64 protein-coding genes and 4 pseudogenes are annotated in these 92,309 nt (G+C 71.8%); 31 read left to right on the top strand and 37 right to left on the bottom strand.

Annotation, left to right across the window (positions count from 1 at the left end; all coding sequences use genetic code 11):
• Positions 1 to 130: 130 nt before the first annotated feature.
• Both gnd and ACGFQC_RS33645 read left to right on the top strand, forming a co-directional pair.
• A complete protein-coding gene (gene gnd, locus ACGFQC_RS33650; RefSeq protein ID WP_393289082.1) occupies positions 131 to 1,012 on the top strand; it encodes a phosphogluconate dehydrogenase (NAD(+)-dependent, decarboxylating) in 882 nt (293 codons plus the stop codon).
• A gap of 153 nt (positions 1,013 to 1,165) precedes the next feature.
• Positions 1,166 to 2,638, top strand: coding sequence for a membrane-associated oxidoreductase (locus tag ACGFQC_RS33645; protein WP_363088853.1), 1,473 nt, complete (start codon positions 1,166 to 1,168; stop codon positions 2,636 to 2,638).
• Positions 2,639 to 2,658: 20 nt separating this feature from the next.
• Here the strand turns inward: ACGFQC_RS33645 and ACGFQC_RS33640 are convergent, their stop codons facing one another.
• Positions 2,659 to 4,476 (bottom strand): TIM barrel protein, encoded by a 1,818-nt coding sequence (locus ACGFQC_RS33640; RefSeq protein ID WP_363088852.1) that lies wholly within the window; start codon positions 4,474 to 4,476, stop codon positions 2,659 to 2,661.
• Between the two features lie 389 nt (positions 4,477 to 4,865).
• Positions 4,866 to 5,762, bottom strand: coding sequence for a shikimate dehydrogenase (locus ACGFQC_RS33635; protein WP_393289081.1), 897 nt, complete (start codon positions 5,760 to 5,762; stop codon positions 4,866 to 4,868).
• Positions 5,763 to 5,983: 221 nt separating this feature from the next.
• Between ACGFQC_RS33635 and ACGFQC_RS33630 the strand changes: the two genes are divergently transcribed.
• Together ACGFQC_RS33630 and ACGFQC_RS33625 are read left to right on the top strand one after the other, a co-directional pair.
• Positions 5,984 to 6,649 (top strand): TetR/AcrR family transcriptional regulator, encoded by a 666-nt coding sequence (locus ACGFQC_RS33630; RefSeq protein ID WP_363088851.1) that lies wholly within the window; start codon positions 5,984 to 5,986, stop codon positions 6,647 to 6,649.
• A 291-nt stretch (positions 6,650 to 6,940) separates the two neighbouring features.
• A complete protein-coding gene (locus ACGFQC_RS33625; protein ID WP_363088850.1) occupies positions 6,941 to 8,296 on the top strand; it encodes an MFS transporter in 1,356 nt (451 codons plus the stop codon).
• A 297-nt stretch (positions 8,297 to 8,593) separates the two neighbouring features.
• Here ACGFQC_RS33625 and ACGFQC_RS33620 read toward each other — a convergent pair whose 3' ends face one another.
• Positions 8,594 to 9,043 (bottom strand): PPOX class F420-dependent oxidoreductase, encoded by a 450-nt coding sequence (locus ACGFQC_RS33620; protein WP_363088849.1) that lies wholly within the window; start codon positions 9,041 to 9,043, stop codon positions 8,594 to 8,596.
• Between the two features lie 95 nt (positions 9,044 to 9,138).
• Between ACGFQC_RS33620 and ACGFQC_RS33615 the strand changes: the two genes are divergently transcribed.
• Genes ACGFQC_RS33615 through ACGFQC_RS33605 form a run of 3 tightly spaced genes read left to right on the top strand, consistent with a single transcriptional unit; the run spans position 9,139 to position 12,543 of the window.
• Positions 9,139 to 9,729: a TetR/AcrR family transcriptional regulator gene (locus tag ACGFQC_RS33615; protein ID WP_363088848.1), complete on the top strand. Its 591-nt coding sequence runs from the start codon at positions 9,139 to 9,141 to the stop codon at positions 9,727 to 9,729.
• Positions 9,726 to 11,255 (top strand): MFS transporter, encoded by a 1,530-nt coding sequence (locus tag ACGFQC_RS33610; protein WP_363088847.1) that lies wholly within the window; start codon positions 9,726 to 9,728, stop codon positions 11,253 to 11,255. The genes ACGFQC_RS33615 and ACGFQC_RS33610 overlap by 4 nt, the downstream gene beginning before the upstream one ends.
• A 58-nt stretch (positions 11,256 to 11,313) precedes the next feature.
• Positions 11,314 to 12,543 carry a serine hydrolase domain-containing protein gene (locus tag ACGFQC_RS33605; protein ID WP_363088846.1) on the top strand — a complete coding sequence of 410 codons (1,230 nt, stop codon included), beginning with the start codon at positions 11,314 to 11,316 and terminating at the stop codon, positions 12,541 to 12,543.
• 162 nt (positions 12,544 to 12,705) lie between these two features.
• Here ACGFQC_RS33605 and ribA read toward each other — a convergent pair whose 3' ends face one another.
• Positions 12,706 to 13,365, bottom strand: a complete 660-nt coding sequence (gene ribA, locus ACGFQC_RS33600) for a GTP cyclohydrolase II (RefSeq protein WP_363088845.1) — start codon at positions 13,363 to 13,365, stop codon at positions 12,706 to 12,708.
• A gap of 38 nt (positions 13,366 to 13,403) precedes the next feature.
• On the opposite strand from ribA, the gene ACGFQC_RS33595 reads away from it, so the two are divergent.
• Positions 13,404 to 14,192 carry a creatininase family protein gene (locus ACGFQC_RS33595; RefSeq protein WP_363088844.1) on the top strand — a complete coding sequence of 263 codons (789 nt, stop codon included), beginning with the start codon at positions 13,404 to 13,406 and terminating at the stop codon, positions 14,190 to 14,192.
• A gap of 179 nt (positions 14,193 to 14,371) precedes the next feature.
• Here the strand turns inward: ACGFQC_RS33595 and ACGFQC_RS33590 are convergent.
• From ACGFQC_RS33590 to ACGFQC_RS33570, 5 genes and pseudogenes are all read right to left on the bottom strand, one after another.
• Positions 14,372 to 15,109: pseudogene (locus ACGFQC_RS33590) on the bottom strand (YbhN family protein); the annotation flags it as partial.
• Positions 15,110 to 15,564: 455 nt separating this feature from the next.
• On the bottom strand, positions 15,565 to 16,599 hold the full coding sequence (locus ACGFQC_RS33585) for a class I SAM-dependent methyltransferase (RefSeq protein WP_363088843.1): 1,035 nt from the start codon (positions 16,597 to 16,599) through the stop codon (positions 15,565 to 15,567).
• A complete protein-coding gene (locus ACGFQC_RS33580) occupies positions 16,596 to 17,840 on the bottom strand; it encodes a glycosyltransferase family 4 protein (protein ID WP_363088842.1) in 1,245 nt (414 codons plus the stop codon). The genes ACGFQC_RS33585 and ACGFQC_RS33580 overlap by 4 nt, the downstream gene beginning before the upstream one ends.
• The gene (locus ACGFQC_RS33575; protein WP_363088841.1) at positions 17,837 to 18,235 is read right to left on the bottom strand and encodes a 6-carboxytetrahydropterin synthase; all 399 of its coding nucleotides are present in this window, start codon (positions 18,233 to 18,235) and stop codon (positions 17,837 to 17,839) included. The genes ACGFQC_RS33580 and ACGFQC_RS33575 overlap by 4 nt, the downstream gene beginning before the upstream one ends.
• Before the next feature lie 116 nt (positions 18,236 to 18,351).
• Entirely contained in the window at positions 18,352 to 19,332 is a 981-nt protein-coding gene (locus tag ACGFQC_RS33570) for a zinc-binding alcohol dehydrogenase (protein WP_363088840.1), read from the bottom strand.
• 107 nt (positions 19,333 to 19,439) lie between these two features.
• Here ACGFQC_RS33570 and ACGFQC_RS33565 point away from each other — a divergent pair, with 107 nt between their 5' ends.
• A complete protein-coding gene (locus tag ACGFQC_RS33565) occupies positions 19,440 to 20,294 on the top strand; it encodes a CDP-alcohol phosphatidyltransferase family protein (protein WP_363088839.1) in 855 nt (284 codons plus the stop codon).
• A 113-nt stretch (positions 20,295 to 20,407) separates the two neighbouring features.
• Here the strand turns inward: ACGFQC_RS33565 and ACGFQC_RS33560 are convergent, their stop codons facing one another.
• Positions 20,408 to 20,536, bottom strand: coding sequence for a hypothetical protein (locus ACGFQC_RS33560; protein WP_363088838.1), 129 nt, complete (start codon positions 20,534 to 20,536; stop codon positions 20,408 to 20,410).
• A gap of 279 nt (positions 20,537 to 20,815) precedes the next feature.
• Here ACGFQC_RS33560 and ACGFQC_RS33555 point away from each other — a divergent pair, with 279 nt between their 5' ends.
• On the top strand, positions 20,816 to 27,493 hold the full coding sequence (locus ACGFQC_RS33555; RefSeq protein ID WP_363088837.1) for a DUF3320 domain-containing protein: 6,678 nt from the start codon (positions 20,816 to 20,818) through the stop codon (positions 27,491 to 27,493).
• A gap of 103 nt (positions 27,494 to 27,596) precedes the next feature.
• Here the strand turns inward: ACGFQC_RS33555 and ACGFQC_RS33550 are convergent, their stop codons facing one another.
• The 3 genes from ACGFQC_RS33550 to ACGFQC_RS33540 all read right to left on the bottom strand — a co-directional run bounded on the left by ACGFQC_RS33550 (position 27,597) and on the right by ACGFQC_RS33540 (position 32,241).
• Positions 27,597 to 29,801, bottom strand: coding sequence for a DEAD/DEAH box helicase (locus ACGFQC_RS33550; RefSeq protein WP_363088836.1), 2,205 nt, complete (start codon positions 29,799 to 29,801; stop codon positions 27,597 to 27,599).
• Positions 29,801 to 31,150 carry a BREX system ATP-binding protein BrxD gene (gene brxD, locus ACGFQC_RS33545; protein ID WP_363088835.1) on the bottom strand — a complete coding sequence of 450 codons (1,350 nt, stop codon included), beginning with the start codon at positions 31,148 to 31,150 and terminating at the stop codon, positions 29,801 to 29,803. Before brxD ends, ACGFQC_RS33550 begins: the two co-directional genes overlap by 1 nt.
• A 77-nt stretch (positions 31,151 to 31,227) precedes the next feature.
• Positions 31,228 to 32,241: an EcsC family protein gene (locus tag ACGFQC_RS33540; protein WP_363088834.1), complete on the bottom strand. Its 1,014-nt coding sequence runs from the start codon at positions 32,239 to 32,241 to the stop codon at positions 31,228 to 31,230.
• Positions 32,242 to 32,611: 370 nt separating this feature from the next.
• Between ACGFQC_RS33540 and ACGFQC_RS33535 the strand changes: the two genes are divergently transcribed.
• Positions 32,612 to 34,429, top strand: a complete 1,818-nt coding sequence (locus tag ACGFQC_RS33535) for a DUF262 domain-containing protein (protein WP_363088833.1) — start codon at positions 32,612 to 32,614, stop codon at positions 34,427 to 34,429.
• Positions 34,426 to 35,469 carry a CBS domain-containing protein gene (locus ACGFQC_RS33530; protein ID WP_363088832.1) on the top strand — a complete coding sequence of 348 codons (1,044 nt, stop codon included), beginning with the start codon at positions 34,426 to 34,428 and terminating at the stop codon, positions 35,467 to 35,469. The genes ACGFQC_RS33535 and ACGFQC_RS33530 overlap by 4 nt, the downstream gene beginning before the upstream one ends.
• 28 nt (positions 35,470 to 35,497) lie before the next feature.
• On the opposite strand, the gene ACGFQC_RS33525 is transcribed toward ACGFQC_RS33530, so the two are convergent.
• Positions 35,498 to 35,950 carry an ATP-binding protein gene (locus ACGFQC_RS33525; RefSeq protein ID WP_363088831.1) on the bottom strand — a complete coding sequence of 151 codons (453 nt, stop codon included), beginning with the start codon at positions 35,948 to 35,950 and terminating at the stop codon, positions 35,498 to 35,500.
• A 176-nt stretch (positions 35,951 to 36,126) separates the two neighbouring features.
• Between ACGFQC_RS33525 and ACGFQC_RS33520 the strand changes: the two genes are divergently transcribed.
• A complete protein-coding gene (locus tag ACGFQC_RS33520; protein WP_393289080.1) occupies positions 36,127 to 36,987 on the top strand; it encodes a Scr1 family TA system antitoxin-like transcriptional regulator in 861 nt (286 codons plus the stop codon).
• On the top strand, positions 36,984 to 37,193 hold the full coding sequence (locus ACGFQC_RS33515; protein WP_363088829.1) for a DUF397 domain-containing protein: 210 nt from the start codon (positions 36,984 to 36,986) through the stop codon (positions 37,191 to 37,193). Before ACGFQC_RS33520 ends, ACGFQC_RS33515 begins: the two co-directional genes overlap by 4 nt.
• 19 nt (positions 37,194 to 37,212) lie before the next feature.
• Here ACGFQC_RS33515 and pglZ read toward each other — a convergent pair whose 3' ends face one another.
• A complete protein-coding gene (pglZ, locus tag ACGFQC_RS33510; RefSeq protein ID WP_363088828.1) occupies positions 37,213 to 40,155 on the bottom strand; it encodes a BREX-2 system phosphatase PglZ in 2,943 nt (980 codons plus the stop codon).
• A complete protein-coding gene (locus ACGFQC_RS33505) occupies positions 40,152 to 44,048 on the bottom strand; it encodes a phage resistance protein (protein WP_363088827.1) in 3,897 nt (1,298 codons plus the stop codon). Before ACGFQC_RS33505 ends, pglZ begins: the two co-directional genes overlap by 4 nt.
• A gap of 109 nt (positions 44,049 to 44,157) precedes the next feature.
• Between ACGFQC_RS33505 and ACGFQC_RS33500 the strand changes: the two genes are divergently transcribed.
• Together ACGFQC_RS33500 and ACGFQC_RS33495 are read left to right on the top strand one after the other, a co-directional pair.
• Positions 44,158 to 44,472 (top strand): hypothetical protein, encoded by a 315-nt coding sequence (locus ACGFQC_RS33500; RefSeq protein WP_363088826.1) that lies wholly within the window; start codon positions 44,158 to 44,160, stop codon positions 44,470 to 44,472.
• Positions 44,469 to 44,867 carry a hypothetical protein gene (locus tag ACGFQC_RS33495; RefSeq protein ID WP_363088825.1) on the top strand — a complete coding sequence of 133 codons (399 nt, stop codon included), beginning with the start codon at positions 44,469 to 44,471 and terminating at the stop codon, positions 44,865 to 44,867. The genes ACGFQC_RS33500 and ACGFQC_RS33495 overlap by 4 nt, the downstream gene beginning before the upstream one ends.
• Positions 44,868 to 44,963: 96 nt before the next feature.
• On the opposite strand, the gene pglX is transcribed toward ACGFQC_RS33495, so the two are convergent.
• From pglX to ACGFQC_RS33480, 3 genes are all read right to left on the bottom strand, one after another.
• Positions 44,964 to 48,572: a BREX-2 system adenine-specific DNA-methyltransferase PglX gene (gene pglX / locus ACGFQC_RS33490; RefSeq protein ID WP_363088824.1), complete on the bottom strand. Its 3,609-nt coding sequence runs from the start codon at positions 48,570 to 48,572 to the stop codon at positions 44,964 to 44,966.
• Positions 48,569 to 53,242, bottom strand: a complete 4,674-nt coding sequence (pglW, locus tag ACGFQC_RS33485; protein ID WP_363088823.1) for a BREX system serine/threonine kinase PglW — start codon at positions 53,240 to 53,242, stop codon at positions 48,569 to 48,571. Before pglW ends, pglX begins: the two co-directional genes overlap by 4 nt.
• Positions 53,243 to 53,456: 214 nt before the next feature.
• On the bottom strand, positions 53,457 to 54,044 hold the full coding sequence (locus ACGFQC_RS33480; protein ID WP_363088822.1) for a hypothetical protein: 588 nt from the start codon (positions 54,042 to 54,044) through the stop codon (positions 53,457 to 53,459).
• 916 nt (positions 54,045 to 54,960) lie between these two features.
• Between ACGFQC_RS33480 and ACGFQC_RS33475 the strand changes: the two genes are divergently transcribed.
• Complete coding sequence (locus ACGFQC_RS33475; protein WP_363088821.1) at positions 54,961 to 55,089, top strand: DUF6408 family protein; 129 nt, start codon at positions 54,961 to 54,963, stop codon at positions 55,087 to 55,089.
• Positions 55,090 to 55,142: 53 nt separating this feature from the next.
• Here the strand turns inward: ACGFQC_RS33475 and ACGFQC_RS33470 are convergent, their stop codons facing one another.
• The 8 genes from ACGFQC_RS33470 to ACGFQC_RS33435 all read right to left on the bottom strand — a co-directional run bounded on the left by ACGFQC_RS33470 (position 55,143) and on the right by ACGFQC_RS33435 (position 66,895).
• Complete coding sequence (locus ACGFQC_RS33470) at positions 55,143 to 57,254, bottom strand: DUF2075 domain-containing protein (protein ID WP_363088820.1); 2,112 nt, start codon at positions 57,252 to 57,254, stop codon at positions 55,143 to 55,145.
• 211 nt (positions 57,255 to 57,465) lie between these two features.
• Positions 57,466 to 59,352 (bottom strand): DUF2075 domain-containing protein, encoded by a 1,887-nt coding sequence (locus tag ACGFQC_RS33465; protein WP_363088819.1) that lies wholly within the window; start codon positions 59,350 to 59,352, stop codon positions 57,466 to 57,468.
• 271 nt (positions 59,353 to 59,623) lie between these two features.
• Entirely contained in the window at positions 59,624 to 60,847 is a 1,224-nt protein-coding gene (locus ACGFQC_RS33460) for an MFS transporter (RefSeq protein ID WP_363088818.1), read from the bottom strand.
• Entirely contained in the window at positions 60,844 to 62,697 is a 1,854-nt protein-coding gene (locus ACGFQC_RS33455) for an ABC transporter permease subunit (protein ID WP_363088817.1), read from the bottom strand. The genes ACGFQC_RS33460 and ACGFQC_RS33455 overlap by 4 nt, the downstream gene beginning before the upstream one ends.
• Before the next feature lie 3 nt (positions 62,698 to 62,700).
• The gene (locus ACGFQC_RS33450) at positions 62,701 to 64,224 is read right to left on the bottom strand and encodes an ABC transporter substrate-binding protein (RefSeq protein ID WP_363088816.1); all 1,524 of its coding nucleotides are present in this window, start codon (positions 64,222 to 64,224) and stop codon (positions 62,701 to 62,703) included.
• A 3-nt stretch (positions 64,225 to 64,227) separates the two neighbouring features.
• A complete protein-coding gene (locus ACGFQC_RS33445; RefSeq protein WP_363088815.1) occupies positions 64,228 to 64,791 on the bottom strand; it encodes a GNAT family N-acetyltransferase in 564 nt (187 codons plus the stop codon).
• 97 nt (positions 64,792 to 64,888) lie between these two features.
• Positions 64,889 to 65,428, bottom strand: coding sequence for a hypothetical protein (locus ACGFQC_RS33440; protein WP_363088814.1), 540 nt, complete (start codon positions 65,426 to 65,428; stop codon positions 64,889 to 64,891).
• A gap of 471 nt (positions 65,429 to 65,899) precedes the next feature.
• Positions 65,900 to 66,895 carry an aldo/keto reductase gene (locus ACGFQC_RS33435; RefSeq protein ID WP_363088813.1) on the bottom strand — a complete coding sequence of 332 codons (996 nt, stop codon included), beginning with the start codon at positions 66,893 to 66,895 and terminating at the stop codon, positions 65,900 to 65,902.
• A 593-nt stretch (positions 66,896 to 67,488) separates the two neighbouring features.
• Between ACGFQC_RS33435 and ACGFQC_RS33430 the strand changes: the two genes are divergently transcribed.
• From ACGFQC_RS33430 to ACGFQC_RS33390, 9 genes and pseudogenes are all read left to right on the top strand, one after another.
• A complete protein-coding gene (locus ACGFQC_RS33430) occupies positions 67,489 to 68,526 on the top strand; it encodes an NAD-dependent epimerase/dehydratase family protein (protein ID WP_363088812.1) in 1,038 nt (345 codons plus the stop codon).
• Between the two features lie 67 nt (positions 68,527 to 68,593).
• On the top strand, positions 68,594 to 69,661 hold the full coding sequence (locus ACGFQC_RS33425; RefSeq protein ID WP_363088811.1) for a UbiA prenyltransferase family protein: 1,068 nt from the start codon (positions 68,594 to 68,596) through the stop codon (positions 69,659 to 69,661).
• 269 nt (positions 69,662 to 69,930) lie between these two features.
• Positions 69,931 to 70,959: a glycosyltransferase family 2 protein gene (locus tag ACGFQC_RS33420; RefSeq protein WP_363088810.1), complete on the top strand. Its 1,029-nt coding sequence runs from the start codon at positions 69,931 to 69,933 to the stop codon at positions 70,957 to 70,959.
• A 128-nt stretch (positions 70,960 to 71,087) separates the two neighbouring features.
• Positions 71,088 to 72,341 carry an endonuclease/exonuclease/phosphatase family protein gene (locus ACGFQC_RS33415; protein WP_363088809.1) on the top strand — a complete coding sequence of 418 codons (1,254 nt, stop codon included), beginning with the start codon at positions 71,088 to 71,090 and terminating at the stop codon, positions 72,339 to 72,341.
• The gene (locus ACGFQC_RS33410; protein WP_363088808.1) at positions 72,338 to 73,471 is read left to right on the top strand and encodes a glycosyltransferase; all 1,134 of its coding nucleotides are present in this window, start codon (positions 72,338 to 72,340) and stop codon (positions 73,469 to 73,471) included. The genes ACGFQC_RS33415 and ACGFQC_RS33410 overlap by 4 nt, the downstream gene beginning before the upstream one ends.
• A gap of 185 nt (positions 73,472 to 73,656) precedes the next feature.
• Positions 73,657 to 74,685 (top strand): lysylphosphatidylglycerol synthase domain-containing protein, encoded by a 1,029-nt coding sequence (locus tag ACGFQC_RS33405; RefSeq protein WP_363088807.1) that lies wholly within the window; start codon positions 73,657 to 73,659, stop codon positions 74,683 to 74,685.
• A complete protein-coding gene (locus tag ACGFQC_RS33400) occupies positions 74,675 to 75,493 on the top strand; it encodes a polysaccharide deacetylase family protein (protein WP_363088806.1) in 819 nt (272 codons plus the stop codon). Before ACGFQC_RS33405 ends, ACGFQC_RS33400 begins: the two co-directional genes overlap by 11 nt.
• Before the next feature lie 301 nt (positions 75,494 to 75,794).
• A complete protein-coding gene (locus ACGFQC_RS33395) occupies positions 75,795 to 77,990 on the top strand; it encodes an N-6 DNA methylase (RefSeq protein WP_363088805.1) in 2,196 nt (731 codons plus the stop codon).
• Positions 77,987 to 78,526: pseudogene (locus tag ACGFQC_RS33390) on the top strand (ATP-binding protein); the annotation flags it as partial. The gene ACGFQC_RS33395 and the pseudogene ACGFQC_RS33390, both read left to right, overlap by 4 nt.
• A gap of 409 nt (positions 78,527 to 78,935) precedes the next feature.
• On the opposite strand, the gene ACGFQC_RS33385 reads toward ACGFQC_RS33390, so the two are convergent.
• The 3 genes from ACGFQC_RS33385 to ACGFQC_RS33375 form a co-directional block, all read right to left on the bottom strand.
• Entirely contained in the window at positions 78,936 to 79,778 is an 843-nt protein-coding gene (locus tag ACGFQC_RS33385) for a M91 family zinc metallopeptidase (protein ID WP_363088804.1), read from the bottom strand.
• A 329-nt stretch (positions 79,779 to 80,107) separates the two neighbouring features.
• A complete protein-coding gene (locus ACGFQC_RS33380; protein ID WP_363088803.1) occupies positions 80,108 to 80,665 on the bottom strand; it encodes a hypothetical protein in 558 nt (185 codons plus the stop codon).
• A gap of 502 nt (positions 80,666 to 81,167) precedes the next feature.
• Positions 81,168 to 81,626, bottom strand: a complete 459-nt coding sequence (locus ACGFQC_RS33375) for a hypothetical protein (protein ID WP_363088802.1) — start codon at positions 81,624 to 81,626, stop codon at positions 81,168 to 81,170.
• A 667-nt stretch (positions 81,627 to 82,293) separates the two neighbouring features.
• Between ACGFQC_RS33375 and ACGFQC_RS33370 the strand changes: the two are divergent.
• Positions 82,294 to 82,761: pseudogene (locus ACGFQC_RS33370) on the top strand (3'-5' exonuclease); the annotation flags it as partial.
• Between the two features lie 34 nt (positions 82,762 to 82,795).
• On the opposite strand, the gene ACGFQC_RS33365 reads toward ACGFQC_RS33370, so the two are convergent.
• Complete coding sequence (locus tag ACGFQC_RS33365) at positions 82,796 to 83,758, bottom strand: serine/threonine-protein kinase (protein ID WP_363088801.1); 963 nt, start codon at positions 83,756 to 83,758, stop codon at positions 82,796 to 82,798.
• A 271-nt stretch (positions 83,759 to 84,029) separates the two neighbouring features.
• Between ACGFQC_RS33365 and ACGFQC_RS33360 the strand changes: the two genes are divergently transcribed.
• Positions 84,030 to 84,830, top strand: coding sequence for an N-formylglutamate amidohydrolase (locus ACGFQC_RS33360; RefSeq protein WP_363088800.1), 801 nt, complete (start codon positions 84,030 to 84,032; stop codon positions 84,828 to 84,830).
• A 419-nt stretch (positions 84,831 to 85,249) separates the two neighbouring features.
• Here the strand turns inward: ACGFQC_RS33360 and ACGFQC_RS33355 are convergent, their stop codons facing one another.
• The 3 genes from ACGFQC_RS33355 to ACGFQC_RS33345 all read right to left on the bottom strand — a co-directional run bounded on the left by ACGFQC_RS33355 (position 85,250) and on the right by ACGFQC_RS33345 (position 87,882).
• The gene (locus tag ACGFQC_RS33355; RefSeq protein WP_363088799.1) at positions 85,250 to 86,101 is read right to left on the bottom strand and encodes an ABC transporter permease; all 852 of its coding nucleotides are present in this window, start codon (positions 86,099 to 86,101) and stop codon (positions 85,250 to 85,252) included.
• Complete coding sequence (locus ACGFQC_RS33350; RefSeq protein WP_363088798.1) at positions 86,098 to 87,069, bottom strand: ABC transporter ATP-binding protein; 972 nt, start codon at positions 87,067 to 87,069, stop codon at positions 86,098 to 86,100. The genes ACGFQC_RS33355 and ACGFQC_RS33350 overlap by 4 nt, the downstream gene beginning before the upstream one ends.
• A gap of 285 nt (positions 87,070 to 87,354) precedes the next feature.
• Positions 87,355 to 87,882 carry a DUF1648 domain-containing protein gene (locus tag ACGFQC_RS33345; RefSeq protein ID WP_363088797.1) on the bottom strand — a complete coding sequence of 176 codons (528 nt, stop codon included), beginning with the start codon at positions 87,880 to 87,882 and terminating at the stop codon, positions 87,355 to 87,357.
• Positions 87,883 to 88,285: 403 nt separating this feature from the next.
• On the opposite strand from ACGFQC_RS33345, the gene ACGFQC_RS33340 reads away from it, so the two are divergent.
• The gene (locus ACGFQC_RS33340) at positions 88,286 to 88,567 is read left to right on the top strand and encodes a GlsB/YeaQ/YmgE family stress response membrane protein (RefSeq protein ID WP_363088796.1); all 282 of its coding nucleotides are present in this window, start codon (positions 88,286 to 88,288) and stop codon (positions 88,565 to 88,567) included.
• 268 nt (positions 88,568 to 88,835) lie between these two features.
• Here ACGFQC_RS33340 and ACGFQC_RS33335 read toward each other — a convergent pair whose 3' ends face one another.
• The 3 genes and pseudogenes from ACGFQC_RS33335 to ACGFQC_RS33325 all read right to left on the bottom strand — a co-directional run.
• The gene (locus ACGFQC_RS33335) at positions 88,836 to 89,087 is read right to left on the bottom strand and encodes a hypothetical protein (RefSeq protein ID WP_363088795.1); all 252 of its coding nucleotides are present in this window, start codon (positions 89,085 to 89,087) and stop codon (positions 88,836 to 88,838) included.
• Positions 89,088 to 89,415: 328 nt separating this feature from the next.
• On the bottom strand, positions 89,416 to 90,153 hold the full coding sequence (locus tag ACGFQC_RS33330; RefSeq protein ID WP_363088794.1) for a dienelactone hydrolase family protein: 738 nt from the start codon (positions 90,151 to 90,153) through the stop codon (positions 89,416 to 89,418).
• Positions 90,154 to 90,413: 260 nt separating this feature from the next.
• Positions 90,414 to 90,638: pseudogene (locus ACGFQC_RS33325) on the bottom strand (transposase); the annotation flags it as partial.
• 217 nt (positions 90,639 to 90,855) lie between these two features.
• On the opposite strand from ACGFQC_RS33325, the gene ACGFQC_RS33320 reads away from it, so the two are divergent.
• Together ACGFQC_RS33320 and ACGFQC_RS33315 are read left to right on the top strand one after the other, a co-directional pair.
• Complete coding sequence (locus ACGFQC_RS33320) at positions 90,856 to 91,071, top strand: hypothetical protein (protein ID WP_363088793.1); 216 nt, start codon at positions 90,856 to 90,858, stop codon at positions 91,069 to 91,071.
• Positions 91,072 to 91,267: 196 nt separating this feature from the next.
• Positions 91,268 to 92,089, top strand: coding sequence for an SAM-dependent methyltransferase (locus tag ACGFQC_RS33315; RefSeq protein WP_363088792.1), 822 nt, complete (start codon positions 91,268 to 91,270; stop codon positions 92,087 to 92,089).
• The last annotated feature ends 220 nt before the right edge of the window (positions 92,090 to 92,309 follow it).

Raw genomic sequence — 92,309 nt, 5'->3', positions numbered from 1 at the left:
GTCGAACTCGGCAAGGTCCTCGCCAAGCGCGTCGAACCCGCCCTCACCGAAGGCACCGACGTCCCCGGCCTGGACCCCTCCACGAAGGCCCTCGTGGCCGCCTACCGTGAACTGAAGGAAGTGCACTGACATGCAGCTGGGTCTGATCGGTCTCGGCAAGATGGGCGGCAACATGCGCGAGCGGATCCGCCGCGCGGGCCACACCGTCGTCGGCTACGACCGCAACCCCGACCTGTCCGACGTGAGCGGCCTCGCCGAACTCGTGGAGAGCCTCGAAGCGCCGCGCACGGTCTGGGTGATGGTCCCGGCCGGTGCCGCCACGCAGTCCGTCGTCGACGAGCTGGGCGGCCTTCTGGAGGCCGGCGACACCGTCGTGGACGGCGGCAACTCCCGCTGGACGGACGACGAGAAGCACGCCGCGGAACTGGGTGCCAAGGGCATCGGCTTCGTCGACGCCGGCGTCTCGGGCGGTGTGTGGGGCCTGGAGAACGGCTACGCCCTGATGGTCGGCGGCGAGCAGGAGCACGTCGACCGGCTCCGGCCGATCTTCGACGCGCTCAAGCCGGAGGGCCCGTACGGTTATGTCCACGCGGGCAAGGTCGGCGCCGGCCACTTCTCGAAGATGGTCCACAACGGCATCGAGTACGCCATGATGCAGGCCTACGCCGAGGGCTGGGAGCTGCTGGAGAAGGTCGACTCGGTCACCGACGTGCGCGAGGTGTTCCGCTCCTGGCAGGAGGGCACGGTCATCCGCTCCTGGCTCCTCGACCTGGCGGTCGACGCCCTCGACGAGGACGAGCACCTGGACAAGCTGCGCGGCTACGCACAGGACTCCGGAGAAGGCCGCTGGACCGTGGAGGCCGCCATCGACAACGCGGTGCCGCTCCCGGCCATCACGGCCTCGCTGTTCGCACGGTTCGCCTCCCGCCAGGAGGACTCGCCCCAGATGAAGATGATCGCCGCCCTGCGCAACCAGTTCGGCGGCCACGCCGTCGAGTCGGCCGAGCAGTAGGTCCGGCCGCGGGGAACTCCCGGGAGAAGGCGGAGCGGGTCCGGTCGGCGCCCCCGGCCGGACCGCCCGCCACTCACCGGGCACGCCAAGGGTGTTGACGGTCCGTCGAATGCTGGTTGACACCGCACGGAGGGCCCGCCAGAGTCGCGGCTGATGGAGATCAACGATCTGACACCGGCCGAACAGCGCGTCTGGCGGGCCTTCGCCACGGCGCGGACCGTGGACTTCCGGACCGACGGCACCGACGGCACCGACGGACCCGAACGGACCCTGCGGGCAGCCGTGTTGCGGACGCTGCTCCTCAACGGACCCCGGGAACCGGGCGAAGTGGCGGCACTCAGGGTGGCGGGGGCCCGCATCACCGGCGTGCTCGACCTGCGGTACGCGACCGTCGACAGCGTCATCCGCCTCCACCACTGCCGCTTCGACGAGGCACCGCGCCTCTCCGGCGCCCAGCTCGGCTACGTCACCCTGCGCGACTCCGTACTGCCGGGCCTGTCGGCGGCGCACTCCCGGATCGACGGCGGACTGCGCATGACCGGCTGTCGTGTCGACGGCGTGGTGAGCCTCGTCGGGGCCCAGATCTCGGGGGCCCTGTACCTCGACGACGCGGAGATCGGCGCGGAAGCGGGCGTGGAGACGGGCGCCGACGGCCCGGCGCGGACCGTGCTCCAGCTCAACCGGACCTCCGTCGACGACGACGTCTGCGCCCGGGGTCTGCGCACCCACGGCCTGATCCGGCTGGACGGCGCGAGCGTGGCCGGCTCGATCGACCTGGAGGAAGCCGAACTCGGCAACCCGGGGGCACACGTCCTGGACGGGGAGTCCCTCGAGGTCGGCGCCAACCTCATCGGCCGCCGACTGCGCGCCCACGGCCGGATCGACCTGCGCGGCGCACGCATACCCGGCCGGATCGACCTGCTGTACGCGACGCTCTCCTGCCCCGGCGGCACCGCCCTGCGCGCCAGCAGCTGTGCGGTCGGCGAGCTGTGGCTGCGCGGGGGCCCGCCGATCGAGGGCAGGCTCAACCTGCGGCGCGCCGAGATCAACCAGCTCCACGTCGAGCCGGAGATGCTGCCCGACCAGGTGCGCCTGCTCGACCTCACCTACACCTTCCTCACCCCGCACGAGCCCGTCGAACGCCGGCTGCCCATGCTGGAGCGCGACGACGGCGCGTTCGACCCGCACGCCTACGAGCAGCTCACCGCCGCCTACCGCCACACCGGTGACGACCGGGCCGCCCGGCTGGTGCAGCTCGCCAAGCTGCGCCGGCACCGGGGCACGCTGCCCTGGTACGGCCGGCTGTGGGGACACCTCCAGGACGCGGCCGTCGGCTACGGCTTCCGCCCGCTGCGGGCCGCCGTATGGCTGCTGTCGCTGCTGGCGGCCGGTTCGGTGGCGTTCGCGCTGGAGCACCCGCGGGCGCTCAAGGCGTCCGAGGCCCCCGACTTCGACCCGGTCTTCTACACGCTCGACCTGCTCCTGCCGGTCATCTCGTTCGGTCAGGAGTCCGCGTTCGCCCCGTCCGGCTGGCACCAGAGCCTGTCCTACGTCCTGATCCTCACCGGCTGGATCCTCGCCACGACCGTCGTCGCCGGTGTGACGAGGACGGTCAGCCGCCAGTAGGGCGGGCCGGTGCCCGCCGGTCAGCGCTCGGCGTGCTGGGCCGCCAGCCGCACCGGCGCGTTGACGGCGCCGTAGCCCCGGTAGCCGCCGTCGCGCTGGACCAGTTCGAGGAAGACGCGGCCGACGGTGCGGGTGTAGCAGTGCCGGAAGACGCCGTGCGCGTCCCGGTCGTAGAGGATGCCCAGCTCGCGGTACGTCTCCAGCTCGCCGTCGGCGAACTCGTACCGGGCGGCCAGGTCGTCGTGGTAGTTCGCGGGGATCGGCAGGAGGCGGCCGCCGGCCCCGGTGAAGCGGCGGGCCGCCGCGACCACGTCGGGGACGGCCAGGGCGATGTGCCGGACGTGGGCGGTGTCGTCGCCGGGCGCGGCACCGACCGTGAGGGGGATGCGGACGGCGCCGTCGGCGGTGCTGACGGCGCGGCTGCGCAGCAGCCCGTAGGGGTCGGCGACGTCGACGCTCTCCTGGGCGTCGAGGCCGAGCACGCCGCGGTGGAAGAGGACCGCCTCGTCGAAGTGGTGCCAGGGCTGGGTGAGGGAGAGGTGGTCGATACGGACGCCGTCCCGCGGGGCGGCGCCGCCCGGCAGGTCCGCGAAGTCGGCCCGCCAGTCCGGGAGCGGGGGCCGGTTCGTCGCGCAGAAGAAGAGTTCGGTGCCGTCGGGGGCGGCCACGGCGTCCAGCGGGGCGTCCTCGGGGGCGCGGCGGCGCGGCAGGACGGGGGCGAGGAGGGCCTCGGCGCGGCGGGCGGCGCCGGCCGGGTCCGGCGACTCCAGTCCGACGGCGGCCAGGCGGGTGCCGTCGGCGGGGGTCGCCCCGGTCGGGCGGCGCCGGGAGTGGGAGGGGGCGGCCGGGCCGGTGTTGACCAGGACGCGGGCCTCGCCGCGCTCCCACAGTTCGACGGGTTTGCCGCGGTGGCGGGCGGTGCGGGCGAAGCCGAGGGCGCCGAGGAGGGCGGTGACGGGCTCGGCGTCGGGGGTGACCAGTTCGGCGAAGGCGACACCGGTGGGGACGACCGGCGCGGGCAGGTCGCCGAGGCCGGCCTGTTCCTGGAGGAGGAGCAGGGATCGGCGGGCGTCCACGGCGGTCGGGCCGGCCTCGGCCTGCCGGAACACGTCGTTGAAGACCTCCAGGGAGAGCGGGCCGTCGTATCCGGTGCGCAGCACGTGCCGCAGGAGGCCCGCCACGTCGAAGCCGCCCTGGCCGGGGAACCGGCGGTGGTGGCGGGACCACTGCAGGACGTCCATCGCGGGCAGCGGTGCGTCGGCGAGCTGGAGGAAGAAGATCTTCTCGCCGGGGATGTCCTCGATCGGCTTCGGGTCGGAGCCGCGGGACAGAATGTGGAAGCTGTCCAGGCAGGTGCCGAGCGCGGGGTGTCCGGCGCTCTCGACGATGCGCCAGGCGTGGTCGTACGTGCTGACGTGCCGTCCCCAGGCGAGCGCCTCGTAGGCGACGCGGACGCCGAAGTCCTGGGCGAGGTCGGCGAGCCGGGCTAGCTGTTCGGCGGCGAGGGCGTCGTCGTCCTCGGCGAGCGGGGAGACGCTGGAGCAGACCAGGACGGTGTCGGCGCCGAGCCGGTTCATCAGCGAGAACTTGGCGCGGGCGCGGCGCAGGTTGCGGGCGAACGTGTCGGCGGGCACCGCCTCGACGTCCCGCATCGGCTGGTAGAGGTCGACGGTGAGGCCGAGGTCGGCGCAGCGGGCGCGGATCTCCTCGGGGGTGAGGGGGCTGGCGAGCAGGTCGTTCTCGAAGATCTCGACGCCGTCGAAGCCGGCCCGGGCCGCGGCCGTGAGTTTGCCGGTGAGGGATCCGCTGAGGGAGACGGTGGCGATGGACGTACGCACCTGGGTACCTCTCTTCGTCGTGCTGCGCGCGGCGGGGCGGGGTGGCGCGGGGCGGGGCTTGGAGGCACCGGGTGGGGCCGCGGGCGGGGGCTGTACGGTCGGGGGGGGCGGTGTATCGGGGCGGTGCGGTCGGGTGGCTGGGTATCAGGGCGGTGCGGTCGGAGGCTGGGTATCAGGGAGCCGCGGTTCGGAGGTGTGCCGGCTACCGGGGAGCGGCGGTTCTCGGGGGTGGCTCGGGGGTGGGTGGGAGCCCGCCGGGGGCCGCGGTCCGGAGCGGCGGGCCGCCACACGCGGTGGCGGTGGGCGGGCCGGTGCGCGTGGGACGCCGGGCGGGTCCCGGGACCCGCGCGCCCTCGGGCTGCTCCGGTACCGGACCGCGCGCCCTCGGGCTACTCCGTTACCGGGACCGCGCCGGCCAGTTCCGTGATGTCGGCGAGCATGCGCGAGCTGTCGGGTTCCCGGCCGGTGATGAGCCGGAACGCGTCCGCGGCCTGGAAGACGGCCATGCCGCCGCCGTCGAGGGTGGCGCAGCCGGCCGCGCGGGCTGCGCGCAGCAGCTCGGTCTCCAGGGGCCGGTAGACGACCTCGGCGACCCACAGTCCGGGGTGCAGCAGCCGGGCCGGGAAGGGCAGGCCGGGGTGGGCGGCCATGCCGGTCGGAGTGGCGTGCACGATGCCGTCGGCCCGCGCGAGCAGACCGACGAGGCGGTCCGGGGCCGCGGAGTCCGCCCGGCCCGCGCCGAAATGCCGGTTCAGGGAGTCGGCGAGGGCGGCGGCCCGCTCGGGCAGCGCGTCCACGACGGTCACCCGGCCGGCGCCGAGGGTGAGCGTGGCGTGCGCGACGGCCGCGCCCGCGCCACCCGCGCCCAGCTGCACCACCCGCTCCAGCGGCACGTCCGGCAGACCGCGCGCGAAAGAGGCGGCGAACCCGGTGACGTCCGTGTTGTGGCCGACGGCCCGGCCGCCCTCGAGGACGACCGTGTTGACCGCACCCAGCGCCTCGGCCTGCGGCGCGAGACCGTCGAGGTGCGGGATGACGAGCTGCTTGCAGGGATGCGTGACGTTCAGGCCGTCGAAGCCGAGGTGGCGCGCGGCCCGCACCAGGTCGCCCACCGCCTCCGGCGGCACCCCGAGGACGTCGAGGTCGAGCAGCCGGTAGAGATAGCGCAGCCCCTGCCGGTCCGCCTCGCGCTCGTGCAGCGCGGGACTGAGCGACGGACCGATGCCGGAACCGATCAGTCCGACGAGATACGAGTCCTGCGTCGCGTGGGACACGTCCTTGGTCACGGCGGACCTCCTGAGCGGCCGACTAATGTACGAACTGGTGAGTTAGTCATAACACCGAGTCGGGCCGCGGGGGAAGACCTCCCGCCGAACGAGGAGCACGTCGGCTTCTAGAATCACGGCACGCCGAAGGAGGTACGCCGGGCACACTCCCAGCCCCCGCGTCTCCCGCGGTGCGCCCCAGCTCCACGTCCCACGCCCAAGCCCTACGCCGAAGGAACCTGATGACCAGCGTCGACGAACCGGCACGACCGCACGGACGGATCCGCGACGCCGCCCGCACCCAGGCCGAGATCCTCGACGTGGCCACCCAGGAGTTCGCGCGGGCCGGGTACGACGGCGCCCGCGTCGACGAGATCGCCGCCCGCACCCGCACCACCAAGCGCATGATCTATTACTACTTCGGCGGCAAGGAGCAGCTGTTCACCGCCGTCCTGGAGCGGGCGTACGGCGTGATCCGGGACACCGAGCAGCAGCTCGACGTGGAGCACCTGGACCCGGTCGCGGCCATCCGCCGGCTGGCGGAGCTGACCTTCGACCACCATGAGCAGCATCCCGACTTCATCCGCCTGGTCAGCATCGAGAACATCCACGGCGCCGAGCACATCGCCGCCTCCGAGAAGCTCGGGAAGATCGGCTCCCCGGCCCTCGACGTGATCCGCCGCATCCTGGCCTCCGGGCAGGAGTCCGGCCTGTTCACGGCCGACGTCGACGCCGTCGACCTGCACGCGATGATCAGCTCGTTCTGTTTCTTCCGGGTGGCCAACCGGCACACCTTCGGCGCCCTGTTCGGCCGCGACCTGGTCGACCCGGCGCAGCGCGAGCACTACCGCGCCATGCTCGGCGACATGGTGATCGCCTATCTGACGGCGGAGCGCGCGGCGGACTGAGGCCGGCCGTACGGCGGACCGGCGGCGGGAAGCATGCCGGCCGTACGGCGGACCGGCGGCGGGGCGCCCGCCAGGGGCGGACGGCGGACCGATTCCGTCCGGTGGGACCTCTTGACAGCGGCGAAACACGGGCGCAACATCCCTACCCAACCGCTACTAACTATCCAGTGCGTTAATTAGCCGGGTAGCGCCCGGCAGTGCCGCCCCGCCACCCCAGGGAACCGGCCCCTTCGCCCCTCCCTCGCCCTCCCTCACTCCGCGTACGTTGGAGTTTCCCCGAAGGAGCACGCCGTGTCCGTCCCCGCAGCACCCCACGACGCCGCCCCGCCCGGCCAGCCGAAGAAGGCCGCGACCGCCGCCTGGATCGGCAGCGCCCTGGAGTACTACGACTTCTTCATCTACGGCAGCGCGGCGGCGCTGATCTTCCCCGAGGTCTTCTTCGACGAGTCCGACCCGGCCACGGCGACGCTGCTCTCACTGGCCACCTTCGGCGTCGCCTACGCCGCCCGTCCGGTCGGCGCGCTGTTCCTCGGCCACTTCGGGGACCGGGTGGGCCGTAAGAAGATCATGGTGTTCACGCTGATCCTCATGGGCGTGTCGACCTTCCTCATCGGCTGCCTGCCCACCCGGGACCAGGTCGGCACCCTCGCCCCGGTGCTGCTGGTGCTGTGCCGGGTCCTGCAGGGCATCTCCGCGGCCGGTGAGCAGGCCAGCGCCAACTCCATGACGCTGGAGCACGCGCCACCCCACCGGCGCGGCTTCTTCACCAGCTTCACCCTCAGCGGCACGCAGGGCGGCCAGCTCCTGGCCACGCTGGTCTTCCTGCCCATCGCCGCCCTGCCCGAGGACCAGTTGCTGGCGTGGGGCTGGCGGGTGCCGTTCTGGCTGAGCATCGGGGTCGCCGTCGCCGGTTACGTCATCCGCCGCAAGCTCGACGAGACGCCGGCCTTCGCCCAGCAGGCGAAGAGCGAGGGGATCGTCAAACTGCCGCTCGCGGTGCTGCTGCGCGAGCACTGGGCGGACGTGCTGCGGGTCGTCGCGTGCGCGCTCGTCGCCTCGGTCTCCACCATCTTCACGGTGTGGGCGCTGGCGTACGCCACCAGCGACTCGGTGGGGATGAGCCGCTCCTCGATGCTGTGGGTGGGCGCGCTGGCGAACCTGGTCGCGCTGGCGGCGATCCCCCTGTGGGCCACGCTGTCCGACCGCGTCGGCCGCCGTCCGGTGTTCCTGGTCGGCGCGGCCGGCAGCGCCGGGGCGATGTTCCTCTACCTGTGGGCGATCTCCACCGGCTCCTACCCGCTGACCCTGGTCCTCGGCATCGTCGCCTTCGGCGTCGTCTACAGCGCCGCCAACGGGGTGTGGCCCTCCTTCTACGGCGAGATGTTCTCCACCCGCGTGCGGCTGTCCGGCATGGCGATCGGCACCCAGATCGGCTTCGCCGTGGCCGGTTTCGCGGTCACCTTCGCCGCGCGGATCGCCGGCCCGGACGGCGACGACTGGTCGGCGGTGGCCCTGTTCACCGCGGCGCTGTGCGTGCCCCCGGTGATCGCGGCGCTGTCCGCCCGCGAGACGGCGAAGGTGCCCACCGAGGAGCTGGGCGAGCGCACCCGCCCGGAGGCGGCCCGGCGGGAGACGGTGACGGCCTGAGCGACCGCGGCCCCCGGGCCGCCCGGGCCCCCGGACGCCGGCAGCGGCTCCGGGGGCCCGGGCGTGCCGGCGGTCACCCCTGGGACCCTCCGCGCCGGCACCCCACCGGCCGGCGGCCGTCCGGATCGTCGACGGTCACGCCACTCGTTCCCGACGGCGGTGGCTTCGGCCGGCGAGGGGCATCGCGAGGCGCCTCTTCCCAGGTCGGCGGCCTGCCCCCGCAGCCCTCGCAGCCCGGGCGGCGGGGGCGCGCCGGCGCGTCGGGCGGAACCCCCGCGCCCGGCGGGCCGGGACCCGCTACCCGTCGTCGCCCCTCCCGGGGATGCCGTAGGCCCGCTCCACGCGTACGCGCACCACGAGGCGGCGGTCGCGGACCATGGCGGCGCGGTAGTCCTCCCAGTCGGGGTGTTCTCCCTGGACGTCGCGGTAGAGCCGGACGAGTTCCTCGACCGTGTCGTCGTAGGGGTGCCCGGCCACCGGCGAGAGCTCGGCAGCGCCCTCGACGACCGTGTAGGCACGATGGTCGGGCGCGGAGACGTGGTAGGAGGCGCGCGGGTCGCGGCGCAGGTTGCGGGTCTTCGCCCGGTCGTCGGTGACGGAGATCCGGATGACGCCCTCGTCCGGGTAGTAGTGGTGGCTGACGTTGGACAGCTGCGGGCGCCCGTCCCGCTTGAGGGTGACCAACACCCCGCCGCGGCCGTCGGAGAGCAGGGCGAGCAGGGCGTGCTGCGTCGAGTCCTGAGTCATGTCGGCACAACCGGTGCGGGACGCGTCCGCATTCCCGGGCGAACACCCGCACGCCATGGTAGACAGTGTCTACGGCCAGCTGGTAGACACTGTCCATGAACGATGAGGAGAAGCCGGGGGCGGACCTGCGGGTCCGGCTGGTCGACGTCGGTGTGGAACTGCTGGCCCGGGAGGGCGCCGGGGCACTGACCCTGCGGGAGATCGCCCGCCGGGCGGGCGTCTCGCACGGGGCCCCGCGCCGCCACTTCCCCACCCACCTGGAACTGCTGTCGGCCATCGCCCGCAGGGGCTTCACCGACCTGGCCGGCCGGGTGGCGGTGGCCCGCGGCGACGGCACCGCGTCCGCCCGCGAACAGATCACCGAACTGGGTCGCGCCTACCTGGAGTTCGCCCTCGGCAACCCCGGCATGTACGAGCTGATGTTCCGTCACGACCTGTTGGAGAGCGGCCACCTGGGGCTCCGCGACACCAGTCTCCCGCTGTTCGGCGTGCTGGTGGACCTGGTCGGTCGGGTGCGGCCCGGCGCCGACGCCCGTGCGGTCACGGCGGCACTGTGGGCGAACCTGCACGGCATCGCCCAGCTGTGGAGCTGGGGAAGTCTGCAACTCGCAACGGAAACGCAGGAGTTCGAGCCGCTGCTGCGGACGGCACTCGACGCGCACCTGGGGCCGGAGGCCGACCGGTGAAGCGGCCGCCGACCCTGGTGAGCAGTGTGGCCGGTGCCGTGGTCGTGGCCCTGGACGGCACCGTCCTCACCGTCGCCCAGCCCACCCTGCGACGCGACCTGGACGCCACCTTCGCCCAGGTCCAGTGGACCAGCACCGGGTACCTCGTCGCCGTGGCGGGCCTGTTGGTGTTCGCCGGGCGGCTCGGCGACCGGTACGGCCATCGGCGTACGTTCGCGGTGGGCATGCTCGGCTTCGGGGCGGCCTCCGTGGGTGTCGCGGTGGCGCCGGGCGTGGGCTGGGTGATCGCCCTTCGGGTGGTGCAGGGGGTGTTCGGGGCGCTGTTGCAGCCGGCCACGCTCGGCATGCTGCGCTCGGCGTACCCGGCGGACCGGCTGCGGCGGCCGATCGCCGTGCGGACGGCCGCGATCGGGCTGGCGGCCGCCGCCGGTCCGATGCTGGGCGGGGCGATGACGACGGGCTTCGGATGGCGGGCCGTGTTCCTGCTGAACGTGGTGCCGGCGCTGGCCTTCGGCGCGCTCGCCCTCACCTCCGGTGGGCGGGAGCGTGCGGTGCGGACGGCGGCGGCTCCGTCCTCGGCTCCGGCTTCTTCCTTGACCTCTTCTTCGGCCCCTTCTTCGGCTTCGGTTTCTTCTTCGGCCCCCACTTCGGCTTCAGCTTCTTCTTCGGCCTCCTCTTCCGCCTCGGTATCCGCGTCCGTACCGGCTCTCGACCTGGCCGGTGCCCTCTGGCTGTCGGTGGCGCTGGCCTGCCTGGTGCACACCCTCGTCGCGCCCCGGGGACCGGCCGGCGCGGCGGGCGCGGTGGCGGCCGTGGTCGCCGGTGCCGCCTTCGTCCGCCACGAGCGCCGCGCACCGGCGCCACTGGTGCCCGCGGCCGTCATCGGTTCCCCGCCGGTCCGGGCGGCGCTGATCCTGCTGGTCGTGGTGTCGGCGGCCCTCAACGGCTCCCTGTTCGCCTGCGTGTACGTCCTCCAGGACGACCTGGGGCTCACCCCGCTGGACACGGCCCTCGTCAGCCTCCCGCTGGCCGTGTTCCTGGTGGCCGCGGCGCCGGCGTCGGCCGTCCTGCTGCGCCGGGCCGGCGCCGTTCGAACCGTCGCGGGGGCCGTAGCCGTACTCTCCGCGGGTCTTCTCGTGCTCGCCGCCGCCCCGGGCACGGCCGCCTTCTGCGCCGGGTTCGCCCTGGTGGGCGCCGGGTTCGGGACGGTGATGGTCGCGGCCACCCACGTCGTCGTACGGCAGGCGCCCGCGGAGTGGGCCGGGGTCGCGGGCGGCCTGCAGCAGACGGCCATGAACATCGGGCCGGTGCTCGGGGTGGCGTCGGCGACCGTGCTCATGGACACGGGCGGGACCAGGTCGCCCCTCGTCGTGCTCGCCGTGGCGGCCGCGGCGGTGCTGCCCCTGTGCCGGGCGCTTCCGGGACGGTCGCGCCCGGCCGCCGCCGGTCCCGGGGACGCGGGGCGCCCCGTTCACGCTGCCGAAAGGGCTCCTTTCCCGCCGTCCCTGGGCGACGATGAGGTCTGAGGCCGTTCCGACGGGGTATGCCGGACCGCGCCTTGATCGAACGCACCGGAGGAGAGCGATGGCACAGCTGCGGCAACAGGTCGATCCGAGCGAGGTGGGGCTGGACGGGAAGGCGCTGGACCGCCTCGACCAGCACGTCGCCCACTACGTCGACGAGGGGCGCCTGCCCGGTTTCCTCGTGGCCGTCGCCCGCGGCGGCCGGGTCGCGCACCTCACCACCCGCGGCCACCGCGACATCGCCGCCGGACTCCCCGTCGAGTCCGACACGCTGTGGCGGATCTACTCGATGACCAAGCCGGTCACCTCGGTCGCCGCGCTGATGCTGGTGGAGGAGGGCCGGCTCTCGCTCGACGACCCGGTCGCCGCACACCTGCCGGCCTTCGCCGACCAGCGCGTGTACGTCCGGGGCTCCGGCTCGGACCTCGAGACCCGCCCGGTCGGGCAGCCGACGCTCATACGGCACCTGATGACCCACACCGCGGGCCTGACCTTCGCCTTCTACCACTGCCACCCGGTCGACGCCCTGTACCGGGAGGCCGGGCTGGAGTCGGCGGTGCTGCCCGGCTCGGACCTGGCCGGGACCGTCGAGGCGTACGCGCGTCTGCCGCTCCAGTTCGAGCCCGGCACGCAGTGGAACTACTCGGTGGCCACCAACGTCCTCGGCCGGATCATCGAGGTCGTCTCCGGCCGTCCCCTCGACGAGTTCCTCGCCGAACGGATCTTCCGTCCGCTCGGCATGCCCGACGCCGGTTTCCAGGTCACCGGCGAACAGGCGGGCCGGCTCGCGGAGTTGTACGGCGACACCGAGGACGGCGGGATCGAGCCGATCCCCGGACTGCCCCTGTCCGGACGGCCCCGGTTCCTGTCCGGGAGCGGCGGCATGGTGGCGACCGCCTACGACATCCACCGCTTCATGGAGTTGCTGCGCCGCGGCGGCGAACTCGACGGCACACGCCTGCTGAAGCCCGCGACGGTGGACCTGATGACCCGCAACCATCTGCCCGGCGGCGCCGACCTGCGCACGGTCGGCAGCCGCCCCGCCCACGACGAGCCCGGCAACGACGGCGTCGGCTTCGGCCTCGGCGTCTCCGTGGTGATCGACCCGGAACGCACCCCGGCCCCCTCCGGACTCGGCACCTACGGCTGGAGCGGGGTGGCCACGACGACGTTCTGGGTCGACCCGGACCGCGACCTCACCGTCCAGTTCCTCACGCAGGTACGGCCGAGGAGGTCGCTGAAGCTCTACCCCGACCTCAAGCGGCTGGTCCACGAAGCGGTCAGGGACTGACCCTCGGACGGTCAGGGACTGACCCTCGGACGGTCGTGGTCCCGGTCCCCCTCCTCGCACGCCCCGGCCGGCCCGTCGTGCGCCGGGCCCGTGACGCGCGCCGGCCGTCGCGCCCCCTGTCCGTCGCGGCGGCCGGCAGCACGTGCACTCACGTCCGTGCGCTCAGGACCAGTGCGCGACCGCGTCCAGGTGGGGCAGGCGGTGGTCCAGCCGCTCCCGCTTGGTGCGCAGGTACGTGATGTTGTTCTCGCACGGCTCGATCAGCAGCGGCACCTCCTCGGCGACCTGGATGCCGTTGCCCACCAGAGCCTCCCGCTTGCGCGGGTTGTTCGACATCAGGCGGACGGAGCGCACACCGAGGTCGCGCAGGATGTCGGCGGCCACCTTGTAGTCCCGCGCGTCCACCGGGAAACCCAGCGCCACGTTCGCCTCGACGGTGTCCAGCCCCTCCGCCTGGAGCGCCATCGCCCGCAGCTTGCCCAGCAGTCCGATGCCCCGGCCCTCGTGCCCGCGCAGGTAGACGACGATGCCCCGGCCCTCGGCGACGACGGCCCGCAGCGCCGACTCGAGCTGATCGCCGCACTCGCAGTGCTGGGAGCCGAACGCGTCACCGGTGAGGCATTCCGAGTGCAGCCGGGTCAGCACGTTCTCGGTGCCGGGGTCGCCGTACACCAGGGCCACCTGCTCGTCGCCGCGGTCGTGGTCGAGGTAACCGATCGCCTGGAATTTGCCGTACACGGTGGGCAGCGGTGCATTCACCACGCGTTCCACACCGGTGCGCTGGGAGGACTTCTTGCCGAGCACGCCGAATTTGTCTGTCATGATCTGGTTCCTAAGCAGAGACGAAAGGCCGGGAGAAGATGAGTGGTTCGGGAATGCGGACGGCGCAGGCGTACGGACTCGTGCCGGCGGACACCACCGAGGACGTGCGGTCGCGCGGCGCGGACGTCCCGGTCCAGGTGGCGGTGCTGCCCGTCGGAAGCTTCGAACAGCACGGACCGTACCTGCCGTTGGCCACCGACACGCTCGTCGCGTGCGCGATCGCCGGGGAGGTGGCCGCCGCGTATCCGGTGCACCTGCTCCCTCCGGTGACCATCGCCTGCTCGCACGAGCACGCGGACTGGCCGGGAACCGTCAGCATCTCCGCCGTCACCCTTCACGCGGTGGTACAGGACATCGCGGCCTCACTGCGCCGCTCGGGCGTCGAGGCCCTGGTGCTCGTCAACGGACACGGCGGGAACTACGTCCTGGGCAACGCCGTCCAGGAGTCCTCCGCCCGCGGCGAGCGGATGGCGCTCTTCCCGGCCCCGGAGGACTGGGAGGCGGCCCGGACGGCGGCCGGGGTGTCGACCTCGCTGCTCACCGACATGCACGCCGGGGAGATCGAGACCTCGATCCTGCTGCACACCCGTCCCGAACTCGTCCGGCCCGGTTACGAGTCCGCCGATTTCACCGCGGACGACCGTCGCCATCTGCTCACGCTGGGAATGTCCGCCTATACCGATTCGGGCGTCATCGGCCGTCCCTCCCTGGGATCCGCGGAAAAGGGGAAGGAACTCCTGTCGAGCCTGACGGATTCCTTCGGGACGTATTTCTCGATACTGACGTCCGGGACCACGGCGGGGGATTCGGAGGGCGGTCCCGTGTGACGCGCGGCGCCGGTACCCGCGTCCGGTGCGGCGGCGGGCGCCGTCCGCCGGTCCTCGTCCCGCGGCTCGGTCTTCCCCCGCGCCGTCCACCAGCGGGCGAGGAGGACGGCGAGGCCCGGCAGCGCGGCCGCGAAGCTGAGCACCCCGTACACGACGGCGACGGCGAGCCCGGTGCCCGCGCCGAGCCCGGCGGCGCCGAACGCCCAGGCGGTGACGCCCTCGCGGGGTCCCCAGCCGCCGACGTTGAGCGGCACGCCCATCGCGAGCAGCGCGAGGACCGCCAGCGGCAGCAGCGTGAGCACCGGGGCGGCGGAGCCGGCCGCGCGGGCGGCCACGACGAAGGTGGCCAGGTGCCCGGCCAGGACGACCGCCGACGACAGGGCGACGCCCGGTCCGTTGCGCCGGGACAGCAGTCCCTCGCGCGCCTCGGCGAGCGCCCTGCCCGTCCGCCCGCCCCGGCGGGCCGCCGAGGAGTTCATCCGCACCGCGAGGACGACGGCGAGCGCGCCGACCGCGCCGAGGGCGGCCACCGGCGCGAAGTGCCGTACGTCCGCCATGACGGGGGACGGCAGGGTCAGCAGGATCGTCACTCCGGCGAGGGCCAGCACGAGCTGGCCCGCCGTGCGCTCCAGGACGACGGCCCGCACGCCGCGTCCGACGTCGCCCGTGCTCTGCCCGTGGCGCACGGCGCGGTGCACGTCACCGAGGATGCCGCCGGGCAGGGCCGCGTTGAGGAACAGCGAACGGTAGTAGTCGGCGACGGCGGGCCCGAGCGGCAGCCGGATCCGCAGTCCGCGGGCCACCAGCGCCCAACGCCACGCGCTGAACACGGTGGTGACGGCGCCGATGCCGAGTCCGAGGAGCAGGGTGGCGGCGTCGATGCGCCGCAGCCCGTCCACGACGGGGCCGGTGCCCATCCGCCACAACAGAACGCCGAGGATCAGGGCCCCGGCGAGGGTGCCGCCATGGGCGCGCAGTGCCGCGAACCGGGAACGCGCGCCCGGCCGCGGGACCGACTCGGTCACGATCGCGCCGGTACGGTCCTCGGAGACGGCCACGGTCACGCCGATGCGGTCCTCGGAGACGGCGGGGCCGGCCGGCGCCGGGAACGTCACCGCCACCGTACCGGCCGCGGGACCGGGCACGTCCGCCGTACCAGCCGGGGACACGCGCACGGTCGCCGTACCAACCGCGGGACCGGGCACGGTCGTCGTACCAGCCGGGGACACGCGCACGGTCGCCGTGCGGGACGCGGGCAGGTGCGCGGCGGTCCGTGCGGCGTCGTCGCGCCGGGACCGTCGTACGGCCGTCCGCGCGCACCGCGCCGACGGCGCCGGCGCCGGGGCGCGCGCGCCCGCCGTCTCCGCGCTCATCAGAGGCCGCCCGTGGGCCGGGCCAGGGCGAGAAGGTCGCTGTGGTGGACGGTGACATGGAGTTCGCCGGCCGCGCAGGCCGCCAGCCGGGCCGCGAGGTAGGTCTCGGCGCGGGCCGCGAGGCCGGGGCGCTCCTCGACGGCGGCACCGACCCAGCCGCGCAGCCACTGGGCGGTGAGCGCGGCCTCGTCGGGGCCGAGCCGCCAGGCGCTGGGGTGCACCTTCACGGTCGCGCCGTGGCCGGCGAACGCCTCGCAGGCCACGGTGACCGCGTCGGGGCCGAGGAGGCCGCCGCGCCGCTGGTGGTCGTTGAACGCGGCGGCGATCTCCTCGTCCATCGGGTCGGGGGCGGTCAGTTCGACGCGCCCGGCCACCGAGAGGGTCAGCAGGGCGGGGCAGCCGGCGCCCGCGCAGGCCGCGGCGAGGGTCTCGATCTCCTCGCGGGTGAGGACGTCCAGCAGTGCCGACGCGGTCACCAGCGAGGCGCCGACGAGGGCGTCCGGGGTCAGCCGGGCGACGTCGCCGCGCCGGGTCTCGACGGTGACCCGGCTGCCGTCGGCGGCGGCCCGCGGGGAGCCGACGGCCGCGAAGTGCAGCAGGTAGGGGTCGCGGTCGTGCAGGATCCAGTGCTGGGGGCCGTCCAGGCGGGGGGCGAGCCAGCGGCCCATCGAGCCGGTGCCGCAGCCCAGGTCGTGCACGACGAGTCCGCCGGTGCGGCCGGGCAGGTCGGCCAGCCGGATCCGCAGCGGGTCCAGCAGGCCGGCCGCCCGCGCGGCGGCGTCGGCGGGCTCGCGCAGCCGCAGCCACTCGGGGGCGTAGCGGGGCGGCTCCTGCGCCGTGCCGCCCCCGTCCCCTTCCCCGTCCCGCAGCCGTACGGTCGGCCGTTCGCCGGGGCGGGTCACCGGGCCGGCGCCCGCGATGACGCCGGACGCCTGCGTCTCCCCGTCCGGGGACACCTCCCGGGGTCCGGGCCCGGCCGGGGTCCGTTCGCTCCGCCGTGCCGGGTCGGCCGGGGTCGCCGTGGTCTTGCTCATGCCGCCCTCCTGGGCTCGCCGGGCAGTCGGCCGAGGACGCCGGCGAGGCGCTGGGCGGTGCTCGCCCAGCCGCCCAGGGCCGCCCGCCGGCCCCGCGCGGCCGCCTTCAGCCGGCGCCGCACGTCCGCCTCGCCGAACCAGCCGCGCAGTTCGGCGGCGAGGGCGGCCGGGTCCTCCGGCGGCACGAGGATGCCGGGGACACCGCCGTCGGGGGCGCGGCCGACCGCCTCGGGCACGCCGCCCACGTCGGTGGCGAGGACGGGAATGCCGCGGGCGAGGGCCTCGGTGACCGCCATGCCGTAGGTCTCGGCGTAGGAGGTGAGGACCATCAGGTCGGCGGTGGCGTACGCGGCGTCGAGCTGGGCGCCCGCCTTGGGGCCCGTCAGCTCCAGCCGGTCCTGGAGGCCGTACCTGCGGATGAGGCCGCGCAGGTGGGCGACGTACTCCGGGTCCTGGCCGAGACCGCCCACGCAGGAGCAGGTCCACGGCAGGTCGGTCACCGAGGCCAGCGCCTCGATCAGCCGGTGCTGGCCCTTGCGGGGCGTCACCGCGGCCACGCACAGCAGGCGGGAGACGCCGTCGGTGCCGGAGGCGAGGGGGGCGATGTCGGCGCCCGGCGCGGCTTCGTGCACCTTCTCCGGGGCGAGGCCGTGGTGCGAGACGAGGCGGCGGACCGCCCAGTCGCTGGTGGCGATCACCGCGGGGACGGCGCGCAGCACCGTCCGCTCCCCTGCGTCGAGTTCGGCGGCGAGCACCGGGTCGAGGCCGGTCTCGTCGCCGAGCGGCAGGTGCACCAGGACGGCGAGCCGCAGCCGTTCCGCCTCCGGTACGACGATCTCCGGGACGCCGCAGGCCACCAGCCCGTCCAGCAGGACGACCGTGCCGTCGGGCAGCTCCCTCAGGGTGCGGGCCAGTTCGGCGCGGGCGGCGGCACCGGGGCGGGGCCACTCGCCGGCGACCCGGTGCTGGTGGACCTGCCAGCCGAAGCCGGGGAGGTCCAGGCAGACGCGGCGGTCGTAGGCGTTGCCGCCGCTGGGGTTCGCCGGGTCGTCGACACCGCCCGGCATGACGAAGTGCACGGAGCGCAGGGACATGGGGATGATTCCCCCGGTCTTCAGGGCCGGCGGCGCGGTCTTCAGGGCCGGCGGCGCGGTCTTCGAGGCCGTCGGCGCGGTCTTCGGTGCCGCCGGCTGCGCGGGCAGATAGGCGAGCGGGGCCTTCTCCACGGTCACGTCGGTCACAGCGCACGCTCGTAACTCGCCCAGGCGACGTGCGACTCGTGCAGGGTGACGGAGAGGGCGGCGACGCCCCGGGCGCCCTCACCGAGCGCGCCCTTGTGGATCCGCTCGGCGAGCCGGTCGGCGATCACCTTGGCGAGGAACTCGGTGGAGGTGTTGATCCCGGCGAAGTCGGGCTCGTTGTCGAGGTTCCTGTAGTTCAGCTCGCTGACCACGGCGCCCAGTTCCTGGGTCGCCAGGCCGATGTCGACGACGATGTTGTCGTCGTCCAACTGCTCGCGGCGGAAGGTGGCGTCCACGAGGAACGTCGCTCCGTGCAGGCGCTGAGCGGGTCCGAAGACCTCGCCGTGGAAGCTGTGGGCGATCATGATGTGATCGCGGACCGTGACACTGAACAACGGACGACCCTCCAGGTGCGGCGCGTCTGGTCCCCCGGCCATCGGCCGCCGGGGGGTGCCGTGTAGTACGGCTCTCGGCTTCCCCTTGTTCAGCCGACTTCCACTCTTTTCTCAGGTCAGGCGCTCTTGTCGTAGCGAACGCGGTGACACAGGGCCGGAATCGCCCCGCTCGCGAGCCGGGGCATCACCTCCGGCAGCTCGTCGAAGGCGCTCTCCCCGGTGACGAGCGCGTCGAGCGCGGGATCGGCGAGGAGTTCCAGGGCGAGGGCGAGCCGGTCGGCGTAACTCCGGTTCGCGCGGCGCGGGGAGACGGTGCCGACCTGGCTGCTGCGGATCACCAGCCGCCGGGAGTGGAAGGCCTCGCCGAGCGGCAGGGAGACCTTGCGGTCGCCGTACCAGCTCAGTTCGAGGACGGTGCCCTCGGCGGTCAGCAGTTCCAGGGACCGGGCGAGCCCCTGCTCGGTGGCGCTGGCGTGCACCACCAGATCGCAGCCGCCCAGCGCCTCCTCGGGGGAGGCGAAGCCGACGCCCAGCGCCTCGGCGGTCTTCGCCCGTGCCGGATCGGCGTCCACCAACTGCACCCGCACGCCCGGGAAGCGGCGCAGCAGCGCGGCCACCGAGCAGCCGACCATGCCCCCGCCGACCACCGCGATCCGGTCGCCGACCAGCGGCGCCGCGTCCCACAGGGCGTTCACGGCCGTCTCGACGGTGCCGGCCAGGACGGCCCGTCCGGCGGGCACCGAGTCCGGTACGACGGTGACCGCGCTCGCCGGGACGACGAAGCGGGTCTGGTGCGGGAAGAGGGAGAAGACGGTACGTCCGACGAGCTCCTGCGCACCCTCCTCCACCACCCCCACGTTGAGGTAGCCGTACTTCACGGGCGCCGGGAAGTCGCCCTCCTGGAACGGCGCCCGCATCACCGCGTGCTGGCTCTGGGGGACCCCACCGCGGAAGACGAGGGTCTCCGTGCCGCGGCTGATCCCGGAGTACAGCGAGCGGACGACGACCTCGTCCTCCGCCGGGTCCGGCAGGGTCACGTCACGGATCTCTCCATGGCCCGGCGAACCGGTCCAGAACGCACGTGCGGTGCGGTTCATCGGCGTCCTCCTGAACGTTCGGGAAGTTGTTCACGTACCGAGGTGTGCACAGGTCGCGCACAGTACGCGGCCTTGATCGACCCTGTCACCTGGCCGGAGGATGTGCGGTGGCCCTGAACAACACTTACGACGCGAGGCTGGTCCAGCAGGAGACCGCTGTGGGAGCGGGCGTGCAGATCCTGGTGCTGGCCCTGCTCGGCACGGCGATCGGCATGGGCCCCGCGGGCTGGGTGACCGGCCTCGTCTTCGCCGTGGCCACCTGGGCGGTGCTCTCCCGGGCACTGCACCGCTCGGGTCTGCGCACGTTCGGCCCGGCGAACCGGGTCACCCTGGGCCGGGCCACCCTGGTCGGCGGGGTGACGGCCCTGGTGGCGGACTCCTTCGTGAGCGCGCCCCCGGTGACCCTGCTGGTCGGCCTGACGGCCGTGGCCCTGCTGCTGGACGGCGTGGACGGCAAGGTGGCCCGGCGCACGGGAACCTCGACGGCCCTGGGCGCGCGCTTCGACATGGAGGTCGACGCGTTCCTGATCCTGGTGCTCAGCGTGTACGTCTCCATGGAGCTGGGCCCCTGGGTCCTCCTGATCGGCACCATGCGCTACGCCTTCGTCGCCGCGGCCCGCGTGGCCCCCTGGCTCAACGCTCCCCTCCCCCCGTCCTTCGCCCGCAAGACGGTCGCCGCGCTGCAGGGCGTCTGCCTGCTGGTCGCCGGCGCGGACCTGCTCCCGTACGCCGGCAACTTCGCGGTGGCACTGCTGGCCCTGGCCCTGCTGCTGTGGTCCTTCGGCCGGGACGTGGTGTGGCTGTGGCGGGAGTCGCGGGTGGGGGCGGCGGCGGAGACGGCAGCTGCGACAGGTGCGGGTATGGCCATGGGTGCAAAGGTGACGGGGACAGGGACGAGGCTGGCGCTGGGACCGGACCTGGAGCTGGAACTGGCCCTGGAACTGGGGCTGGCCGGACGGTAGTCCTGGGGTACGACGTCAAGGGGCCCGGTCCGCTGAGCGGATACGGGCCCTCGTCGCGTGCGGGGGCATTCGGCAGGGGTGGAGGGAGGGGAGGGCGGCGGGCGCCAGGCAACTCATTGCTCAACCACACCGTCGGCCGCGAGTTCGACGTCCCCCTCGTCCATCGCCCGCTGTCCGGCGGTCAGGACGCCTCCGCAGTGCGGGTGCCGGCCCGGCAGGTCGGTGATGCCCGTACGGGCCACCCCGACGCAGCCGAAGCGGAAGTGGAAGACACACAGGCAGCCGGTCTCAGGTGGATGACGGGCACCTGGGGAGGCGCGAACACCAGGTGCACTTCTGATTTCCGTGGCGTGACCATAGAATCCGTCCGTCCGTGGGGGGCGAGTGCGACAAGGCGAACATGTCGCGCGGAGGGGATCATTCGGAGAACGCCGGGCCTGCCCGCGTCACCGTGCCCCGGGAAGACGTCTGTCCTTCTCCCCTGTCGGATTCGAGTTGTACGACGTGAGAGCAGGGACAGTGTGACGATCATTCCGGGTGCATTCGGGGGCGGCAGCGACCTGGAACGTCTCAAGACGATCCTGGCAGGCTGGCGAACGTCGCTCGTGGACCTCAGCGGCCGCAACCGGTTGCTGAACTTCAGGCACCGCGCCTCGACGCTGGAACTGTCGGCGCCCTCGCCGCCGGAGCTGGTCAAACTGCTGGAGAAGCGCGCGCTGCGCTTCGCGCCGCTCCCGGACGAAGTGTCCCCGGAGGACGAGGAGCAGGAGTGCCCTCCTCCCGACGAGGACGACGTCGTCACGCAGAAGACCACGGCCCCCGCCCTGCAGAAGGCGCTTCGGTCCCTCCGCTCCAAGGCGTCCCAGGTGTTCAACGACTACGGCCTGTGGACTCTCCACCTGGGTGTCGGCATGCTGCACTGGCGTGAGGACGGAGCCGCCACCAGCAGCCAGGCTCCTCTGGTCCTCTTCCCGGTGGAAATCGTACGGACGCCCACCGGGCAGGTGCTCCTCCAGGCCAACGAGGACGAGGATCCGCAACTGAATCCCGCGCTGCCCATCAAGCTGGAGCAGTTCGGCATCGACTGGGCGTCCGTCGCGGAGACCGATTGCCGTGACGTGACCGCGGTAATTGAGGCCGTACGTAACGCCGTGTCCGGCAAGTCGCTGTGGGAGGTGGAGGAGCGGGCCGTCATGGCGCTCTTCGCCTCCCACAAGGAGGCCATGTACCGGGACCTGCTCGAGAACGAGGACCGGCTCCTCGCGAGCGACCTCGTGCGTGCGGTGGCGATCGGACCCGGAAGCGCCCTCGCCTCCGACCGTTTCGACTTCGAGGAGGTGCCGGCGGAGCGAGTCGACGAGCTGGCCCCTCCGGAGGACACTCCACTGGTCCTGGACGCGGACACCTCGCAGCGGCAGGCCGTCGCGGCTGCCGTGGCGGGACGGTCGTTCGTGCTCGACGGTCCTCCGGGTACCGGCAAGAGCCAGACCATCACCAACATCATCGCAGGGCTGATGCACGCCGGCCGCAGTGTGCTGTTTGTCAGTGAGAAGGCGGCGGCGCTGGACGTCGTGCTGCAGCGGCTGAAGTCGGTGGGTCTGGACTCCTACGCCTTCGCCCTGCACAGCCGCAACACCAGCCGCAAGGCCGTGGCCCAGGAGTTGGGCCGCGCGCTCTCCGAGCAGCCCCAGGCGACCGGGCTCCCCGACCAGGAGAAGGCTCAGGCGCGCCTCGACCGCGAGGCGCTGTCCGCGTACGCCGCCGCGATGAACGAGGTGCGCCGGCCTTTGGGCCGCACCCTGTACGACGTCATCGGCCAGGTGGGCCGTCTCGACGACGCCCCGGTCGCCTATCTCTCCGCTCCCGGTGACGGTTCGCCCCGGCGCTTCGATGCCTCCTCCCTGTCCGCGGCCGATCTGGACGGTGTGCTCAAGGCCGCCGACGCCGTCGGTGACTCCTGGCAGGCAGTGGCCGACCCGGGCTTTCCGTGGCGGGGACTGCGCACGGACCGGCCCCACCCCGGCCCCGCGCTGGAAGAGGCGCGCACGGCCCTGAACGGGCTCTTGTCCGCTCTCGACGGCTATGGAGCGCTCGCCCCGGAGGACGCGCAGTTCACAACGTCGGAACAGATCAACCGTCTTGTCCAGCTGCTCCGCCTCTTGGATGAACGACTGCCCGTGCCCGAGTGGTGGCTCACCGAAGCCGACATGGCGCACGTCGTGACCGATCCGGTCGAGTCCTTCCTCGACGCGCTGCGCCACGTGCGGCGTGCCCAGCAGACCGCACAGGATCTGGTGGGTGACCGCTGGCAGGAGATGTCACCACGTCTTCGCCCCGAGCCGCCGACGGCAGAGCAGGCTCTGGTCTCCCTCGAGCCGCGGGGTCTGGATCTGACCGGACTGACCGAGCGGCAGGCGGAAGACCTCAGCAGGGACCTCGGGAAGGCCGCCGACCTGCTGGGAAGCGCCACCTCCTCGGCACGCGAGCTCGCCCGGTCCCTGGGCGTCGACGAACCGCGCTCGCTGGCCGAGGCGACGAGCCTGTGTGATCTGGCGGACCTGTCCGGCGTCCCGCACCGCCCGCTGGAGGCGTGGCTCACTCCGGAGGGTTTCGCCGCCGCCCAGCAGGCGGCCCTCGATCTTGTGGCGACCGCGTTGAGGGAGTTCGAGGCCCGCCGTGACCACACGATCGCGGCACGGACCACGGCACGGGAGCAAGCGGGTCCGGGCTGGGCGGACATGCCCTCCCACCTGCCCCGAGAACCGGAGGCGGCGGAGGCCGCGCTCGGTTTTCTGGAGCCGTCCGGCGCCGACCTCACGGTCATCGGCCGGGACGAGGCCGGCTCGCTCGCCTCCCACTGGGGCGCCCTCGCCGACATGCTGGAGGGAACCGCGAAGTGCGCGGTGAGCGTGGCGGATCTGCTGGGTTGCGAACCATCCGACACTGCTTCCTCGACGCGGTCCGTGACCGATCTGGCCGCACTGGCCGGCCACGTCCACCGGGCTCCGGCCGCCTGGTTCGATCCGGCTGTGCTGCCCAGGGTGCGCCGGACCGTGGACGCGCTGCACCGCCTCATGGACGTCCTCGACCTGGCCCGTCGGGAAGCTCAGGGGGTGTTCGGTTCCGACACGCCCTGCACCGAGGGGCTGACCGACGCGGTGCGCCGCCTCTCGGAGAACGGCCGACGCTTCGGGGCGGTTTTGTCCTCCCAGGTTCGGGCCGACCGGAGACTTGTCGGCGGAGTCAGCACCGAGGGGTCCTGGAACAGCAGGCTGCAGGCGGAAATGGGCAAGGCAGCGGCCTGGCAGCAGGCGCACGGGGCTGTACGTGCCGCGGTGGCCGAACACGCTGAACTGCTCGCCGCATACGCAGGTGACGAGCTGCCCGATCTGGACGCGCTGGACGGCGCGCTGCGCCAGGCCGAGGACGCCCACCGGCTCGCCTCCGACGTGGTGGCCGACCCTGTCCGCCGCACCCGTCTGGCCACGCAGCTGGCCCACGGGTCCACTCCCGACCCCGCCCTGTCCGAGTGGGGCAAGCGACTGAAGGACGACCTGAGTACGTGGAGCTCGGCGCTACGGGAACCGCGGCTGCGTGAGCACAGCACGGACCTGGCCCCTTTCGGACCGGCGGCGGCCGCCGAATGGCTGCGCGCCCATGTGCCGGCGCTGGAGGACGCCGTACGGCTCATCGACACGGTCCAGTCCGTCGGCCGCCGGGAGTTTCCCGGGGCAACGGGCCATACCCTCGCCTCGGCGCGCGCGGCGGTCACCGCGGCGCACACGGCGCAGCGGGAGGATGCGGTGTTCACCGCCCGGGAGGCCCACGACCGGGAACTGCTGTGCACCTGGTACGCGAGTCTGGACACCCGTCTCGACGACCGCCCGGACACCGAGGGCGACACGACGGTGGAGGACGACCTGCTGCACAGGGCAGTGCGGCTGTCGTCCACCGGCAATGGATCCGGGGCGGAGTCCTCCGCTTTCGGGACTGCTGAACTCCTGGGCAAGTACGCGCCGGACGGCCGTCCCCGCACCGCCGCGCTGGCCGCGGCGCTCGCCGCCGCCGCCGACGCCCACCGGCTGGCCGGGCCGGTCCTGGCGGATCCTGTCCGGCGCAGCGCTCCCGTCCGTGCCCTCTGCGCCGAGCGACCCGCCCTTCCTGGACTGCTGGAGGCGGCCGCCCGCCTGCGGGCGGAGTGCACCGAATGGAAGGCCTTCACGCACTCCCCCGCCCTGACCACAGCCGCCCCCGGTCTGCGGGCCCGTTCCCTCCCCGAGGGAACGGCCTGGCTACGCGCCCACCTCGATCCCCTCGACGAAGCCGCTTCCCTGATCCACTCGGTGGCCCGTGCCACGGGTTCCCAGGACGGGGGTGCGGACTGGCTGTCCCTCGGCGGTGCCCGCTCCTCCGTGGCGGCCGTGGTGGCGGCCCGCGCGGCCGAGGAGGACTTCCTGAACGCCGAGGCGGAGCACCATCGTCTGCTCGGTGATCTGTACGAGGGGGTGCGCACCTCCCGGGAGACCGTCCACCGTGCCCTGGACTGGGCCCTCGGCGTCAGACGCACCGCTTCCGTCACCGGATCGGCTGCCTCTCTGGGACCCGAGGCCGCACGCCTGCTGCTGCACACGGCGCCCGACTCGTCGGTGGAGCGCCGCAACCGCGACTGGCTGGAGCGGGCGGAGGTCCTCATCGACCACTTCACACCGGTCCGGGCCGCGGAGATCCGTACCGAGCTGGAGGCGGGGTTCCCGTCCGCACGGACGCTCCTCGGCCGCATGTCCGACGATCCTTACGGCCCCGATGCCTGGCTCCGCTCCGCCGAGGCCCACGAGGTGCTGAGCCGTTACGGCCTGGCGGACCTGCCGGCACAGCTCGCGGACCGTGAGGTGCCGGCCTCCCTGTTCCCCGTGGCCGTGGAGCGCACCGTGCTGCGTGCCTGGGTGGAGCACCAGCTGGCGTCCGACAGCCGTCTCTCGGTGGTACGGGCCACCGACCGCGACCAGGTGGTGGAGCGCTACCGCCGACTGGACCGCGGCCTGGTGCAGGCCGCCCACGCGACGGTGATCGAGTCCTGCAACGCACGACGCCCCCGCCGGGCGACGACGGGCCAGGCAGCGATCTTGAGTCGTCAGGCGAAGCTGCAGCGACGGCACATGCCGGTGCGGCGGCTCCTGGACGAGACCAGGGACGTCGTACAGCGACTCAAGCCGTGCTTCATGATGAGTCCTCTGACGGTCAGTCAGTATCTGCCGTCCGATTTCCACTTCGACGTGGTGATCTTCGACGAAGCGTCCCAGGTCCTTCCGCAGGACGCCGTGAACGCCGTCTACCGCGGTGACGCCCTGATCGTTGCGGGTGACCCGCGGCAGCTCCCGCCCACGTCATTCTTCAGCGCCGGCGGCGACTCGGACGAGGACGACGAGTGGGACGAGGAGGTGCCCGACTCGTTCGAGTCCATTCTGGACGCCTGCAAGGCCAGCGGTGTGCTGCGCGAGCTGTCACTGCGCTGGCACTACCGCAGCCGCCACGAGAACCTGATCGCCTTCAGCAATCACGAGTTCTACGACAACTCCATGGTCGTGTTCCCGGGCGCGGTCACCGACAGCCACGACGTGGGCGTCGCGTTCCACAAGGCCGACGGCGTGTACGACCGCAGCAGCAAGCGCGACAACGTCCGCGAGGCCGAGCTGGTGGCCGGGCGGGTCATCCACCACTTCTCGACGCGGCCGCACCTGACCCTGGGCGTCGTCACACTCTCCAAGGCGCAGGCGGACGCCGTCGAGGACGCCGTCGCCGAGGCCCGCAAGTCCCGGCCCGACCTCGACGGTTACTTCACGGAGGACCGTCTGGGCGGCTTCTTCGTGAAGAACCTGGAGACGGTACAGGGCGACGAGCGCGACGTGATCATCCTGTCGGTCGGGTACGGCCCCGACTCACAGGGCAAGCTGCGTTCCTCCTTCGGTCCGATCAACCGTGAGGGCGGCTGGCGGCGATTGAACGTGGCCGTGACCCGGGCGCGGCACCGGGTGGAGGTCGTGGCGTCCTTCCACGGCACCGACCTGCCGGACAGCGCGAACAAAAGCGTCCAGCATCTCAAGCGCTACCTGGAGTACGCGGAGCGGGGTCCCGCGATCCTGGCCGCGGCCGCGCCCGACGCGGACGCCGCGCCGGAGAGCCCGTTCGAGGAGGACGTGCTCGACACACTGCGCGGCTGGGGCTACGACGTGCAGCCCCAGGTGGGTGTGGCGGGCTTCCGGATCGACATGGCAGTACGGCATCCAGGGGCCCCCGGCGCCTATGCGCTCGGCATCGAGTGCGACGGCGCGATGTACCACTCCTCCCGCGCGGCCCGCGACCGCGACCGGCTTCGGGAGGAGATCCTGCGGGGCCTGGGCTGGAACCTGCACCGGATCTGGGGCACGGACTGGTATCGCAACCGCAGGGACGCGCAGCGACGGTTGCGCGAGGCGGTCGAGGCAGCCTGCGCCGTCGACCCTCATGCACCGGTCGCGGAGCCGGTCACGGCCACGGTGCCCGAGCCGGTGACGCCGGGCGTGGCGATCGTCCCCGTCGAGGAATCAGACCGTTCCACGTGGAGCCGGCCGTACCGCGCCATGCGTCGCGAGGAGTTGTATGAATTGCGGCGTGTCCTGGGCATGCAGGCGGGGCTCGGCAGCATCGATCTCCGCGAGCCCGAGGCGCTCGGCCTGGTGGCGGAAGTTACTCGTCACATCATTTCGGTCGAGGGCCCCGTCGAGGAAGAAGTACTGATCGGCAGAGTGCGGGAAGCCTGGGACCTGGACCGAGCCGGGCAGATCGTGCAGGCCAGTGTGCGCAAGGCACTGACGCGACTGGGCAACAAGAAACTCGCGGTGAGAGTGGGAACCGCGTGGGACCTGCCGGACCGCGAGGTGACGACGGCCCGTACGCCGAGCGAGGACTTCGACCGCAAGAAGGTCTCGCACGTTCCCCCGGCCGAGCGGCAGCTGGCCCTGCTGGGGGTGCTGTCCGAGTCACCCGGGCTGCGCCGTGAGGAACTCGCCAGGGAGACAGCCCGGTTCTTCGGGTGGCTGCGACTTGGGGCGGACATCAGGGCTGCCTTCGGCAAGGACATCGAGGCACTGCTCGGCAGGAACGCGGTTGAAGAAGGACCGTCGGGACTGGTGCCGACGGAAGGGCTTGGCCAAGGTCACTGATCAGCGAGGGATGTCCGGCCGGACCTTTTGGCCGGACATCCCTCCGAGGGGGGCCGGTGGACCATCCCCTCGGTAGGGCATCATCCGGCGCACGGAAGCTCGGTCAACGACCGTGATGGAACCGCGCTGGTTCATGCAGAACCACACCGGCGCCCTCGAAGTCGGCCAGCCGGGCCGCGACCGTGGCGACGGCGAGGCGTTCCGGGAGGGCGGCGGAGAACTTCAAGCCGCGTACGGCCCGGTGGTCGACATCAGGCAGGACCAGGCTCTCGCCGACACTCTCGCGGGCCGCGCGCCACTCGGCCGGGGTGAGGTCTTCGCGCAGGCGCAGCCAGCAGTCGGTGGGGCGCTGCAGGGGGTCCGTGACCGACTGCAGGGTTGCCCCGAGGGTGGCGTTGGCGCGGTAGCCGGCCCAGGTCCACCAGCGCACGTCGTTGCCGACGCGCGTGATCAGTGTGCCGCCCGGGTGCACGGTGTCGGGTGCGTCGGTCTCGCGTTGTTCGGCCAGGCGCGCCTCGGCACGGCGGGTGAGCGACACGGGAGGGTCCTCACCGAGCAGGACCTCGCGCATGGCGCGGGTGAGGGCGTGGGACAGTCCGGCGATGCCGCCGTTCATCCACTTGGCGATGCCGCCGCCGTCGGCGGGTTCGACGAAGACGCGTTTGCGTGTCCAGTCGATGTAGGTGACCTGCCAGCTTCGTCCGCCGAGCAGCAGACGCCGCGGGCCGGGCCGTTCCTCGGTGAGCACGCTCGGGTCGGTGCGGCCGATCTCCGTGCGTCCGGACAGCACGGTGAACTGGGGCGGCGCGGTGAAGGACGCGGTGAGTTCGATGAAATGCCGCCTGCCGAAGCGGCGTTCGGCCTCGGGTCCGACGAACAGCATGCCGCCGTCGTCGTCGAGGAAGCCCTCTTCGGTGAGGTGGCGCAGGATGGGGGCGGCGGACCGGTCGAAGGGTGCGAGTCCGTTCCACTGCCGGTCCCACAACTGGTCGCCGAGCTTGTGCTGTTGCAGGGTGACGGCGAGGAGTTGCTGGGCGACGAGGTGGCGCGGCTCGGGCGGCGGGAGGACCGGTTCGACCCAGCCGCGCGACCAGAGCAGCAGCAGTCCGGCCGCCTGCAGCAGCGTGTCCTTGCGGGTGGTGAGGAACAGGCAGTTGCGTACGGTGCCGGAGCGCCGGCCGGTGCGGCCGATGCGTTGCAGGAAGGAGGCGACGGAGGCCGGTGAGTCGATCTGGACGACCCGGTCCAGGTCACCGACGTCGATGCCGAGTTCGAGGGTGGAGGTGGAGACGATGACGCAGTCGCGGGCCTCGGCGAAGGCCTGTTCGGAGCGGGTGCGTTCGTCGACGGAGAGGGAGGCGTGGGACAGGAAGACGGTCACCTCGCGCGCCCGGAGCGCGGCGCCCAGTTGTTCGACCTGGGCCCGCGAGTCGCAGAAGACGAGCCGTTTCTCTCCCCGGTGCAGGGCCGCGATGAGTTTGGCGGCGTTGTCCAGGGAGCCCACGTAGTCCAGCTCCACCTCGCCTGCGGGCCTGGGGAGTTGGTCGGCCGGGGCCTTGCCGTCGTGTCCGGCCGGGCCGGGGGCGGGCGGCAGTCGCACTCCGGGCGCGACGACCTGTCCGGTACGGTTTCCGGCGCCCGCACCCTGCAACCAGTGCAGCAACTGGTCGGGGTTGCCGACGGTCGCCGAGAGTCCGATCCGCTGAATGGGGCGGCCGGTGACCCGCTCCAGTCGTTCGAGCACGGCCAGCAGGTGCCAGCCCCGGTCGTCGCCCGCGAAGGCGTGCACCTCGTCGACGACGACGGCCCGTACGCCGCCCAGCAGCCGGGCGTGGTCGGTCTTGACGCCGATCAGCATCGCCTCGAGCGACTCGGGCGTGGTGAGGAGGACGTCCGGCGCCTCGGTGCGGATGCGCTGCCGCTGGGACTCCTTGGTGTCGCCGTGCCAGAGCGCGGCACGGCGGCCCAGCCACTGGGCGTACGTGTCGACGCGGCCGACGAGGTTGTTGAGGAGCGCCTTGAGCGGGCACAGGTACAGCACCGAGGTGCCGGTCCACTTCTGCTCGGTCATGGCCGACAGCAGGGGGAAGCAGGCCGCCTCGGTCTTGCCGCCCGCCGTGGGCGCCAGCAGTACGGCGTCCTCGCCGCCCATGAGCGGCGTGATCGCCGCCCGTTGGAGGGGACGCAGGTCGGGCCAGCCGAGGGTGTTGACGATGTGGTGCAGGACGACGGGGTCGAGCCGGTCCAGCACGTCGACCGGGCCGTCGCCGTTCGCGGTGTCGCCGACCGGGTTGCCGTCCTGCGCCATCACAGCTCCAGGTCGAAGTCGTCGGCCGAGGCGGGACCGCCGGCGACGGAGGCGGCCAGGTTCCTCTCCACGTCGGTGAGTTCGCTGCTCGCGACCGTCAGCCGGTAGTGCTGCCGGGGATCGAAGTCGTCGAACTGGTCCACCCGGTCCAGGACGTCACCGACGAGCTTCTTCAGGAACAAACGCGGTGCCACCCCGACCTTCCCGCCCAGTGCCCCGCCGACGGCCCGCGCGAGGTCGGCGACGTAGGCGTCGTCGACAACCGTCTTCACGCGCTCGGGGGCCTCGGCGGCGTCCGCGTACAGGTCGCGGATGGTGATGCCGAGGCCGACCAGGGACTCCTGGCTGAAGCCGGGTAGCCGGATCTGCACGGCGCGGGGGTTGTCGAAGCGCGGGTCGGTGGTGAAGTCGGTGGCGAGCCGCTGGGCGAGCGGGGCGAGGCGCTGAACGCCCTGCTGACCGTCGTAGAAGGCCGGCGTGCCGGTGATCACCAGGTACAGGCCGGGGAAGCGCCCCGAGTGGACCTCGTCGATGAGCTGCCGCAGCGCGTTGAGCGCCTTGTCGCGGGCGTCCGACCGGACTCGCTGCAGGGTCTCCACCTCGTCGAGGACGACGACGAGACCAGTGTGCCCGGAGTCGCGGAGCACGGTGAGCAGGCCCTGCAGAAAGCCGAGCGCGCCGAAGTGGTCGAGGTCGCCGCGCACCCCTGCGGACCGGCGTGCGGCGGCGGCCACGTGCGGCTGGCCGCCCAGCCAGGCGAGCACGGCGGCGGCGGTGGCCTCGTCTCCCTCGGCGAGTGCCGTCCGGTAGCCGCGCAGCGCGGTGGCGAAGGACGGCGCGTGCCGGGACACCTCGGCAAGCCGGGCGACGAGGAGCTTCTCCACCTCTCCCGGCAGTTCCTCCTCGGTCGCGCCGGCCGCGAGGGCGTCCTCCTCCAACGCGTAGAACCAGGCGTCCACGACCGGCCGCAGCGCGCTGGGCGGGAAACTGGGCGTCGTGAGCCGTTCGGTGAGCCGCCGGTAGACGGTCTCCAGCTTGTGCAGCGGGGTCTCGTTCTCCGAGATCTGGATCTCGGCCACGGCGAAGTTGCGCCGCTTGGCCCGCTCCCCTAGCCACCGGGTGAAGAACGTCTTGCCGGACCCGTACTCACCGCGCACCGCCTTGAACACGGAGCCTCCGGAGGCGACCGCGTCCAGTTCCGCGTCGAGTGCCGTCTCGAACCGGCCCAGCCCGGTGGCGAGCAGGTCCAGTCCGCTCTCGGGCACGGCGCCACGGCGCAGGGCGTCGATGACGGTACGGCGGCGGGCGGCGCTGACCTGGGCGGGGCGCTTTGATCCGGTGGTGCTCACGGGGACCAGTGTTTCATCTCTGCGCGTGCCAAGACCTTCACGAAGGTGCATGATGTCCGGTTCATAGCCATATAAGGTCACGTGGCGTCGGTCGGGAATTCGTCGTCCCGGTCGGTCGCCAGTGAGGCCGGCAGCGGCAGCCCGTACTTGTCGCACAGGAATCGGGTCTGGCAGTACCGCTGGGCGTCGGCGGCAACCCTGCCGAGGATCGCGGAGTTCATGCCGGCACCGATGAGGACGCCCACGAACGGCACGACCTTGGCGACGTTCTTGACAGGCACCCTGGAGCCGGCCGGGCCCAGCTGTTTCATCAACTTCTCAAGGGCGGCGAGGAGACGGTGGTCGTTGCGGAGCTTCTGTGACCAGTTCACGCGCCCCTTGACCGCGTTCGCCGCCCGTGCGGTCTCGTGCAACGGCTTGGCTTTGGCCGCCTGCGCCATGAAGGACCGCTGCACCAGGCGTTGGATGAAGTCCTGCTCCTCGGGGTCCTTGGCGTCGTAGCCGTAGGAGTACGCGATGCGCGTCGCTATCGACGTGCTCAGGACCTGGACGACCAGGATGTCCGCCGTCATCGCGGCGGGGATACCGGCGACGGGGACCATGGCCAGCAGGCCCATGGCGCCGCCTTCGAACGCGCCGGTGGTTCGCCACTTGAGGGTGTTGCGGGTCAGCAGCCGGTCGCAGACCTTCAGGTCCTGCTGTCGCAGTTCGGTGAAACTGTCGATGTCGAAGCCTCGCTTGCGGGCGAGTTCCTCGACGCTCTTCGGGTCGTTGAGGTCCATGGCCCAGTCGTTGACCAGCTCGAGCAACGCTGCCGCGCCTGCGAGCGCCGGTCGCATGGCCGTGTCGGCGACCGCGTCGCCCGCGCGGCGGATCGGTTCCGCGACCGCCTCCGGCACAGAGTCCGTCACCCGTCTCATGGCGTTTCCCGCGACCTCACCGGTGCGGCCGAGGGCGGTGCTCGCCCAGTTCGGCAGACCACGGCGGTTGTTGCGGCGCTGCCAGTGCTCGTTGAGTGTGTCCCACACCTGCCCCTCGTACTCACTCATCGGGGTTGCACCGTCGACGAGCGGGTCGGCGTAAGTGCTCATTGAGGTTCTCCATTTCGACGGTGATTGCCGGGTCCACGATGCCTACCGGCCGAGACGTGGATGAAGCCGCGGTGCGGGGTCCATGTCCGAGGCCGACCGCACCGGCCACCTGCGGGTCACGCCGGTCACCCCACACCGATCCGCATGATCTAGGAACTCGGACGCATCGCGCAGCAAAACGGCCACATGCGCCGGGAGTATGTCCACTCGGACGACGAGGCAGAGCGGGATGAGCCGGCCGACGCCGCCCGCGTCGGCAGTTGGACGGTGCTCGCGCTGATCTCGTTCTTCTGTGAACAAGTTGACGGTCACCGCAGAGCGCTGCTGGAATCACTCTCCGTACGCGCGGCAGAGGTGAGAAGAGAGATACATGGCGGCACTGGACAATCTGAAGCTCAGGGACGTACTCGCGGATGTCGCCTCGGGGGCGTTACAACTGCCCGACTTCCAGCGGAACTGGAAGTGGGACGACGACCGGATCAGGGCGATCATCGCGACGGTGACGCTGGACTACCCGCTCGGTGTGGTGATGACGCTGCAGACCGGCGGCGCCACCCGCTTCCGCTCTCGCACGCTCACCGGGGCCCGCCCCGAGGGCGATCCGAAGGCGGACCTCCTGCTGCTGGACGGGCAGCAGCGCCTCACCTCCCTCTTCCAGGCGCTGTGGCTGGACGCCCCGGTGGAGACGTCGGACTCCCGCGGCAAGCCCATCGAGCGCTGGTACTACGTCGACATCGAGAAGGCCGTCGGGCCGTCCGCCGACCGAGACGAGGCGATCCTGTCCGTCCCGGCGGACAAGGTGCTGCGCACCGACTTCAACCGCACGGTGGTCCTGGATCTGCGGACCGAGGAGGCCGAGTGCGCGGCGGGCCTCTTCCCGCTGCACCTCGTCTTCGACGCCCAGCGCGTCAACCAGTGGAAGAAGGGCTACATCAAGGCGGACGAGGAGCGGAACTGGGACCGCTGGGGCGAGTTCGACGACCTGGTCCTCCAGCAGGTCCGCGCCTTCCAGGTCCCGATGATCCGGCTGGCCGCCTCCACCTCCATGGACGCCGTCTGCGCGGTGTTCGAGCGCGTCAACACCGGTGGCGTTCCCCTGAACGTCTTCGAATTGCTCACCGCCACCTACGCCGGCGACCCCGAGTACGTGGAACGCACCGGCGACTACTACCAGCTTCCCGAGGTGTGGCGGGAGACCAAGCAGGCGCTGGCGTCGAAGTACCCGGTCTTCGGCCGGCTGGAGAGCGGCCTGGAGAACGGCCTGAGCAGCATCGACTTCCTGCAGGCCATCGCCCTGGTACGCACCTGGGAGCGCAAGGAGGCGGGCGTCGGGGCCGCGGTGTCCTGCAAGCGGCGCGACCTGCTGGACCTCCCGCTGGCCGACTTCGTCCGCCTCGCGCCCCAACTCGCCGACGCCTTCGCCTGGGTGGGCGACTTCCTGGAACGGCAGTGCATCGTCCGCTCCAACGATCTTCCGTACAAGACGCAGCTCGTCCCGCTCGCGGCCGTCCGCGCCATCCTCGGCGACGAGACGGAAGGGCTGGGTCCGGAGGAGAAGATCGAGCAGTGGTACTGGTGCGGGGTGCTGGGTGAGATGTACGGCGGCTCGACCGAGACGCGCTTCACCCGGGACGTCGAGCAGCTCGTCGGCTGGATCCGGCAGGAGGACCGCGCGCCCGACACGGTCACGGACGCCTACTTCCTCGCCGAGCGGCTCGACACCCTCACCACCCGCAACAGCGCCGCCTACAAGGGGATCTACGCCCTGCTGATCAAGCAGGGCGCGGTCGACTGGCACTACACGGACGCCCCGCTCAGCCCGGGCCGACTCGACGAGTACAGCGTGGACGTCCGGCAGGTCTTCCCCAAGGCCTGGTTCCGCCGGGGCAACAGCCAGGGTCTGCCGACGAGCTCGATCGTGAACAAGACCCCGCTGTCCTACCGTGCCACGATGGACATGATGGGGGCGCCGTCGTCCTACCTCTCCACCCTGATCGCGGCCTCCGACATGCGCCCCGAGTGGTTCGACGACGTGGTGGCCACCCACCTGATCGATCCGGAGACGCTGCGCGAGAGCGACTACAAGCGCTTCTACACCGACCGCTCCCGGCAGTTGCTGGACCTGGTGCAGTCCGCCATGGGCAAGCGCACCATGCTCCGTGACCTCGCGGAGGGCGACGCCCGATGACCACCAGGCCCAGCGAGAAGGACCTCGCAGCGCTCAAGGGCAGCACCGTGCCCGTGCAGGAGATCCTCGACCTGTTCCAGGTACGGGTCCGCGACCATCGCACGGTGCACCTGATCTCGCAGGCGCTGGCGGACTCGGGACTGACGACCCTGCCGGACTTCGCGGTCTGCGGACTGCGCAGCAGTGTCGACGTGGTCCCCATAGCCTCCATCCCCGCACAGACGGGCCCCGTCGAGAGCGACGCCGGGGAAGACGCGGACGAGGCCCTTCCCTCGCTTCCCCAGCGGCTGCTCCTCGGCGACATCCCGGCGGCCAGGCGGGGCGTGCGCGGCGTCACCCTCGGCAACTCCCTGGCACACGCGACCTTCCTGATGCGTACCGAGGGTTTCTCCCAGGTGCCGGTGACCACCGGCATGGCGCAGATCCACGGCGTGGTCACCTGGGGATCGGTGGCCAGGATGTACGAGGCGGGCAAGGCCGCCACGCTGGAGAACGCCATGGAGAAGGACTCCCTGCCGGTCGCGGACGCGCGCCAGGAGCTCTTCGCGGCCCTCCCGGTGGTCAAGGAGCACGGCTACCTGCTCGTGCGCGGCGACGACGGCTGCCTGTCGGGCATCGTCACCGCCGCGGACGTCACGGAGCGCTTCGAGGGGTCGGCGCGGCCCTTCTTCATCGTCGGGGAGATCGAGTCCCTGCTGCGCCGCTGTCTGGGCGCGGCCCTGGACGAGGAGGCCGTGAAAGCGGTCCAGACGAACAAGAAGCCCGAACAGCGCACCGGGCAGGTGTCGGACCTGATGTTCGGCGACTACCTGAGGCTCCTGGACGGCGACCAGACGAAGCAGTCGCTCGCCGACCGCGCCGATCTCAACTGGGAGGCCCTGAAGTGGCCGAACATGCCTCGGGAGCAGTTCATCGGCCGTCTGAAGCGGGTGAAGGACATCCGTAACCGGATCGCCCACTTCGACGAGAAGCCGCTCCCGGCGAAGACGGTCGAGGAGCTGACCGCGTTCGCCGGGCTGCTGCGGGCGTTCGTCTCCTGATCGCGCGGTGCCCGCCGGACCGTCCGGCTCACGAGGGATGCGTGATCTCCGCCCACACGGTCTTCGTGTGGGCGTCTCGCATGTGGCAGCCCCACGTGTCGGCGTACGCGGCGACGAGGAGCAGGCCCCGGCCCGTCTCCGCCTCCAGCGCGTCGGGGCCGATGGGCCGGGCCGCCGTCTTCGGGAAGCGTTCCGGGCGGGTGTCCGCGACCTCGATGCGGACACCGTCCGGGAGCCGTGCGAGCGACAGCAGGAAGTCCCGGCCGGGCAGCCGGCCGTGCGTGATCGCGTTCGCCGCCAGTTCCGCCGTGACGGCCACGGCGGCGTGCGAGGCCTCCGAGTCGTACGGGATTCCCCAGGCCGCGAGCCGCTCGGCGGTGAGGCGGCGGGCGAGCCGGGCACCGCGTCTGGTGCTGCTGAGGCGGACGGTGAACTGCTCGGTACGGGCGGAGGGTTCGGGGGCGGTGTCGGCCAGTCTCATGCGGTGACCGTCTCGTCACGGATGGTGCCCCTGCCAGGTCTGAGGGTGGTAGCCGGTCACGGGTACGGCTCCGGTACGGGTTTGTACGGCCGTTGTACGGGTCCGCATCGCGCATCGGCTGGACCGAGCCGTCGTTGAGCAGGTCGCACCAGGACTGTGACAGATCAGGGGGCGACATGGGCAGGGCAGCGGAGCGCACGTGCCGGACCGCGGGCGGACGCAAGCCGGAGAAGGAGCGGCCGGCCGTGTGGAGCGTCTACGGCAAGCTGCTGCGCCTGTTCCGCGAGCGGGCGGGGCTGACGCAGCAGGGGCTCGCGGACGCGATCGGGTACTCGGTGGAGCAGGTGGCTTCGGTGGAGCAGGGGCGGCGCGCAGCGAAGCTCGTCCTCACAGAGGCCGCAGAACGGGTGCTGGGTGCAGGCGGTGCTCTACGGGTTCTTCAGGACGATGTGGACCAGGCGAAACTGCCCGCGTTCTTCCAAGACTTCGCCTCCATCGAGGTCGAGGCGGTCAGCCGTCTCTCTTACGACCCGCTGCTCGTTCCTGGACTCCTGCAGACTGAGGCCTACGCCCGAGCCCTCTTCACTGCTCACTGCCCGGCGCTGGAAGAGGAGGTGATCGACCTGCACACCGAGGCCCGTCTTCATCGCCAGCAGTTGCTCACTCGGACGCCCATCGTCGAGTTGTCGTTCATCATCGGCGAGGTGGCACTCACCAACCCCATCGGTGGTGACGAGGTGATGGCCGAACAGCTTGTGCACCTGGTGGACAGTACAAAGCTACGCAACGTGACCATCCAGGTCATGCCTGCCGCATACGGCTTCCACCCCGGTCTCAACGGCGGCTTCGTCGTGCTGGAGACAGCAGAGCACCGTCAGGTCGGCTACGTGGAGTCCCAGGAAGTGGGGACCGTGGTCACCGATCCCATCCAAGTCAGCGCCTTCAGTTCCAGGTATGGCAAGCTGCGCTCGCAGGCGTTGAACCCCGAGGAATCCGTACGCTTCCTCGGGGGACTGGCAGGGGAGACCACAGCATGAACGTTGATACTCACGCCGGGTACGGCGAAGGCCAGCTCCGTTGGCGCAAGAGCAGCTACAGCGGCTCGGGGGGCGGCGACTGCGTAGAGGTCGCCACCACGCCCGCCACCGTCCACGTCCGGGACTCCAAGAAGCCCCAGGCTGCCTCACTCACCTTCTCCGCGGAGCGGTGGGCCGCGTTCGCCGCCTACGCCGGGCAGGCGTAGGCGGCGAACCGCCTCACCTCTACCCCAGCTCGAACTGGTCCCTCAGCAGGGCCGTGTGCAGCCGGAGCGTGCGGCCGTCGGGGAGGGTCTCCAGGACCTGGACCCCGTCGTAGTTGAGGAGTTGCCGCAGGACTGCCGCGAAGCCGTCGCCGCGTGTGGGCGGCAGGCCGACGCGCTGGGCGAGGGCGGTGACGGGGAGGGTGCCCGCGTCGACGAGGGTCGCGAGCGCCTTCCTGATCTGTTCCTGCGGCGGCTTGCGGGCCAGGAGTCCGAGCTGGGCCAGGTAGGTCTCCGAGGCGAGGAGGCCGTTGACCAAGGTCTCGTCCGGGGAGACCAGGGTGGGGGTGACGAGCGTGTCGTCGCCGCCCGCGGTGACGGCCACGTCGAAGAGGGCGTCGTGGGTCTTGGCGAGTTCGGCCTGTTCCTTCTTCGGCTTGGCAGCCGTCCTCTTCGCCAGGACAGCGGCCGGGGCCACTACCGGACGGGCCGCGACAGGGTCGGCGGTCCGCGTGCCGGTGGACCACCACTCGGGCCGCTGCTCCCCCAACTCCCGCCATCCCTGCGGTGGTTCCGCACCGAAGGGCAGGAAGGCCAGCACCGGAATGGTGAACTCGGCGAGCGACGCGCCGCCGTGGTAGCCGGCCTTGAGTGAGGTGTAGCGGGAGTCGGCGTCCCACAGGGCGACGATGGTCGCGCCTGGCTCGGGCCAGACGACCCGGGGACCGGACAGCGTGATCTCCTGCTCCGCGAGCGGGCCGCCGCCACCTCCGGGGAGGCGGTGCCGGGCGGACGGCGGTTCCGCCGCCTCCACCCTCACCCCGTGCCGGTCGACGACGTGCCCGTGATCGCTGGTGAGGACGACCGCCATGCCTTCGAAGGCGGCCGCCCGCAACAAGTCGCGCAACCCGGCGACATGGTCGACGTGCCAGGCGCCGTCGCCGAGCTTCTGCTCCTTGGCTAGGCGGTCGTCGATGGTGTTGAGGACGACCGCGACATGCGTCTTGCCGTCCGTGAGTGCTTCGGTGAGAGCGGGGCCGAAGGTGTCCCCGGCCTGCTCGGCACGCAGGTCGTCCTTGTGGAAGACGGCGGCCGGAGCGCCGCCCCACAGCTTGTGTGCGGGGAACAGCCGCTTCTCGTCGGCCTGGGTGCCCTTCATCAGCCGACCCGCGAACAGGGAGGTGCGGGAGACGGCGGTCAGGGTGGGCAGTGCGGCGGCCATGGCACGACGCTGCGGCCCGCCGTGGGGCAACGGGTCGAACTCGGCCCAGGTACCGCGCAGTTCCTCACCGAGTTCGTTGGCGATGGCGGCGCTCATGCCGTCCAGGACGAGGAGCAGCACGCGCCGCCCCTCGCCGTGGGTGACGACGGGTTTCACGACCTGGTCGAGGAAGGTCTCCACGGTCAGCATCGAGCCGGGCTGGGTGCCGGACCCGGTCCAGACGGCGAGTGCGCGGGCGAAGGAGGCGTCGATCGCGCGGCGCCGTTCACGGACTCGGGTGCCGAGCGCGTCGTACGCGGCCTTCAGCACCGGGTCGGGGTCGCCGCCGGCCTCGATGTGTTCGAGGGCCAGGTCGACCCAGCCGGTCTCGGCGACGTGCCGCTCTATGGCGGCGGCCACGGTGGGTGACTCGGCGGGCGGTTCGGCGGCCAGCCAGCGGGCGAGCCGCTGTCCCATCCGGGCCCGTTCGATGCGGGCGGACTCCTCCGGGTCACCGGCAAGTTCGTGCTCGGCCAGGTGCCGTACGGCGTCCGCGACCGCGTCTGCGTCCGTGCCTGCAGCAGTGGTGGTGAGGGCGTGTCCCACGGCGGTGAACCGGAACTCCAGGCCGCCCTTCATCACCGGGCTGGACTCGACGGCCTTCTCGGCACCGAACTGCCGCGCCAGGGCCGCCGCCCGGTCCAGGACGATGCCGGCCAGGCGGCGGGCCTCGCGCGCCCGGTCCGGGTCCGTCGTGCCGGCGGGCCGGTGGCCGGTGGCGAGGAGGGCGACGACGTACTTCTCGGCGGCCCGGCCGAAGACGGCCACCAGGGTGTCGAGCTGGTCGCCGGTGGCCGGTGGCTGTTCGCCGAAGTAGCGTTCGGCCCGGCCGCGGGCCTGGTACGTCTCGGGGGCGGGTTCGGCGTGCTCCCACAGGGCCGCGCACACCAGGCCGAAGGCGACCGCGTCGGCCCCGCGTTCGGCGTCGACGAGAGCGAGCAGGGCGCGCCCGGCGAGCCCGGCCTGGTCGTCCTCGCCGAGGAAGGCGGCGAGTCCGGTCCGTTCGGGGCCGCGCAGCCCGAGGAGCCGTTCGGGGCCGCCCGCGCGCGTGGACCAGTCCAGCAGGGCCTGCGCGTCGAGCCGTTCGTCACCGGGCCGCTGCGCGGGGGCGACGGCGGTGTCGGTGTCGTAGCGGCCGAGGCGCAGGCGGCGCTGGGCGAGGGCGGTGAGGGCGTACTGCCGGGAGAGCCAACCGCCGGAGACGGCGGGCCAGCCGCCGGGCGGGGTGGCGTCGAGCAGGGCCTCGGCGGCCCAGTTGGCGTCCTTCAGGCGCGGGTCGATCTGCCGGGCGCCGAATGCCTCCCGCACCACGTCCCAGCTGTCGACGGTGTCGATGGCCTTCTTGTGGACCCGGGCGAGGATCGCGGGGTCGAGTTCGTGCTGTTCGCGGTCGGTGAGGACGACGAGGACAGCGGGGCCGGGGGTGCGGCCCGCGAGGTGGTCGAGGACCAGCTCGTGGACGGCGAGCGGGGACGGCGCCGCTGTGACGCGCGCGGTGCGGCCCTCGGCCCAGGCGGGCTCGGCGGGGCCGTCCCACTGGGGCGCGGAGCGCAGCAGGACGGCCCTGCGCCGGTTCTCCCCTCCCGGCCGGAGGGAGGCGGCGAGCTGCGGCTGGGAGGAGAGGTACTGGGTGACGGTCGCGGTGTTCAGCCGGACCGCGCCCGGTACGGCGGCGGAGTCGGAGGCGGGAGCGGTGGTGGTCATCGGTCGACGACCCGCCAGGTGATCTCGATGGTGGCTCCCGGGTTCTTCTTCGCCAGTTCGGCCAGCTCCGATTCCAGGGCCTTGGTCGCCTGGCCGACGGTGGTGGTGCGGTGGCCGCTGGACCGCCCTGCCCCGCCGCTGCCCTGGGCGGTGCCGGGCTGCTGGGTGAAGGGGATGCGCGGGTCGCTCGTCGGCGTGTTCAGGGACAGGTCGTCGGCCGTGTCGGCCGGGTCGGTGGCCGTCGCGGGCGTGACGGGGGCGGGCGGCGGGGTGGCCGCCGCCTGGTTGCGCTTGATCAGGGCCAGGATCTCCCGCTCGGTGCGCTTCAGCGCCTCGCGCAGGTCGGCGGTGCGCTGGTCGCCGCGGGCCACGTTGCGCAGCGAGTCGAGCAGGGCCGCGCCCTCCGCTCCGAGCCCGGTGGCGAGTTCCAGGGTGTGCCAGGACGCCTCGGTCACGGCGCGGGCGACGTTGCCGGCCTGCTTGACGGAGGTGCCGTACCGGTCGGCGCTGACCTCGCCCAGGTCGAAGGCGGCCAGTGCCTCCACGGTCTTCTTGGCCCCGGCTCCGCCCTGCGCACCGCCGCCGGTGAGCGTCTCCAGGAATTGGAGGGAGCGCCGGGCGAGGGCGAGGCGGCCGGTGTCGTCGGTCTCGTCGAGGCCGAGGAAGGCGGCGTGTTCCTCCAGCCGCCGGACGAGTTCGGCGGCGTCCTCCTTGAGGGAGCGGGCGGACTCGACGATCTGGCGGGCGAACTGGTTGACCATGCGCCCGCGGCGCAGGGTGGGCGCCTTCTGCCCGAAGATCGTCTCGTAGCGCTGCCGTGCGGTGGTCCAGTCGTCCTCGCTCGGCAGGGGCTGGCTGCGCAGGGCGTCGTGGTCCTTGATCGCGGAAAGTTCCGGCGCGGGGTCGAGGACGGTGCCGCCGCGCACCCACACCCGGTCGTCCATCTCGGCGAACGAGGCGACGACGAGCCGGGTGAGGAAGTCGGGCAGGCCGCGCGGCTCGGGCTGGTCGGTCCAGTCGGTGAGCCTGATCAGCGTGTGGTCGCCGGTGGCGCCCTGGGCGCTGGCGAGCTGCCGGAAGTGGTCGGCCCAGTAGCGGGACAGCTCGAAGTAGGCCTCCTTCTGCTGTCCGAGGCGCAGCGGCCCGGCGACGCGCTGCATCAGCTTGCGGTCGCCCGCCGGGACCTCGACGCGTCCGTCGCGGGCCTCGGCGGCGGCCCGTACGTGGGTGAACACCTTGCGCGCGTCGACGGGCTTGACGGCGGTGCCGGTGGCGTCGGGGTCCAGGTTGGGGTGGGCCGGGTACTGGTGGGCGAGCAGCTTGCCCGCCACGTGCCGGATGCCGTCGTGCAGGGACTGCCCGAAGGACAGGGTGAGGTCGTCAACGTCGGGCAGCGCCACCAGGTGGTCGTCGAAGTCGATCACCACGTCGGCGGCCTGCTTCTGCGCGAGCCCGTACGCCTGCTTGAACGCGCCCTTGACCTGCTTGAGCAGGGCGTCCCGCTGGGTCTCCAGGAGGCCCTTGGCGCGGCTGCGGTTGTCGGCGTTGAGGTGGCCGGCGTACTGGGTGTCGAAGCGGTGCTCGTCGGCGAGGGCCTTGTCGATGACGACGAGCCGCCGGAAGTCGGCGAGGCGCTGCGCGGACAGGTGCGCGGGCAGCCAGGCGATGGAGCGGGACCGCTCGCCCTGCTGGCGTTCCCGCAGCCGCTGCATGCGGTTGGCGTCCTCGACGGGCCCCCACTCCCCCTCGTCGAAGGGGAGGTCTATGGCGATCCGCCAGCGGCCGTCCTGCTGCGGCATCAGGTCGTGGTCGGGCAGCTCGTCCTCGTCGGCGACGTTGCCGAAGACGACCTCGGCGGTGCGCGCGGTGCCGCGCCAGGTGAAGTTCAGCTCGTCGGTGAACTGGCCGTGTTCGACGCCGAGTTCCTCCGACAGCAGCCGCCGAGCGAGGGCGACGCGGTTGCCGGGGTTGTCGTTGACCTGGGCGTTGGCGATGACGGAGTCGACGTCGACGCCGGACAGTTCCAGCCGGACACCGGGGTTGGTGTCGGTGCCGGTCTCCTTGATCTCGGGGAACCGGGCCGCCCATTCGGCGACCTTGTTCTTGATGATGCCGACCTCGCTGCCCGGGATCGGCGCCATGACCGACCCGTGGTTGAGCGCGCCGAGCCGGCGGATCGTCAGCTCGGACAGGGCGGGCACGCTGGGCGCGAGCGCGGACAACAGGAGCGTGCACACGAGCCGGTTGTCGCCGACGAACAGGCGGCAGCGGTTGGCCAGTTGCGGATCGGCGGCGAGGGTGTCGGGCCGGTGCAGGTACTGCTCGACGTCGTCCTCGGTGATGTCGTACGAGCTGAGCAGGTACGGCCGCAGCTTCGTCTTGTACAGCTTGTCGGCGGCCTCGAAGACCACCTTGAGGCTGTCGGTGAACGGCTTGTCGCCGCCCTCCGCGATCACCGGGTACAGGTCGCCGACCGGGATGAGCTGGCCGAGCCGGATCTCGTCGCGGTGGTCGGCGAGGAGCTGGCCCATCAGCTTCAGACCGGTGCGGGAGCGCTGCAGCGCGGAGGAGATGTGGACGAGGGTGTCCATGAAGGCGGGCGAGAAGGGGTACGTCAGCCGGAACGACTCCGCGTCAGCGCCGGTCGTGCCCTTGTCGGAGCCGAGCAGGGTGTCCCACACCTGGGTGCCGACCCGCTTGGTCTGCTCGAAGGCCGCGTCGACGAGGCGTTCCGCCTCGGCGTTCTTCGGCTTGAGGAGGCGGGCGTGGGCGATCTGCGGGAGGTTGCGGTCCTCAAGGGTGATCTTGTCGAACCGGCCGGAGGCCAGGTTGAGGGTGTCCTGGATGGACGACTCGGCCGCCCCGGACACTTCCTCGCCGACCAGTTCGCGCAGGTCGCGCTGGCGGGCGATGAACGACACGATCGGGATGGCACGGCGGGCGTCGCCGCCCTCCACGAAGTTCGTGATCTTGCTGGCCTCGCGGGCGACGAACTTCTGGTCGTGGATGAGGGTGGCGAGCCACAGGATCAGCTCGTCCATGAAGAGGATCAGCCCGTCGTAGCCGAGCGACTTGGCGTGCTCGGCGATGACGGAGAGACCGGCGTCGAGGGAGATGAAACCGTGCTCGTCCTCGGCTGCGTTCTTGGCGAAGCCAGGGAGGAGGTTGGCGCTGGCGTCACTGACCAGCTTGGCCCGCAGCTCGATCGGGGTGGAGGGGTTGCGGAGGTCGAGCGGGACGGCGGCCTCGTGGTTCTCCGCCGCGGCGAGGGCGGCGTCCAGGAGGGCGGGGGTCCAGGCGAAGCCCTCCCCCCACTCGTCCTCCTCGTCGTCGGTGACGCCGAGCCCGCGGATGACGGCCTCGTCGCCCATGTTGGCGCGCATGGCGCGGATGTCGGCGAAGAGGGAGTCGGTGCGGTAGACCTGCGGGGTCGGCGCGTCGGAGCGCAGCTTCTTGACGTGGCTGACGTAGCCGCCGAGCACGCGCTGTTCAAGGGCCTTGGCGCCGAGCATGTGGTACGGCACGAGCAGGAACTTCTTGCCGTCCGTGCCCAGCCACTCGTGCTTGGTCAGCACCGGGTCGAACTCGGTGCGGGCGCGGGCTGCTGGGTCACCGCTGAGCAGTGCGTACAGCACGGCCATGAAGTGCGACTTACCGGAACCGAAGGAGCCGTGGAGGTACGCGGCCTTGGAGCGGTGCCCGTCGAGGGAGGCCTTGATGAGGTCCAGCGCCTCGTCGAAGTTCTCCAGCAGCCGTTCCGTGACGACGTAGTCCTTGAGCGCGTGTTCGGCGCCCTCGGGCGTCGTCGCCTCGGCGAGGGACAGCACGAAGTCCGAGGTGGAGATGGACTCCTTGATGTCGATGACATCGCGGAGGAGCGGCTGCTGGGCCATGAGGTGTCTCGCTCTCCTTCAGGTGGAGGTTTTCTGCGGCGCACTCGATCGTGTGAAGCCGCGCTGTCCAGGGTGGCTGCCCCTGCGGGGCGTCGGTATGGTCGACGGTATGGCAACCAAGAAGTACACCGTGACGCTCCCCGAGGACCTGGCCGAGGCCATCCGCGCCGAGGTCGGCCCCGGCGGATTCAGCCGCTACGTCACACACGCCATAGAGCGCCAGCGGGAGCAGGATCGGTTGGGGGAACTCGTCGACTGGATGGAGACGGAGTACGGCCCCGTCACCGATGAGGAACTGGCCGCCGCCGAGGCCGAACGTCGCGAGATCGAGCGCGCCCATGCGGAACGAGCACGCGCGGAACGAGCAGCCGAGCAGCAGGAAGCCGGGCAGGCGGCGTCTCGGCACCACCGGGATGCCGCATGAAGGGCGACGCCGTCTACCTGCTCGACTGCGAGGGACTGTCGCAGACCGTGCGCGGGGCAGCCGCCATGAAGGGAAGACTCAAGGCTGCCCATGCGGTCGGCATCCGCGTCATGACCACCTCCATGACCCTCATCGAGGCGTACGACATGCGCACCTACCTCCCGGCATGGCATTGGGCACTCTCCCGCATCCACGTTGAGGCGGTGACCGAGGAGATCGCCAAGGAGGCGATCGACCTGCTGAAGGAGGCCGGTCTCCACGGGCACAAGTACGCCATCGACGCGGCCCTGGCCGCCGTCGCGCTGCGACAGCCGGGGCCGGTCACCGTCTTCACCTCCGACGAGGACGACCTGCGCAAGCTGTGTAATGACCGCGTAGTAGTCATGGGCCTGTGACGGCCGCACGGACCACTGAGGGCTGAGCATGTGCTGTCCTCCTCGTCTGCTGTCCGGTGGCGGGTGGAACGGGGTGCGGAAATGGGCGGGCGCGGGCTATTTGTTCGCGGCCGCCCGCCGTCCCCAGGTGGCGGCCGGGGGACGCCAGGCGCGCAGGTCGTCGTCGGTGAGACCGTGCTCGCCCTGCAACTGCTGGCGGTAACCGGCGAAGAAGTCCGCCGGGGAGCCGCTGTAGACCATGTCGAACTCGTTGTGCCACTGGGACAACCACGGCTGCAGTTCCAGCAGGCCGGCGAGGAACGGCGTGATCTCCTCGGAAGTCAGCGCGGTGTTGGTGAAGTACGTCGCCAACGCCTGCGCCTGCTCGCGGTGATCCCAGCCGGCCCAGCCGTACAGCTCGGGGGTGGCCGCGTTGGTCTGCCCGTAGGAGATGAACCGCTCCTTGGGCACGTCCAGCTTGCCGCGCGCCTTCCAGTAGGAGGCGCGGAGGAAATCGGCCGAGGTGTACTTCGGCGGCACGGGGATGGAGTCCCGGATCTTCCGCTTGGCCGGCTCGTCGGGAGCGGCGTCCTCCTTGCGCTGGAGGTCCCACACCTCCTCCCAGTCCGCGCGCTTCTTCAGCCCGGCGGGCTTGTAGCGCAGGGCTGACAGGAACGGCACGTGCTCGTCGGTGATCAGCTCGGCGACGACCTTGGGGAGGTCCTTGCGGGGCGCGTAGAGCTTGACCACGGAGACGAAGTCTTCGTCACGCGAGAGGGCGTCCGTGAGGCGGGAGAGGGTGAGGATGGCCGGCTGACCGTTCTCGTCGAACCAGTGGTCGCGGTTCTCCATGCGGTCGAGCAGCCAGGAGCGGAGGGCCTTCTCCTGGAGGGCGTCCCAGCCTTCGGTGGCCCAGCGGCGCTTGTACTCGGGGCGCTCGACCATATTGATGGCGCCGTTCGACTCGATGGCTTCGATTCGCTTTTGCACGATCTCGCGATAGGAGGCGGGCCAATGAACGGGAATCTCCGTGATCGGAGTGGAGTTGTGCTGTTGGAACCACTCAGCAGACGCTTCTCCGGAAGCAACTCGGCGCGCCAGAACAATTTCAAAAGCACGCTGCCCAAGGGAAACATCCGGAATCTCGAAAGAGTCCGATCCCTCCACAACCTCTAGGTCGTCCGAGCAAAGCCCATAGAGGGAGTAGACGCGCCAGTCCAACTCCTCCTGAAAGGTAATCATTCTGGCGCGAATTCGCTCCCATTCTCTTCGCGCGTCGCGAAGGACAGTAACAGTGGGCACACTCCTGGCAGCAACCACTGAGGGATCCGAATTATCCAGCTGCTGGGCCAGGGCACACAGGTAAGCCGAAATATCGACAGGCCAGTCAGTTGGCAGTGGAAGTTTTCCCACATTGGAACCGGTGAACTCAAAGACCCACGACCAGGGCTGGTCGGACTGCCCACCACCGGACTCCGGGCTACCACCCTTGGGGTAACTCACTTGTTTCAGCCAGAAACAGGCTGTCGAACTGTTCAACACACCGAGAATACCTAGATGATGTTCTTCACTCGCCCCCTTGTGTAGTTTTACCACTGGAGCCGTCTGCTTGAAAAGAGACACACCCCGGTCCAGCGTGAAATGACCATGGGATGAGTCACGGGCAAAAGAAATGACCCAGTTGTGCGCATCTTCATCTCTTGGAAGCTGATGCCATTCCCACCAGACCTTCCCCGCCTCATAGTAAGTGCCGCCCGAGAAGGTCGCCCGACTCCCCAACTCCGTCCGGTAGGGCCATAGGGCAGGGGAACCTTCCACTGCCGTCGTCAGACTGCGAAGATTTCGGCTCGGCGAGTAAGGGTAGAACGCCAGATTTTCACTTTTCGCACGCCAGTCGCGCACTCCACCTCCGGAAACAATCGGCCGGAGGAAGTCTCCCAAAGAATCCCTCCAGGACCGCCTCGGGCGGAGCATGACATCATCCGCAGCAGTCATTCCCACATAGCCGAGCCGCTTCGCCTCATTCTTGAGAATGCCTGACGAATTCGCGCCGATTACCTCATTCAACTCAAGGCCGCCATCCGCCAGAATCCACGGCTGTTTAGCGAAGTACCGACCTCGATCAAGGTCATCCACAGATACCCACGAACTAGTGGACCCAGGTTTATCGACTTGATCAACGATGGCGCGCCAAACCAGTCCCTCTTCCGGACACTCAGGCGCCTTTGGCTCACCCTGAACACCTCGAACCGTGCGAACAAATTCCGTCCGCGAACCATAGCCGTGGCGCTTCCCGACGAGGATCACCGTAGGTGTGCCATGTCCAGGAATGTAAGCACCAGAGGTATCAATTACCTCCAACAAATCGACGCGATGATGCAGGAAATTCTCGACAAGCTTCGTACCAAACTCGCGCTTCATGAAAGAGTTCGCGGTAATTTGACCAACCATTCCATAGCCACGCCCTTCGGCATCACCCAACCTGGCGAGCTCGAAGAATCGCTGCGTGAATGGCACTGACAGTGCGTACGTCCCCGCACACGAGTCGTACAGATCTCGGTAGAGTTGGTTAAGCTTCCTGTCCTTCACAGTAATGTATGGCGGGTTACCCACCACTACGTGATATTGCCCTTGTCGCAAGATTCCCTGGTGCTGGTGCACGTCTTCCGTCGAGTAGGCGAACTCAGTAAGTTCGTCCTCGTCCTCAACACCATCGAACAATCCCAACTGTCGAGCCTTGATCAATGAGTCACCGACCGCCAGGTGAATTGGCCACTCATATTTTCCGGCGTCGGCGACACTCCGAACACCACTGGTGGCCATTGCCGCAACGAGCAGTCTGAACCGTGCGATGGCAACCGCGAACGGGTTGACGTCCACGCCGTGCACCGAGTCCAGCGCTTCCCGCACCCGCTCGTGCACGTCCCGCCCCGGCTGCCCCTCCGCCCACAACCGAACCAGCCGCCGGAACGCGCCCAGCACAAAGTGCCCCGACCCGCACGTGGGGTCGATCATCTTCAGGCCCTCGTAGCCGAACTCCCGCACCGCCGGGTTCATCGTGCGGTCGAGGATGAACTCCTCCACGAACTCCGGCGTCTGGAGCAGCGCGTACGTCTTCCGCGCGGCCTCGCTCAGGTCCTGGTACAGGTCGCCCAGGAACCGCGTGTCCCAGCCCTCCGTGCCGTCCTCGTTCAGCGGGTCCGTGAAGTCGTGGACGAGGACGCCCGCCTCGTCCCTCCCCCGCCAGAACTCCACCAACTCCCGCGCACCGTCGTGCGACAGCGGGATCTGGTACAGCGGGTTGTGCCGCTTGTCGAACAGCAGCCGGCCCGCCTGGCCCGCGCCCAGTTCGTCGAACGCCTTCTCCAGCCAGCCGCGGAAGGTCGGGTCGTCCTCCGTCTCCACGTACGCGTCGTACCGCGCCTCCGCCAGCTCTCGCCGGTCCCCGTCCGCGCCCGTGAGGTACGGCTCCGGGATCAGCCGGTTGTCCTCGCAGAAGCGGACGAACACCGTGCCCAGCACCCACGCCACCGCGACCTGCGTGACCCGCTCGTCCAGCCACGAGTTCCACGTCGCCGCCGTACGCCCCAGCTTGCGCGCCTGGTCGTACTCGGCACGCAGTCGCGCCCCGACGTCGCCCAGGGCCTTCACCTGCTTGCCGAGGTCGGTCTCGACCGCCTTGACCTGCTGCTTCAGGTCGTCCAACAGAGCCTTGCGGTCGATCACTTCGCGTCTCCCTCGACACTACGCACCACTACCTTGCCGGACCCGCGGTGGACGTTGTCCACCCACGTGTCCGGAAGCTGAATCCACTCCCCCAGGCCGGCCTGGTACGGCACGGCCACCTGCCCGAGCCTCGGCTCGCGCGCGGGGTCGCTCTGGGGGACGAGCAACCACAGTCCTCGGCCACCCCGCCGGGCCGCCGAGGCGAGCCGATGCAGGACGCCCATCGCGTCGTACCGGGCGAACACCCCGGCCTCCGTCAGCAGCACCGGGCCGCTCCCGGACCCGGATCCGGCGCCGAGCCGTTCCTCGATGCGCGGTGCGACCGCGCCCCACGCCGTCTGCGCGTAGTCGGCGAACCGCAGCGCGCCCGTCGAGCCCGGCTTGGCGACGTCCGCCTTGAGCAGCGTCTCCCACGTCGGCTTGGTGCCCGGGGTGACCTGGGCGTGCAGTACCTCGATGAACAGCTCGGTCACCGACACGGCCTCGGCGCCCAGCCGTTCGGCGCCCAGTTCCCGTATCGCGTCGCGCACGAGCCGCTGGCTCACGGTCAGCACCCGGTAGCCGTCCCGCCGCGCGGACGCGACCAGCCGCTCCTCCGCGCGCACCGCGCTCGCGAGCAGCGGGTCGTCGGCGTACCGCGTCACCGCGCCCGTGCGTGTGGACTGCCGCCAGGCACCCGTCGTGAGGTAGCTGGACGCGTCGTCCACCCGCGTCGGCAGGTAGCGGAGCGTCTTCGTGTCCTCGCGCGTGCCGAGCGACAGCTCGAAGCCGGCCTCACGGAGCGCCTTGGTCAGCGGGCCGGCGGTCGGCAGGTCGTGGGTCAGGCCGCCGCGGCCGTCGGGCACCGCCAGCTCGGGGAAGCGGGCCCGCAGCCGCTCGTGGACCTCCTCGCCGGTCAGGCCCGGCTGCGTCGCCTCCGGCTTGCCCGGGATCCAGCGCACCAGACCGGCCTGCGTGAGCCGCAGCGCCCGTACCAGCGACAGGTCGCGCGGGTAGATCTCCAGGCGCGGGGTCGCCGCCGCGTTCACGGAGGCAGCGGCGGCCAGTTCGACCATGCGGCGCTCGTCCCAGTCGACGGTGCCGGGCGGCATCTGCACCGCGCCCAGCTCCGCGAGGACGGTCGCTGCCGTCGGCAGGGTCTCCAGCCCAGCGAGCCGGTCTGCAGCGCGGCCGAGCTTCGTCGCGTAGTCGAGCAGTCCCGGCGCCGTTGGAGTGTCCGGACCGTCGTCCTCGCGGACGTCCAGGGCCAGCAGACCCGCCCCCAGCGACTCCTCCGTCGCCTTGCGGTTGGGCTGGTGCTGGAACTCGGCCTCGTCCGGGGCGAGTTGCTCGACCTCGACGACGGCCCGTACGGCCGCCAGCGCCAGCGCCCGGCGCTGCTCGCGCCCGGCGAGCTGGCTGCCGCGCCGGACGGCGAGGGCGTCCGCGATCTCCACCGCCGACGCGACCCGGCCCATGCCCGCGAGCAGGTCGAGGATCTCCGAGCGCAGGGCCTGGACCGCCCGGTCGGCCTTCCAGCGCTTGCGTTCCTCCTTGAGCATCTGCGGGATGCGGCCCGCGCTCAGGTTCAGCGCCGCGGCGACGTCCTTCTGCTTCGGCCAGACGCCGATCTCCGGCAGCAGGCCGTGCTCGTCGGGCAGGCGCAGCAGCAGCCGGACCATCTCGGCCTTGTTGCGGTTGGAGCCGTTGTTGTTGACGACCGGGACGAAGATCGTGGCGAGGGCGTCCAGGCTGATGGAGCGCAGGGCGCGCGGCGACAGGCCGCCGGCCGCGTCGCTCGTCGCCAAGGTGTCGGCGAGGGCGGACTCGGCGGCGGAGAGCTGGTCCAGCTCCTCCCGGGCCTCGGCCCGGCCCTCGGGCGTGAGCGGCGAGGCGGGCGTCTCGCGCAGCTTCTCGCCCCACTCGCGCTGGCGCTTCTGCACCTCGTTGCGGGTCTTGGCGCCCAGGCCGGGGGCGTTGACGAGCTTGCGGCGGCTGTAGTCCAGGAGCCCGCCGACGGTGGTGATGCCGAGGCCGTAGAGGAAGGACTGGGCGGCGCCCGTGAGGCCGGAGACGGTCAGCGGGGTGTCGAGGGCGACCTCGGCGGCCAGGCGGTCGCGCTGCTGCTCGGCGGTCTCCGGCTCGGCGTCCGCGATGACGCCGCGCCGCACGGCCTCGCCGTCGGCCCCCGCCTCGGAAGTCGTGGCCGTGTGGCGGGTGCGGTGACTGGAGGGAACGGCCTGCGAGGCGTCGAGGAAGATCTTGCGCCAGGCGTCCCGCATGGGCTTCAGCTCGGGGAACCGCTTGCCCGCGTCGCGGTGCAGTGCCTTCTGGAAGAAGGCGACGAGCCCGTCCCGTACGGCCGGGTCGAACGCCTCCGCCGCGATCGTCGGGTACGGCCACTCCTTCGGGTCCGTCATCCGGGGCAGGACGCTGCCGTCGCCCCACTTGGGCAGCTCGCGGCTGGCCATCTGGTGCAGGGTGACGGCCACGGCGTACCGCTCGGCGTGGGAGTCGTAGGAGCCGCGGGTGATGACGTCGACGAACGGGTCGAGGTAGCCCTCGGTGCCGGCGTCGGTGCTCCTGGCGGGGTAGCCGGCGAGCGAGAAGTCGATCAGGACCAGTTCGCGGGTGCGGTTGGGGCGGACGCGGATGGCGATGTTGTCCGGCTTGATGTCGCGGTGCCAGACGCCCTCGCCCTCCAGGAAGTCGACGGCGCCGAAGAGGTAGTCGCCGTACGCCTCCAACTGGTCGACGGGGAGCCGGCCGTCGTCGCGGAGCTGGCGGGCCACCGTCTCCTCGCGGCGGCGCGGGGCCTTGCGCTCGCCCGCCGCGTCCGCGCCGTCGTCACGCTCGTCGCCGACGTACTCCAGCGCGAGGACGGTGCGACCCGCGATGCTCAGCGGTTCCGGCTCGGCGAGGCGGATGATGCCCGAGTGGGGGCGCAGGCGGCCCATCACCTCGGCCTCGCGGATGAGGATGTCGCCCCGGTTGTCGGACAGGGCGACCTTCAGCACGGCCAGCGGACGCGTCCTGCGGGCCTCCGCTTCCAGGTCGCGGACGAGGAAGGCGCGGCTGGTGGAGCCGGTGCCGAGGCGACGGCGGACCTCCCAGCGGCCGGCGAGCACGTCGCCGGGGACGGCGTCCAGCGGGTCCTTCTCCGGGGCGTCGGCCGCCTCGGCGGCGGTCTCGGCGGCCGGGGCGGTGAGGGAGTCCTCGACGACCTCCAGCATCTCCAGGAAGTCGTCGACACTGTGCAGGCGCTGGTCCGGGTTGTAGGCGGTGGCGGCCTGCACCAGCTCGTCGACGTCCTCGGACAGGCCGTCCACCAGCGAGCTGGGACGCAGTCCCTCCCCCGCCTCCAGACGGGCGCGCAGCTCGGCCTGGCTGGCGGCCGGGGCCTTGCCGGTGGCCAGGAGGTAGGTGAGGACGCCGAGGCCGTAGACGTCGAGGGAGACCGGGTCGGGGCGCAGGGCGGTCAGCTCGGGGGCGAGGTAGGGGTCCTCGTCGTCGGCGAGGTGCATCGCGGACAGCGCGGTCGGCGCGAGCCGCGTCGCGCCCTGGCCCTGGGAGGAGTCGCCGGTGCGCTGGGTGGCGATCTGCCAGTCGGAGATCTTCAGCCGGGGGCTGAGCCAGGCGGCCTCCTCGCCGACGGCCTTGCCGGGGCCGCCGTCGGGGCGGGGCAGGACGTGGACGGAGCGGGCGGCCAGGGCCCGGTGGTGGATGCGGCGGGCGTGCGCGGAGCGCATGGTCTCGGCGAGCTGGCGGACCAGGGCCATCCGTCCGAGGATGTCGAGCTTCTCCCCGTACTGGACGAGGTATTCGTCCAGCTTCATGGTGCGGTCGTCGTAGTCGAAGACGAGGGCGGGGCCCGAGGGGTGGCCGGTCGGGAAGTACTGCCGGTAGGAGACGACGCCGGGGTGGCGGAAGCGCTGCAGGACGGCCGCCTCGCGGCGGGCGGCGTTCTCCACGGACTGGCGCAGGGAGGCGTCCGAGCCGCGCTCGCTGAGGTAGACGCGGACGCGGGCGCGCTCGGGCAGCTCGGTGTGGGCCGCCTTGTAGTCGGCCCAGGTCTGGCCGGAGTCGAAGGGGGTGCGCTCCAGCTCGTAGGGGCCGACCTTGTACTGGGCCTCGCTGCGGCGGATGCCGATGCGCTCCAGCGCGGTCTTGATCTCGCGGGAGTCGATCGCGGTGATGCGGCGCCGTTCGTCCCGTGGGGTCTGCTTGAGCATGTCGACCAGCTCGGCGACGGTGTGGACGCCGTTCTGGTCGTGGGCGGGCAGGCGTACGCGCAGGGTGTCATCGGTGAAGCAGACGGCCTCTCCGACCCACACCCGGCGGGCACCGTGGCCCTGGCCGAGCAGGCCCGCCAGCTCCTTGGCCTTCTTGTTGACCAGGTGCAGGGGATTGCCGTGGGTGCGCCGCCGGCCGCCGGGGGTGGTCTGCACCCAGGTGCCGTTCTCGGAGGTGACCGAGCCGTGCCAGTCCTTCAGCTCGATCATGTAGACGCCGCCGGGCGCGACGACCAGCAGGTCGACCTCGCGGACGTGCCCGGTGTTCGCGGTGAACGTGAAGTTCGACCAGGCCCGCCAGGGGTCGGAGTCCGGCAGCTTCTCCCGGATCGCCTCCAGGCCGCGGTGTTCGTGATCGAACTCGGACTCGGTGACCGTGACCCACCGGCCTTCCCGCATGCCTGACCCCACTCGTTCCGTTCCTCTCAGGCCCGCCGTTCCCCTGGGTCGGGCCTGCCGCTGATCCTAATGGTTGCCTGGTACATGGGAAGAGTCCGTGAAGGACGGGACTATAGGACATTCGGCCCATGCGAAAGAAACGGCCCGTTCCGTATCCCGCCGCCGCAGGCGACAGGAACCGCCTGTTCGACGACCTGTACGGGCATACCGTCCGTTACGTCGCGCTGTAGGCGAGTTCGGCCAAGGCGAGCGCCTGCTTCAGGGTCTTCTCGTCGCGGATCTGGATGCTCACCCTGTATCGGCGATGGCCGGTGGTGAGCGGATAGGCGTCCGGTGCCAGCTCCGCGATCTCGTCACTGTGCTGCAGACGGAAGTTGATCAGGCCCGTGGACGCGAAGGCATAGGCGAAGCCGCCGTACTGGCTGCCCTTGCGGCGAAGCCGCAGGTAGCCGGAGTAGTCGAGCGGCTCGCCCTCCTGCCACGTCTTGCGCTTGATGCCGTGCACCCCGGCGCTCTCCCAGGAGCCGGCTTCCGTCATGAAGTCGATGAACTGCTGCGCGGCGGGGTTGAAGGCGAGCTGCGCCTTCACCGTCTCCTGCCCCTCGTCCGCGACCCCCGGCACGTCACCCTCGACGCGCCATCCGAAGTCCGCGAAGTCGTCGCTGTCGGGGTCGGCGACCACCCGGGGCGTGCGGCGCGCGGTGTCGGCCGTGCCCGGCCGCTGCTGGAGGAGTTCACGGACCACCTCGGACGCGTCGAGTTCCTGCGGTGTGCCCTCGAAGCAGAAGTAGGTGAGCTTCACGGGTCCCCTCCCGTTATACGAACCGTGTCCGAGCGGACACACTACGCCCGACGGCGAGCGCGACGACACCGCCGCCGGTACGCGCGGATGCGGATAGTGACCGACTGCCCTCCGTGAAGAAGTTGTCCTGCCCTCCGAAGCCGCACTGGCCAAAAACACGCTCGGCTCACCTCGGTGTACCTGAGCTCGCCCTTCCGCATGCGCCCGGGGCCGGCATACGTCCTGGTGGAGTTCCGGGAGCGGATGCAGGAGAAGGCCTTGATCCTGGACGGGAATGCGCTGTGGCACGGCTCGCTGGCCTCCTGGCCGACAAGGGCCCCATCGACCTGATGACGCGGCTCACGGACTTGGTGGCGTGCGAGCCGGTGGTCGGGTCATCAAGCGTGCCCGCAAGGAGCGTGCGGCCTGGGACCCGCGAACGACGGGCGCGGGGACAGCCGGTGGAGCGGGCCGTACCGACGAGGAGCGCCCCTCTCTCGAAGTCCCCTACGCGGATAAGGACGAAGCGAAGAAGCGGCTCGGCGCGCGGTGAGATCCCGACCGCCGGAAGTGGTACGTGGACGCCGCCGAGGTCAGCCGCGAGCAGGCCGCACGCCGGCTGCCGCCGGCGCCCTGACGTCCGCCGGAGTTCCGCACGCACAGCTGGATCGAGCGTGCAGGTCGTTCGTCGACGGCAGACATGCCACCGGCACCCACGGACACGGTTGCCCACTCAAACAACTCCGCAACTGTGTGTGCAGTAAGGTGACTTGTGCTGCGCATCCTCCCGGAGGGGTACGAGTGCGGAGTTCATGCGCCGCTCGGCGGCATGTGAGCAGTGGTGGTGAATCGCCGTGCGTATGCGCGCGGTGTGTGAGCGGATGCCCGGTGGGCCGTCCCCCCACCATTCCTGCTCACCGCCAAGGAGTGGTCACGTATGGACCCTGTCGAGTACCAGCCTGCACGTTTCGCCCGGTTCCGTAAGGTCCTGGCGGACGTCGCCGTCAATGTCGTCGCCAACCTGTTGGTGACCGCCATGATGTCGGCAGCGCACCTGCTCTTCTGAGGCAGGTGAGTGGCGGGCGCCGGGGGCCCGCCACTCCACCTCGCGCAGACGGGTCAGAACAACATCATCTCGTTCTTCAGCTTGGCCTTGCTCTGTGCCCGCCGGGCCCTGCGGCTCCGCGCGGCCCCACCGTGCCGCGCGATTCTTAGCTCGGGCGGGATGGTCGACCGAGTCGGCCGGAGACCGTGCACGTCGGTCTCTCCGACCAGTTTCCTGAGGTGCCGCCGGGTCTCCTCGTCGGTGGAGTAGAGCACGGTTGCCCGGCTCGCCCTGGTCAGCAGGACGTGGTAGGCGTGACGGACACAGCGGGCGAACTCGTCGTCGTCGAGCGTGCTCGTCCGCACCTTCGGGTCGAGCGATCCCGGTTTCGCCACCCGCATCACGCCTGCTTGCGGATCCTTGCGCTGTTTTCCCCGCCGGAAGACCCAGCGGTCGGTACGCCAGACCATGTCATCGCCCATGATCACCCCGCACCAGTCCCACTCGAGTCCCTGCGCCGTGTAGACACAGCCGATCTGCCCGATGCCCGCATCGTGTACGGGCCAGATCCTCGACGGCGGCTCGCCGTCGGCGCAGAAGGACTCACTGGACGCGTTCCACGGGCGGTGCCAGCCACCGATGCGCACGTCCTTCTCGAGGTTCTTGTTCTCGTCCGGCTTGCTCCAGGGCCAGCAGTACCCGGCCACCATCCGGGCGGTCGCGCCGGCCTCGAACTCGGTGCGGACGATGTGCTCCATCTCGTCGGGAGTGTCGGCGACCTCGATGTGCATGAGTCCGTCCGGGACCCACTCGTGCGCCTGTTGCGCCGACACACCGAGCAACGCTCGGACCCAGCGGACGTAGGCGTCACTGCCTCCGCACCTGTACTGCTCCACCAGACGGTAGTGGCGAAAGACCGCATGGTGGCGCCGCGCGGCGTCCTCGATGAGTTCCGCCGTACCCACCTCGTACGGGCGCACGGTCTGGCCCGCGTCAAGGAAGAAGACGGTCAGACGTGATGCGTCGAGCAGTTCGTCCACCTGCGGCTTGGTGCCCTGCCTCTCGGCGGGAAGACGCCAGTTGGTGGACCTGTCTCGCAGCCTGTGCGCCTCGTCGCAGATCAACACGTCCAGCGGAGGCTTCGGCGTTTGCACGAAACTGCTGAAGTAGGCGAAGCGTTCCCTGAACTCGGCCTCGGTGTAGCCGACGTTCTCCTTGATCGCGGCGTTGAAGGCTCGCGATCCGCTCGCGTACTTCACCGTTCGGCCGGCGGCTTCGAGATCGGCCCGTAATTGAAGACCGATGGCGCTTTTCCCGGTACCGGCTCCCCCGGTGACCAGGAAGACGGCACGTTGGGGACGGGGGACGAGTGCCTCTCGGTCCGGGCGGTCAAGAATCAGGTCCGCGGCCTCGAGCACGTCGTCCGCCACCTTCCTCTGCCGTCCCCGCAAGGTGAAGACTGTGTCCTCGCCGGACGAGTTGACCATGGCGTCGAGAAGCGGCGTGTTCCGGAGGTTCATCCGGTGCAGGATGTACTCGGCCGCCGAGTAGTCGTCCTCAGCGGTGAAATGGCGCTGAAGGTCGAGCAGAAGCCTGGCCCGGGTGTCACTCGTGTACGTATGGGCATAGGGACCCGTGGGTGCGTCGACGCCGAGCAGTGGTCCGACTGATTCGTCCGTGGCGTTGTGGAGATACGCGAAACCGCTGCACTCGAACTGCAACCCGTTCAGCGGACCTGCGGGCCCGGTGAACAGCGCGTGGTATTCACTGAGTTGAAGAGCAGGGTGTTTGACCGGGTAATCGATCCCCGCTACGTACACGAGATCAGCAGTGGCGGCCTCGACCCTCGTCACCGATGACCACTGCTTCAACTCGACGAGCTGGACGGAAAGGGTGCCTTCCGTGGGATGTCTTCCCACCAGCACCACGTCGATCTGCTTGTCCTCTCGGAGTCCTTCGGATTCGTCCACGGTCGGCGAGCATTCGACGATCATCTCGACGTTGCCTCGTCCGGCTGCCACCAGATCCTCTGCCAATGAGACAAGGCTCTTGGCCCAGGCGGAGCGCTCCCCTTCGGAGGGTTCACCTCGCCGGAAGTGCAACCAGCGGGCAGCCAGGTGCGGCACCAGACGGCGGCGTGCGTTCAGAGCAAGCAAGTCCCTTGCCGACAAACGCAGTAGGAGCATGGACACGAGGAGATTCCCCCAGGGCACGAGTAACTCGTGCGGGTGGGGGCGTGTCCATGCAGGAAGCCCGTCGGGCCGCAACCGGTATCGGTGATCTTAGACAGGCTCCGGCTCGTCCCGGGAACGACGAGTGCCTTTCGGCCTGTCCACGGGAATGGCATGGCCGAATGACGACAAACGCGATTGCCTTGTCGTGCGTTCGGAGAAGTCATCACACCAGAGCCGACTTCCGCTCTGCGTCTCCCACGAGTTCACGTAGCTTCGTCCGTGTCTCCGGGTCCGTCGCATACACCACCGTGCCGACCATGCCGCGGGTCAGCAGCACTTTGTAGGTGTTGCGAATCAGACGGTCGACGTCGTCGTCCGGGGTGGATCTCTTGAAGACCGGGTCCTTGGACGCCATACGGTCCGTGATCCAGCGGTCGCCGCGCCAGATCAGGTCCGGGCCGATGATCACGCCGGACCAGTCGTACTCGAATCCCTGCGCGGTGTAGACGCAGCCGACCTGGCCGAAACCGGCCGGGTCGGTGGCCCACAGGGCGGACGGCGGCGCGCCGGACACGGAGCGCTCGCCACGCAGGTTCCAGGGGCGAGCCCAGTCGCCGATGACGACATCGGCCGGGAGTGGGTCGCCCGGCTTGGGTTCGGGGGACCATGGCCAGCAGTAACCGGCGGACATGCGAGCGCCGTAGCCCTGCTCCAGGCGGGCCTGAAGAAACGCCTCCATCTCCTCGGCGCTGTCGGCGACCAGCAGATGCATGCGGTCGTCGGGCTCCCAGACCACCGGGCCGCCTGACTGCAGGCCGAGGAGGCGAACCACCCAACGCAGGTAGGCATCACTGCCGCCGCAGCGGAACTGGCTCTCCAGCGGTACGACGTGGCAGTCGAGACCCTGGGCCGCCGCAGCCACCTTGATGTCTTCCACGGTGCCCATCTCACCGGGGCGCACCACCTGGTGCTCGTCGAGGAGGAAGACGGGAACGCGGGCGACATCGATGAGTTCGTCGATCTGTCGTCTGCCGGTGCGGTGGGCGGCCGGGGTGTACCGGTTGGCGGAGGTCTCGCGGATGCGGTGGGCCTCGTCACAGATGAGGACGTCGAGGGAGTTCTGCTCGGCCGTCATGAAACTGTTGAAGTACTTGAAGAGGTCCTGGACCTCGCGCTTGCGCGTGCCGGCGACCTTGCGCATCGTCTTGGTGAACGACTGTGATCCGGTGGCGTGCAGGGCCGGGACGCCCTGCCGGTACAGCTCGCCGAGCAGGGAGAGCGCGATGACGCTCTTGCCGGTGCCGGGTCCGCCGGTGACGACCACGACCTCCTTGTGGTTGGACCGCTTCGCCTTGCGTACGGCGTTGAGCACCATGCGGTACGCGACCTGCTGTTCGTCCAGAAGCACGAACTGCTCTCGCTCGCGCACCTCCTGGGCTGCGACCGACATGAGCTGCTTCGACGGCACGGTCCTGCCCGCCTGGAGTTCGTCGGCTGCACGGGCGCCGGACGCCTTGTCGCTGAGCTTGGCGCGGAGGTGGTCGATGAACTCACCGCGCCGCTCACCGGTGAACATCTGGCCGCTGTCGTCGACTTCGATCGCCCGTAGACCGCCTACGCCGGACTCCGTGGCGTTGTGCAGGTAGGCCACACCACTGACCCTGTCCGGGTGCTCGGCCACCGCGCCGTTGAAGTTGACGAGGTACTCGCAGTAGCGGCGCACCTGCTCGATGGGATTGAGGACCGGATGCGCGTAGGCATCGACCCGGCACAGTGCCGGGTCGTCCTCGTCCGACTCGGCCTGGCTCCACTGCTTCAGCTCGACGACCAGGTACGACGGTTCGCCCGTGGCGGGGTGCACTCCGGCAAGCACCGCGTCGGCGCGCTTGCTGTTCAGCGGGAGGGCGTACTCCAGCATGACCTCGACCTCACCGAGGCCCGCGTCGTTGAGCGCGGCGGCCAGGGCGGGGATGCTTCGCTCCCAGGAGCGGGCCTCCGCGGCACTGGGGCGGTGACCGTGCATGTGGACGAACTGCTCGGTGAGATGGAGGTAGAGCGAACTGTCGAGGGCTCGCGCGGCAATCGTTTTCGCGGACTCGCGGAACAGCAAGGACTTCCCCCAGGCAGCACGAAGTGACTCGTGCGGGTGGGGGCATGTCCTTCGAGACTCCACCGGAGTGGAGCGGAAGCCCGTCGGGCCGCGATGACGATGGAACAGAGATTACCCGGCGGTGCCGACAGTGACGCTGGTCGCTACCGGTCGGAACCGAGGACCAGGACGAGGTGACCACCGGGAAGGGGCGGGCGGCCGTCGGGGCCACCGGATGGACAGGAGATACGGGGACGGAGCCCTTGGAACAGGCAGGCAATCACCGCGCCCTCTACCCCCGCCGCGGCAGCAACAGCACCGCCCCCGCCGGTACGGCCGCCAGCACGGCCCACGGCACGGCCGCCGGCAGGCCCCCGTCGAGCAGGACTCCCGTGCCCGCGCTGCCGGCCAGCACGATCATCCCGGAGACGGACGACAGCGCGCCGGTGTACAGGCCGAGCCGCCCCTCCTGCGCGAGGTCGGGGACCCAGGCCCGCGCGGCGGGCGCCACGAGCATCTGGCCGAGGGTGAGGAGGACGACGAACCCGGCGGCGGGCAGCAGCCCCGCCGTCCCGGTCGCCCCGTGGGTCACCGTGAAGGCGACGACGCCGAACCCGGCGGAGATCAGCGCCAGTCCGGCCGCCATCGACCGGCGCAGCGTGAGCCGCTCCCCCACCCACCGGGTGACCGGCAGCTGCGCGGTCACCACCAGCAGGGACGACAGCGCGAACAGCCAGGCCAGCGGCGTCTGGGAACCGGTGGCGCGTCCCACCTCGGCGGGCAGCGCGAGGTAGAGCTGGTTGTAGGCGAGGAGGTAGGCACCGTACGCGCCGCACAGCGCGAGGAAACGCCGGTTGCGCAGCAACGGCCCTGCTCCGCCCCGCACGTGGACACGCACACGTCCTGGGATGTGCTGGGGCAGCAGCCGGGCGTGGCCCGCGAGGACCAGGACGAAGACGCCGGCTCCGGCCAGGCACACCGCGCGGAAGTCGACCGACAGCAGCAGCGCCCCGAGCAGGGGCCCGACGAACGCACCGGCCTGTCCGGCGACGGTGAACAGCGCCAGGACGCGCGTCCGCGAGCCCCGGCCCGACTCCTCCCACACCACGGCCTGCCGGGCCACCTCGGACTCGACGGCGGGCGAGAACAGCGCGGCGGCGAAGCCGATGAGGAGCACCGCCCCGACGACCGACCAGGTCCGCTCGGCGTACCCGAGCCACCCGAACCCGGCGACGCGCAGTGCGCAGCCGGCGAGCACCACGGGCCGGACGCCGTACCGGTCGGCGAGCGCACCGCCCACCACGAACAGCCCCTGCTGGCTGAAGGTCCGCAGCCCGAGCACGAACCCCACCGTCCAGCCGGCCATCCCGACCGTCCCGCCGAGGTGTTCGGCGAGGAAGGGCAGCACGGCGAAGAAGCCTGTGTTGAAGGCGAGTTGCGTGAGGATGAGCAGCCGCAGGAGGGGTGAGAGGCGGGTGTCTTCCGGCGCTCCGCGGACGATCGCCGGCGAGATCACGTCACGCTCACCGGCCGGTCCGACGTGACGGCCGCGACGTCGGCGACGTCGGCGACGTCGGTGCGGGCCCGAGCCGTCGCGGCCCTGCGGCGCCGGGTCCCCCTGATCCCACCTCCCGCCGCCGTCACCGCGAGCGCGCCCAGCAGGGCGAGGACGGCGGCGGGAGCGAGGACGGCCCAGGGGGCGCGTTCGGCGTAGGGCTGGTTCTCGGCGAGGAGCAGCCCCCACTCGGGGGACGGCGGCTGGGCGCCGAGACCGAGGAAGCCGAGGGAGGCCAGCGCGAGGGCGATACCGGGCAGCCGCAGGAGGGCGTGGCGGGTGATGGACGGGAGGACGGCCGGCAGGAGTTCACTTCTCAGCAGGTACGTGCGGCCGGCGCCCAGCGCGCGGGTGGCGGTCAGGTGGAGGGTGGCGCGTTCCTGCCGCAGCAGCGCGGAGGTGTGCGCGGCCAGGGGCGCCCAGGCCACGACGGCGACGGCGAGGACGGGCGTGCCGGCGCCGCCTCCCTGGACGGCGGTGACGAGGAGCGCGGCGAGGACGGGCGGGACGGCGTTGACGGTGTCGACGAGCGGTCCGGACAGCGCGGGCAGGCAGCCGAGCAGAACGCCGGCGAGCCAGGCGAGCGCGCTGACGGCGAGGGCGAGCAGCAGGGTGTCGAGGGCACCGTGGGCGACCCGCGCGAGGACGTCCCGGCCGAGGGCGTCGGTGCCGAACGGGTGGGTGAGGGAGGGTGCTCGGAGGCGGGCGGCGGTGTCGAGGGCGAGGGGGTCGCGGGGCAGTCCGAGCATGATGACGCCGGTCAGCAGGAGACCGTATGCAAGGGGCAGGATCCTGCGGACGGTCGGCTGTGGTGGCGGTGGCGGCCGGTGCAGGCTCTGGAGGGCGCCGTCGCTCAGGGCGGGGCCGATGAGCCGCCCGGCGAGGAGGCGTGCGGCGGCCGTGGTGACGGCGGCGAGGGCGACGAGCAGGAGGGTGCCGGCCTGGAGGACGGGGAGGTCCTGGGCGATGGCCGCCCGGAGGGTGGTGCGGCCGAGGCCGGGTATGTCGAAGATCTGTTCCACGGCGACCGAGCCGCCGGTGAGGCCGACGACGAACAGCCCGAGGTTCGGCAGCAGTCCGGGCACACAGCGGCGCAGCGCCTGGCGGGCGACGGCGCGGCCGGGCAGTCCGCGGGCGGCGGCGGCAAGAGCCCAGGGTTCGGCGAAGGCGCCGGGGAGTTGGTCGTCGAGGAGGCGGCCGAGGACCGCGCCCGCGGGCAGGCCGAGGGCGAGCGCGGGCAGTACCGTCCACTGGGGGCCGTACCAGCCGAGGGCGGGCAGCCAGCCCCACTGCACGCCGACGACGGTGGCGAGCACGGACGCGGTGAGGAACTCGGGCAGCGCGGCGAGCACCGCCGCACCCGAGCCGCCGGCCGGCCGTCCGGCGAGGCGGTGGCGGGCGCCGAGGCGGAGGGTGCGGGCGCACACGGCGGCGGCCGTGACGAGGGCGACGAGCAGGGCCACCGCCATCAGCAGCAGTGAGACGCCGAGCGCCCCGAGCACCTCGGGCGCGACCGCGGAGCCGGAGATCCACGAGTGTCCGGCGTCCCCGCGCGGCAGCCCGGCGAGCCACCGGCCGAGCAGGCGCAAAGGGCCCTGGTCGAGACCGAGTTGGGCTCGGATGTCGGCGAGCACCTCGGGGGTGGGGTCACGGTCGGCGGACCGGGTCCTGAGCACCGTGAGCGCCGGGTCGGTGCGCGAGAGCCAGGGCAGCAGCCCGATCCCGCACACCAGCAGCACGGCCAGTCCGGCGCGCCACAGCAGCGCGCCCACCCCGCTCCTCCTGCTTCCTCCGCTCCCCCCGCTGCTCATGGATCAGCGCCGCGTCCCGGTGCCGACGAGGGTGCGCTCGTAGGGGTCGAGGAATACGCCGCTCACCCGGGGGCCGACGCCGGTGATGACGCGCTGGTGGACCAGGGGGACGACGGCGTCGGTGCGCAGGATCGCGGCTTCGGCGGCCATGACGGCGTCCTGCCGTTCGGCGGTGTCGGCGGCACGCTCGGCCTTCGCCACCGCCGCGTCGACGGCCTTGTCGCAGAGCCGGGCGAGGTTGTACCCGCCGGCGCAGGTGTGGTCGCCGGCGAGGACGGCGACGGGGTCGCCGGTGTCGACGAGGGTGTTGCGGGCGAGCACGAAGGCGTCGAACTTCCCGGCGAGGGCGTCGCTCTCCAGCCGCGAGTACTCGCCCACCGTCAGCTTCACCGTGAACCCGGCCTTCTCCAGTTGCTGCTCCAGCACCTGTGCCACTTCAGGGAGTTCGGGCCGATTGTTGTAGGTGGCGAGGGTGATGGCGGTGCCGGCGGGCTTGCCGGGACGGGTGACCCCGGCGGGGGGTGTGCGCTTGCCCGCGGCCCAGGTGACGGCGGGTCCGTAGATGCCGGTGCCGGCGTCGGCGTGGCCTTCGTAGACGTTCTTCGCGAGGACGGAGGTGTCGACGGCCGCGCGGGCGGCGGCGCGCAGCGACGCGTCCCTGAAAGCGCCGGACCGGGCGTTGAGGAGGAGGCTCGTGGTGCGGGTGGTGGCGGTCTCGCGGCGGGTGTCCGGGTCGAGGGTGGCGGCCTGGGCGACGGGGATCGCCTCGGCGACGTCGATCTGGCCGGTGCGCAGGGCGTTGGCGCGGGCGGTGCCGTCGGCGATGAAGCGGGCGTCGATGCCGGAGGCCTGGGCGCGGCCGCCCCAGTAGTCGTCGAAGCGGTCGAGCCGGGCACTGGTGGCGCCCTCGGCGTCGGTGAGTTCGAAGGGTCCGGTGGCGGTGCCGGCCGGGTCGGCCGCGCCCTTCGCGTCGTACGCCTTCGGGGAGAGGATCGCCAGACTCGGGCTGGACAGACGCAGCGGGAGGACGGGGTCGGGCGCTTTCGTGGTGACGCGGACGGCGCCCGCGCCCCCGGCCTCGGTAGCAGCCTGGGCGGTGAGGGTCACGCCGGAGAGGGCGGCCGGGGCGGGCCTGGCCTTGACGGCGTGGGTGAGGGAGGCGGCGACGGCGGCCGGGGTGACGTCGGTGCCGTCCTGGAAGGCGGCCTCGCGCAGGATGAACAGCCAGGTGCGGTCGTTCTCGCGCCGCCAGGACGCGGCGAGCGCGGGGGCGGCGGCGCCGTTGGCGTCGAGCGCGGTGAGCCCTTCGGTGACGCCGAGCCGGCTGAGGATCGTGGCGTCGGCGCCGTACGGGGAAAGGTTCTCGGCGGGCGGGAAGGCGAGGGCGACGCGCAGCCGGGAGCCGTTCTTCGCGTCGGCCGTACCGCCGCCGTCGCCACCGGAGGCGAAGCAGCCGGCGAGCAGGGGGGACAGCAGCGGGGGGAGCAGGAGGGCGGCGAGAAGCCGTGGACGGCGGGGGAAGCGCATGGGTTACCGGCCTGTGAGGTGGGGGATGCGGACGTGCGCGTGCAGGGGGATGTCGAAGTGCACGATGCCCTGGCCGCCGCCGGGCTCCTGGCGCTCGTCGTGCACGACGTTGCCGAGCGACCGCCAGAAGGCTTCGGCGCCTTCGACGGACGGGTCCGTGTGCAGGTAGACGGCCCGGTATCCGCCGTCGGCGGCGGCGAAGGCGAGCAGTTCGGCGACCAGCCGCCGGGCGAGACCGCGGCGCCGGTGTCCGGGGCGGACGTAGACGCGGCGCAGTTGGGCGGTCGCGCCCGAGGGGTAGCGCTCGGCGACGTGGCGCGGGTTCGGCGGGTGCAGGGGCCCGCGGGAATCGAGCGCGCCGGTGCCGACGACGCGCCCCTCGCCGTCCACGGCGACCAGCAGCGTGTGCCGGGCGGGCACCAGGTAGGCGGCGGCCGGATCGACGATGTCCCCGTGCCAGCGGGGCACGTAGCCGGTGCCGAAGTCGCGGTAGACGGTGTCGAGCATGACGGCTCGGGCACCGTCGAGGTCGTCGGGGCCCGCGGGCCTCACGCAGTAGTCACGCACTTGCACATCATATGCATTAAGCCGAGCGCCTTGATCCACTAGAGCACCAGGACACGTCCCCGACCCGTCCGACCGTCTCCCGCCTTCCCCTCCCCGGCTACTCGACTCCCGTCGCGTCGACGAGTCGGACCAGGTCTCTGCGTCCGTATCCGAGCAGGCGGGCGCGGTGAACGGCCATCAGCACCAGATCCGCGACGACCGTGCCGGGGTGCCCGTCCCGGTCGTCACCGAGCCACTCCTGCGGTTTCTCGACGCCCAGGCCGTTCATCACCAGCCCGTGCGCGCGGCGGATCTCAGCCACGGTCCCCGCGACCGCGTCCAGGAGCGTCCGCCCCGGGCGCTCGCACTCCAGGGCGAAGCAGCCCCGGTCGACCGGTACGCACCCCTCCGGCGGACGCGCCCGCAGGCCCTCGTACCGCTCGTCCGTGAAACCGGTGGCCTCGAACTCCTCGTGCACCAGGGAGAACCGGTGGAAGCCGGACGGGACCGGGGGCGGAGGCGGCGTGTACTCCCACCCGGCGTCCTCGTACAGCCGCCGCTTGACCTCTTCCGCGTCGGCGTGGGTCACGGTGAGGCCCGACCCCTCGTTCCGACCGGTGGTCGTGCCGTCCGGGTTGCGACGGAAAGCCAGACTCATGTGTGCCCCCGTTTGCCGCGATGAAGGATGAATGCGTTGAACACGATGAGCGTGATGAACGCGACCGAGATGTCCTCGTCGCTGGATCAAACGGGCCACCGGTCCGAAGCGTGCCCGCCGCCGGTGACCTCACCCGAACGTGTGACCAGAGATGCCCGGGGTGGCAGGCGTACACAACCGGGCGGGCCGCCCGGAGTTCGCCGGTCGACGACCGCGAACCGCTCGGACGGCCCCGCCTTCACGCGTGCTCGGCCGGCCGCGTCCGTGGGCCCGACGCGTGACGGGGACCGGCACCGGCCCCCGTGCTCATCCGTCCCGTACGCGGCCGGGGCGTCGCCCACACCGACGCCATCGCCCCGAAGCCCCCCCCCGGCCGGAAGGAATCACGAACCTCCCCCTCGGGGAGCGCTTGCGTTCATCCGGCGCAACGGGGTTCCCCGGCGCGCCACGACACGTCCGGGCACACGGTCGTCAGCCGTTCAGCAGCTCCTCGATCTCCTTCATCTGCTCCTCGCTCAGCGGCCCGTGCGCCACGGCTGCCGCGTTCTCCTCCGCCTGGGCCACCGAGCGGAACCCGGGGATCGGCAGACTGTGCGGGCTACGGGCCCACAGCCAGGCCAGTGCGCCCTGGGCCAGCGTGCGTCCACCGCTGGTCAGCACCTCCCGGACGGCCGCCACCCGCTCCGCCCAGGCGGGAGCGGGCACTCCGCCCTCGCCGTACCAGGTGAGCCAGGCCGGGGGCACCGCGCGGATGTCGCCGGCGTCGACGGGTCCGCCGTCCGCCTGCGTCCTCTTGGCCAGCAGTCCCATCGCGAGAGGACTGCGGTTGATGCTCGTGAGGTCCCGGTCGGCGCAGAGCGCGAACATCTCCGGCGCGTCCTGCAGCACGTTGGCCGCGTGCTGGACGGCGAAGCAGTGCGGGCCGTCGGCGAACAGCGCGGCTCTGCGCGGGTCGTCCGTGCTCCACGCGTAGCCGCGTATCAACCCCTCCCCCACCAGCTCCTCGCAGGCGTCCCGCAGTTCGAGGGCCCGGTCGAGGGGCGCGTCGGACAGGTGGAGCTGGTACAGGTCCACGTGGTCGGTGCCGAGACGTTCCAGGGAGGCCGTGAGCGCCCGGCGGACGTAGTGGGGCGAGTCGTCGGTGCCCGTGAGGGTCCGGGTGTGCTCGTCGAAGGTGTTGCCCCACTTGGTCGCGATGACGACCTCGTCGCGTCGTCCCCGCAGGGCTCGTCCGAGGACACGTTCACTGTGACCGGCGCCGTAGGTGTCGGCCGTGTCGAAGAAGGTGATGCCGAGGTCCAGCGCCCGGTGCACCGCGGCGACGGACTCGTCGTCGTCGACCCTGCCCCACCCGAGCGGATTGCCGTCGGGGTCCTGCCACTCACCGCCGATCGCCCAGCACCCGAATCCCAGTGCTCCGACCTCGATGTCGCTGTGTCCCAGCTTTCTGTGCTGCAAGGCGTTCATACGAGGGGACCTTAGGGGTTCGGCGACGCCTGCGCACAAGAGCGCCATCACCCCCGGTGATCACATGGAACCTTTCTGGTCACTTCTCGCGTGCCCGATGCGGGGTCTTGACATGCGGCTTTCGTGCCCGCATCGGCAACGTTGCCGACATCGTTGTCCAGCAAAACGGACAAAGCCGTGGAAGCGCTCCCACGCCCAATGCGAAGTCGACATGCCCGCGCCGCCCGCGCGTCATCCGCCCGACACGGCCGACGGTGGCCCGACATCGGCTGCATGCTTTCGCTGACGCCTCGTCAGATCGTGATGTTCCTTCACCTGGCACCTGACTCCGTGTCATCGTTCCGGTGCGACGGCCCGCCAGCGCCGACGGGCGTCCCGCTCCAGCGTTCACCGATCTCTTCGCACGACGCAACGAACGGAATCAGCGTGAATCAGCTCGCCCCCACACCCATGCTTCCAGCTCCGGCATATGCCGGAGTCGTATGCCGGAGGGCTCCCGCCGTCGTCACGCCGACGCTGCCGGAGCCGGCTCTCTCCGTGAGCCACGGCGCGAACCACCTCCTCCTCAACGCCGCACAGACGGAGATGCCGACGTGCTTGACCGCGTAGTGGTCACGGGCAGCAGCGGCATGCTCGGCACCGCGCTGGTGCGGCGGCTGGCCGAGAGCGGCTGCGAGGTCGTAGGGATCGATCTGGCGCACCGCGCCGACTCACCTGCCGCCCGGCTGGTCACGGGCGACATCCGCGACGCCGCTCTGCTGCGGCAGGCCGTCAAGGGCGCCGACCTGGTGGTGCACAGCGCCTCGGCCCTCCCCAGCTATCCCCAGGCCCAGATCGACTCCATCGTCGTCGGGGGAACGCGCACGGTGCTCGCCGCGGCGGCGAGCGAGGACGTGCCGCGCGTCGTCCATCTGTCGACGGGGTCCGTGTACGGACTGCCCACCCAGGTGCCGACGCCGGAGACCCACCCCCGCCGGCCGATCGATCCCTACGGCACGGCGAAGGCCCGGGCCGAGGAGCTGGTGGAGAAGGCCCGCGCCGACGGCATGGTCGTCCCCGTGCTCCGCCCGAAGACGTTCCTGGGGCCGGGACGTCTGGGCATCTTCGCGATGCTCTTCGAATGGGCCGATGAGGGACACCACTTCCCCGTGCTCGGCGACGGCCGCGTACGCAGCCAGATGCTGGACGTCGAGGACCTCATCGACGTCGTCCTGCTGGCCGCCGAGGCCCCCGCGGAGGACGTCAACACGGAATTCAACGTGGGCTCCGCGGCGTTCGGCACCCTGCGGGAGGACTTCCAGACGGTGCTCGACGCCGCCGGGCACGGCAAGCGTGTCGTCGGACTGCCGATGAGACCCGCCGTGGCGACCCTGGAGCTGCTCGCCCGGGCCCGTCTCTCCCCCGTCTACATGCGACTCATCCACAAGCTGCGCATGGACTCCTACATGGACATCACCCGCCTGCAGGAGCGGCTGGGCTTCACGCCGCGTCACTCCAACCGCGAGGCCATCCTGCGCAGTTTCGCCTGGTGGCGGTCGCAGCCACGCCGCGGTGGTGCCGGAGCGGGCGGCAGGACCAGCCGCGACGCCTGGGGTCAGGGAGCGCTCAAGCTGGCGAAGGCGGTCTTCTGAACCGTTGTGAGACCGGCTCGAGAGCATTCGCGCACCCCCGCCCCTCACATCGGTCCTGAGGAGAGTCATGCCCGGCGTCAACTCCACGGTGTCCCCCCTCCCTTCAACCCCCGCTCCCGCCTCGTCCGCTCCCACCGCCCCCGGCGCCCCCACCCCCACCGTCCCCGGCGCCCCCGCCGCCACGGCGCCCACCCCCACCGTCGTCCTCCCGGCGCCTGCCGCGCACAGCGCTCCCCCGGTGGCGCTACCGCCCGCGGGCCCCCTGCACCGCGTGCTGCGCGTCCCCCGTGCGCTGCTGCGCCTGTCACGGCCCTACCAGTGGGCGAAGAACCCGGTCGTCATCGCCCTGCCGGCGGTCCTCCTGCACCGGGGCACGGCGCAGGCGGCGCTCGCGGTGCTGGCGGCGACGGCCCTGTTCACCCTGGCCTCGATAGCCGTCTACGTGCTCAACGACATCCTCGACCGGGAGCGCGACCGCCTGAACCCCGCCAAGAGCCACCGTCCGCTGGCCTCCGGCGAGTTGTCCCCGGGTGCGGCCTGGACCTACCTGGCCGTGGTCTGCGCCGCCCTCGCGGCGGGCGTCGCCCTGGCCTCCGTGGAACGGGCCTGGCCGGTGCTGGTGTACCTGGCGCTCAACCTCGCCTACAGCTACCGGCTGAAGCACGTGTCACTCGTCGACGCCTTCGTGGTCGCCGTGGGCTTCGTCCTGCGCGCCGTCCAGGGCTACCTGGCGCTGGGCGCCCGACCGTCGTCCTGGTTGCTGCTGACGGTGTTGACCGGCTGTCTGCTGCTCGCACTCGGCAAGCGTCGCAGGGAACTCCTCGACGTCGGCGGGGAGCACCGGCCCGCCCTCGCCGGGTACTCGGTGCAGTTCATCGACTACCTCACCCTGGTCAGCGCCACCTTGTCCGCGGTGGCCCTCGGGATCTACCTGACGGCCGCTCCCGACGAGAGCCCCGAAGCCACGGCTCTCGTCTTCCTGACGCTGGGCACCTCGGTGTTCGCCGTCTGCCGCTACCTGCAGTTGCTGCTCGTGGGCGGCGGCGGCGCCGACCCGGTGCGCACGCTGTTCCGGGACCGGCTGATGGTCGGCTGCGGCCTCGTGTGGGCCGGTGCCTTCATGTTGCTCTCCTGAGGCCCGCACGACGCCCCGCGGGCGCGCCACCCCCGACCTCCACGGCCGCCGGCGCCACAGCCTCCACCGCTCCTTTCTCCCCCTCGTGTCCGCTGTCCCTTGTGTGTCCCGCCGCCCCCGGCCGCGCCCAGGCGCTCGCGAGGTCCCTTCGCGACCGGCGAGAAGAAAGCGGGCCGGGTGCGCGGCGGCGGCACGGGCCGTGCGGCACCGGGACACGGCGGACCGGCGGTCGGCGGCACGAACCGAAGAGTCAAGAAAGTAAGGACCCCATGGAAGAACCACTGGTCTCCCTGATCATCCCCAACTACAACTACGGGCGCTCCCTGGGCCTGTGCATCCGGTCCGCCAAGGACCAGGACTACCCGAACCTGGAGATCATCGTCGTCGACGACTGCAGCACGGACGGCTCCGCGGAGATCGCGCAGTCCCACGGTGTGACCGTGGTGAGCACCGGCACCAACAGCGGAGTCGCCGTCGCCCGCAACACCGGAGCCGCCCGGGCCCGCGGCAGCATCCTCTTCTTCCTCGACTCGGACGTGGCGCTGAGCCCCGGCGCCGTCCGCGCCGCCGTCGACCTGCTGCGGGACAACCCGGGGGTCGGCGCGGTGTGCGGCATGTACGAGCCCGAGCCGCTGATCCGGGACAGTCTCGTCGAGGAGTGCCGCTGCCTCCAGGCGTACTACTGGAGGACCAGTTCCGAGGGCACGGTGAGCTTCCTGATCTCCGCCATGTGCGCCATGCGCGTGGAGGTCTTCGAGGAGATCGGCCCGTTCAACCCGAAGCTGCGGCAGACCGAGGAGATAGATTACGGGCAGCGGCTCAGCCAGCGCTACGACCTGCTGCTCACCCCGGCCGTCCGGGGCGCGCACGACGACGATCACGAGATGTGGCCGCTGGTGCGGAAGATCTTCACCCGGGGGCGGCTGCGCGTCCCGCTCTACGCCCGGCGCAAGCGGTTCGCCAAGGGCTTCGAGACGGCTTCCCGCTCCTGGGCGAGCCTCGCCTCCGCGCTGGCGGTGGTGTCGCTGGCGGCTCCGGTCGTGCTGGGGGCGGCCGGGTGGGCGCTGCCGGCCCTGCTGTTCGGCGCCGTCATCGGTCTCGACTTCGGCATGTACCGTTTCGTCGCCGCGCGGCGCGGACCGCTGTTCATGCCCGCCTTCTTCGGCGTGCAACTGGCCTTCAACCTCACCGTCGTGGCGGGAGTGGCCTTCGGCGCGGTGCACTGGCTGCTCTCCCCGTCGTTTCGCAGGCTGTACGACCGCGACCAGGCGGTCCCGTCCGCCGCGGCCGCCCTGTGACCGTCTTCCACGGGCCGGCTCCCGGGGGCACCGTCCTCGAGGAGCCCGGTCCGGACAGCGCGGAACGGGCCCGTACGAGCCGTCCCGGGCAGGGCCGTACCGGGCAAGGCCGTGCGGTCCGCTTCCTGGTGACTCTGGCCGTGCTGTGGGCCTGTTACACGGTGCTGCAGCGTCTGATCAGCGGCCGGTGGTGGGTGATGCTGGCACCCGATCTGGTGCCGCCCGTGACCTTCCTGCTGGTGCCGGTGCTGCTGATCGCGGCAGCCGGTGTCCTGGCGCTGCGGCGGAACAGGCGGCGCGAGCGGGGAGCCGACGTCGCGGTCGCGAGCGGAGCCGAGGAGGGTTCCGACACGTCGGGCGGCGTGGTCCCGGCGAGCGGTGTGGTCCCGGCGGACGGCGTGGCCCCGGCGGGCGCCGGCACACCGGTCTCCGGTTCCGTTGCGGGTCCGGGGCTCCGCGGGCGTACGGCGCCGGGGCGCCGCCCGCGCGGTACGGCCCTGCTCCTGGTGTGCTGCCTGGCGCTCGTCTCGGCCGCAGTGGGCTGGCCCCGCAACGGGATACGGCTGTCCGCGCTGACCCACCAGGGCTCGTCCGCCACCGGTGACCTGCGCGTCGTCTCCTGGAACACCACCTGGTGGGGCCAGGACGTCGACACCGACCGGTTCTGGGCGACGCTGCGGGCCCAGCGGGCGGACGTCTACCTGCTGCAGGAGTACGTGCATGGGATCGACCACCGGCAGGAGAACCTGAGGCCGGTCGACGACCTGGCGCGCATCAGCCGTGAGTTCCCCGGTTATCACGTCGTCTCCCGGGGTGAGCTGATCACGCTGTCCCGCTTCCCCGTGACCGGACACGAACTGGTGGGCCCGGGCAGCGCGGTCGCCGACCGGCCCGACGCGCCGTGGCTGGAGGTGTACCGCGCGGTGAAGACGCTCCGCGTCGACATCCGGGTGAACGGCCGGCCCCTGTCCCTGTACAACGTCCACATCCCCGTGCAGATCGATCCCGGACCGCACCTCGTCTCCCCTTCGTTCTTCGGCATGTTGCGGGAGCGGCAGCGGACCCGGACGGCACAGTTCGAAGGGCTCGAGGCGGAACTGCGCGAGCAGCGCCGACGTGGTGCCGCCGCCGTGGTCGCGGGGGACTTCAACAGCAGCCCCGTGATGGGCGAGATGGACGAGCTGCGCGCCACCCTGCGCGACGCGGCGGACAGCGGCGGCGGTCTCTACCCCCGTACCTGGAACGAACTCGTCCCGGTCCTCGGCCTGTGGCGGCTCGACTGGGCGTTCTCCACCGGCGCGGTCACCGTGGACGACTACCGCCTCGACGACATGAACAGCTTGTCCGATCACCGAGCGCAGATCCTGGAGGTGTCCCTGTGACCGGCACCGACCCCACGGCGGCGGCCGTTCCCGGTGACGGCGCCGGCGATCCCGGCGGCGCGTCTCCCCGGGTGTCCGTGGTCATCCCCAACTACAACTACGCGCAGACGCTGGAACTGTGCCTGGCCTCCCTGCGCCGGCAGACCCTCCAGCCGTTCGAGATCATCGTGTCGGACGACGCGAGCACCGACGACTCCGTCGCCGTCGCGGAGCGCTTCGGCTGCCGGGTCCTGCGCGCCGACACCAACCGCGGTGTCTCCACCGCGCGCAACGCCGGGGCCGCCGCCGCACGGGGCGACATCCTGTTCTTCCTCGACTCCGACCAGGCCCTGTCCCCCGACTCGCTGGAGAACGCCGTACGGCTGCTCCGGGCGGACCCCGGACTCGGCTGTGTGCACGGCATCATCGACGCCGTACCCCTCGTGGACCACGGGCCGGTCGAGTGGTACCGCACCCTGCACGCCCATCACTGGCGCCTCAAGGGAGTGGGTCCGACCCCCACCGCGTTCTTCGCCGCGGCGGCCGTACCCCGCCGGGTCTTCGAAGAGGTCGGCCCCTTCCATCCCGCGCTGCGCGACAGCGAGGACGTGGAGTACAGCGAACGGCTCTCCGCCCGTTACGGCATCCTGCTCACCGACCAGGTGGTCGCCGCCCACGACGAGGAGCACCGGCTCGGTCCCATGCTGCGCGAGCAGTTCCGGCGGGCGCAGTACCTGCTCCCCTTCGCCGCCGCCCACCGCCGCCGCCCCGGAGCGCTGCGGGCGAACAGCATGGCGGGGGTGGCGGCGGCCACGTTCACCGTCGCCACCGTGCCGGCCGTCGTCCTCGCGGCGCCCCTCGGTGTGCTTCCCGTCCTCGGGATCCTGGCGTTCGCCTGCGCCGATCCGTCCCTGCTGCGCTTCGTACGGCGCCGGCGGGGGCTCGGTTTCCTGCCGCTGTTCGTCGGACTGCACCTGCTGGTCAACCTGCAGATCGCGCTCGGCGCCGGCACGGGCTGGCTGCGCAGCAGGTTCGACCCCGGCTTCGGCAGGGTCGCCGGCAGTCCGTCCCGCGGCACGGACCTCCCCGCCGGGTCCGGTGCGGGCCCGGGCGTCGGCAGGCCCGACGCGATCGAAGGACGAACGGGATGACCGAAGCCGTGCACCACACCAGGGACGCGCCTGTCACTCACCCGGGACAGACCGGCATGCCCCTTCCCGGGCAGTCGCACGGAGCGCCTGGGGGAGCCCCCGGGGAGCCGGACTCCGGACATCCCGCGGTACCGGCCGTCCCGGCTCGGGAGCCCGGCGTCCAGGCCGGCGCACGCACACGGGCCGTGCGGGACCGAGCCCGGCCGCCGGACGGCGGTACGCCGGAAGGCGCCGACGGAACGCCGGCGGGCAGGCGCGGCTGGACCGCGCTGCTCCGGCCCCTCCTGGCCGCGGCGCTGATCGCCGGCGCCGGGTACGGGATGTGGCGGGCCCTCGGGGGCAGCGGTGATGTCATCGGGGAGCTGCTCGCCCGTGACGGCGCCGCCCCCTGGCTGGTCGGCTCGGCCGTGGTCAACCTGGCGGGGCTGGCCCTGAGCATGGCCTCCTGGCGCAGCACGGTCACCGGTCTGGGCAGCCCGCTGTCCTGGGGTCCCACGTGCCAGATCTTCGGTGCGACCGTCCTCGGGAAGTACCTGCCCGGCCCCTTCTGGAGCGCCTTGGCCGGAGTGCATCTCGGGCGCCGACACGGAGTCACCGCACAGCGCATGGTCACGGCCTACGTCCTCAACTCCGTGGTGGTGCTGCTGACCGCCGCGGTGGTGGGAACGCTGGCGGCACCGCGCGTGATGGGCGACGGTGCCTGGTGGTTGCTGCCGGTGGCCCTCGCCCTGGCGGTGCTGCTGCGGAGGCCGGGCGTCATCGTACGCGTGGCCGGCCGGGCGGCCCGGCTGCTGCGCCGTCCCGCGCCGGACCTGCGGGTCGCGGACGGCGACCTGCGCCGTGCGGTCGTCTGGGAAGTGCTGTCCTGGCTCGTCGGCGGCGCGCACCTGTGGATGATCGCGGTGGTGCTCGGGGCGCCCCCGGCGGGTTCCCTCGCCCTGTGCGTGGGAGGGTTCGCCCTGGCCGCGGCGGCGGGAGCGGCCGCCCTGGTGGTACCCGGTGGTGCGGGCGTGCGCGAGGTCGTCCTGATGGTGGTCCTGACGGCCGACCTGCCCTGGGCGCAGGCCGGAGCGGCGGCCCTGGCCAGCCGTGTGTGCTGCACGGTCACGGAGATCGTCGGCGCGGGTGCGGCGCTGTCGGCCCTCCGGTGGGCCCGGCCCGGCCACGACCGGGCCGCGTCCGGGGTCACCGAGGAGGTGTCCCGTGTCGCCTGACACGCGTCCCGCGGCCCTGCGCGCCCTGGGCTCCCAGGTGGCGTGGAGCATCGTGCGGCGCGCCGAGGCGCTGCGCACCGGGAAGGCGGGCCACGACGGGAGGGGGCCCCTCCTCGCGCGCGGCCCGGTGTTCCACGTGCCGCACGACACCGCGGTCGCCGGACCGGTCCCCGGCAGGGGTACGGCAACGGCCGCCGACGCCGGCGGGCCGTGGGACAGGGCGACGGTCGACGCCGGCGGGCCGTGGAGCGGGGCGAGGCCCGTCGCGCTCACCGTCGACGACGGTCCCGACCCCACGTGGACACCGGCCCTGCTCGACGTGCTCGCCGCCCACGCCGTGCAGGCCACGTTCTTCGTGGTCGGCGAGCGTGCCCGGGAACACCCCGGGCTGCTGCGGCGCGTCCTGGCCGCCGGCCATCACCTGGGCAACCACTCGTACTCGCACTTCCAGCCGTTCGCCGCGCTGCCGGCGGCGGCCGTCGCCCGGGAGATGGACGAGACCCAGCGGGTGGTGAGCGGCGAGACCGGCGTCAGGCCCGCTCTGTTCAGGGCTCCGGCCGGAGGCTGGTCGCGTCGTGTGCTGGCGGCCGCACGCGACCACGGTCTGACCCCCGTGGACTGGACGGTCGATCCCAAGGACTGGCGGGAGCCCCCCGCGGACCGTATCGCCGAGCGGGTCGCGCGGGCCCGCCCGGGCGACATCGTTCTCTGCCACGACGGCGGCGGCGACCGCTCCCACACCGTGAAGGCGCTGGACCTGGCACTCACCCGGCTGCGCGAACGAGGCACCCTTTTCACCGCACTGTGACGCCCTGACCCGGCGTCGGCATGGACCGACGCCGGGCCGGGCGACCGTGGAGCTCGGGAACCCGTCACCGTGGGTCCGAGCCGCGGTGCGGCGACGGTCCCCGCCGCCTCGTCCCGGGAACCGCCGCCGGTTTTCGGACGATCGGCGCGCTCCGCGCCAAGCGGCGCTCGTCACCTCGGAAGGGTTTCGAGGCAAGCATGCAGCCGAAAGCGAAAGCATCGTCAATCACATCGATTGATTTGACGGGCGCTGTAGGTTGTCGACGTCCGCCGCCCGCCAGCCAGAGAGCCGGAGCTCCCCCATGCCCCAGTCCTCCGCCCAGGTGACCGCCGCCGAGATCTCCCGCATCGCGGGGGTCACGCGCGCCACGGTCAGCAACTGGCGCCGTCGGCACGACGACTTCCCGGCGCCGTCCGGCGGCACAGACAGCAGCCCGCTGTACGACCTGGAGGCGGTGCGTTCGTGGCTCGCCTCGCGCGGCCACGTCTCGGCGGCGAGCCCGTCGGAGGAGCTGCGGACGACCCTGCGCCTGCACGCGCAGGGCGGCGGTGGCACGTCCGACCTGCTGCTCCTCGTCCTCGCGGCGGCGCGCCGGTCGCCGGAGGAGCTGTCGGCCGCCGCACGGCTGCCGGACCCGGACCTCGTCAGCCGCGCGCAGCACGACGTGGCCGCCGCCACCGCCTCGGACGCCGTACCGGCCGGGGACGCCGTCCGTTTCGCGGCGGACGACGCGGCGGTGCTGCGGGCGCTGTACGCGTGTGTACGGGACGAGGGCGGTCAGGCCGCGCTGGGCGTGCTCGCGGAGCGGGAGCTGGAGGACAGCGCCGCGTCCGGCGCGTACCGGACGCCCGAGCCGCTCGCGGACCTGCTGGCCGGCCTGATCCCCGGCTCCCCGGTCCGCGTCCTGGACCCGGCCTGCGGCAGCGGCACCCTGCTGGCGGCCGCCGCCCGGCGGGGCGTGCGCGAGCTGTACGGCCAGGACACGCTGCCCGTGCAGGCCCGGCGCAGCGCCGTGAGCCTGATGCTGACGGCCCCGGAGGCCACGGTCACCGTGCGCGCCGGCGACAGCCTGCGCGCGGACGCCTTCCCCGGCCTGGTCGCGGACGCGGTGCTGTGCAACCCGCCGTTCGGCGTCCGGGACTGGGGTCACGACGAGCTGGCGTACGACCCGCGCTGGGCGTACGGCGTCCCGCCCCGCGCCGAGTCGGAGCTGGCGTGGGTGCAGCACGCGCTCGCGCACCTGCCTCCCGGCGGCCACGCGGCCCTGATCCTGCCGCCGGCCACGGCCGGCCGCACGTCGGGCCGCCGTGTGCGGACGGAGCTGGTGCGCGGCGGGGCGTTGCGCGCGGTGATCGCCCTGCCGGCGGGCGCGTCGGTGCCGCTGCACGTCGGTCTGCAGATCTGGGTGCTGCAACGGCCCGAGCCGGGCGGCCCGGAGCGCAGGTCGGTGCTGTTCGTGGACACGGCGGACATGTCGACGGGTGCGGGAGGCGGCGGTACGGCCGGAGCCGGCCGCGCGCGGGGTGGCGGGGGCCGGTCCGCCTCCCTGGACTGGGACGGGCTCACGGCACGGGTCCTGGGTGCGTGGCGGGCGTTCGCGGAGAGCCCGGACACCTTCGAGGGCGAGCCCGGTGTCGCGCACGCGGTCGGTGTGCTGGACCTGCTGGACGACGTGGTGGACCTGACTCCGGCGCGTCTCGTACGGGCGTCGCGGGCCGAGGTCGATCCGGCGGAACTGTCGGCGGAGGTCGGGGCGACGCGACGGGAGCTCGTCGAGGCGGCGAAGTCCCTCGCGCGGGCGGCCGGTCACGAGGAGTGGAGCAGCGCGGGCGCCGCGGCCCGCGAGTGGCGGACGGCGACGGCGGCCGACCTCTCGCGCGGCGGGGCGCTCACCCTGCTGCGGACGGTGCCGGACAGTGTGCGCACCCGGGCGCAGGCCGCAGCAGGGACCGGCGCGGTTGGGAGACCGGAGACGCGGCCGGTGCTCACCGGCTCGGACGTCGCGACCGGGTCGGGTCCCACCGGAGAGCCGACGGGGCTGTACGACGACACGGCCCCCGTGGTCGCCGTCGGGGACGTCCTCGTACGGGCGGTCGCGGGCGCGGACGGCCCGATGGCGCGGGTCGCGGGCGAGGAGGAGGCCGGGGCGCTGCCCGGCCCGCACCTCCACCTCTTCCGGCCGGACCCGGCCCGCCTGGACGCCTGGTTCCTCGCCGGGTTCCTGGGCGCGGAGGAGAACATCGCGGGCGCGTCGACCGGCAGCACGGTCCTCACCGTCAGCCCGGGCCGGCTGCGCGTGCCGCTGCTGCCGCTGGAGGAGCAGCGGCGGTACGGGGAGGCGTTCCGGCACGTGCACGAGCTGCGGGCCGGGGCCCGGCGGGCGACGCGGCTGGCGGAGGAGACGGCACGGCTGCTGGCGGGCGGGCTGACCGGCGGACAGCTGCTTCCGGAGCGGGACGCGGCGCCGCGGACACCGGGTGGCGGTTCGTCCTCCTGACCTTCCACCGCCTCCGCACCCCGAGGGGCGGGACCACCCGCCTCCGCACCCCGAGGGGCGGGACCACCCGCCTCCGCACCCCGAGGGGCGGGACCACCATCCCGCAATCCCCACTCCCGGCCCCACCGCATCCACTCCCGTGTCTCAGGCGACAGCCCCTCCTCCCAGCGGCATCGGCCCTCCCCGGTGCCACGGCGGCCACCGAGCTCGCCCTCTCCTTCACCTCGACCCCGCGAGGCGCCCGCCTGGCCCGGCTGTTCGTCGCGCACTGCCTGGACTCCTGGGGCCACCCCTGCGACGGCCACGTCAACGAGACGCCGGCGCTCATCACCGCCGAGCTGCGCGCCAACGCCGTACGGCACGGGCGGGTTCCCGGCCGGGACTTCCACGTCCGGCTGGCCGCCGAGGCGGACGGCGGGCGGCTGCGCGTGGAGGTCTCCGGCACCCGCGCGGAACACCGGCCCGCCGTCACCGCCGCCCCCACGGTCCCCGACGCCGAGTCCGAGTCCGGCCGCGGCCTGCTCCTGGTCACCGCCCTGGCCGACGACTGGGGCGTCACCGACCGCCGTTCGGGACCCGGCAGGGCGGTGTGGGCGGTGGTGGGCACCGCGTCGGGCGGTCGGCCAGGCGGCCTTCGGCGGTCGCCCGGCGGCGCGTCACCCCCGCCGTCCTGCCGCCGGGACGGTGACCACGGGTCCCCTGCGGGCCATGGCCGCTCCCGGGAGTTGCGAGGCACCGGAGGCCCCGCGCAGCGAGCACGACGTCGGCGACCCGGCCTGACCGCCTCCCCCTTCCCCCGAACCTCGCGTCGGCTCCAGGAGCCCCGGACGGGGACGCCGGACCGGGACGCCGAACGCCGGACCCGGTCGTCGACCACGGGCGACCGGGAGGCCGTGATCTCACGCGCGGTCGCGGACGCGTGTCCGGTGCGCCCCGACCCGACAGCTAGTAGCAGTCGTCCACGGAGTTCGGCAGCTGCGCCGGGCCGGACTCCGTACCGTACGTGGTACGTACGGGCAGGCCCCTGTACGTGCGGTAGGCGTTCTCCGCGAAGACGGCCACGACCTCATCGGTCTGTATACGGGGGGCTCCACGGCACGGGTGGAGGTTGAGGGTGCCGCGGGACATGTCCAGTGCGTGAGCCATCTCGTGGTACAGCTGCGCGCAGGGTTCGCTGCGGGTACCGTCGCTCAGCGGCCGGGTGTCCACACTGTTCCACCAGATGACGCTGCCTGTGCCCGACCCGTTCTGCGCCTTGTCCCAGCGGTCGTCGGTCGGCCTCGCGAACGTGTCACCCGAACCCTGCGGGATGCCGTTGTTCAGTACGATGCGCACCTCGTGCGGGGAGAACTCGAGGTCCCGCACGATACCGAGGGGGTCGCCGCTGCCGTCCTCGGCCCGGTAGGTGTTCATGCACCTGGTGAAAGCCGGGGCCGCACTCGGGCTCACGCTGATCACGGCCTGAGCTTGTGGGGCGGTGCCCGGAGTCAGGGTGACGGCGGCGAGGACCGTCGACAGCGCGAGGCCCGCCGTCATCGGGGGTCTGCGCCGGGAACGGAGCCGAGAGACGGCCGACGCGCATGCCACCGCCACCTCGTGGCGCACTGTCCCGCCCGCCGTCCGTGGAGCCGCCTCGACGACTGCGGCACCACGACGATCGCGCATACCCTCCATGACGTCGTTCTCCTTCGGCATCGGGGCCGGGACGCCCGGCTCGACGGGCGGCAGGACTCCCGGCACGGCCTCCGCGCCGACGACGGGCGCGGTCGCGCGGAGACGGGAACCCACCGACCGGTGGTCGCCCGCCGCCGCGCCGTACGGTGCACGACCCGGACACCGGCGGAGCCGTCCGGGCCGGGCGGCCCGGCCGGCTGCCCAGCCCGGACGCGTTCCTCAGCGCCGTCGCCGCCTCCGGCGTCGGCACCTGTCCGCCCGCCGTGCTCGAAGAGGTGGTGCGGGAGCGGGAACCCGGGTACGGGCAGCGGATCCTGGTCGGCGACCGGTGCCTCGATCCGTCTGACGGACGCTCAGGTGACGGCTGTCCGGCCGACGGCCGCCCGGGGTGCGACAGCTCGAACGACCACGGCCCGGACGACCGGCACTCAGGCGACCGGCGCTCAGGCGACGATCGCGATGACCTTCGCGGCGTATCCCACCGCCTCCACCGTCGAGTTGACCAGAGCCCTGACGTCGATGTCGACGCGGTTGACGCAACGCACGTTCCAGCCTCCGCCCGAGTCACGCCAGGCGTCACGGATGGACTGTCGCGAGGCGCTCCTGTTCCAGTCGTGGTCGCGGGAGCCCGACTCGAAGGTCCCGTGCAGCCGGCCGGACGTCTGGAACACGAAGGTCGTGCCGTTGGTGAAGCGGACGACACACACACCGGCGAAGTTGTAGCTGGGCGCGCCCGAGACGTGCATGTGACCGGAATAGGAGTAACTGCCGCTCGGGAACACGCTCAAGGAGTACCAGCCGCCGACGGGCACACCGCCGCCGAAGGTCACGTTCCTGTTGAGGACGAGGTTCTGCATCGGCAGGACGGCGGGATTCGTGACGGCCTTGCCGGCGGACTGCGGCGGCGCGGCCTCCGCGGTGACCGGGACGGTAACGGTTCCCGCGGCCAGCAGAGCCGACACGACGGCTGTGGCACCGCGACGCTTGAGAACACTCACCATGACTCCGCCTCCTTGGAAGCGTCGGAGTTGGCGTTGATTTTTCAACTGTTGCGCAGCGGGCACACCACCACTGCGGAAGCGGGCGGCCACCCCACCCCAGTCGCGGTGGCCGCGTCGACCGGTACACATGCCCGGGAAATCCCCTGCCGCTCAGTCTAGTCAGCCGTCCGCATCACCGCTATGCGAGGACTTGGGGCGCCCGCCCGTCCGGGCGGTCAGGACGACTGACCGACGGCGGGAACGCGCGGGTGACGACCGGTTGTGGACCACCTGCCCGGTGCCGTCCCGCGGCCCGGCCCACCGGTCCCGCACCCGTACCGCTGTCGTGCCGTCCGGGTTGCCCGCGCGCGATCTGCGCGGTCGGAGAAGGGACTTGCCCCCCGGAGCGAAAACGCGGGGCGGCGGACACCCGACGGCCGCATCGGCCTGCGGGACAGCACCGAGCATGCGCGTCGGCCATGCCGTCGCAGCGGGGAACTCCGAGGTCCCCGACGCGGTCACGCTAGTCGAACCGCACACAGATCGGGACCGGCAGCCGCGGCGACCACGTCCGGGTGGTCCAGTCGTACGCCTGGGCATAGCCGTTGCGGGTGCCCGGCGCGCAAGGAGACGCGACCGTCGTCTCGACGTAGACGGCTCCGCCCGGCGTGATGGGGTGCGTCCGGGCGATCACGTTCCGGGCGAAGAAGACATTGCCGTTGTTGAACTTGACCGCGACGTAGACGCGACCTCCGACGGTGAAGTTGCCGCCGCCGATCACCAGGTGGTTGTTGAACGTGTACGTGAAGAGGAACGGCTGGGGAGCCTGGTTGGGCGCGGCCGGAATGTTCCGCGGGGCGAGCGGAGCGGCGGGAGCCGCCGCGAGGGGTGCGGCGCCGAGCGTGACGGCGACGGTGGCAGTGACCAGGGTCAGTCCGAGGCGTCGGACGACCGGCGGGGCGATTCGACGGAGCGTACGCACGGCTGCTCCAAGGGGACGGGTGTGGAGGGGTGCACAGAACCTGGTGCGCCTGCCCCTGCGGGGCGGATCTCCTTCTCCTCCCCACCGTAGGCTCGCCCCTGTCCTCCCTCAACTCACAGACCGGCGGCCCTCCGAGCGGGCCACCGAGGCTTCGGCCGGGGTGGTGCCGGAAGGGAGCGCACACGGGTCCGGTTCACCGCTTCACCGAAACCTCGGCGGCCGCGGTTCAGGACCCGGGCAGGCGGTGGCGGTTCCGCTCGGACCCAGCCGGGATTCCCGGTCGCGCCGTCGGCGGGCGGGACGGCTTCAGCCCGGCCACACCGCAGAACTGGGCCGGGACGCGCACCGATCCCCGGAGTCGTTGCCGAGGCGGAGGCGCACCACTGAGCATCGTCAAGGACCACATCGACAACCAGAAGCGGCCGGCCTGACCGTCAGAACGAAAGCGCGGAGAACTCCGGCGCTTCGCGCCTCCGGACCAAGGGTCGCATTCCCGCCCGGCCCGAAGGCCGGGATTCCCTGCGAAGATCAAGGGATGGTGATCGACTTCAGCTGCGAGTGGTCGGTGCAGCTCTCGGCGGTACGGGCGTGGTCGTCGGTGGAGGCGCCGGCGGTCTCGTTGCCGATCGCGTCGTAGGGCCAGGCGCCACTGGTGGTCCCGGACCACCTGCACGGGCCGAACGACGGGGAGGACGAGCGCGAGGCGATCGCCGCGCCGATCGAGTCCCGGGGCCAGGTGCCGCACGAGCGGATCGCCATCGCCGTGCCGCCCGACGACATGGCTCGTGAGGTCGCGTACGCGCCGGCCCGGCACGGTATCCGGGCGCTGGGGATCGGTCCGGACGGGCCTCGTGGGGGCGGCGGCGTCCGCATCGGCACGATGTTCCGCTTCAAGGGACTCGAGTACCAGCGCATGATCATCGCCGGGGTGACCGACGGGCGGGTGCCGCGCGCGAGCGTCCGGCAGCGGCGCGCCACCGGCCCTGCGCGCTTCCGGACGGAGGTGCAGCGCGCCCGCTCGCCGCTCTTCGTCGCGGCCACGCGCGCCCGGGACAGCCTGGACGTCTTCTGGCACGGAGAGCCGAGCCCGTTCCTCGAAGAACTGATCCGGGTCCGGCCGCCGGCCGCGGCGTGACCGCCCCCGAAGGCCGTGCCGTGGTCGGCTGCGGCTAACGCGGCACGACGGGCCCTTGGGACACGACAGGCCCCTGAGGCACGAGGAACGGCCGCCGGGGGTCCTCCGGCGGCATCCTGCGGGTCGCGAGCGCCGGAGTGGGGGCCGGCAGGTACGGGGCGAGGGCCGCGTACACCTCCACCGCACCGCCGGGACGGTCCTCGGGACGCTTGGCGAGCAGTGCGTGCGACAGGTCCTGAAGTGCGGCCGGGACATCGACGCCGCTGTCGGCGAGCCGGGGCGGGGACGCGGTGAGGTGCCGGGTCACCAGCTCGGCGGGGCCCTCGCCGCGGAAGGGCGGGTGACCGGTGAGCATGTGGTGCAGCAGGCAGCCCACCGCGTACAGGTCGCTGCGGCCGTCCAACGGCCTGTCACCGGAAAGGAGTTCCGGCGAGGCGTAGCAGATGTTGCCCAGCGCTTCGCCCGTCATGGTGAGCCGCGGGTCGGTGTCCGAGAGCACCTTCACGAGGCCGAAGTCGAGGATCTTCACCAGGCCGCTGGTGCGGACCATGACGTTCTGGGGCTTCAGGTCCCGGTGCACGAGTCCGGCCGCGTGCGCGGCGGACAGCCCCGAGCACAGTTGCGCGGCCACGGAGACCGCGGCCGGCACGGGCAGGCGGCCGTCGTCGGCGCCGTCGACGACGTTGTCGAGGGTCGTTCCGTCGACGAGTTGCATCACCAAACAGCAGACGTCCTCGGTGACGGCCGCGTCGTACACGGTGGTGATGTTGGCGTGGTCCAGGCGGGCGGCGGCCTTGGCCTCCCTCTCGAAGCGGGCCAGGGCGGTGCCGCGCCAGTCGGGCAGGGCCAGAAGGTCCGCGGCGACGGTCTTGACCGCGACAGGACGCTCCAGATACACGTCCGTCCCCTGCCAGACGTGCCCCATCGCCCCTCTGCCCAGTATCCGCTCCAGCCGGTACCTGCCGCGCAGAATCCTGCCCGCAGCGAACTGCTCCACGTTCATGTCCTTCGGTGATTCTCCGCCGTGGCCCGTCACGTACGTGTGCCGTACATCGGGCACCGTACCCGGAGCCGGTTCCGCGAGCGCCGGGGGCGCGAACGACTCCCCGACCGACGAAAGCGCTGGTTAACGAATTGACAGGAAAGAAAGACGTAAACGATTATCGGGGTGGTCGGGCAGCGCGGTTCCCGTGTCCGGCCGACCAGGCGAGAGGCGCGCTTGCCCCTCGACGCACGATCCACGACAACCAGCGGAGAAGGCACCACACATGAGCGACACGTCGGCTTCTTTCCAACTCCTCCCCGGAGCCCCCGACTCCCCCGTGATCCTCCACGTCCCGCACTCCTCACGGGTGGTACCTGCGACGGTGCGGCAGGGCATCGTGCTCGACGACCCCGCGCTGGAGCGGGAGTTGGACCACATCACCGACTCGCACACGGCGGAGATCGCGGCGGCCGCCGCGGCGCGCTGCTCCACCGCGCCCTGGCGGTTCGTCAACCGGCTGTCCCGGCTGGTCGTCGACCCCGAGCGGTTCCCGGACGAGCGGGAGGAGATGCTGTCGGTCGGCATGGGCGCGGTGTACACGCGGACCACACACCGGGAGGAGCTGCGCCCGACCGGGTACGACGGGCGGGCGCTCGTGGAGGAGTACTTCGAGCCGTACGCCGCCGCCATGACCGACGCGGTGGCCGAACGGCTGGCCACGGTGGGGCGGGCGGTGGTCGTCGACGTGCACTCGTACCCGACCGAGCCTCTGCCGTACGAACTGCACGGCGACGGCCCGCGTCCGCCCATCTGCCTGGGCAGCGACGGTTTCCACACCCCGGAGGAGCTGCGGCTCGGCGCCGAGCGGGCGTTCGCGGGCTTCGGCGGTACGGGAATCAACAGTCCGTTCGCCGGTACGTACGTCCCGCTGGCGTACTACGGGAAGGATCCGCGGGTCAGTGCCCTGATGATCGAGATCCGCCGCGACGTCTACATGACCGAGCCGGGCGGCCCGGCCGGCCCCGGGCTGGACGCCCTCGCCGACGCGCTCGCGGAGCTGGTCGACGCGGTGAGCGCGGTGTGACCGGGGCCGAGCGCGGCGTGATCGCGACTGCCGGCCTCTGAGCCGACCTTCGGGATCCCGTGCCCCGGCGGGCTGCTCCCGGGAGGCCGAGGTGCATGTCCGCGGCGCGAGTTGACGGGCTCTCACCACAGATGTTCACCGGGGGCGGTCCGTAACGCCCGTCCGTTGCGGGGCGGGCCGCACTGGGCGGCAACGCCCATCCGTTGCGGCGCGGGCCGCACTGGGCGGCGCCGCACAGTCACCGTGCCGCCCGGCGCAGCCCTGACGTCGAGCCGGGGTCACCGAGGCCCCCCGCCTCGACGGCGGCCCGCACGGGGCATCACCGGCCTGCTGGGCCTCCACCGCACAACGGCCCGGTGCACCTGGACACGCCAGCCGAGTTCGTGGGCGAGTGACGGACGCACAGGATGGCTGGAGTACTAACCGACCCGCTGCATCGCCTTACGCTGCCGTTCCGCCATCGTGGCCCCGGACTCCCGGCGGGCCGTCCTGCGCAGGACGGACGGTGCGAGGAGCAGCCCGGCGGCCGCCCAGGCGCCCAGCACGCCCACCGTCTCCAGGTACCGCCAGGACGCGCCGACCTCGGCGGCGACCGCCCCGGCCGGCAGCAGTGCGGCCCGCAGACCGAGGCCGAGCCAGTACACGGGGAAGACCTGCCCCACGATCTGCAACCATTCGGGCAGCTTCGACAACGGGAAGTAGATTCCGGAGACCGCGATCAGCCCCATCACCGGAAGCATCATCAGGCCGACGGTGCGCGGGCTGTCGACGAGCGAGCCGATGACGGCGCCCATGGGCAGGGTCGCCAGGAGGCCCAGCGGCACCACCCACACCAGCGTCAGCAGCGCTCCGCCGCCCTGCCGGGCCACCCCGTCCACCAGGAACACGCCGACGACGAAGGGGAGCGCCATGGAGACGAGAGCCGTGCCCGACACCATGACGATCTTGCCGACCAGGAGGCCGACCATGCCATGGGGCACGGCCTTGGCCCGCAGCAGCGTGCCGTCCTCTCGCTCGGTCGCGAGCAGCTGCGCCGTGGTCATCACCCCGGTGAAGGCGAGCGTCATGCCCACCATGCTCGGCAGCATGAACGCGCCGGCGGAGATGCCCGCGCCCTTCAGCGGATCGTCCCTGAGCAGGAACATCGGCACCATGAGCATGACCGTCCAGAGCACGTACCCGAACAGGTCCTGGCCGGAGGTGAAGGTCTGCCGGAGTTCCGTCCGGCCGCGCCGCACCCCCACCCTCGCCGCGTACCACACCGGACTCATCGCGGTCCCTCCCCGAAAGCGCGTGCCGCCCGCCCGCCGGGGCCGCTTTCCGTCTCCAGCTCCCGCACCATCGTCAGGTACGTGTCCTCCAGGCTCGCCCGGCGCACCTCGAGACCGCCGATCGCCTCACCGTGCTCCTCGAACAGCCGGCGGACGAACCGGGTGGGTTCGGTCGTCGCCCGCTCGAAGGCCCGCCCGTCCCGGGTCCAGCGCACGGTGGCCTCCCCCGACACCTGCCGGGACAGCTCCTCGGCCGAGCCGTCGGCCACGATCCGGCCGCCGGCCAGGATGAGGATCCGGTCGGCGAGCTTCTCCGCCTCGGCGAGGTCGTGCGTGGTCAGCAGAACGGTGGTCCTCTCGTCCGCGAGCCCGCGCACCAGGCCGTGGAACTCGTTCCTGGCCTCCGGGTCCAGACCGGCGGTCGGCTCGTCCAGGAACAGCGTCTCGGGCTTGCCCACGATGCCGACGGCCACGTCGAGACGCCTGCGCTGGCCGCCCGACAGGGTGCCGACCCGCTTGTCCGCCTGCGCGGTCAGCCCCACCGCGGCGATGAGCTCGTCGGTGTCCCACGGCCGCCGGACGAGGGCGGTGGAATACGGCGCGTAGTACGAACCGAGGTGGGCCAGCAGTTCCCGCACCCGCCACTTGCCGTGGTCGCGCCAGGACTGCAGCACGATGCCCAGGCGCGCACGCCACCGCTCGTCCCCGCGAGCCGGATCGGCGCCGAGGACGGTCACGTCACCGGCCGATCGCATGCGGAAGCCTTCCAGGACCTCGATCGTGGTCGTCTTGCCCGCTCCGTTCGGGCCGAGCAGCACGAGGACCTCACCCCGCCGGGCCGTGAAGCCCACGCCCTTCAGCACCTCTTGGTCGCGGTAGCGCATCCGCAGGTCCCGTACGTCGATGACCGTGTCGCTCTCCGGCGGCGGACTGCTCCCCGCCCCGGACGAAGCGTGAGCGGTCGTCATCGGTGTTCCCCCGTCCGTCTCGTGATCCGTCCCCGCACACGGGGACCGGGGGGCGTGCCGACGTCCGTGGTCATGGAACGCGTCACGGCTGTGGTCGCCGTTGCCCGTGGGCAGCAGCCGTTCACCTCTTCCCCGGGCGAACACACTACCGAACGGCTCGGGTTTCCCGTGCTGCTCCGCCGGTCCGGCGAACCCTCCCGGTCACAGCACTGGTTCACGCCCTCGGCCCGGCAGGCGGTCCACCGGCACTCCACGCGCCGGGAGAAGGGCGGGTCCGCAGGAGCTTCAGCGCTTCCGGTCGCCCAGGGCCGCGGCGACCGTCAGCGCGGTGCCGACGAGAAGCGGCGCCGTCATCACGGCGAACAGCCACCCGGGCACGTCCGGTTCGGGCGCGGGACGCCACAGTATTCCGCAGCCCGTGAGCAGGGTGAGGCCGATACACGTGTCGAACAGCAACAGGGCCCGGGCGATCCGGCGTGCCGACGCACGGCTGCCGGGCCTGTCGAGCACGGACGAGGACGGCCCGATGGCGAACGACGGCCTGTTCGTGTCCGGCAGTTCGTCGCGTGGTGTCATGCGCAGGGTCAGTTCGGCGCAGCCGGTCAACAGCACCGTCATGCCGGCGTACACGAAGACCAGGACGAACGCGCTGCCGATCGACCGGTCCGTCCAGACGTCCACTCCGTCGACACCGATGTGCTTCGGTATCCGCTCCGGCAGGTGGGAGTAGCGGATCGTGCCCCAGACACCCATTGCGGTGAGGAGTACGGCGTTGGGGAGCAGCCAGAGCCGGACAGCGGGGGAAAGCACCATGGCACCGATCATCCGGTGTGACGCGGGAGCACCGGAACCGTTCGCGCGCATCCGCGTCGTGCGGGCCTGCCGCCCGCGAACGGCCCCGCCTCGCGCCCGGCCCCGCGTCGCGCCCGGCCCGGCGGTGGCCGGACTTCTCGTCCGCGTCCGTGACGGCCCCTCAGGCCCGGTGCCGCCACCCGGGATCATCCGATCGACAGGGGGAAGAAGTCGTTGCGGGGCCCGGAGGACCGGTGGCCTTCCCATGGCCTTCCCATGGCCTTCCCGCCGGACGGTGAAGGGCATGACGGAACAGTCCGGGACCCGGCCCGGCAGATGATCACGTACGCGGTGTTTGGAAATGGCCCGACGGTAAACACGGTGCACTAACAGAAACTTTATACAACGAGGTAGGAGACGCGTCATGGGAATCATCGCTTGGATCCTCATCGGCCTGCTCGCGGGCTTCATCGCCAAGGCGCTGATGCCGGGCAAGGACCCCGGTGGCGCCATCATCACCATGCTCATCGGCATCGCGGGCGGCCTCCTCGGCGGCTGGCTCGGCAAGGTGATCTTCGGCGTCGACTCCATCGACGGCTTCTTCGACCTGTCCACCTGGATCGCCGCCATCGTCGGCTCCGTCATCCTCCTCGCCCTCTACCGCCTGGTCACCGGTAACCGCCACGCCCACCACCGCCACGCCTGATCCGACGCTCACACCACACGGAACGGCTCCTCGTCCCCTGGGACGAGGAGCCGTTCTCTTTCCCGCCCGGCCGGCGTCCGAACGGCGCCCGAACGGTCCCGTCGGCGGTGCCCCTCCTCCCGGCACCGCCGACGGGACCGTTCGGACCGGCATCCGCTCCGGCGGGCCGGGACCGGCTGCCGCTTCACTGTTCCCGGCCACCCCGGCCACCCCGGCCACCCCGGCCCCCGGTCGCGCCGTTCGTTCCGCTCCCGCCCGACATCCGCGTTCACGGCCGGCGCTTCGGCAGCCGCGCCGCCATCGGCGGGGCCGGCGCCATCAGGTCCGCCCCGCACAGCGGCGTCGTACGGAATCCGTCCGTCGACGTCAGCGGCGAAGCCACCAGCACCGTGCCGACGGACGCTGCCGCCTGGGAGACGACGTTCAGCGCCGTGCTGCCGGCGGCCACCCCGGTGCCCGCGAGGCCGCGCGTGGCGGAGGCCATGACGGGCACGTTCGTCATGGCGACCCCGGTGCCCATGAGACACCGTTGACGAGTCTCCTTGTGCCGACGGAGGTCGGTGATCACTAGTGCCGTATCAAGCAACGTCGGCCCTGGTTGTCGCCCGGCGGTGTCGGCTCGATCGAGTCGACGCAGCAGATGGGCGGCGCCCATCCGGCTCCGGCGAGGACCTCTTCGGCGTCGATGTCTCGTTACAGATCCATGCCGATGACCTGAGGCTGTCGCTGAGCGGAGTCCGCAGCTACCCGTTTGCCGCCCACCGCCGGCACGCCGCCGGCGGGGCGAGGGCGTCTTCCACAAGATCCACTGCCGCTGACCAGTCCTGGCGCCAGCATGTTCGCCTGGGTCATGTCCCCAGGTCGTCCGTCACGGGCAGGCACTCGGCGAGCAGGTCGACGACGTCGCGCCAGGCTCGCTGCGCGTGCTGTGGGTGGTAGCCGACACCGGGGACCACGGGGTGGTCGACCGGCGGGTGGTGGAAGGCGTGCAAGGCGCCGCCGTAGATCGTGAGGCGCCAGTCGACGCCCGCGGCCTGCATCTCAGCGGTGAACGCGTTTCGTTGTGCGGGCGGCATGATCGGGTCTTCCGACCCGACGCCGGCCCACACCGGGCAGCGGATGCGCGCTGCCTCGCCCGGCCGGCCCGTGGTAGTCGCGTTGACTGTCCCGATCGCGCGCAGGTTGACGCCGGCTCGCCCGAGTTCCAACGCGATGGCGCCCCCGGTGCCGTAGCCGATGGCGGCGATCCGGTCGGGGTCGGTCCGGGGCTCGGTGCGCAACTCGTCGAGTGCCGCGTGGCCGATGCGCCGCATCCGGTCGGGATCAGCGAGCAGTGGCAGGCAACGGGCCAGCATCTCCTCGGGGTCACCCACATAGCGTCCGCCGTGAAGGTCGAAGGCCAGCGCTACATATCCCAGCTCGGCGAGAGCGTCGGCCCGGCGGCGCTCGACGTCGCCGAGCCCCATGCCCTCCGGTCCGAGCAGCACCGCGGGCCGGCGGCCGGCACCGGCCGGGAGCGCGAGGTGCCCGATCATCGTCAAACCGTCCGCCGGGTACTCGACCGTACGCGTCGTCATCGTCGTCATGAGACGGGACTGTAGTGATCGTCGAGCCCGGTCCGGCCGGTGTCTGCCGCTGGCAGAACAGCGTAGGTGTCCCTCTGAAACACGGGCCGGGCCCGGCGCTCAGGGCTTCAAGATCATCCCTTTGCCCCTTTGGCGCGCCTCTCGGTCACACCCCTCGCAGGCCCGACGGCGCACGAGGCAGCGGCCGGAGGCTCTTGGCGCACCACTCGCAACTCGTGGGGCTGATGGCCGCTCCGCGGTGGACGCAGGCCTGCCGCGTTTTACCGGGCGGGCCGGAGGGATGCCAGGTGAGATGTGCGAGGGCGGGCTCTTGGGGTGTCGGTCCACCATGCATTGAGGTCGGTCCACCATGCATTGAGGCGGTGGAAGTTCATCGCGGCCGCGGTGAGCTGATGCTGCAGACGAGTCCTGGCCAGGCCGTGATGTCGGCATCGCCGCAGACCGAAGGCTCGAACACCTTGGGAGACGGTGCCTTCGACACCAGCCCGGTGGGCGTACTGCTCCTTCCCCTCCTGAGCGTCTTCCCGGGCTCGTGCCTGCTGTCGCCCAACTCGTCACGGATCCGCATGGCCAGGCTGCCCTTCGGAAACGCAGCCCGCGCCACCCGGGCCGTCTCCTCGGGGACCCCGTCGGTCTTCCTGGCGTGCAACGACACCGACACCCTCCCCGACACGACGTCGGCCTTCACGACCCCAACGGGTCGTGAAGGCCGACGTCACGTTCAGCCCCAGGATTCGCCAACAGTGTCCCCATGACGGCGGGGGAGGCGACCAGGCGCCGGTACGGGGCGTCGGAGCCGGCCTGGACGGCGAAGGCGGTCACCAGCGCCGTACCGGCGACGAACGGGACGGCCGCCCCCGGGCCGGAGCCCTCGCCGTCGCGCTCGCGAACCTGGTCGACGCGGTGAGCACGGCATGAGCACGGCATGAGCACGGCATGAGCACGGCGTGACCGCAGTTGTCGGACACTGGTCCGGCCGCCGGGAGCCCGGGCCTCAGTGGGCTCCCCGGGCATGCCAAGATGCGTGTCCGCAACGCGAGTTGACGGATTCTCACCACGGGTGTCCGCATCGGCGGTGAACAAGTCGAACGAGTTCAGGACGGAGCCAGGCAACATGACCTCCCTCGGCAGCGGGGACCAGGGCGGCACCCCAGCCCACGTGATCGACACGAGCAAGCCCCACCCGGCCCGGATGTACGACTACTTCCTCGGCGGGAAGGACAACTACGAGGTCGACCAGGAGGCCGCCGAGGAGTTCATGAGGGTGGCGCCCGAGGTGCGGGAGGGCGTCCGCGCCAACCGGCGTTTCCTGCGGCGGGCCGTCGAACACGTGGTGGCCGAGGGCGGGATCCGGCAGATCCTCGACGTGGGCACGGGCCTGCCCACCGAGCCCAACGTCCATCAGATCGCGCGGGCCGTCGCACCGGAGACCCGGGTCGCCTACGTCGACAACGATCCCATCGTCAGCACGCACTCGATGGCGCTCCTCGGCGAACCCGACACCTCGGTCGTCCTGGCCGACCTGCGTGATCCCCGGGCGATCCTCGACCACCCCGAGGTGCGCGAACTCATCGACTTCGACCGGCCGGTGGCACTGCTGCTGGTGGCCGTCGTGCACTTCATCGCCGAGGCGGAGGACCCGGACGGCATCCTCGGCACCCTCCGCGACGCGCTCCCGGCCGGCTCCTACCTCGTCCTGTCGCACGCGACGGGCGACGTCCACGAGGACCGGCGGGAGGACGCCGCCGCCGTCTACCGCAAGGCCACCGCGTCCATGAACCTCCGCCCGCACGCCCGGATCCTGGACTTCTTCGGCGACTTCACCCTGATCGACCCCGGCCTGGTCCGCGTCACCGACTGGCGCCCGGAGGAGCCGCCGCGGCCCGGCCAGCCGCCGATCGGCATCTACGGCGGCGTGGCCAGGAAGGACTCCTGACCCGGTCGGCCGGCAGTTTCCTTACTGACAGCCATCATTGATGACCGCGACCGCCGAGGCGGCGGGGCTCCGCGTCCGGTGTGCCCTGCCGCCTGTCCGCCCCCTCTCCCCCTCCGCCTCCCCCTCTGCCTCTCTCTGCCTCTGCCGCGTCCCGGTCGCATGCAAGTCGTATGCAGGTCGCATGCCGGTCGCATGTCGTCGGCAGGGCGACCGGCCCCCC

Origin of the sequence: Streptomyces sp. NPDC048734, from assembly GCF_043198675.1 — a bacterium.
Lineage (GTDB): Bacteria > Actinomycetota > Actinomycetes > Streptomycetales > Streptomycetaceae > Streptomyces.
This window is presented reverse-complemented; position numbering and strand designations above follow the sequence as displayed.

Coding starts and splice junctions, on each gene's coding strand:
- gnd (WP_393289082.1), top strand. CDS start 131: ATGCAGCTGGGTCTGATCGGTCTCGGCAAGATGGGCGGCAACATGCGC.
- ACGFQC_RS33645 (WP_363088853.1), top strand. CDS start 1,166: ATGGAGATCAACGATCTGACACCGGCCGAACAGCGCGTCTGGCGGGCC.
- ACGFQC_RS33630 (WP_363088851.1), top strand. CDS start 5,984: ATGACCAGCGTCGACGAACCGGCACGACCGCACGGACGGATCCGCGAC.
- ACGFQC_RS33620 (WP_363088849.1), bottom strand. CDS start 9,043: ATGACTCAGGACTCGACGCAGCACGCCCTGCTCGCCCTGCTCTCCGAC.
- ACGFQC_RS33615 (WP_363088848.1), top strand. CDS start 9,139: ATGAACGATGAGGAGAAGCCGGGGGCGGACCTGCGGGTCCGGCTGGTC.
- ACGFQC_RS33605 (WP_363088846.1), top strand. CDS start 11,314: ATGGCACAGCTGCGGCAACAGGTCGATCCGAGCGAGGTGGGGCTGGAC.
- ribA (WP_363088845.1), bottom strand. CDS start 13,365: ATGACAGACAAATTCGGCGTGCTCGGCAAGAAGTCCTCCCAGCGCACC.
- ACGFQC_RS33595 (WP_363088844.1), top strand. CDS start 13,404: ATGAGTGGTTCGGGAATGCGGACGGCGCAGGCGTACGGACTCGTGCCG.
- ACGFQC_RS33585 (WP_363088843.1), bottom strand. CDS start 16,599: ATGAGCAAGACCACGGCGACCCCGGCCGACCCGGCACGGCGGAGCGAA.
- ACGFQC_RS33570 (WP_363088840.1), bottom strand. CDS start 19,332: ATGAACCGCACCGCACGTGCGTTCTGGACCGGTTCGCCGGGCCATGGA.
- ACGFQC_RS33550 (WP_363088836.1), bottom strand. CDS start 29,801: ATGGCGCAGGACGGCAACCCGGTCGGCGACACCGCGAACGGCGACGGC.
- ACGFQC_RS33540 (WP_363088834.1), bottom strand. CDS start 32,241: ATGAGCACTTACGCCGACCCGCTCGTCGACGGTGCAACCCCGATGAGT.
- ACGFQC_RS33535 (WP_363088833.1), top strand. CDS start 32,612: ATGGCGGCACTGGACAATCTGAAGCTCAGGGACGTACTCGCGGATGTC.
- ACGFQC_RS33530 (WP_363088832.1), top strand. CDS start 34,426: ATGACCACCAGGCCCAGCGAGAAGGACCTCGCAGCGCTCAAGGGCAGC.
- ACGFQC_RS33525 (WP_363088831.1), bottom strand. CDS start 35,950: ATGAGACTGGCCGACACCGCCCCCGAACCCTCCGCCCGTACCGAGCAG.
- ACGFQC_RS33520 (WP_393289080.1), top strand. CDS start 36,127: ATGGGCAGGGCAGCGGAGCGCACGTGCCGGACCGCGGGCGGACGCAAG.
- ACGFQC_RS33515 (WP_363088829.1), top strand. CDS start 36,984: ATGAACGTTGATACTCACGCCGGGTACGGCGAAGGCCAGCTCCGTTGG.
- pglZ (WP_363088828.1), bottom strand. CDS start 40,155: ATGACCACCACCGCTCCCGCCTCCGACTCCGCCGCCGTACCGGGCGCG.
- ACGFQC_RS33505 (WP_363088827.1), bottom strand. CDS start 44,048: ATGGCCCAGCAGCCGCTCCTCCGCGATGTCATCGACATCAAGGAGTCC.
- ACGFQC_RS33500 (WP_363088826.1), top strand. CDS start 44,158: ATGGCAACCAAGAAGTACACCGTGACGCTCCCCGAGGACCTGGCCGAG.
- ACGFQC_RS33495 (WP_363088825.1), top strand. CDS start 44,469: ATGAAGGGCGACGCCGTCTACCTGCTCGACTGCGAGGGACTGTCGCAG.
- pglW (WP_363088823.1), bottom strand. CDS start 53,242: ATGCGGGAAGGCCGGTGGGTCACGGTCACCGAGTCCGAGTTCGATCAC.
- ACGFQC_RS33475 (WP_363088821.1), top strand. CDS start 54,961: ATGGACCCTGTCGAGTACCAGCCTGCACGTTTCGCCCGGTTCCGTAAG.
- ACGFQC_RS33470 (WP_363088820.1), bottom strand. CDS start 57,254: ATGCTCCTACTGCGTTTGTCGGCAAGGGACTTGCTTGCTCTGAACGCA.
- ACGFQC_RS33455 (WP_363088817.1), bottom strand. CDS start 62,697: ATGAGCAGCGGGGGGAGCGGAGGAAGCAGGAGGAGCGGGGTGGGCGCG.
- ACGFQC_RS33450 (WP_363088816.1), bottom strand. CDS start 64,224: ATGCGCTTCCCCCGCCGTCCACGGCTTCTCGCCGCCCTCCTGCTCCCC.
- ACGFQC_RS33440 (WP_363088814.1), bottom strand. CDS start 65,428: ATGAGTCTGGCTTTCCGTCGCAACCCGGACGGCACGACCACCGGTCGG.
- ACGFQC_RS33435 (WP_363088813.1), bottom strand. CDS start 66,895: ATGAACGCCTTGCAGCACAGAAAGCTGGGACACAGCGACATCGAGGTC.
- ACGFQC_RS33425 (WP_363088811.1), top strand. CDS start 68,594: ATGCCCGGCGTCAACTCCACGGTGTCCCCCCTCCCTTCAACCCCCGCT.
- ACGFQC_RS33420 (WP_363088810.1), top strand. CDS start 69,931: ATGGAAGAACCACTGGTCTCCCTGATCATCCCCAACTACAACTACGGG.
- ACGFQC_RS33395 (WP_363088805.1), top strand. CDS start 75,795: ATGCCCCAGTCCTCCGCCCAGGTGACCGCCGCCGAGATCTCCCGCATC.
- ACGFQC_RS33380 (WP_363088803.1), bottom strand. CDS start 80,665: ATGGTGAGTGTTCTCAAGCGTCGCGGTGCCACAGCCGTCGTGTCGGCT.
- ACGFQC_RS33360 (WP_363088800.1), top strand. CDS start 84,030: ATGAGCGACACGTCGGCTTCTTTCCAACTCCTCCCCGGAGCCCCCGAC.
- ACGFQC_RS33355 (WP_363088799.1), bottom strand. CDS start 86,101: ATGAGTCCGGTGTGGTACGCGGCGAGGGTGGGGGTGCGGCGCGGCCGG.
- ACGFQC_RS33350 (WP_363088798.1), bottom strand. CDS start 87,069: ATGACGACCGCTCACGCTTCGTCCGGGGCGGGGAGCAGTCCGCCGCCG.
- ACGFQC_RS33345 (WP_363088797.1), bottom strand. CDS start 87,882: ATGGTGCTTTCCCCCGCTGTCCGGCTCTGGCTGCTCCCCAACGCCGTA.
- ACGFQC_RS33340 (WP_363088796.1), top strand. CDS start 88,286: ATGGGAATCATCGCTTGGATCCTCATCGGCCTGCTCGCGGGCTTCATC.
- ACGFQC_RS33335 (WP_363088795.1), bottom strand. CDS start 89,087: ATGGGCACCGGGGTCGCCATGACGAACGTGCCCGTCATGGCCTCCGCC.
- ACGFQC_RS33330 (WP_363088794.1), bottom strand. CDS start 90,153: ATGACGACGATGACGACGCGTACGGTCGAGTACCCGGCGGACGGTTTG.
- ACGFQC_RS33315 (WP_363088792.1), top strand. CDS start 91,268: ATGACCTCCCTCGGCAGCGGGGACCAGGGCGGCACCCCAGCCCACGTG.